The organism is Pseudomonas sp. PS01300 (genome assembly GCF_029960155.1).
Lineage (GTDB): Bacteria > Pseudomonadota > Gammaproteobacteria > Pseudomonadales > Pseudomonadaceae > Aquipseudomonas > Aquipseudomonas palmensis.
This window is the reverse complement of record NZ_JASCPN010000011.1, coordinates 1-105,976: the sequence shown is the minus strand read 5'-3', so window position 1 is coordinate 105,976 and position 105,976 is coordinate 1. Positions and strand designations below refer to the sequence as shown.

The 105,976-nt window shown below is 64.5% G+C and carries 94 protein-coding genes; 29 read left to right on the top strand and 65 right to left on the bottom strand.

The features are described 5' to 3' along the window. Positions 1-98: 98 nt before the first annotated feature. The 4 genes from acnD to QMX96_RS08910 all read right to left on the bottom strand — a co-directional run bounded on the left by acnD (position 99) and on the right by QMX96_RS08910 (position 5,668). Complete coding sequence (acnD, locus tag QMX96_RS08925; protein WP_054915692.1) at positions 99-2,687, bottom strand: Fe/S-dependent 2-methylisocitrate dehydratase AcnD; 2,589 nt, start codon at positions 2,685-2,687, stop codon at positions 99-101. Between the two features lie 193 nt (positions 2,688-2,880). After that, on the bottom strand, positions 2,881-4,008 hold the full coding sequence (prpC, locus tag QMX96_RS08920) for a 2-methylcitrate synthase (protein WP_043863074.1): 1,128 nt from the start codon (positions 4,006-4,008) through the stop codon (positions 2,881-2,883). A gap of 56 nt (positions 4,009-4,064) precedes the next feature. Continuing rightward, complete coding sequence (gene prpB / locus QMX96_RS08915; protein ID WP_043863075.1) at positions 4,065-4,955, bottom strand: methylisocitrate lyase; 891 nt, start codon at positions 4,953-4,955, stop codon at positions 4,065-4,067. Beyond that, positions 4,952-5,668 (bottom strand): GntR family transcriptional regulator, encoded by a 717-nt coding sequence (locus tag QMX96_RS08910; RefSeq protein WP_043863076.1) that lies wholly within the window; start codon positions 5,666-5,668, stop codon positions 4,952-4,954. The genes prpB and QMX96_RS08910 overlap by 4 nt, the downstream gene beginning before the upstream one ends. A gap of 210 nt (positions 5,669-5,878) precedes the next feature. Here QMX96_RS08910 and QMX96_RS08905 point away from each other — a divergent pair, with 210 nt between their 5' ends. The 4 genes from QMX96_RS08905 to pabB all read left to right on the top strand — a co-directional run bounded on the left by QMX96_RS08905 (position 5,879) and on the right by pabB (position 10,385). Beyond that, the gene (locus QMX96_RS08905) at positions 5,879-6,415 is read left to right on the top strand and encodes an ATP-dependent zinc protease (RefSeq protein WP_043863077.1); all 537 of its coding nucleotides are present in this window, start codon (positions 5,879-5,881) and stop codon (positions 6,413-6,415) included. A gap of 5 nt (positions 6,416-6,420) precedes the next feature. Beyond that, on the top strand, positions 6,421-7,953 hold the full coding sequence (locus QMX96_RS08900; protein ID WP_043863078.1) for an inactive transglutaminase family protein: 1,533 nt from the start codon (positions 6,421-6,423) through the stop codon (positions 7,951-7,953). Then, the gene (locus QMX96_RS08895; protein ID WP_043863079.1) at positions 7,953-8,933 is read left to right on the top strand and encodes an alpha-L-glutamate ligase-like protein; all 981 of its coding nucleotides are present in this window, start codon (positions 7,953-7,955) and stop codon (positions 8,931-8,933) included. The genes QMX96_RS08900 and QMX96_RS08895 overlap by 1 nt, the downstream gene beginning before the upstream one ends. 108 nt (positions 8,934-9,041) lie before the next feature. Then, positions 9,042-10,385: an aminodeoxychorismate synthase component I gene (gene pabB / locus QMX96_RS08890; RefSeq protein ID WP_282361637.1), complete on the top strand. Its 1,344-nt coding sequence runs from the start codon at positions 9,042-9,044 to the stop codon at positions 10,383-10,385. Positions 10,386-10,450: 65 nt separating this feature from the next. Here the strand turns inward: pabB and thrH are convergent, their stop codons facing one another. Further along, complete coding sequence (gene thrH, locus QMX96_RS08885) at positions 10,451-11,068, bottom strand: bifunctional phosphoserine phosphatase/homoserine phosphotransferase ThrH (protein WP_043863081.1); 618 nt, start codon at positions 11,066-11,068, stop codon at positions 10,451-10,453. Positions 11,069-11,196: 128 nt separating this feature from the next. On the opposite strand from thrH, the gene QMX96_RS08880 reads away from it, so the two are divergent. Beyond that, positions 11,197-11,931, top strand: a complete 735-nt coding sequence (locus QMX96_RS08880; protein WP_054915690.1) for a phosphoadenylyl-sulfate reductase — start codon at positions 11,197-11,199, stop codon at positions 11,929-11,931. A gap of 156 nt (positions 11,932-12,087) precedes the next feature. Here QMX96_RS08880 and cysB read toward each other — a convergent pair whose 3' ends face one another. The 3 genes from cysB to QMX96_RS08865 form a co-directional block, all read right to left on the bottom strand. Next, positions 12,088-13,062, bottom strand: a complete 975-nt coding sequence (gene cysB / locus QMX96_RS08875; RefSeq protein WP_043863083.1) for an HTH-type transcriptional regulator CysB — start codon at positions 13,060-13,062, stop codon at positions 12,088-12,090. Positions 13,063-13,186: 124 nt separating this feature from the next. Then, positions 13,187-13,684 (bottom strand): universal stress protein, encoded by a 498-nt coding sequence (locus tag QMX96_RS08870; RefSeq protein ID WP_043863084.1) that lies wholly within the window; start codon positions 13,682-13,684, stop codon positions 13,187-13,189. A 91-nt stretch (positions 13,685-13,775) separates the two neighbouring features. Further along, complete coding sequence (locus QMX96_RS08865; RefSeq protein WP_043863085.1) at positions 13,776-14,684, bottom strand: 5'-nucleotidase; 909 nt, start codon at positions 14,682-14,684, stop codon at positions 13,776-13,778. Positions 14,685-14,967: 283 nt separating this feature from the next. On the opposite strand from QMX96_RS08865, the gene QMX96_RS08860 reads away from it, so the two are divergent. After that, positions 14,968-16,044, top strand: a complete 1,077-nt coding sequence (locus QMX96_RS08860; RefSeq protein WP_043863086.1) for a 3-deoxy-7-phosphoheptulonate synthase — start codon at positions 14,968-14,970, stop codon at positions 16,042-16,044. A gap of 64 nt (positions 16,045-16,108) precedes the next feature. Here the strand turns inward: QMX96_RS08860 and QMX96_RS08855 are convergent, their stop codons facing one another. After that, positions 16,109-16,390: a GNAT family N-acetyltransferase gene (locus tag QMX96_RS08855; RefSeq protein ID WP_043863087.1), complete on the bottom strand. Its 282-nt coding sequence runs from the start codon at positions 16,388-16,390 to the stop codon at positions 16,109-16,111. Positions 16,391-16,899: 509 nt separating this feature from the next. Between QMX96_RS08855 and oprI the strand changes: the two genes are divergently transcribed. Further along, a complete protein-coding gene (gene oprI / locus QMX96_RS08850; RefSeq protein ID WP_037058464.1) occupies positions 16,900-17,151 on the top strand; it encodes an outer membrane lipoprotei OprI in 252 nt (83 codons plus the stop codon). Between the two features lie 122 nt (positions 17,152-17,273). On the opposite strand, the gene QMX96_RS08845 is transcribed toward oprI, so the two are convergent. From QMX96_RS08845 to QMX96_RS08835, 3 genes are all read right to left on the bottom strand, one after another. Further along, positions 17,274-18,245: a L,D-transpeptidase family protein gene (locus tag QMX96_RS08845; RefSeq protein ID WP_043863088.1), complete on the bottom strand. Its 972-nt coding sequence runs from the start codon at positions 18,243-18,245 to the stop codon at positions 17,274-17,276. Positions 18,246-18,358: 113 nt separating this feature from the next. Then, positions 18,359-18,646, bottom strand: a complete 288-nt coding sequence (locus QMX96_RS08840; RefSeq protein ID WP_043863089.1) for a hypothetical protein — start codon at positions 18,644-18,646, stop codon at positions 18,359-18,361. 56 nt (positions 18,647-18,702) lie between these two features. Next, positions 18,703-19,308: an arylesterase gene (locus tag QMX96_RS08835; RefSeq protein ID WP_043863090.1), complete on the bottom strand. Its 606-nt coding sequence runs from the start codon at positions 19,306-19,308 to the stop codon at positions 18,703-18,705. A 10-nt stretch (positions 19,309-19,318) separates the two neighbouring features. Between QMX96_RS08835 and QMX96_RS08830 the strand changes: the two genes are divergently transcribed. The 3 genes from QMX96_RS08830 to greB are packed head-to-tail and all read left to right on the top strand — an operon-like array spanning position 19,319 to position 23,044. Then, positions 19,319-20,002: an ABC transporter ATP-binding protein gene (locus tag QMX96_RS08830; protein WP_278929196.1), complete on the top strand. Its 684-nt coding sequence runs from the start codon at positions 19,319-19,321 to the stop codon at positions 20,000-20,002. After that, entirely contained in the window at positions 20,003-22,510 is a 2,508-nt protein-coding gene (locus tag QMX96_RS08825; protein WP_043863092.1) for an ABC transporter permease, read from the top strand. 36 nt (positions 22,511-22,546) lie between these two features. Next, positions 22,547-23,044, top strand: coding sequence for a transcription elongation factor GreB (gene greB, locus QMX96_RS08820; protein ID WP_043863093.1), 498 nt, complete (start codon positions 22,547-22,549; stop codon positions 23,042-23,044). A gap of 4 nt (positions 23,045-23,048) precedes the next feature. On the opposite strand, the gene QMX96_RS08815 is transcribed toward greB, so the two are convergent. The 3 genes from QMX96_RS08815 to QMX96_RS08805 all read right to left on the bottom strand — a co-directional run bounded on the left by QMX96_RS08815 (position 23,049) and on the right by QMX96_RS08805 (position 25,678). Continuing rightward, on the bottom strand, positions 23,049-23,357 hold the full coding sequence (locus QMX96_RS08815) for a hypothetical protein (RefSeq protein ID WP_054915688.1): 309 nt from the start codon (positions 23,355-23,357) through the stop codon (positions 23,049-23,051). Positions 23,358-23,718: 361 nt separating this feature from the next. Beyond that, positions 23,719-24,150 carry a DoxX family protein gene (locus tag QMX96_RS08810; protein WP_043863095.1) on the bottom strand — a complete coding sequence of 144 codons (432 nt, stop codon included), beginning with the start codon at positions 24,148-24,150 and terminating at the stop codon, positions 23,719-23,721. A gap of 106 nt (positions 24,151-24,256) precedes the next feature. Next, positions 24,257-25,678: a transglycosylase SLT domain-containing protein gene (locus QMX96_RS08805; RefSeq protein ID WP_043863096.1), complete on the bottom strand. Its 1,422-nt coding sequence runs from the start codon at positions 25,676-25,678 to the stop codon at positions 24,257-24,259. A gap of 164 nt (positions 25,679-25,842) precedes the next feature. Here QMX96_RS08805 and QMX96_RS08800 point away from each other — a divergent pair, with 164 nt between their 5' ends. The 3 genes from QMX96_RS08800 to QMX96_RS08790 all read left to right on the top strand — a co-directional run bounded on the left by QMX96_RS08800 (position 25,843) and on the right by QMX96_RS08790 (position 28,505). Then, complete coding sequence (locus QMX96_RS08800; RefSeq protein WP_054915687.1) at positions 25,843-26,649, top strand: TatD family hydrolase; 807 nt, start codon at positions 25,843-25,845, stop codon at positions 26,647-26,649. A gap of 86 nt (positions 26,650-26,735) precedes the next feature. Beyond that, positions 26,736-28,214 carry a methyl-accepting chemotaxis protein gene (locus tag QMX96_RS08795; RefSeq protein ID WP_054915686.1) on the top strand — a complete coding sequence of 493 codons (1,479 nt, stop codon included), beginning with the start codon at positions 26,736-26,738 and terminating at the stop codon, positions 28,212-28,214. 84 nt (positions 28,215-28,298) lie between these two features. Next, on the top strand, positions 28,299-28,505 hold the full coding sequence (locus QMX96_RS08790) for a hypothetical protein (RefSeq protein WP_052504289.1): 207 nt from the start codon (positions 28,299-28,301) through the stop codon (positions 28,503-28,505). 1 nt (position 28,506) lies between these two features. Here the strand turns inward: QMX96_RS08790 and QMX96_RS08785 are convergent, their stop codons facing one another. From QMX96_RS08785 to QMX96_RS08775, 3 genes are all read right to left on the bottom strand, one after another. Next, positions 28,507-29,310: a thioesterase family protein gene (locus tag QMX96_RS08785; RefSeq protein ID WP_253087370.1), complete on the bottom strand. Its 804-nt coding sequence runs from the start codon at positions 29,308-29,310 to the stop codon at positions 28,507-28,509. A gap of 84 nt (positions 29,311-29,394) precedes the next feature. Next, positions 29,395-30,162: a CHAD domain-containing protein gene (locus QMX96_RS08780; RefSeq protein WP_043863100.1), complete on the bottom strand. Its 768-nt coding sequence runs from the start codon at positions 30,160-30,162 to the stop codon at positions 29,395-29,397. Positions 30,163-30,176: 14 nt separating this feature from the next. Next, a complete protein-coding gene (locus QMX96_RS08775) occupies positions 30,177-30,455 on the bottom strand; it encodes a hypothetical protein (protein ID WP_043863101.1) in 279 nt (92 codons plus the stop codon). A gap of 160 nt (positions 30,456-30,615) precedes the next feature. On the opposite strand from QMX96_RS08775, the gene QMX96_RS08770 reads away from it, so the two are divergent. Then, positions 30,616-31,635, top strand: coding sequence for a patatin-like phospholipase family protein (locus tag QMX96_RS08770; RefSeq protein ID WP_078480475.1), 1,020 nt, complete (start codon positions 30,616-30,618; stop codon positions 31,633-31,635). 16 nt (positions 31,636-31,651) lie between these two features. On the opposite strand, the gene QMX96_RS08765 is transcribed toward QMX96_RS08770, so the two are convergent. The 15 genes from QMX96_RS08765 to QMX96_RS08695 form a co-directional block, all read right to left on the bottom strand. After that, complete coding sequence (locus QMX96_RS08765; protein WP_043863103.1) at positions 31,652-32,350, bottom strand: response regulator; 699 nt, start codon at positions 32,348-32,350, stop codon at positions 31,652-31,654. Then, positions 32,347-35,001 (bottom strand): sensor histidine kinase KdpD, encoded by a 2,655-nt coding sequence (locus QMX96_RS08760; RefSeq protein WP_282361634.1) that lies wholly within the window; start codon positions 34,999-35,001, stop codon positions 32,347-32,349. Before QMX96_RS08760 ends, QMX96_RS08765 begins: the two co-directional genes overlap by 4 nt. Positions 35,002-35,016: 15 nt before the next feature. After that, the gene (gene kdpC, locus QMX96_RS08755; RefSeq protein WP_054915735.1) at positions 35,017-35,577 is read right to left on the bottom strand and encodes a potassium-transporting ATPase subunit KdpC; all 561 of its coding nucleotides are present in this window, start codon (positions 35,575-35,577) and stop codon (positions 35,017-35,019) included. A 14-nt stretch (positions 35,578-35,591) separates the two neighbouring features. Next, positions 35,592-37,643, bottom strand: coding sequence for a potassium-transporting ATPase subunit KdpB (gene kdpB / locus QMX96_RS08750; protein ID WP_104572274.1), 2,052 nt, complete (start codon positions 37,641-37,643; stop codon positions 35,592-35,594). A 10-nt stretch (positions 37,644-37,653) separates the two neighbouring features. After that, complete coding sequence (gene kdpA / locus QMX96_RS08745) at positions 37,654-39,348, bottom strand: potassium-transporting ATPase subunit KdpA (protein WP_078480473.1); 1,695 nt, start codon at positions 39,346-39,348, stop codon at positions 37,654-37,656. Between the two features lie 8 nt (positions 39,349-39,356). Further along, positions 39,357-39,446, bottom strand: a complete 90-nt coding sequence (gene kdpF / locus QMX96_RS08740; RefSeq protein ID WP_043863107.1) for a K(+)-transporting ATPase subunit F — start codon at positions 39,444-39,446, stop codon at positions 39,357-39,359. A gap of 193 nt (positions 39,447-39,639) precedes the next feature. Further along, a complete protein-coding gene (locus QMX96_RS08735) occupies positions 39,640-40,692 on the bottom strand; it encodes an AI-2E family transporter (protein ID WP_043863108.1) in 1,053 nt (350 codons plus the stop codon). An 11-nt stretch (positions 40,693-40,703) separates the two neighbouring features. After that, complete coding sequence (locus tag QMX96_RS08730; RefSeq protein ID WP_043863109.1) at positions 40,704-41,513, bottom strand: DUF4892 domain-containing protein; 810 nt, start codon at positions 41,511-41,513, stop codon at positions 40,704-40,706. 115 nt (positions 41,514-41,628) lie between these two features. Continuing rightward, positions 41,629-42,480, bottom strand: a complete 852-nt coding sequence (locus QMX96_RS08725; RefSeq protein WP_100634702.1) for an alpha/beta hydrolase — start codon at positions 42,478-42,480, stop codon at positions 41,629-41,631. Beyond that, positions 42,477-43,271, bottom strand: coding sequence for an alpha/beta hydrolase (locus QMX96_RS08720; protein ID WP_054915681.1), 795 nt, complete (start codon positions 43,269-43,271; stop codon positions 42,477-42,479). The genes QMX96_RS08725 and QMX96_RS08720 overlap by 4 nt, the downstream gene beginning before the upstream one ends. A gap of 92 nt (positions 43,272-43,363) precedes the next feature. Continuing rightward, entirely contained in the window at positions 43,364-43,711 is a 348-nt protein-coding gene (locus QMX96_RS08715) for a hypothetical protein (protein ID WP_043863112.1), read from the bottom strand. A gap of 81 nt (positions 43,712-43,792) precedes the next feature. After that, positions 43,793-44,236, bottom strand: a complete 444-nt coding sequence (locus QMX96_RS08710; RefSeq protein WP_043863113.1) for a hotdog fold thioesterase — start codon at positions 44,234-44,236, stop codon at positions 43,793-43,795. Between the two features lie 26 nt (positions 44,237-44,262). Continuing rightward, positions 44,263-44,718, bottom strand: a complete 456-nt coding sequence (gene sixA, locus QMX96_RS08705) for a phosphohistidine phosphatase SixA (protein ID WP_213607256.1) — start codon at positions 44,716-44,718, stop codon at positions 44,263-44,265. Then, complete coding sequence (locus tag QMX96_RS08700) at positions 44,715-45,062, bottom strand: DUF4389 domain-containing protein (protein WP_043863115.1); 348 nt, start codon at positions 45,060-45,062, stop codon at positions 44,715-44,717. The genes sixA and QMX96_RS08700 overlap by 4 nt, the downstream gene beginning before the upstream one ends. Before the next feature lie 16 nt (positions 45,063-45,078). After that, entirely contained in the window at positions 45,079-46,104 is a 1,026-nt protein-coding gene (locus QMX96_RS08695; RefSeq protein WP_043863116.1) for an NAD(P)H-dependent glycerol-3-phosphate dehydrogenase, read from the bottom strand. 170 nt (positions 46,105-46,274) lie between these two features. Between QMX96_RS08695 and QMX96_RS08690 the strand changes: the two genes are divergently transcribed. From QMX96_RS08690 to fabB, 5 genes are all read left to right on the top strand, one after another. Next, entirely contained in the window at positions 46,275-48,386 is a 2,112-nt protein-coding gene (locus QMX96_RS08690) for a TonB-dependent receptor (protein ID WP_282361633.1), read from the top strand. After that, on the top strand, positions 48,386-49,279 hold the full coding sequence (locus tag QMX96_RS08685; RefSeq protein WP_043863118.1) for an ABC transporter substrate binding protein: 894 nt from the start codon (positions 48,386-48,388) through the stop codon (positions 49,277-49,279). Before QMX96_RS08690 ends, QMX96_RS08685 begins: the two co-directional genes overlap by 1 nt. After that, entirely contained in the window at positions 49,276-51,201 is a 1,926-nt protein-coding gene (locus tag QMX96_RS08680) for an ATP-binding protein (protein WP_116053358.1), read from the top strand. The genes QMX96_RS08685 and QMX96_RS08680 overlap by 4 nt, the downstream gene beginning before the upstream one ends. A 205-nt stretch (positions 51,202-51,406) precedes the next feature. Beyond that, complete coding sequence (fabA, locus tag QMX96_RS08675) at positions 51,407-51,922, top strand: 3-hydroxyacyl-[acyl-carrier-protein] dehydratase FabA (protein ID WP_043863120.1); 516 nt, start codon at positions 51,407-51,409, stop codon at positions 51,920-51,922. A gap of 11 nt (positions 51,923-51,933) precedes the next feature. Next, complete coding sequence (fabB, locus tag QMX96_RS08670) at positions 51,934-53,154, top strand: beta-ketoacyl-ACP synthase I (protein WP_054915677.1); 1,221 nt, start codon at positions 51,934-51,936, stop codon at positions 53,152-53,154. Between the two features lie 94 nt (positions 53,155-53,248). Here fabB and QMX96_RS08665 read toward each other — a convergent pair whose 3' ends face one another. The 3 genes from QMX96_RS08665 to QMX96_RS08655 all read right to left on the bottom strand — a co-directional run bounded on the left by QMX96_RS08665 (position 53,249) and on the right by QMX96_RS08655 (position 56,544). After that, positions 53,249-54,874 carry a methyl-accepting chemotaxis protein gene (locus QMX96_RS08665; protein WP_282361631.1) on the bottom strand — a complete coding sequence of 542 codons (1,626 nt, stop codon included), beginning with the start codon at positions 54,872-54,874 and terminating at the stop codon, positions 53,249-53,251. 140 nt (positions 54,875-55,014) lie between these two features. Then, on the bottom strand, positions 55,015-55,479 hold the full coding sequence (locus QMX96_RS08660; RefSeq protein ID WP_253087366.1) for a DUF3859 domain-containing protein: 465 nt from the start codon (positions 55,477-55,479) through the stop codon (positions 55,015-55,017). A gap of 60 nt (positions 55,480-55,539) precedes the next feature. Then, entirely contained in the window at positions 55,540-56,544 is a 1,005-nt protein-coding gene (locus tag QMX96_RS08655) for an amidohydrolase family protein (protein ID WP_043863124.1), read from the bottom strand. A 113-nt stretch (positions 56,545-56,657) separates the two neighbouring features. Here QMX96_RS08655 and QMX96_RS08650 point away from each other — a divergent pair, with 113 nt between their 5' ends. Then, a complete protein-coding gene (locus QMX96_RS08650) occupies positions 56,658-57,518 on the top strand; it encodes a pirin family protein (RefSeq protein ID WP_054915674.1) in 861 nt (286 codons plus the stop codon). Positions 57,519-57,578: 60 nt separating this feature from the next. Here the strand turns inward: QMX96_RS08650 and QMX96_RS08645 are convergent, their stop codons facing one another. From QMX96_RS08645 to QMX96_RS08630, 4 genes are all read right to left on the bottom strand, one after another. Beyond that, positions 57,579-58,304: a dienelactone hydrolase family protein gene (locus QMX96_RS08645; protein ID WP_043863126.1), complete on the bottom strand. Its 726-nt coding sequence runs from the start codon at positions 58,302-58,304 to the stop codon at positions 57,579-57,581. A gap of 56 nt (positions 58,305-58,360) precedes the next feature. Further along, positions 58,361-60,265, bottom strand: coding sequence for a molecular chaperone HtpG (gene htpG / locus QMX96_RS08640; RefSeq protein ID WP_043863127.1), 1,905 nt, complete (start codon positions 60,263-60,265; stop codon positions 58,361-58,363). Positions 60,266-60,374: 109 nt separating this feature from the next. Continuing rightward, complete coding sequence (locus tag QMX96_RS08635) at positions 60,375-60,836, bottom strand: PaaI family thioesterase (RefSeq protein ID WP_043863128.1); 462 nt, start codon at positions 60,834-60,836, stop codon at positions 60,375-60,377. After that, a complete protein-coding gene (locus QMX96_RS08630; RefSeq protein ID WP_078480455.1) occupies positions 60,833-61,291 on the bottom strand; it encodes a PaaI family thioesterase in 459 nt (152 codons plus the stop codon). Before QMX96_RS08630 ends, QMX96_RS08635 begins: the two co-directional genes overlap by 4 nt. Before the next feature lie 177 nt (positions 61,292-61,468). On the opposite strand from QMX96_RS08630, the gene QMX96_RS08625 reads away from it, so the two are divergent. Then, positions 61,469-61,750: a hypothetical protein gene (locus QMX96_RS08625; protein ID WP_043863130.1), complete on the top strand. Its 282-nt coding sequence runs from the start codon at positions 61,469-61,471 to the stop codon at positions 61,748-61,750. Positions 61,751-61,799: 49 nt separating this feature from the next. Here the strand turns inward: QMX96_RS08625 and QMX96_RS08620 are convergent, their stop codons facing one another. The 12 genes from QMX96_RS08620 to sdhC all read right to left on the bottom strand — a co-directional run bounded on the left by QMX96_RS08620 (position 61,800) and on the right by sdhC (position 76,115). Further along, positions 61,800-62,201, bottom strand: coding sequence for an MAPEG family protein (locus tag QMX96_RS08620; RefSeq protein ID WP_054915670.1), 402 nt, complete (start codon positions 62,199-62,201; stop codon positions 61,800-61,802). Beyond that, positions 62,198-62,938 carry a DUF599 family protein gene (locus tag QMX96_RS08615; protein ID WP_043863132.1) on the bottom strand — a complete coding sequence of 247 codons (741 nt, stop codon included), beginning with the start codon at positions 62,936-62,938 and terminating at the stop codon, positions 62,198-62,200. Before QMX96_RS08615 ends, QMX96_RS08620 begins: the two co-directional genes overlap by 4 nt. Positions 62,939-63,116: 178 nt before the next feature. Beyond that, positions 63,117-64,430 carry a branched-chain amino acid transport system II carrier protein gene (gene brnQ, locus QMX96_RS08610; protein ID WP_043863133.1) on the bottom strand — a complete coding sequence of 438 codons (1,314 nt, stop codon included), beginning with the start codon at positions 64,428-64,430 and terminating at the stop codon, positions 63,117-63,119. Between the two features lie 351 nt (positions 64,431-64,781). Further along, positions 64,782-65,666: a succinate--CoA ligase subunit alpha gene (sucD, locus tag QMX96_RS08605; protein WP_038613108.1), complete on the bottom strand. Its 885-nt coding sequence runs from the start codon at positions 65,664-65,666 to the stop codon at positions 64,782-64,784. Then, positions 65,666-66,832, bottom strand: coding sequence for an ADP-forming succinate--CoA ligase subunit beta (sucC, locus tag QMX96_RS08600; protein ID WP_043863134.1), 1,167 nt, complete (start codon positions 66,830-66,832; stop codon positions 65,666-65,668). The genes sucD and sucC overlap by 1 nt, the downstream gene beginning before the upstream one ends. 175 nt (positions 66,833-67,007) lie before the next feature. Further along, positions 67,008-68,444, bottom strand: coding sequence for a dihydrolipoyl dehydrogenase (gene lpdA, locus QMX96_RS08595; protein ID WP_043863135.1), 1,437 nt, complete (start codon positions 68,442-68,444; stop codon positions 67,008-67,010). A gap of 94 nt (positions 68,445-68,538) precedes the next feature. Then, complete coding sequence (odhB, locus tag QMX96_RS08590) at positions 68,539-69,756, bottom strand: 2-oxoglutarate dehydrogenase complex dihydrolipoyllysine-residue succinyltransferase (protein WP_054915668.1); 1,218 nt, start codon at positions 69,754-69,756, stop codon at positions 68,539-68,541. Between the two features lie 42 nt (positions 69,757-69,798). Continuing rightward, on the bottom strand, positions 69,799-72,630 hold the full coding sequence (locus tag QMX96_RS08585) for a 2-oxoglutarate dehydrogenase E1 component (RefSeq protein ID WP_043863137.1): 2,832 nt from the start codon (positions 72,628-72,630) through the stop codon (positions 69,799-69,801). Between the two features lie 244 nt (positions 72,631-72,874). Then, positions 72,875-73,579 carry a succinate dehydrogenase iron-sulfur subunit gene (locus QMX96_RS08580; protein WP_043863138.1) on the bottom strand — a complete coding sequence of 235 codons (705 nt, stop codon included), beginning with the start codon at positions 73,577-73,579 and terminating at the stop codon, positions 72,875-72,877. Positions 73,580-73,590: 11 nt separating this feature from the next. Continuing rightward, on the bottom strand, positions 73,591-75,363 hold the full coding sequence (gene sdhA / locus QMX96_RS08575; protein WP_043863139.1) for a succinate dehydrogenase flavoprotein subunit: 1,773 nt from the start codon (positions 75,361-75,363) through the stop codon (positions 73,591-73,593). A 3-nt stretch (positions 75,364-75,366) separates the two neighbouring features. After that, entirely contained in the window at positions 75,367-75,735 is a 369-nt protein-coding gene (gene sdhD / locus QMX96_RS08570) for a succinate dehydrogenase, hydrophobic membrane anchor protein (protein WP_043863140.1), read from the bottom strand. Beyond that, positions 75,729-76,115 carry a succinate dehydrogenase, cytochrome b556 subunit gene (sdhC, locus tag QMX96_RS08565; RefSeq protein WP_088515660.1) on the bottom strand — a complete coding sequence of 129 codons (387 nt, stop codon included), beginning with the start codon at positions 76,113-76,115 and terminating at the stop codon, positions 75,729-75,731. The genes sdhD and sdhC overlap by 7 nt, the downstream gene beginning before the upstream one ends. Before the next feature lie 350 nt (positions 76,116-76,465). Between sdhC and gltA the strand changes: the two genes are divergently transcribed. After that, entirely contained in the window at positions 76,466-77,755 is a 1,290-nt protein-coding gene (gene gltA / locus QMX96_RS08560) for a citrate synthase (RefSeq protein ID WP_282361626.1), read from the top strand. Positions 77,756-77,889: 134 nt separating this feature from the next. Here the strand turns inward: gltA and QMX96_RS08555 are convergent, their stop codons facing one another. The 9 genes from QMX96_RS08555 to QMX96_RS08515 all read right to left on the bottom strand — a co-directional run bounded on the left by QMX96_RS08555 (position 77,890) and on the right by QMX96_RS08515 (position 84,894). Further along, positions 77,890-78,495: an START domain-containing protein gene (locus tag QMX96_RS08555; protein ID WP_043863143.1), complete on the bottom strand. Its 606-nt coding sequence runs from the start codon at positions 78,493-78,495 to the stop codon at positions 77,890-77,892. A gap of 35 nt (positions 78,496-78,530) precedes the next feature. Continuing rightward, entirely contained in the window at positions 78,531-78,785 is a 255-nt protein-coding gene (locus QMX96_RS08550; RefSeq protein ID WP_043863144.1) for a YkgJ family cysteine cluster protein, read from the bottom strand. A 127-nt stretch (positions 78,786-78,912) separates the two neighbouring features. Beyond that, positions 78,913-79,443, bottom strand: coding sequence for a hypothetical protein (locus tag QMX96_RS08545; protein WP_043863145.1), 531 nt, complete (start codon positions 79,441-79,443; stop codon positions 78,913-78,915). Between the two features lie 67 nt (positions 79,444-79,510). Beyond that, entirely contained in the window at positions 79,511-80,956 is a 1,446-nt protein-coding gene (locus QMX96_RS08540; RefSeq protein ID WP_043863146.1) for a PLP-dependent aminotransferase family protein, read from the bottom strand. Positions 80,957-81,144: 188 nt separating this feature from the next. Further along, positions 81,145-81,954: an OmpA family protein gene (locus tag QMX96_RS08535; RefSeq protein ID WP_043863147.1), complete on the bottom strand. Its 810-nt coding sequence runs from the start codon at positions 81,952-81,954 to the stop codon at positions 81,145-81,147. Next, positions 81,951-82,304: a DUF4398 domain-containing protein gene (locus tag QMX96_RS08530; RefSeq protein WP_210014637.1), complete on the bottom strand. Its 354-nt coding sequence runs from the start codon at positions 82,302-82,304 to the stop codon at positions 81,951-81,953. The genes QMX96_RS08535 and QMX96_RS08530 overlap by 4 nt, the downstream gene beginning before the upstream one ends. Positions 82,305-82,313: 9 nt before the next feature. After that, the gene (locus QMX96_RS08525; RefSeq protein WP_210014636.1) at positions 82,314-83,144 is read right to left on the bottom strand and encodes a transporter substrate-binding domain-containing protein; all 831 of its coding nucleotides are present in this window, start codon (positions 83,142-83,144) and stop codon (positions 82,314-82,316) included. A 70-nt stretch (positions 83,145-83,214) separates the two neighbouring features. After that, positions 83,215-84,144 carry an FAD-binding protein gene (locus tag QMX96_RS08520; protein ID WP_043863150.1) on the bottom strand — a complete coding sequence of 310 codons (930 nt, stop codon included), beginning with the start codon at positions 84,142-84,144 and terminating at the stop codon, positions 83,215-83,217. Continuing rightward, positions 84,145-84,894, bottom strand: a complete 750-nt coding sequence (locus QMX96_RS08515) for an electron transfer flavoprotein subunit beta/FixA family protein (protein ID WP_043863151.1) — start codon at positions 84,892-84,894, stop codon at positions 84,145-84,147. 543 nt (positions 84,895-85,437) lie between these two features. On the opposite strand from QMX96_RS08515, the gene QMX96_RS08510 reads away from it, so the two are divergent. Next, positions 85,438-87,102, top strand: a complete 1,665-nt coding sequence (locus QMX96_RS08510) for an electron transfer flavoprotein-ubiquinone oxidoreductase (protein ID WP_043863152.1) — start codon at positions 85,438-85,440, stop codon at positions 87,100-87,102. 75 nt (positions 87,103-87,177) lie between these two features. Here QMX96_RS08510 and QMX96_RS08505 read toward each other — a convergent pair whose 3' ends face one another. The 3 genes from QMX96_RS08505 to QMX96_RS08495 all read right to left on the bottom strand — a co-directional run bounded on the left by QMX96_RS08505 (position 87,178) and on the right by QMX96_RS08495 (position 89,710). Continuing rightward, complete coding sequence (locus QMX96_RS08505; RefSeq protein ID WP_104572884.1) at positions 87,178-88,494, bottom strand: MFS transporter; 1,317 nt, start codon at positions 88,492-88,494, stop codon at positions 87,178-87,180. A gap of 84 nt (positions 88,495-88,578) precedes the next feature. Beyond that, positions 88,579-89,064 carry a histidine kinase gene (locus QMX96_RS08500; protein ID WP_104572885.1) on the bottom strand — a complete coding sequence of 162 codons (486 nt, stop codon included), beginning with the start codon at positions 89,062-89,064 and terminating at the stop codon, positions 88,579-88,581. A 169-nt stretch (positions 89,065-89,233) separates the two neighbouring features. Continuing rightward, the gene (locus QMX96_RS08495) at positions 89,234-89,710 is read right to left on the bottom strand and encodes a sigma-70 family RNA polymerase sigma factor (RefSeq protein ID WP_282361624.1); all 477 of its coding nucleotides are present in this window, start codon (positions 89,708-89,710) and stop codon (positions 89,234-89,236) included. A gap of 255 nt (positions 89,711-89,965) precedes the next feature. Between QMX96_RS08495 and QMX96_RS08490 the strand changes: the two genes are divergently transcribed. The 3 genes from QMX96_RS08490 to QMX96_RS08480 are packed head-to-tail and all read left to right on the top strand — an operon-like array spanning position 89,966 to position 94,511. After that, positions 89,966-91,144, top strand: coding sequence for an efflux RND transporter periplasmic adaptor subunit (locus tag QMX96_RS08490; protein ID WP_104572887.1), 1,179 nt, complete (start codon positions 89,966-89,968; stop codon positions 91,142-91,144). After that, on the top strand, positions 91,145-93,112 hold the full coding sequence (locus QMX96_RS08485; RefSeq protein WP_282361622.1) for a MacB family efflux pump subunit: 1,968 nt from the start codon (positions 91,145-91,147) through the stop codon (positions 93,110-93,112). It begins immediately after the preceding gene. Between the two features lie 7 nt (positions 93,113-93,119). Next, positions 93,120-94,511, top strand: a complete 1,392-nt coding sequence (locus tag QMX96_RS08480) for an efflux transporter outer membrane subunit (RefSeq protein WP_282361621.1) — start codon at positions 93,120-93,122, stop codon at positions 94,509-94,511. A gap of 12 nt (positions 94,512-94,523) precedes the next feature. On the opposite strand, the gene QMX96_RS08475 is transcribed toward QMX96_RS08480, so the two are convergent. After that, the gene (locus QMX96_RS08475; protein WP_104572890.1) at positions 94,524-96,155 is read right to left on the bottom strand and encodes a PvdJ/PvdD/PvdP-like protein; all 1,632 of its coding nucleotides are present in this window, start codon (positions 96,153-96,155) and stop codon (positions 94,524-94,526) included. A gap of 189 nt (positions 96,156-96,344) precedes the next feature. Here QMX96_RS08475 and QMX96_RS08470 point away from each other — a divergent pair, with 189 nt between their 5' ends. From QMX96_RS08470 to QMX96_RS08460, 3 genes are all read left to right on the top strand, one after another. Then, on the top strand, positions 96,345-97,223 hold the full coding sequence (locus QMX96_RS08470) for a formylglycine-generating enzyme family protein (protein ID WP_258662447.1): 879 nt from the start codon (positions 96,345-96,347) through the stop codon (positions 97,221-97,223). Between the two features lie 139 nt (positions 97,224-97,362). Further along, positions 97,363-99,012 carry a cyclic peptide export ABC transporter gene (locus QMX96_RS08465; RefSeq protein ID WP_274097190.1) on the top strand — a complete coding sequence of 550 codons (1,650 nt, stop codon included), beginning with the start codon at positions 97,363-97,365 and terminating at the stop codon, positions 99,010-99,012. Positions 99,013-99,132: 120 nt separating this feature from the next. Then, the coding region (locus QMX96_RS08460) for a non-ribosomal peptide synthetase (protein ID WP_282361620.1) at positions 99,133-105,976 on the top strand (6,844 nt) is incomplete at its 3' end.

The window sequence follows — 105,976 nt, the reverse complement described above, 5'->3', positions numbered from 1 at the left end:
CTCGACCCGCGATGCAAGCGATGCGGTTACAGCCAGTACCGCGTCGCCTGCATCGCGGGTCAAGCCCGCTCCCACTAGGGCGAGGCAAGCTGAGTCTTTTATGCCACCGACGACTCGAGGAAGTCCTGGGCAAAGCGCTGCAGTACACCGCCCGCCTCGTAGATCGACACCTCTTCCGCCGTGTCCAGACGGCAGGTCACCGGCACCTCCAGGCGCTCGCCGTCACGCCGCGTGATCACCAGGGTCAAGGTGGCCCGCGGTGTCCGCTGCCCCACCACGTCATAGGTCTCGCTGCCATCGATACCCAGGGTCTTGCGGTCGGTGCCCGGCTTGAACTCCAGCGGCAACACCCCCATGCCCACCAGGTTGGTACGGTGGATACGCTCGAAGCCCTCGGCCACGATGGCCTCGACACCGGCCAGGCGCACGCCCTTGGCCGCCCAGTCGCGTGACGAGCCCTGGCCATAGTCGGCACCGGCCACGATGATCAGCGGCTGCTTGCGCTGCATGTAGGTCTCGATGGCCTCCCACATGCGCGTCACCTTGCCCTCCGGCTCGATACGCGCCAGCGAACCCTGCTTGACCTTGCCGTTCTCCTGCACCATCTCGTTGAACAGCTTGGGGTTGGCGAAGGTCGCGCGCTGCGCGGTCAGGTGGTCGCCACGGTGGGTGGCGTAGGAGTTGAAGTCCTCTTCGGGCAGGCCCATCTTCGCCAGGTACTCGCCTGCGGCGCTGTCGAGCATGATCGCGTTGGACGGCGACAGGTGGTCGGTGGTGATGTTGTCCGGCAGCACCGCCAGCGGGCGCATGCCCTTGAGCGAGCGCTCGCCTGCCAGCGCGCCTTCCCAGTACGGCGGGCGACGGATGTAGGTGCTCATGGCGCGCCAGTCGTACAGCGGGTCGACCTTGGGTCCGGTGTCTTCGTGCACGGCGAACATCGGGATGTACACCTGGCGGAACTGCTCCGGCTTGACCGCAGCCTTGACCACTGCATCGATCTCTTCGTCGCTGGGCCAGATGTCCTTGAGGCGGATTTCCTTGCCGTCCACCACGGCCAGCACGTCCTTCTCGATATCGAAACGGATGGTGCCGGCAATGGCGTAGGCCACCACCAGCGGCGGCGAGGCCAGGAAGGCCTGCTTGGCATACGGATGGATACGCCCGTCGAAGTTGCGGTTGCCCGACAGCACGGCGGTGGCGTACAGATCGCGGTCGATGATTTCCTGCTGGATCACCGGGTCCAGAGCGCCGGACATGCCGTTGCAGGTGGTGCAGGCAAACGCCACGATGCCGAAGCCCAGCTGCTCCAGCTCATCCTCCAGGCCCGCCTCTTTGAGGTACAGGGCCACGGTCTTGGAGCCTGGCGCCAGCGACGACTTGACCCACGGCTTGCGCGTCAGCCCCAGCCTGTTGGCATTGCGCGCCAGCAGCCCGGCAGCGATCACGTTGCGCGGGTTGCTGGTGTTGGTGCAACTGGTGATGGCAGCGATGATCACCGCGCCGTCAGGCATCTGCCCCGGCACCTCTTCCCATTGCCCGGCAATGCCCCTGGCAGCCAGCTCGCTGGTGGCCACCCGCGCATGCGGGTTGGACGGGCCGGCCATGTTGCGTACCACGCTCGACAGGTCGAACTGCAGGCCACGCTCATATTCGGCATTGACCAGGCTGTCGGACCACAGGCCGGCGACCTTGGCGTAGGTTTCCACCAGCTTGACCTGGGCGTCTTCACGACCGGTGAGCTTGAGGTAATCGATGGTCTGCTGGTCGATGGAGAACATCGCCGCCGTCGCGCCGTATTCGGGGGCCATGTTGGAGATGGTCGCGCGATCGCCCAGGGTCAACGCACGAGCGCCCTCGCCGTAGAACTCGAGGTAGGCGCCGACCACCTTGGCCTTGCGCAGGAACTCGGTGAGCGCCAGCACCACGTCGGTGGCGGTGATGCCTGGCTGCGGCTTGCCGGTGAGCTGCACGCCGACGATTTCCGGCAGGCGCATCCAGGACGCACGACCCAGCATCACGTTCTCGGCCTCCAGGCCGCCGACGCCGATGGCGATCACGCCCAGGGCATCCACGTGGGGGGTGTGGCTGTCGGTACCGACGCAGGTATCGGGATAGGCCACGCCCTGCTCGGCGTGGATCACCGGCGACATCTTCTCCAGGTTGATCTGGTGCATGATGCCGTTGCCGGGCTGGATCACATCGACGTTCTTGAACGCCTTCTTGGTCCAGTTGATGAAGTGGAAGCGGTCTTCGTTGCGACGGTCTTCGATGGCGCGGTTCTTCTCGAACGCCTGCGGGTCGAAGCCGCCGCACTCCACGGCCAGCGAGTGGTCGACGATCAGTTGCACCGGCACCACCGGGTTGACCTGGGCCGGGTCGCCGCCCTTGTCGGCGATGGCGTCACGCAGGCCGGCAAGGTCAACCAGTGCGGTCTGGCCAAGGATGTCATGGCACACCACGCGGGCCGGGTACCAGGGGAAGTCGAGGTCGCGCTTGCGCTCGATCAGTTGGCTGAGCGAGGCATCGAGGGTTGCCGGGTCGCAGCGGCGCACCAGGTTTTCGGCCAGTACGCGGGAGGTATAGGGCAGCTTGTCGTAGGCGCCGGGGCTGATGGCGTCGATGGCGGCGCGGGCGTCGAAGTAGTCGAGCGTGGTGCCCGGCAGGTGCTTGCGAAATTCAGTATTCATGGACGCGGGACTCAATCACGGATAAGTCGGCGGTGCGCAGTCCCCCTGATGGCATACCCCGCCCCCTGTGGGAGCGGGCTCGACCCGCGATGGCATCGGCGCGGTATCAGCTACTGCGCGCAGCGGCTATCGCGGGGCAAGCCCGCTCCCACCAGGTTCGGCAGGGCCATATCAAAGGTACTGCACGCCAGTCTCAGCGTTGTTCGATTGGCACGAACTTGCGCTGTTCGACGCCGGTGTATTCGGCGCTCGGGCGGATGATGCGGTTGTTGGCACGCTGTTCGAACACATGCGCCGCCCAGCCGGTCAGGCGAGAGCAGACGAAGATCGGGGTGAACAGCTTGGTCGGGATACCCATGAAGTGGTAGGCCGAGGCATGGTAGAAGTCGGCATTGGGGAACAGTTTCTTCTGCTCCCACATGGTCTTGTCGATGGCTTCGGACACCGGGTACAGCACGGTGTCGCCCACCTCGTCGGCGAGCTTCTTCGCCCAGCCCTTGATCACTTCGTTGCGCGGGTCGGACTCCTTGTAGATGGCATGCCCGAAGCCCATGATCTTGTCCTTGCGCTCGAGCATGCCGAGGGTGCCGGCAACGGCTTCCTGCGGGGTCTTGAAGCGCTCGATCATTTCCATCGCGGCCTCGTTGGCACCACCGTGCAGCGGCCCGCGCAGCGAGCCGATGGCCGCCGTCACGCACGAGTACAGGTCCGACAGGGTCGAGGCACACACCCGGGCAGTGAAGGTCGAGGCGTTGAATTCGTGCTCGGCGTACAGGATCAGCGAAACGTTCATCACCTTGACGTGCAGCTCGCTCGGCTTCTTGCCGTGCAGCAGGTGCAGGAAGTGCCCGCCCAGGGTGTCTTCGTCGCTGGTGCAGTCGATGCGCACGCCATGGTGGCTGAAGCGGTACCAGTAGCACATGGCCGCCGGGAACAGCGCCAGCAGGCGGTCGGTCTTCTCGTGCTGCAGGCCGAAGTTGAGCTCCGGCTCCAGGGTGCCGAGCACCGAGGAGGCGGTACGCATCACATCCATCGGGTGGGCGGTGACCGGAATGCGCTCGAGCACTTCCTTGAGCGCCTGGGGCAGGTCGCGCAGCGCCTTGAGCTGGTGCTGGTACTCGCTCAGCTCGGCCTGGGTCGGCAGCTCGCCGTACAGCAGCAGGTAGGCGACCTCTTCGAACAGCGCGTGCTCGGCCAGGTCGCGAACGTCATAGCCACGGTAGGTCAGGCCGGCGCCGGCCTGGCCCACGGTCGACAGTGCGGTTTGCCCGGCCACCTGACCACGCAGGCCGGCACCACTGAGTACTTTTGCTTCGGCCATTGGTTTTCTCCACTTTTGAATTTGTTATGGGAATCGGCTAATTGCGGTGTGCTGGTTCAGCTCTTCTTCTGAGCGAACAGTGCGTCGAGCTTCTGCTCGAACACGTGGTAGTCGATGGCATCGTAAAGCTCCATGCGAGTCTGCATGGTGTCGATGACGTTTTTCTGCGTGCCGTCGCGGCGCAGCGCGGTGTAGACGTTCTCGGCCGCCTTGTTCATGGCGCGGAACGCCGACAGCGGATACAGCGCCAGCGACACGTCGGCCGAGGCCAGCTCTTCGGTGGTGTACAGCGGCGTGGCGCCGAATTCGGTGATGTTGGCCAGGATCGGCGCCTTCACGCGATTGGCGAAGGTCTTGTACATCGACAGCTCGGTGATGGCCTCGGGGAAGATCATGTCGGCACCGGCCTCGATGCACGCCGCAGCGCGATCCAGCGCGGCCTCCAGGCCTTCTACCGCCAGGGCGTCGGTACGCGCCATGATCACGAAGCTGTCGTCGGTACGCGCGTCCACGGCCGCCTTGATGCGGTCGACCATCTCCTGTTGCGAGACGATTTCCTTGTTCGGACGATGGCCGCAGCGCTTGGCGCCCACCTGGTCCTCGATATGAATGGCGGCGGCACCGAACTTGATCATCGAGCGGACCGTGCGCGCCACGTTGAACGCCGACGAACCGAACCCGGTGTCCACGTCCACCAGCAGCGGCAGGTCGCACACGTCGGTGATGCGGCGCACGTCGGTCAGCACGTCATCCAGGCCGGTGATGCCCAGGTCGGGCAGGCCCAGCGAGCCTGCCGCCACACCGCCACCGGAGAGGTAGATGGCCTTGAACCCGGCGCGCTTGGCCAGCAGCGCATGGTTGGCATTGATGGCGCCGACGACCTGCAGCGGGTGCTCGGCGGCGACTGCATCGCGAAAACGCTGGCCGGGACTGCTTTTCTGACTCATGACTCACCTCGTGGGCTAGGGGCGGTGGCGTCTTTGTAATGACGCTCGATATTGCGCTTGGATGCGCCGATGTGGCGGCGCATCAGTAATTCGGCCAGCTCGCCGTCACGGTCGGCGATGGCATCGAGAATCCGGTGGTGTTCGGCGAACGCCTGGTGCGGGCGGTTGGGCGTGGCGGAGAACTGGATGCGGTACATGCGCACCAGCTGGTACAGCTCGCCGCACAGCATCTGCACCAGGGTACGGTTGCCGCTGCCCTGGATGATGCGGTAGTGGAAGTCGAAGTCGCCCTCCTGCTGGTAGTAGCCCACCCCGGCCTGGAACGCGGCATCACGCTCATGGGTGTCGAGCACCCGGCGCAACTCGTCGATCTCGGCTACGCTCATGCGTTGAGCAGCCAGGCGGCAGGCCATGCCCTCGAGGGACTCGCGAATCTCGTACAGCTCGATCAGCTCGGCATGGCTCAGCGACACCACCCGCGCCCCTACGTGCGGCACCCGTACCAGCAGGCGCTGGCCTTCCAGGCGGTGGATGGCCTCGCGCAGCGGGCCGCGGCTGATGCCGTAGGTACGCGCCAGCTCCGGCTCGGAGATCTTGCTGCCGGGGGCGATCTCGCCCTTGACGATCGCGGCCTGGATGCGCCGGAAGACGTTTTCGGAAAGCGTCTCCGAATCTTCCTGAAGGGGGGCGGAGGCTTGGGCTGCATCCAGCATATTGTCGACACCTTGAAAATCTGTAGGGCCAAAACTAGCTAATTAAGCCACCCCAGTCAAAGACAAATTCAATATTGTCGACAATCGTCTAAGAACGAACTTCGTGTCTGTCGGTGTTGTCTGACTCCAGCCGCTGGCATCGACACACCAGCGTGGTAGAATGCCGCCGCCTCTGAGGGGGCAAACCCCCACAGCATCGCGTCAGGATTTATGAGACTCACACCCTTTCTACTGTTACTCAGCCTCTGTGGGCTGCCTGCCCTGAGCCAGGCGGCAGACAAGACTGTCTATGGCCTCAATGAATATGCCCGCCTTGTCGATATCGACCTCGAGGTTGCGGCCAAGCTCGACACCGGGGCCAAGACCGCCTCGCTGAGCGCGCGCGATATCAAGCGCTTCAAGCGCAACGGCGAATCGTGGGTGCGCTTCTATCTGGCAATTGACGCAGCCCATTCGCATCCGATAGAACGACCACTGGCTCGTGTCAGCAAGATCAAGCGACGCGCCGGTGACTACAACCCGGACGAAGGCAAGGCCTATACCTCCCGCCCGGTGATCGCGCTGAATATCTGCATGGGTACGGCCCTGCGCAGCATCGAAGTGAACCTGACCGACCGCAGTGCCTTCCAGTACCCGCTACTGATCGGCTCCGAGGCGCTCAAGCACTTCGACGCGCTGGTCGACCCAAGCCTTAAATACGCTGCCGGCAAACCTGCCTGCGCCACTGACGCTCATACCGCAGAGTAATTTCGATGCGCTCTCTTACCCTTCATCTGAAAGTCCTGATCACCCTCCTGGTGTTGCTGGGTGTGTCGATCACGGCGTACCAGATCTTCATGCTCGGCATCCCGGTGACCGAAGACGAAACCGACGACCTGTGGAACATCGATGCCAAGGTCGAGTTCGTCGCCAGCCCCAAGGACCCGATCAAGATCCAGATGTTCGTGCCGCCATTGAGCAACGACTACGTCAGCCTCAATGAGAGCTTCATCTCCAACAACTACGGCGTGAGCGTCAACCGTGTCGATGGCAACCGCAAGGTGACCTGGTCGGCGCGGCGCGCCAAGGGCAACCAGACCCTCTACTACCGCCTGGTACTGACCAAGCGCTACAGCAGCGAAAAGGTCAAGATCAAGGGCCCGACCTTCCGTGACAGCCAGCCGGTCGAAGGGCCGGAGAAGATCGCCGCCGAAGCGTTGATGGCACCTATCCGCCAGCACTCGGCCGACGTCGAGACCTTCGTCAGCGAGACCATCAAGCGGGTCAACAACCCCAACGACGACAACGTCAAGCTGCTGCTGGCCGGCGATGCCTCTTCGCTGAACAAGGCCAAGGTCATCGACCTGCTGCTGTCGATCGCCCACGTACCGGTGGAGAAGGTGCACACCATCCGCCTGCTGGCCGACCAGCCGCAGAGCCCGGAACTGTGGCTGCGCAGCTTCAACGGCAACGACTGGCTGTACTTCAACCCGGACACCGGCGAGCAGGGCCTGCCGGCCGACCGCCTGCTGTGGTGGACCGGCGATGACCCGCTGATCACCGTCGATGGCGGCAAGAAGGTCAACGTCAGCTTCAGCCTGAACAACAGCGAGATGAACGCCATCCGCCTGGCCAAGCTGACCGACGAGAACACCGACGCCGACTTCCTCGAATACTCGCTGTACGGCCTGCCGCTGCAGACCCAGCAGACCTTCATGATCATGGTGATGATCCCGATCGGCGTGCTGGTGATCCTGGTGCTGCGCAACCTGATCGGCCTGCAGACCCTGGGTACCTTCACCCCGGTGCTGATCGCCCTGGCCTTCCGTGAGACCCAGCTGGGCTTCGGTATCGCCCTGTTCACGGTGATCACCGCGCTGGGCCTGACCCTGCGCTCCTACCTCGAACACCTGAAGCTGCAGATGCTGCCGCGCCTGTCGGTGGTACTGACCTTCGTGGTGGTGCTGATCGCGGCCATCAGCCTGTTCAGCCACAAGCTGGGCCTGGAGCGCGGGCTGTCGGTGGCACTGTTCCCGATGGTAATTCTGACCATGACCATCGAACGCCTGTCGATCACCTGGGAGGAACGCGGCGGCGGCCATGCCATGAAAGTCGCCATCGGCACCCTGTTCGCCGCCTCGGTCGCGCACCTGCTGATGAGCGTGCCCGAACTGGTGTACTTCGTGTTCACCTTCCCGGCGGTGCTGCTGATTCTGGTGGGCTTCATGCTGGCGATGGGCCGCTACCGCGGCTACCGCCTGACGGAGCTGGTGCGCTTCAAGGCCTTCGTGAAGGCTGACGCCTGATGTTCGGCCTATGGAAAACCTGGAAGGCCCTGGAAGCCCGGGGCATCATGGGTATCAACCGGCGCAACGCGGACTACGTGCTCAAGTACAACAAGCGCAACCTGTACCCGATCGTCGACGACAAGATCATCACCAAGGAGCGGGCGATCAAGGCCGGCATCCACGTGCCGGAAATGTACGGGGTGATCTCCACCGAAAAGGACATCGACAAGCTCGACGAGATCATCGGCGGGCGCAGCGACTTCGTCATCAAGCCGGCGCAGGGCGCCGGTGGTGACGGCATCCTGGTGATCGCCGACCGCTTCGAGAACCGCTACCGCACGGTGTCCGGCAAGATCATCACCCACGAGGAAATCGAGCACCAGGTGTCGAGCATCCTCACCGGGCTGTATTCGCTGGGTGGCCATCGCGACCGCGCGCTGATCGAGTACCGGGTAACCCCGGACCAGATCTTCAAGAGCATCAGCTACGAAGGCGTACCGGACATCCGCATCATCGTGCTCATGGGCTACCCGGTCATGGCCATGCTGCGCCTGCCCACGCGCCAGTCCGGCGGCAAGGCCAACCTGCACCAGGGCGCCATCGGCGTGGGTGTGGACCTGGCGACCGGCCTGACCCTGCGCGGTACCTGGCTGAACAACATCATCAGCAAGCACCCCGACACCACCAATGCGGTGGACGGCGTGCAACTGCCCAACTGGGACGGCTTCATGAAGCTGGCCGCCGGCTGCTATGAACTGTGCGGCCTGGGCTACATCGGCGTGGACATGGTGCTGGACCAGGACAAGGGCCCGCTGATCCTGGAACTCAACGCCCGCCCCGGCCTGAACATCCAGATCGCCAACGATTGCGGCCTGACCCTGCGCACCCACGCCGTCGAGGCGCACCTTGAGGAACTGGCCAGCAATGGCATCAAGGAAAGCGTCGAAGAGCGCGTGCGCTTCGCCCAGGAACTGTTCGGCCACATCCCGGCGCAGTAATCTGCCACCGCCCTGGCGCAGCCGCGCACAGGGCGGTCGCCGATCCGCTAGGAGCATCGCCTGCACAGGGCTACAATGCTCGCCCCGCCTCGACAGCTGTTCACCCGAATGCCGACCTGCACACTTCACCCCCTGCCCTACCAGGCCGACCCGGCCGCCTACTTTGCCCGTATCCGCCAGGCACCTGGCGCCGTGCTGCTCGACAGCGCACGGCCTGGCGCCGTGCGTGGGCGCTTCGATCTGCTCAGCGCCTGGCCACTGTGCACGCTGACCCCGGACGCCGAAGAAGACGGCCAGCACTACCTGCAGCGCCTGCGCGAGCAACTGGCCGGGCTTGGGCGCGCGCACTTGCCGGCAGGTGTCGAGCTGCCGTTCGCCGGCGGCCTGATCGGCTACCTGAGCTACGACTTCGGCCGGCGCCTGGAGCGCCTGCCCGCCATTGCCTGCGACGACCTGGGGCTGGGTGACGCAAGCCTGGGGCTGTATGCCTGGGCACTGATCAGCGACCATCAACTGCAGCGCAGCCAGCTGGTGTTTCATCCGGCGCTTCCCGCCACCGAACGCGAGCGCCTGGTGGCACTGTTCGAGCACGACGCCGCGACGGCAGCCGGCGCATTCAGGCTTGCTGCGCCAATGCGCGGCGACCTCGCAGCCGAGGATTACCGTCAGGCGTTCGAGCGGGTGCAGCAGTACATCCATGCCGGCGACTGCTACCAGATCAACCTTACCCAACGCTTTCGCGCACCCTGCCAGGGCGACCCGTGGGCGGCCTACCAGGCGCTGCGGGCTGCCTGCCCTACGCCCTTCTCTGGCTATCAGGTACTGGCCGATGGCAGCGCGCTGCTGAGCTTCTCGCCCGAGCGCTTCATCAGGGTCAGCCAGGGCGAGGTCGAAACCCGCCCGATCAAGGGCACCCGTGCGCGCAGCAGCGACCCCGTGCAGGATGCCGCCAATGCTGCCGAGCTGCTGGCCAGCACCAAGGACCGCGCCGAGAACCTGATGATCGTGGACCTGCTGCGCAACGACCTGGGGCGCAGCTGCGCTACCGGCTCGGTGCAGGTGCCGGAGCTGTTCAGCCTGGAGAGCTACCCCAACGTGCACCACATGGTCAGCAGCGTGACCGGACGCCTAGCACCGGGCAAGGATGCGCTGGACCTGATAGCCGGCAGCTTCCCCGGCGGCTCGATCACCGGGGCGCCGAAGATTCGGGCGATGCAGATCATCGACGAACTGGAGCCGAGCCGGCGCGCGCTGTATTGCGGCTCGCTGCTGTATGTGGACGTGCGCGGGGAGATGGACAGCTCGATCGCCATCCGCAGCCTGCTGGTGAAGGACGGCCAGGTGTGCTGCTGGGGGGGCGGTGCGGTGGTGGCGGACTCGCAGTGGGAGACGGAGTACGAGGAGTCGATCACCAAGGTCAGGGTGTTGCTCCAGACCCTGCAGGGCCTCTAGAACGCTTCGCCGGCACGGCCAGCTCCTACAGCGTGCAGGAGCCGGCCTTGCCGGCGAAGGCGGTATTACAGGCTCAACGACCTGTTCGAGGCCTTGATGAACTCTTTCTTCAGCGCCTCGAAATCATGCACCGCCGGGAACTGCGGGAACTCGCGAATCACGTTTTCCGGCGCATGGAACAGAATGCCTGCATCCGCCTCGCCCAGCATGGTGGTGTCGTTGTACGAGTCACCCGCCGCGATCACCCGGTAGTATAGGCTCTTGAATGCCAGCACCGACTGGCGCTTGGGGTCTTTCTGGCGCAGTTGGTAGCCGGTCACACGATCGCTCTGGTCAGTGATCAGGCGGTGGCACAGCAAGGTCGGGAAACCCAGCTGGCGCATCAGCGGTTGCGAGAATTCATAGAAGGTGTCGGAAAGGATCACCACCTGGAAACGCTCGCGCAACCAGTCCACGAACTCGATGGCGCCGTCCAGCGGCTTGAGCGTGGCAATCACCGCCTGGATGTCGGAGAGCTTGAGGCCATGCTCATCCAGGATGCGCAGGCGCTGCTTCATCAGCACGTCGTAATCGGGAATGTCGCGGGTGGTGGCCCGCAACGATTCGATTCCGGTTTTTTCCGCAAAGGCGATCCAGATCTCCGGGACGAGTACACCTTCCAGGTCGAGACAGGCAATTTCCACAGCTCACTCCTCGAACAACGCTAAAAATGGAAGGCGCACTCTACAGGCGCACCGTCTAACCCGGCAATTTTTGTTAACATTCGCCCATTACGAGCGCCAAGCGCCATTCAATGACCGGAAGCCGCCTGATGAGCCAACCCTTCGACGTCGCCGCCCTCGCCGCGACCTATGCCAACAAGTCCCCGCAGGACATCCTCAAGCTCGCCTTCGAACACTTCGGCGACGACCTGTGGATCTCCTTCAGTGGCGCCGAAGACGTGGTGCTGGTGGACATGGCCTGGAAGCTGAACAAGAACGTCAAGGTGTTCAGCCTCGACACCGGCCGCCTGCATCCGGAAACCTACCGGTTCATCGACCAGGTGCGCGAGCAGTACAAGCTGCCGATCGAGATCCTTTCCCCCGATCGCAGTGCACTCGACCCCTTCGTGAAGGAAAAGGGCCTGTTCAGCTTCTACAAGGACGGCCACGGCGAATGCTGCGGCATCCGCAAGATCGAGCCGCTGCGCCGCAAACTGAGCACCGTCAGCGCCTGGGCCACCGGCCAGCGCCGCGACCAGAGCCCCGGCACCCGCAGCCAGGTGGCCGCGCTGGAAATCGACAGCGCCTTCTCCACCCCCGAGCGCACCCTGTACAAGTTCAACCCGCTGGCGCAGATGAGCAGCGAAGAGGTGTGGGGCTACATCCGCATGCTCGAGCTGCCCTACAACAGCCTGCATGAACGCGGCTTCATCAGCATCGGCTGCGAACCCTGCACGCGCCCGGTACTGCCCAACCAGCACGAGCGCGAAGGCCGCTGGTGGTGGGAGGAGTCGACTCAGAAGGAATGCGGGCTGCACGCCGGCAACCTGATTACCAAGGGCTGAACATGCACACCCTGAGCGCAGCACCTGGCCCCACCTGCCAGACATTGCGTCAGCAGTAAGGGCATCGTGGCCAGTGGCTGGGCTACCTGCTCGCGGGGCTATCTGCAGGAGCGCCTTCAGGCCACCGTGCTGGCGGCCTGAAGGCACTGCAAGGGCTTAGTGCACTGGCAGTTCGACGCCAGCGAACAGCTCTTCGAGTTCCTGCTTGTTGTGGCACTGGATGGCCTTGGCCATGACTTCGCGGGTCAGGTGGGGCGCGAACTTCTCGATGAAGTCGCACATGAAACCACGCAGGAAGGTGCCACGACGGAAACCGATCTTGGTGATGCTGGACTCGAACAGCTCACTGGCATCGAGCACCACCAGGTCGTTGTCGAGCTTGGTGTCCACCGCCATCTTGGCCACGATGCCCACGCCCAGGCCCAGGCGCACGTAAGTCTTGATCACGTCGGCATCGGCCGCGGTGAACACCACCTTGGGGGTCAGGCCGCGATGGCTGAAGGCTTCGTCGAGCTTGGAGCGGCCAGTGAAGCCGAACACATAGGTCACGATCGGGTATTCGGCCAACGCCTCCAGGGTGAGCTTGGGCAGCTTGGTCAGGGGGTGACCCTGCGGCACCACCACGCAACGATTCCAGCGGTAGCACGGCATCATCACCAGATCACCGAACAGCTCCAGGGCCTCGGTGGCGATGGCGAAGTCGACGGTACCGTCAGCCGCCATCTCGGCGATCTGCATCGGCGAGCCCTGGTGCATGTGCAGCGCCACTTCAGGGTATTGCTTGATGAACGAACTGATCACCGGCGGCAGGGCGTAGCGTGCCTGGGTGTGGGTGGTGGCGATCGACAGGGTGCCCTTTTTCTCGTTGGAGAATTCCTGGGCGATCTGCTTGATGCTCTCGACCTTGCGCAGAATCTCGCCGGCGGTGGTGATGATGCGCTCACCTGCCGGGGTCACGCGGGTCAGGTGCTTGCCGCTGCGGGCGAACACTTCCACACCCAGCTCGTCTTCCAACAGGCGAATCTGCTTGCTGATCCCCGGCTGGGAGGTATACAGGCTCTGCGCTGTCGCGGAGACGTTGAGGTCGTGGTGCGCCACTTCCCAGATGTAGCGCAATTGTTGAAGCTTCATAGGTATCCCTCAAATCAACTGGGCGTCACCGGCAGCAGCGACGAGTTATAACTATATTAGTGGTTTGAAGAATAAATCTAGAACTATTTCTTCAGCTTTCTTACAACGTCCTACACCGCCTCCCCTATGACTTGCGCCGCCCCAGGTACTGCGCCAGGGGCACCATGTACACAGGCACCGGCGACAGCTGAAGGACGCGTACCGCCGTGCGCCCCAAGGGGATCTCGCTACCGGCGCCCTGGCTGTGGCTGCCGACGATCAGCAGGTCGACGCTCAGGCGCTGGGCCTGCTCCAGGATCACGTCGGCCGGGTCGCCCTGGCGTACCCGCACCGCGCGGATCAGCGCCAGGTCTTCCTTCTCGCCCAGTTCATCCTGAAAGTTCTCCAGCACCCGCTGTTCGATGTTCGCCATCACGGTATTGAGCGCCCGACCGCGCATATGGGACAGGGTATGTTCATCAAGGTAGCTTTCCAGCAGCGATTCGGCGAACTGGCCCATCGGTTCCACGGCATGGACCACGTACAGTTCGGCGCTGAAGCTGCGTGCCAGCGCCAGCGCGTGTTGCATGACATAAGGGGAGTAACAACCGAGGTCGGTGGCACACAGCATCGAACGGATCATTTGACCTCCTAGCTGCCGATACGGCAGGGCAAGGTTCAGCTTAGCAGCGCCAAAACGACGCGCAGAGCCGTCCGGCGCCCTGCCAGGCGGCCTAGCCGGGGGTACGTTCGTTGCTGATGCCGTGGGGCACATGGCCGGTGGCGACCACTGCACTGGCGCGTTCGCAGTGCCCTGCCTGGTCGTCGAAGAACACATCGGCCGCGAACGCCTCGAGAAACGCCGACTTGTCCAGGCCGCCGAGAAACAGCGACTCGTCCAGGCGAATGTCCCATTCGCGCAAGGTGCGGATGACCCGCTCGTGGGCCGGCGCCGAGCGCGCCGTCACCAGTGCGGTGCGAATCGGACAGGCGCCACTGGGGAACTCTTTCTGCAGCACGTTGAGCGCCGCCAGGAAGGCCTTGAACGGCCCGCCGCGCAGCGGCTCGCGGGCCGACTCGCGCTCGCTGGCCTGGAACGCCTCCAGGCCGCCTAGCTGATAGACGCGCTCGGACTCGTCGGAAAACACCACTGCATCGCCATCGAAGGCGATACGCAGCTCCGCGCTGGCCGCACGCCGTGCCCCGCCGGAAAGGATGGTGGCAGCGGCAAAGCCGGCGTCCAGTGCGCGGCGCACATCTTCTGCATCGGTGGACAGAAACAGGTGGCAACCAAAGGCGGCCAGGTACGGATACGGACTGCGCCCGCCAACGAAGGCTGCCCGCGAAATGCCCAGGCCATAATGCTCGATGGAATTGAACACCCGCAGCCCGGTGTCGGCGCTGTTGCGTGACACCAGCACCACCTCGACCCGGGCCTGGCCGAGGCTGGCGTTGAGGCCCAGCAGCTTTTCCACCAACGGGAACGCATCACCCGGTTGCAGGTATTCGTCTTCGTGCTCGATCTGGTACTGGCGGTAGGCTTCGACACCCTCGGCCAGGAACAGCCGATGGCTCTCGCTGAGATCGAACAGTGCCCGTGATGAAATGGCTACCACCAGTTTGTCGCCAAGGCCTTTGCTCATCGCCGCTCTGCTCCGCACTGCCCTGCATCGGGCGCCATAAGGTCAAACAATCGACACACTATCAGGCCGGGCGCTGCCGCCCGCAACCTGCGAGCGTGTCGGGTGACGGCACTTTTGATCAGAAAACCCCATACCAATGGGCCAAATCGGCAGGAAAGCGGGCCCTGCCCATTGTCGAATCACGGTGTAACGCGCTAAGGTTCGGCACCCCGCCGCGTTCAATCATGCTGCTCCGCCGCGCGGGTAGCTGGCGGCCGGCACCCGTGACCTGACGAGTAACACGATGGCTGATTTACCGATCGACGACCTTAACGTTGCCTCCAACGAGACCTTGATCACCCCCGATCAGCTCAAGAAGGACATTCCACTCAGCGCCACCGCCCTGCAGACCGTGACCGCGGGCCGCGAAGTGGTACGCAATATCCTCGACGGCAAGGACCACCGCCTGTTCGTGGTGATCGGCCCCTGCTCGATCCATGACCTCAAGGCCGCACATGAATACGCCGAGCGCCTGAAGGTGCTGGCGGCCGAAGTCGCCGACACCCTGTACCTGGTGATGCGTGTGTATTTCGAGAAGCCGCGCACCACGGTGGGCTGGAAGGGCCTGATCAACGACCCGTACCTGGATGACTCGTTCAAGATCCAGGACGGCCTGCACATCGGTCGCCAGCTGCTGCTGGATCTGGCGGAAATGGGCCTGCCCACCGCCACCGAAGCCCTCGACCCGATCTCCCCGCAGTACCTGCAGGACCTGATCAGTTGGTCGGCGATCGGCGCGCGCACCACCGAATCCCAGACCCACCGCGAGATGGCCTCGGGCCTGTCTTCGGCCGTCGGCTTCAAGAACGGTACGGACGGCGGCCTGACCGTGGCGATCAACGCACTGCAATCGGTTTCCAGCCCGCACCGTTTCCTGGGCATCAACCAGGAAGGTGGCGTATCCATCGTCACCACCAAGGGCAACGCCTACGGTCACGTGGTGCTGCGCGGCGGCAACGGCAAGCCCAACTATGATTCGGTCAGCGTCGCCCTGTGCGAGCAGGCCCTGGCCAAGGCCAGGATCAAGCCGAACATCATGGTCGACTGCAGCCACGCCAATTCCAACAAGGACCCGGCCCTGCAACCGCTGGTGATGGACAACGTGGCCAACCAGATCCTCGAAGGCAACGAGTCGATCATCGGCCTGATGGTCGAAAGCCACCTCAACTGGGGCTGCCAGGCCATCCCCAAGGACCTTGCCGAACTGCAGTACGGCGTGTCGATCACCGATGCCTGCATCGACTGGGAAGCCACCGAGAAGTCCGTGCGCAGCATGCGCGCCAAGCTCAAGGACGTGTTGCCCAAGCGCAACCGCGGCTGAAAGCCATCAACGAAAACGCCGGGCAATGCCCGGCGTTTTCGTTTTCAACAGGGTGTCAGCAGGCTCAGGCCTTGTTGGAATGCTTTTGATGACGTTCCATGTAGCGCTCGACATAGGAGCACGAGGGGATCACGGTGTAGCCCATGTCCTCGGCATAGGCGAGGGCCTTTTCGGTCAGCGCCGCAGCGATGCCTCGCCCACGCAGCGCATTGGGCACGAACGTGCGGTAGATATCCAATGTCTGCTTACCCAGGTCCATGTAGGTCAGGTAGGCACGATGACCGTCCACATTGGTCTCGAACTGATGACCAGCCTGGTCATGGTGGATGGACAACGCCTCGCTCATCACTACTCCTCGCGGGTCTTCTCGTCAGACCCTTACCTTACCGATGTTTGTCCGGCGAAGGAACCTCTACGCCACCCCGTGCCCGTTTGGACAGCGAGAACAGCCTGGTTGTTCTCTGGCAACTGAGCACCCACAAATAGTAGGCGCCCAGTGCACAGATGCTCAAGGTACTTGATCGTAAAAAACCTGCACTTGCAGCATGCGAACACGGCAGCGAGCCACACTGCCAACAGTAGCCGGATGATGTAGTGGTAAGACGAACAATGACACTTGGAGTCACTTTTAGTTCACTACAAAGACGCATTTACAGCGGTGTTTCAGCGCCGCTACAAAAGCGCCTGCATTCTTTTCACACCCCCGCCGGGGCGGCCTGCGCAACCGCGCAATTTTTTTCCGGTTCTTGCGCTCGGTCAGTTTACTTACTACAAGTAATGGGTACTATGTACGCCGGCCAGTTTCTCTTTGTTGAGAGATGGCTCTTTAATAGAAAGTCCTTGAAGGGGAACACGATGAACAACGTTCTGAAATTCTCTGCTCTGGCTCTGGCCGCAGTACTGGCCACCGGTTGCAGCAGCGTCTCCAAAGAAACCGAAGCCCGTCTGACTGCAACCGAAGACGCAGCAGCCCGTGCACAAGCTCGTGCCGATGAAGCCTACCGCAAGGCTGATGACGCTCTGGCCGCCGCTCAGAAAGCTCAGCAAACTGCTGACGAAGCTAACGAGCGCGCTCTGCGTATGCTGGAAAAAGCCAGCCGCAAGTAATAATCCCTCGGGATTGTTAAAAAGCCGACCCACCTGTGGGTCGGCTTTTTTATTGCCTGCAGAACCGTCCTGCGCAAACGACGAGGCCCGCATGAAGCGGGCCTCGTGCAAACACAAGCGGGTTACTGCATTTCGAGCGGAACGCTCGATACCATCGGCGCACTGGCGTCACCCGGCACCGCGATCTCTACCGGGATACCATCTTCGGCCGCCACCACGTCACGCACCATGTCCCAGTTCATGCGCAGGTTGTTGGCCAGGTCTTCGCGCTTGAGCAGGGCATTGATCACTGCCGTGTGCTTGTCGACCACCGACGGGTCGCCCTTGTCATCCAGCGGGGTATGCGCCTCGAGGTAGACCTTGCCACCACTGAGGCCGAACTTGTACGGCTCGTTGATGATGCGCACCGAAGTCCCCACCGGGGCCATGCTCGCCAGTTGCAGCACGTTGTTGTTGAGCATGCGGAAACAGCCATGGCTGGTACGCATGCCGATGCCGAACTTCTTGTTGGAACCGTGGATCAGGTAGCCCGGTACGCCCAGGGTGAACTTGAACGGGCCCAGCGGGTTGTCCGGGCCGGCCGGCACCACGTTGGGCAACGGATCACCGTCGGCGGCGTGCTCGGCCTTGATCGAGGCCGGTGGGGTCCAGGTCGGGTTCGGCGTCTTGGCCGTGACCTTGGTGTTGGCAATAGGCGAACCCCAGCCTTCGCGGCCGATGCCCAGCGGGAAGGTGTGCACCACGTTCTCGCCTTTGGGGTAGTAGTACAGGCGGTACTCGGCAAGGTTGATCACGATGCCTTCGCGCGGGCCCGGCGGCAGGATGAAACGGGTCGGCAGCACGATCTCGGTGCCGGCGCCTGGCAACCAGGGGTCCACGCCCGGGTTGGCTGCGACCATTTCCAGGTAGCCCAGGTCGTTGGCGGTACCGATGTCGGCGAAGGTGTCCTCATACTTGGCCTTGATCACCTGGACCTGGCCGATGACATCCTCGCCCGGCGGCGGCAGGGGGAACTCCAGAGCGGCAACAGGGCCCGCCGCCAGCAGGGCGGCCAGGGACAGGCAACGGGTGACGGCGGGAAAGCGCGGCAACATCCGGGAAATCCTTCGCTAATTCAGGTGGGTCAAGCGGGCAATTGTACACCGCCCCCTGCGGGATCGGGAGGCATCCGGGCACAGAACCCTTGCCAAACGTAAAAGATCCGACGTCAGGCCTGCAGCTCGGGCCATACCGGACGCGTGCCGCGCCGCTGCGCCTCGAGGATCGCCCGGCACAGGCGGCACAGGCGCTGGTCACGGTAGATGCTGCGCTCCACACCCGACCAGCGCGGTTGCGCCGGCAGCAGGGTGCCACACAGGGTACGGTCGACGGAGCCGCCCAGTTCGAGTTGGCGGGCGATCAGGTGGACGCGACTCTCCTGGCAGGCGAACAGGTCAAGCTGTTCGTCAGGCTCGATCAATTGATAGGCATACAGGGACCAGGCGGGACGCGGCATCGGGGGCTCCAAATCGGGGGCGCAACATTAGCCGAAAGCCGATCAGTATAAAAGCGTCAAAGCAGCGGTTTTATTGATGGCCAGGCATTTTCCAGCAACTGCGCCTGGGCGCCCTGCCCCGGATGGATGCCATCGGCCTGCATCAACTCGGGCACGCCACCTACCCCTTCGAGAAAGAACGGCACCAGCGGCACGTCCTTTTCCTTGCCAAGATCGGCATACACCTGTGCGAACGCATCGGTGTAGCGCTTGCCATAGTTGGGTGGCAGGCGCATGCCCAGCAGCAGCACCCTGGCACCGGCATCACGGGAGCGATCGATCATCGAGGCAAGATTTTGTTGCAATTGCGCCGGTGCCTGCCCGCGCAGCCCGTCATTGCCACCCAGCTCCACCACCACCAGGCTGGGCTTGTGCTCTGCAAGCAGCGCAGGCAGCCGCGCCTGGCCCCCGGCACTGGTGTCGCCACTGATCGAGGCATTGACCACCTTGTCATCGAAACCCTCGGCCTTGAGCCGCTGTTCGAGCAGGGCAACCCACCCCTGACGGGTATCCAGGCCAAAAGCGGCACTGATACTATCCCCAACGATCAACACCGTTCCTGCCGATGCGCCCTGGGCCATGCACAGCAAGGCCAGGCCTGCACTCAATAACCACACTCGCATTGGATTCTCCATGGGCCCCAGCATCTTGACTGCGCGCAACCTTAGCAAAGTGGTTTCCAGCGCGGAAGGCGACCTGACCATCCTGCACGAACTGAGCCTGGAATTGAAACAGGGCGACAGCCTGGCCATTGTCGGCGCCTCCGGCTCGGGCAAGTCCACCCTGCTCGGCCTGCTGGCCGGCCTCGACCTGCCCAGTGCAGGCTCGGTGACACTGGCCGGGCACGACCTGGGCCCGCTCGACGAAGACCAGCGCGCCCAGGTCCGCGCCGAGCATGTCGGCTTCGTGTTCCAGTCGTTCCAGCTGCTCGACAGCCTCAATGCCCTTGAGAACGTGATGCTGCCGCTGGAGCTGGACGGACGCCGCGATGCCCGCGAACACGCCCGCAGCCTGCTCGAACGGGTCGGCCTGGGCCAGCGCCTGAGCCATTCGCCACGCCAGTTGTCCGGCGGCGAGCAGCAGCGGGTTGCAATTGCCCGCGCCTTTGCCGCCGAGCCTGCGGTGCTGTTCGCCGACGAGCCCACCGGCAACCTCGACAGCCACACCGGTGAACGCATCAGCGACCTGCTGTTCGAACTGAACAAGGAACGCGGCACCACCCTCGTCCTGGTCACCCACGATGAACGCCTGGCGCACCGCTGCGGCCGGCTGATTCGCCTGGAAGCCGGCCACCTGGTCACCCCGCTGGAGCCCTAGATGGCACACCTGTCGTTTCTGCGCCTGCCGAGCCTGGCGTTGCGTCAACTGATGCGCGATGCACGCGCCGGCGAACTGCGCGTGCTGTTCTTCGCCCTGCTGGTGGCCGTGGCCGCCAGCACCGCCATCGGCTACTTCGGCGCCCGCCTGAACGGCGCCATGCTGCTGCGTGCCACCGAGTTCCTTGGCGCCGACCTGGTGTTGCAGGGCAGCGCCCCGGCCACCCCGGAACAGATCCGCAACGGCGAGCAGCTGGGCCTGGCCCATGCGAAAGTGGTCGAGTTCTCCAGCGTGATCGCCACCGACAACGGCATCCAGCTCTCCAGTGTCAAGGCTGCCGGCACGGGTTACCCGCTGCGCGGGGAGCTGCGCAGTGCCGCCGAGGCCTACGGGCCGGAGGTGGCCGGCGGTGGTCCGGCGCCGGGCGAAGCCTGGGTCGAGTCGCGCCTGCTGGCGGCGCTGAACCTCAAGATCGGTGACAGCGTCGACGTGGGCATGAAGACCCTGCGCCTGAGCCGCGTGCTGACCTATGAGCCGGACCGCGCCGGCAACTTCTACAGCCTCACCCCGCGGGTGCTGATGAACCTCGCCGACCTGGATGCCACCGGCGTGGTGCAGCCCGGCAGCCGGGTCACCTACCGCGACCTGTGGCGCGGCGAGCCCCAGGCCCTGGCAAGCTACACCCAGGCTACCAAGGCGGGGCTTGCCGCCCACCAGCAACTGCGCGACTCGCGTGACGGCAACCAGCAGATCGGCGGTGCACTGGGCAAGGCCGAACGCTACCTGAACATGGCCAGCCTGGTGGCGGTGCTGCTGGCCGGCGTGGCCGTGGCGCTGTCGGCCAGCCGTTTTGCCATGCGCCGCTTCGATGCCAGCGCCCTGCTGCGCTGCCTGGGCCTGTCCCGGCGCCAGGCGCTGAGCCTGTTCTGCCTGCAACTGGCGATTTTGGGTAGCGTGGCAGCCCTGGGGGGCGCACTGCTCGGCTGGCTGGCGCAACTGGGTCTGTTCGCCCTGCTGCAGGGCCTGCTGCCTTCGCAGGTGCCGCCAGGTGGCATCGCCCCGGCCCTGGCCGGGATCGCCACCGGGCTGGTGGCGCTGGCCGGCTTCGCCCTGCCGCCATTGGCAGCGCTGGGCCGGGTGCCGCCGCTGCGGGTACTGCGCCGCGACCTGCTGCCGGTGCCGGCAAGCAGCTGGCTGGTGTATGGCGCAGCACTGTTGGCCCTGGGCCTCATCATGTGGCGCCTGAGCCTGGACCTGCTGCTGACCTTCGCCCTGCTCGGCGGTGGTCTGGTGGCCGCGCTGGTGCTGGGCGGTCTGCTGCTGCTCGGCCTGCGCAGCCTGCGCCGGCTGCTGGCCGGCGCCCCGCTGGCCTGGCGCCTGGGCCTGGGGCAACTGCTCAAGCATCCGCTGGCGGCGGCAGGCCAGTCGCTGGCCTTCGGCATGATCCTGCTGGCCATGGCCCTGATCGCCCTGCTGCGCACCGAGCTGCTCGACACCTGGCAGAACCAGCTGCCCAAGGATGCTCCCAACTATTTCGTGCTCAACATCCTGCCGGACGACAAGGACACCTTCGCCCAGCGCCTGAACGAATTCTCGGTCCATGCCGCGCCGTTGTTCCCGGTGATTCCCGGGCGCCTGACGCTCATCAATGGCGAGCCGGTGCGCGAGATCGTCAGCAAGGAATCCACCGGTGACCGCGCCGTCCAGCGCGACCTGAGCCTGACCTGGGCCGCCGACCTGCCCCAGGGCAACACCTTGAGCGCCGGCCAGTGGTGGCAGGCACAGCCAACGGCCGATGCCTTGCCCGGCGTGTCGGTGGAGGCGCAACTGGCCGAGAGCCTCAAGCTCAAGCTGGGCGACACCCTGACCTTCAGCATCGGTGGCCTGGAGCGCCAGGTACAGGTCAGCAGCCTGCGCACGGTCAACTGGGACAGCTTCCAGCCCAACTTCTACATGATCTTCCAGCCCGGCACCCTGCAGGACCTGCCGACCACCTATCTCACCAGCTTCTACCTGGCCCCAGGCCACGACCAGCAGGTGGTGGCCCTGTCGCGAGCGTTCCCGGCAGCCACCATCCTGCAGGTCGATGCGCTGCTGGAGCAGTTGCGCAGCATCCTGGCCCAGGTGACCCTGGCGGTACAGTACGTGCTGCTGTTCGTGCTGGCGGCGGGCCTGGCCGTGTTGTTCGCCGGGCTGCAGGCCACCCTGGACGAGCGCATCCACCAGGGTGCGCTGCTGCGGGCACTGGGCGCCAGCCGCAGCCTGCTGGTCAAGGCCCGGCGCATCGAGTTCGGCCTGCTGGGCGCCGCCAGCGGCCTGCTCGCGGCGCTGGGCACCGAACTGATCAGCCTGCTGCTGTACCGCTACGCATTCGACCTGCACTGGAGCCCGCACCCGTGGCTGCTGCTGTTGCCGGTGATCGGTGCGTTGCTGGTGGGGGGTGCGGGGGTATTCGGCACGCGCCGGGCGCTCAATGCCAGCCCGCTGACAGTGCTTCGCGAGGGCTGATAGACTCGGCGGCTACCTACCCGAGCCTGGAAGCCCATGAGCCGATACCGCCCGCCCCGCACTGCCGGCACCGCACTGATCACCCCACAGGGCGAGGCGCGCATGCGCGCCGAGCTGCATGAACTGTGGCATGTGCGCAGGCCCCAGGTGACCCAGTCGGTCAGTGAGGCAGCAGCGCAAGGTGACCGTTCGGAAAACGCCGAGTACACCTACGGCAAGAAGATGCTGCGCGAAATCGACAGCCGCGTGCGCTTCCTGACCAAGCGCCTGGAAAACCTGAAAGTGGTGAGCGAGCGGCCCAGCGACCCGAACAAGGTGTACTTCGGGGCCTGGGTCACGGTCGAGAACGAAGACGGCGAACAATCGCGCTACCGCATCGTCGGGCCCGACGAGCTGGACTTGAAACTGGGCCTGATCAGCATCGATTCGCCCCTGGCCCGCGCCCTGATCGGCAAGGCACTGGACGCTGAAGTGCGGGTGCAGACACCGACTGGCGAACAGACGGTGTACATCGTCGAGATCGAGTACCCCTGAGCGATCAGGCGCGGGTGATCAAGCCCTGGCGGGCGACGCGGGTCAGGTGGTGGATCACTTCGGCGGCATCGGCCCTCGAGGGCGCCTGCACCACGGCCAGGTCGAAACGGTCGTTGCCGAACCGGGCGAGGGTTTCGCAGGAGTCGGCGAACTGGATCAGGAACGCCGTGGCGCGGCCTTTGGGGCGGGGCCAGCCATCGAGGTAGCGCAGCAGGGTCGGCTGGTGTTTGCCGCTCAGCAGAATGCGCGGCGTGCGAGCCGCCTGGCTGGTAGGGAGAGGGGTGAGGCAAACGCTGGTACGTGGGCAACTCATGGTGTACTTCTCTGTGCCTCGCAGATCCCGCTGGGCTGCGGTGCGAGGCGTCACCGAACCAGCGCTTTAGCGGTATTCGGACGACCTGCTGGTGGTCTTCCTGCGCCCCGCAAGTAGCTGTTTAAATCGGCGCAAGCCAGCATCCTAGAGAAGCGCCGGCCCGGCTGTCAACAATGCCATCGTCTGATAAACGACCCGGACGCCGGAAAAACAAGCGAGTTTCTCGCATTCGACGGCGACGCCGGTTCCTGCACCTGTCGGTGCCCTTGAAGGCGCCTGCGTTGCCGCAGAAGCAAGCAGCCGGGTCGGGCACAAAAAAGGGCCTGCAATGCAGGCCCTTTTTGTGCCACAACGCCAAGGCTCACTTGGCGATCATGCGGTCCACCGACGCCCTGCCCGCCCCTTCCACCAGTACCGCAATCGCGCCACCCAGCAGCGCCAGGGCGAACTCATAGCCGTTGTTGGCCATGAACAGACCGTTGCCGATGTGCACCGAGAAAATCGCCACCAGCAGCAACCCCACCAGCGCCAGGGCCGCCGGGCGTGCCAGCAGGCCGATGACCAGTGCCAGCCCGCCGAAGAACTCGGCCCCACCGGACAGCGCCGCCATCAGTGTCGGCGGGGTCAGCCCCAGGCTTTCCATGTACTGCGCGGTGCCTGCCAGCCCGCCGCCACCAAACAGGCCGAACAGCTTCTGCGAGCCATGGGCCATGAAGATGATGCCGATGAAGATGCGCAATACGGTAATGCCCCAGCCGGCACGGGTGAACAATACGGAGTTGATGGCGTTCATGCTGTCTTCCTTAAGCGATGCAGGTGTGTGGTAGAGGTCGCCATCTTAATCATATTTTCAAATGTTAAAATCGCGATTATCTGCACATACAAATCGTAATTTTCGATTACTTGCGTGAGGCCACTTTTCGTCCCCGGGCTTCCAGCGCGTCGCGTTCGCGGTCGAATGCCAGAAAGTACTTGTTGACGCTATTAACATAGCTGACCGGCCCCATTCCCACCTGCTCGAGCGCCACACGCTCTACCTGAAAGAACCACTGGTTGGGGTTCAGGCCGCGTCGCCGCGCCTCGGCCCGCATGGCCTGAACCCGCTCCGGTCCCAGGTTGTAGCCGGCCAGCACGAACGCCATGCGCTCGCGTTCGTTGAGCTGGTTGCTGGAAAAGAACTTGCGCCGGATCAGTGCCAGGTAGCGCGCGCTGGCCTGTACATTGCCATCGACATTGGCGATATCGCTGATCCCCACCCGCTGCGCCGCACCGGGGGTGATCTGCATCAGCCCATGGGCGCCACCTGCGCCCCTGGCCGCCGGGTCGAGGGCCGACTCCTTGAACGCCAGTGCCGCCAGGTTCAGCCAGTCCAGGTTCTGGGCCTGGGCGTGACGCTGCAGCACCGGCCGCAGTTTTTCCAGGCGCTGGCGGTTGGCCTGGGCCAGCGGGTAATGCACCTTGTACAGGCGCCGGTAGATACGCTCGAACGCCACATCCTGATCGGCCGGGGCGTGATACCCCTTGAGGAAGCGATCGACACTGGCGTGCAGCATCGCCGCGTCGCGGCGCACGTACCAATGCATCGCCTCGGGCTGGGCCAGCTGCACCTTGCGCTGCACCAGCAGCTTGGGCATCACCTGCGCCCAGCGCCGGGCAATCGGCTGTTCGACCACGGTCAGGTGGAAGATGCCGGCCTGCACCATTTCCAGCACATCCTCCACCGCAAGGCTGGGGTCCGCCCATTCCACCTTGAGCGGCGCCAGCTTGCGCAGGGCCAGGCGCTGGTTGATTTCGTGGAGGGTATCGCCTGCCGCACTCGAACTGGTCAGGGTCACGGTGCGGCCGGCAAGCTGCTCGACGCGCTGGTAGGTCCGTTCGCCCTTGCGCCCCACCAGCACCAGCGGCACATTTTCCAGCACCGGGTCGCTGGCCATCACCCCGCGGGTGGAACTCAAATCGATCAGCTCCCCGGGCGCCACCAGATCGCCCTCGCCACGCTGCAATGCGCCGATCAACTGGTCCTTGGCCTTGGGGATGATCTTCAGGCGGATCTGCTGACCGTCACGGGCACGCCCGTTGAGGTAGTGCTCGAAGGCGATCAGCCGATGGTATTCGATGCCCACCGGCTGGCCCTTGACCTCGCCGGAGCTGTTGCGGCTCTGGTTGACCAGCACGCGCAACACCCGGCTTTCACGGATCTGCGCCAGGTCGCGCACCTTGGCCGCAGGCACCGCCTGCTGCGGGCCAGGCAGGCGTGCGTGGGCCGGGCCGGCGCACAGCAGGCCCACACACAGCAAAAAAAGCCAAAGTGATCGCGTCATCCGGTCTCCGGCAATGGGCCGCGATTGAGTATTTGACGCCATAATGAGCGGTCGGTCCGTGACAATTGACCGCAAAAGACCGCGACAACTTCTTGAAGTTCTTGGCGTTATTGGTATTTTTCGGCGCTGCCAAGCGCTTTTGCCGCACAACCTGAGGTAGCACCATGCAACTCATCGACATCGGCGTCAATCTGACCAACCCAAGTTTCGACGGCAAGCACGAGGCCATCTTGCAGCGTGCCGAGGCCGCCGGGGTGCATCAGATGCTGGTGACCGGTACCAGCCTGGCCGGCAGCGAAGCCGCGCTACACCTGTGCGAGCAACTCGACCCGCAGGCCCGGCGCCTGTTCAGCACGGCCGGTGTACACCCCCACGATGCCAGCAGCTGGAACAGCGACACCGCGCGCCATCTGCGCGCGCTGCTCGAACAGCCACGGGTGCACGCGGTGGGTGAATGCGGGCTGGACTTCAACCGCGACTTCTCCCCGCGCCCGCAACAGGAAAAGGCCCTGGAAGAACAACTGGCGCTGGCGGTGCAGCTGCAGATGCCGGTGTTTCTGCACGAACGTGATGCCAACGAACGCCTGTTGCAGATTCTCAAGGACTACCGCGACCACCTGCCCGCCGCCGTGGTGCACTGCTTTACCGGCGAGCGCAGCGCCCTGTTCAGCTACCTGGACCTGGACCTGCACATCGGCATCACCGGCTGGATCTGCGACGAACGTCGCGGTACCCACCTGCACCCGCTGGTTGCCAGCATCCCCACTGGCCGCCTGATGCTGGAGAGCGACGCCCCCTACCTGCTGCCCCGGACCCTGCGCCCCAAACCCAAAAGCGGTCGCAACGAACCGGCCTACCTGCCCGAAGTGCTGCGCGAAGTGGCCCTGCACCGGGGCGAGACACCCGAGCAGGTGGCTGCGCACACCAGCGACTGCGCCCGGCGCTTCTTCGGGCTCCCCGACATAGTTTGACGCATATCAAGATTTGTCTTTGAATTGGCTGGCACACTGATGGCACCTTGCCAAATTGTTTCCGCTCAATCAGAGAAGACCTATCCATGGGTGCCTGGCTCAGCAATATCTCACTGAAGTACAAGTTCTGGGCGGTGAACGCAGTCGCCTTCGTCACAACCCTGTTCGTGGTGCTGTATGCGGTGCACCTGGAAACCCGCGCCAGGGCCGAGACGGCCCAGGCCCGGGTGCAATCCGAAGCCCGCCTGCTGGCCGCCTGGCCCGCCGGCCAGGCCTTGCCGCAGAACGCCACCTGGGTCAGCTTCACACCCGGGCAGGCGCCCACCTTCGATGGCCAGGCGTTGCCGGCCCTGGCCACTGCCCAGGGCTGGGTCGAGCTGAACGGCATGCCGCTGCTGGGCAGCGACCCGCTGATCGGCGCGCAGGTCATCCAGCGCGATGGCCAGCAGATCGCGGTACTGGCCCAGGCCCCGAGCATGGCGCAGGTGTTCACCGACCGCTTCGTCAACTATGCGGTGTGCGTACTGATCCTGATGCTGGCCATGCTGTGCGCCTCGCAGTTGCTGATCCGCTTCCTGCTCAGCCAGCTCAACATCCTCAAGGACGTGATGCTGCACGTCGAGAAGACCGGTGACCTGTCGGCACGGGTGCCGCTGTCCTGCGGCGACGAGATCGGCCAGATGGCCAGCGCCTTCAACGCCATGCAGACCACCTACCACCGCGTGGTCAACACCGTGGCGCGAACTGCCGCGCAGCTGGATGCCGGCGCCGCGCGCCTGGCCGCCAGCATGAACGAGGTGCGCCACGGCATGCTCGGCCAGCAGAGCGAAACCGACCAGGCCGCCACCGCCATCAACGAAATGACCGCCACCGTCTACCACATCGCCCAGCATGCCGGCGCCACACGCGACCTGTCGCAAAGCGCCGACACCCTGGCCGGCAGCGGCAAGGACGTGGTCAGCCGCGTGCAGTCGTCGATCTCGGGGCTCTCCACCGGCGTGCAGCAGACGGCCGAGATGATTCGTCAACTGGCCGAGGACAGCCAGAAGATCAACAGCGTGGTCGGGGTGATTCACAGCATCGCCGAACAGACCAACCTGCTGGCCCTCAACGCGGCGATCGAGGCGGCCCGTGCCGGCGACCTGGGCCGCGGTTTCGCGGTGGTGGCGGACGAGGTACGCAACCTGGCCAAGCGCGTGCAGAGCTCCACCGATGAAATCACCACCATGGTCTCTGCCCTGCAGGCCGGCACCCGCGATGCGGTGGAGTTCATGACCGAGAGCTCGTTCAAGGCCGACGACTGCGTCAAGCAGGCCCAGGAAGCCGGCGAGGCCCTGGCGGAGATCACCGGCGCGGTGGCGCAGATGCGCGAGAGCAATACCCAGATCGCCGTGGCGGCCGAACAGCAGAGCCAGGTGGCCGAAGAGATGAACCGCGCAGTGGTGAGCATCCGCGACGTGACCGAAGAGACCGTGCAGCAGACCGTCGACTCGGCCACCACCAGCAGCGAACTGGCCACCCTGGCCGGCGAGCTGAACAAGGCCATCGGTCAACTCAAGCTATAAACGCGATAGCCGCGCGCAATTGGCCCCCTGGCGGGGGCCAAACTACGCTTGGGTTATCCGTTTTGCACCTTGAGGAGAACCGTGATGAACAAGCACCTGTTTCACCTGCCCCACTGGCATCACGCCCCTCGTACCCCCACCAACATCGCGCTGCAGCTGATTGCGCTGCCGCTGCTGGCCATCGGCGCGCTGCTGGTATTGAGCGGCGCGCTCGACGCCGACCTGGGCACCCTGGCCGTCGGCGTCATCGGCCTGCTGGCCGGTGTGGCGGTGGAGCGCCAGCGCCAGTGATTCAGGCGAACACGGTCACCGTCTGGCGGCTGATGGCAAGCAAATCACCGGCTCCGTTCCACAAGGCGGCCGCCACATGGCCGTAGCCGTCACGCGCATAGTCGATCTGGGCGCAGTACTGGCACCAGTCCAGGGTGGTCAGGCTGGCCACCGGCTGCACGAACTCGATGGTCCAGGTCAGGGTGCTGCCGGCAGCGGGCGTGCTCAGGTGCGGCATCAACGCCGGTGGCCAGGCATCGACCAGCGCCAGCAGGTGGGCTTCGGTCACCGGCTCCTCGACCACATCCTCACCGCGCAGGCGCACCCAGCCGCCCATTTCGCGTGACCGGCTACCGCTGAACGGCAAGCCGCCAATGCCCCAACGCATGGCCAGGTGGCGAATGAACTCGGGGGTCACGCCCTTGATGAAGGGCAACTCGGGGCTGGACTCGGCAAGGCTTTTCATCGGCACCGGCGCCAGCCCTGACACCTGCACCACCGAATCGCGCCCGGCACCGAAACTGCCCTGCACGAGGGTCACCACCTGGCCATTCTGTACCGCGCGCCCCAGCAGCGAGCTGACCGCCTTGCCGTCACGCAACAGCTCCACCTCGAAACTGATCGGCACCCCAGGCTCGGCCGGCCCTACGAAGGTGATGGCCAGCGAGCGCACCGGACGGTCCGGGGCGACCTTGGCGTGCATGGCCTCGTACACCAGCGCCGCCATCAGCCCGCCAAAACAGGCACGCCCCTGGGCCCATTCGGCCGGGATGGTCACCGCCTGGGGCTGCAGGCGCACGGCGGTGAGCAGTTGGGAAAAATTCATCGGGACCTCGACCAGTGGGCAAATGTGGCGATGTTAACCAGCCGCCGCGCCGCGCACAGGCCGCATTTGCGCCAAACACGCGACTTATCGACGTTGGATTTCGCTCAGCAGCGTCTCCAGCGTGCGGTCGGCACGTTGCTCGGCCGCCGCCTGTTGCGCCTGCCAGTGCGCCACGCAGGGCGCCAGGCCAGGCTGCTGCTCGGCCTGCAACAGCCACTGCAACAGGTCGTGCCAGTCGCCCAGATCGCCCTGGGCGCGCTTGAGCCCGCGGCGCAGGGCCGGGCGCAGGCGTTCGAGCTGTGGATAGGCCTCGGCGCCATAGCGCACCCGCTTGATCAGCAGGCGCAGGCGGTGGCGGTCGTGCGCCGGGTCGTTCATGGCAGCCTGCAGGTTGCGCCACTGCTTGTGCAGGCGCTTGCCCACCCGCGCCTCCAGGCGGCGTACCAGGCCCTGGCGCTGGGCCGCACGCAGGAACATCGGGAAGGCATCGATGATCGCCAGCAGCCGCGCAAGCTCGGCGCTGGCCGCCACCCGGGCAAAGGTGCGGGCGGGGTCGCCAAGCTGCTGGCGGGCCACCTCGGGCAGCCCGCGTTCGAGCAACTGCGCGGCCAGCACCTCGCGATCGCGCAGCGGCGTGGTCAGGCGCCCCAGCTCGGCGGCAGCATCCTCCAGCTTGTCCACCCCCGGCAGCCCGCGCAGGGGCCGCAGCAGGCTGCGCAGGCGACGCACGCTGGTACGCAGGTCATGCAGCGCCTCACTGTCGGTATTGGCCGCCAGGCGCGCCTGGCAGGCCAGCAGGCGCACGTGCAGGGTCAGCACCTGGGCGATCACATGGTCGAGCATTGCCGACATGGCCTGGTCCTCCCTCAGCGCCCGGCGCGCGATTCACGGATGTAGAAGCGTGCCTTCTCGGCCTTGTTGCTGCAGCCTTCGAAGGCTTCGAACTGCTGCTGGGTCTTGGCGCCGGTCAGCAGCGACAGGGCCTTGGAATAGCTGACCGTGCCGGCGAAGCCCTCGGCCTTGGCCAGGTCCAGCTCCTTCCAGGCCGAATCCAGCTGATTGGCGCAGCTATCCCGGTACGCCGTCTTGCCGGCGCAGCCGCTCAGTACCAGGGCAATCAGGGGCAGGCAGATCCAGGCTTTCATCGGTGTTACCTCAAAAGGAAAATGTTCGGGGTGGCACTTCGACGGCACGCACGCTGAAAAGTGCCCTGCTCAGCGTAGCCCAGCGCTTGTCACGATTGAAGCACAGCCCTGAATGGGTGCATTGTTAGGCCCACGAGCAGAACAGCCGCAAGGAACGACCATGAGCAAACGCGTAGCACTGGTGCTGGGGTCGGGGGGCGCCCGAGGGTATGCACACATCGGCGTGATCGAGGAGCTGGAGCGGCGCGGCTACGACATCGCCTGCATTGCCGGCTGTTCGATGGGCGCGGTGATCGGCGGCATCTACGCCGCCGGCAAGCTCGACGACTACCGACGCTGGATCGAGAGCCTGGATTACCTGGATGTGCTGCGCCTGGTGGACGTGAGTTTCAGGCTGGGCGCGATTCGCGGCGAGAAGGTGTTCGGGCAGATCCGCAAGATCGTCGGCGAGGTCAACATCGAGAACCTGCGCATCCCCTACACCGCAGTGGCGGCCGACCTCACCAACCAGCAGGAGATCTGGTTCCAGGAAGGCTGCCTGCACCAGGCCATGCGCGCCTCGGCGGCGATCCCCAGCCTGTTCACCCCGGTGGTGCAGGGCAACCGCATGCTGGTCGATGGCGGCATCCTCAACCCGTTGCCGATCATCCCGGTGGTGTCCAGCCACTGCGACCTGATCGTGGCGGTGAACCTCAACTCCACCAACCAGAAGCATTACCAGTTGCCGGTGATCGAGCGGCCGGCGGCGTTCAAGTTGCGCTTCGACAACCTGATCAACTCGCTGGGCTCGCACCTGCCGTTCCGGCGCAAGGCCGCCGAAGGGCTGATCCGCATCGAGCAGGCGGCGCCCAACCCGTGGCTCAGCGATGCGGCCGAGCCCGAGGCGCAGCAGCCCTCGGCGGCGCCCGAGACTGACGGCGCGCCGAAATCGGCGGCCGGCTCGTTCATTGTCGACAACGTGGGCCCGGCTTCGCTGCTGGACCTGATCAACCAGAGCTTCGAGGTGATGCAGACGTCGCTGGCGCAGTACAAGATCGCCGGCTACCCGCCGGATGTACTGATCAACGTGCCCAAGCGGGTGTGCCGGTTCTTCGAGTTCTACAAGGCGCCGGAGCTGATCGCGCTGGGACGCGAGATTGCACGCGATACGCTGGACAACTATGAGGCCGAGAGGCGCTAGGCCGGCGAAGAGGCCCTCAAGCCTGCTCCGGCCCGATCAACCGATACCCCACCCCCGGCTCGGTCACGATGAACCGCGGCGCCGTCGGGTCGTCCCCCAGTTTCTGCCGCACATGCGCCACCACGATGCGCAGGTAGTGGCTGTCCTCCACATGGGTGGGGCCCCAGATATCCTTGAGCAACTGCTGCTGGGTGATCACCCGCCCCGGGTGACGCGCCAGTTGCGCCAGCAACGCATACTCCTTGCGGGTCAGCGCCACCTCCTCGCCCGCCAGGGTCACGCGCCGGTAGGCAAGGTCCACGGTCAACGGGCCGAAGCGCGGCGCCGACTCTTCGGCCACCGCCTGGGGCACCTGGCGCAGCAACGCGCGCACCCGCGCCAGAAACTCCTGGATGCCGAACGGCTTGGTCACGTAGTCATTGGCCCCGCCGTCCAGCGCCTCGACCTTCTGCACTTCGCTGGCCCGCACCGACAACACCAGCACCGGCACCTGGCTCCATTCGCGCAGTTCGCGCAGCACCTGCTGCCCGTCCATGTCGGGCAACCCCAGATCGAGCACCACCAGCTCCGGCCGACCCAGCGCCGCCTGGCTCAGGCCCTCGGCACCGGTGCCCGCCTCCAGCACCTTGTAGCCCTGCGAGCCAAGGCTGATGCGCAGGAACTTGCGGATCTGCGGTTCGTCGTCGATGACCAGCACGGTCGCGGTCTGGCTCATGGGGTCTCGCTGTCCAGTTCAGGTTGGGCCGGAAGCGGCAAGCATAGTGTGATGCAGGTGCCACGGCCATCGATGCCGTCCTCTACGCGGATCTGCCCGCCATGGGCGCCGATCATTCCCTGGCAGATCGCCAGCCCCAGCCCCGTGCCCTGCCCGCCCCGGTCCCCGCGCGCAGCGGTGTAGAACATGTCGAAGATGCGCGCCCGGTCCTGCGGCGCAATCCCCGGGCCCTCGTCGGCGACGGCCAGGCACAGCTGCTCGCCTTCCACACTCACCCGCAGTTCGAGGCGCCCGTGGGCCGGCGAGAAGCGCGCCGCGTTCTCCAGCACATTGATCAGGGCCTGCTCGATCAGTGCGGCATGCACGAACAGCAGCGGCAGCTCTGCCGGCACCTCGGTGCGCAACTGCAACGGGGCCAGCACCACGCGCAGGCGGCTCAGGGCGCTGCCGACGATGTCGGTCGGCGCCACCCAGTCGCGCGCGAGCTTGAGCCCGCCATGCCCCAGGCGGGTCATGTCGAGCAGGTTCTGGATGTAACGGTCCAGGCGCTCGGCCTCGTCGCGGGTGCCTTCGAGCAGCTCGCGACGGTCGTGCTGACTGATTGCCTCACCCAGTGCCAGCAGGCTGTCGATGCTGCCGCGCATGGCAGTCAACGGGGTGCGCAGGTCGTGGGACACCGAGGCCAGCAAGGCACTGCGCAACTGTTCGGTTTCGCCGTGCAGGCGCGCCGCCTCCAGCTGATCGGCCAGCCGCGCCCGGGCCAGGGCCTGGGCCAATGGCTGGCTGAGGGCCTTGAGCAGGCGCCGGCGCTGGGCCGTCAGCACCTGGCCCTCGCGCGGGCGTACCCCCAGCAGGGCCAGCGGGCCTTCCTCCACCGACAGCGGCCACCACCACCAGCGCCCGTTGGGCAAGGTGTCGCTGCCAAGGCCGGCGGCCTGGTCATGCTGCCAGGCCCATTCGGCGGCCGCCCGCTCGGTGTCGTTGAACTGCAGGGCACCGCCGCTGGCCACCTGCAGGCGACCTTCGGCATCGCGTTCGAGCAGGCACATCTGCACGTCCGTCCAGCCCTCCAGGTGGTGGCTGGCGGCATTGAACACCGCCTGGCGGTCGGTGGCTGCGGTCAGCCGGCGGGTCAGGTCCAGCAATTGGCCGGTCTGCTCCTGGGTTTCGCGCAGCGCCTGCAACTGACGCCGCTGGCGCGCCGCCAGGTTGCCGGTCAGGGCGGCCATCAGCAGAAAGAACACCAGGGTCAGCACGTCCTCCTCGCGCTGGATGCTCAGCGAGAAATTCGGCGGTATGAACAGAAAATCGTAGGCCAGAAACGACAGCGCGGCGCACACCAGCGCCGGGCCCAAGCTGCTGCGCACCGCCACCAGCAGCACTGCTGCCAGAAACACCAGCGAGATGTTGGGCAGCGCCAGCACCCCGGCCACGCCCCAGGCCAGCGCACTGGCCAGCACGGTGGCAAGCAGCGCCAGCAGGTAGTGGCGCCAGGCCCAGGCTCGCGCCACCGGCGCGCTGACCGGTTCTGGCTGTGCGTCGCGGTCGAGCACGTTGATTTCCAGCCCGTGGGCCTCGCGCAACAGGCGCGCCGCCACACCGGCACCGAACCAGCGCCGACGCAGCCGATCACGCGACTGGCCCACCAGCACCAGGCTCGCACGCCGCTCCAGCGCATGCTGGATCAAGGTGTTGGCCACCTCGCCGGCGCGCAGCACCACCACTTCGCCGCCCAGCCGCTCGGCCAGCTGCTGGGCGGCCTGCAGGCGCTGGCGTGCGGTTTCGTCGCGCAGGCGGCCGTTGTCCACGTGCACCAGGCTCCAGGGCAGGTGGCGGCGCTGTGCCACGCGGCTGGCATGACGTACCAGGCGCTCGGCCTGGGCATCGCCATCCACCCCCACCAGCAGGCGCCCACGCAGCGCCGGCGCATCCTGGCCCAGGCTGCGGTAGCCGTGGGCGAGGTCCGCATCGACCTGGGCGGCGGCGGTCTGCATCGCCAGCTCGCGCAGGGCCGTCAGGTTGGTCTGGGTGAAGAACGCATCGATCGCCGCCCGCGCCTGCTCCGGCACGTACACCTTGCCGTCGCGCAGGCGTTCTAGCAGCTCGCGCGGCGGCAGGTCGATCAGCACCAGTTCGAAGGCTTCCTGCAGCACCCAGTCGGGTAGCGTTTCGCGCACCTGCACGCCGGTGATGCCGCGCACATGGTCATTGAGGCTTTCCAGGTGCTGCACGTTGACCGTGGTGTACACGTCGATACCGGCCGACAGCAGCTCCTGCACGTCCTGCCAACGCTTGGCGTGGCGGCTGCCGGGTGCGTTGCTGTGGGCCAGCTCGTCCACCAGCGCCAGTTGCGGGGCGGCCTTGAGCAGGCCGTCCAGGTCCATTTCCTCCAACTGCACGCCCCGGTACTCGGAGCGCACCAGCGGCTGTTGCGGCAAGCCGCCCAGCAGCGCCTCGGTTTCGCTGCGCCCATGGGTTTCGACGATGCCCGCCAGCACCCTCACCCCCTGGCGCAACTGCGCATGGGCGGCCTGCAGCATGGCGTAGGTCTTGCCTACGCCGGGCGCTGCGCCCAGGAACACCTTGAGCCGGCCGCGCCCCTCGCGCGGCAACTCGGCCAACAACGCATCGGCGCGTTCAGAATCACTCATGGTCGACACACGTCCTTATTTCGAAGCAGGTGCGAGCTGGTCGAGGGCCGCATTCAGGGCCAGGATATTGACCACCGGCGGCCCCACCAGTGGGTGCAGGGTGGACTGCTCCACCAGGGCTTGCAAGGTGGGCAGCGGCAATTGCCGCGCCGCTGCCACCCGCGCCAGCTGATAGGCCACGGCTGCTGGCGGCAGGTGCGGGTCCAGGCCGCTGCCGGAGGTGGTCAGCAGCGCCAGCGGCACCGGGCCTTGTGCCGGCACATACAGCGCCTGGGCCTGCTCGCCCACGCGTTTGGCCAACGCCGGGTTGCTCGGCGCCAGGTTGCTGGCACCGCTGGACACCGTGGCATAGTCGGCCGCCGAGGGCCGCGGCTGAAACCAGCCCGCGCCACTGAACGGCTGGGCCAGCAGGCGCGAGCCGCGCACCTGGCCACTGTCGTCGCGCAGCAGGCTGCCGTTGGCCTGCTCGGGGAACGCCACCTGGGCGACCCCGGTGACCACCAGCGGGTACACCGCGCCGGTGATCAGGGTCATCAGCACAATCAGGCTCAGGGCCGGGCGTACTAGCGTCGTCATGTTCATCTCCCAGTTCACACAAGGTGCAGCGCATTGAGCGCCAGATCGATCAGCTTGATCCCCACGAACGGCACCAGCAGCCCGCCCAGACCGTAGATCAGCAGGTTGCGCCGCAGCAGGTGGGCAGCGCTGGCGGCCTGCACCCGTACCCCGCGCAGCGCCAGCGGGATCAGCACCACGATGATCAGCGCGTTGAACACGATCGCCGAGACGATGGCGCTCTGCGGGCTGGCCAGTTGCATCAGGTTGAGCACGCCCAGCTGCGGGTAGATCGCAGCGAACAGCGCCGGCAGGATGGCGAAGTACTTGGCGACGTCGTTGGCAATGGAAAAGGTGGTGAGCGCGCCACGGGTCACCAGCAGCTCCTTGCCCACCTGTACCACATCCAGCAACTTCGTCGGGTCGCTGTCCAGGTCGACCATGTTGGCCGCCTCGCGGGCCGCCTGGGTGCCGTCATTCATGGCCATGCCGACATCCGCCTGGGCCAGCGCCGGGGCGTCGTTGGCGCCGTCGCCGCACATGGCTACCAGGCGCCCGTCGTTCTGTTCCTGGCGAATGCGTGCCAGCTTCTTCTCCGGCGTGGCCTCGGCCAGCACGTCGTCGACCCCGGCCTCGGCGGCAATCGCCGCGGCGGTCAGCGGGTTGTCGCCGGTCACCATCACGGTGCGAATGCCCAGTTTGCGCAGCTCGGCGAAGCGCTCGCGAATGCCGGGCTTGACCACGTCCTTGAGGTGGATAACGCCCAGCAGGCGCTTGTCCACGCACACCAGCAACGGTGTACCGCCACTCTGGGCAATGCGGTCGACTTCACGGGCCAGGGCGGCCGGCAGGTCCAGGCGCTGCATGCCGACGAACGCCAGTACCGAATCCACCGCGCCCTTGCGGTAGCGCTGGGCGCCGAAGTCGACGCCCGACAGGCGGGTTTCGGCGCTGAAGGCCACCGGCACCAGGTGTGCAGCGTCGGGTGGGGTGAAGTCATGCAACTGGCGCAGGTAGTCGACGATCGACTTGCCTTCGGCGGTGTCGTCGGCCAGCGAGGCCAGCAAGGCGCCCTCGCCCAGCTCGCGGGCAGTGATGCCGGGGGCGGCGTGCACCGCACTGCAACGGCGGTTGCCGAAGGTGATGGTGCCGGTCTTGTCCAGCAGCAGCACGTGCACATCGCCGGCCGCTTCCACTGCACGCCCCGAACGGGCAATCACGTTGAGCCGCACCAGTCGGTCCATGCCGGCGATGCCGATGGCCGACAGCAGGCCGCCGATGGTGGTGGGGATCAGGGTCACCAGCAAGGCCACCAGAAACACCATCGGGATGCTGCCACCGGCAAAGTGCGCGAAGGGCTGCAGCGTGACCACTACCACCAGGAAGATCAGCGTCAGGCCGATCAGCAGGATGTCCAGGGCCACCTCGTTGGGCGTCTTCTGGCGTTTGGCGCCCTCGACCAGGGCGATCATGCGGTCCAGGGTCGACTCGCCCGGGTTGCTGGTGATCTGCACCAGCAGCCAGTCGGACACCAGCCGGGTGTTGCCGGTGACCGCAGAGCGGTCGCCGCCAGACTCTCGGATCACCGGTGCGGACTCGCCGGTGATTGCCGCCTCGTTGACCGCGGCGATCCCTTCGATCACCTCGCCGTCACCGGGGATCATCTCCCCGGCATCCACACGCACCACATCGCCTTTGCGCAGGTCACTGGCCGGCACCACCTCGAACTCGCCCGAGGCCATGCGCCGCCGCGCGCTCAGGCCCTGGCTGCCGGCCTTGAGGCTGTCGGCGCGGGCCTTGCCACGGCCTTCGGCCAGGGCCTCGGCGAAGTTGGCGAACAGCACGGTGAACCACAGCCACACGGCGATCTGCACCGATACGCCGGTGGGTACGTCGCTGGGCAGCAGGCACAACAGGGTGGTGAAGATAGCGGTCAGTTCCACCACCAGCATCACCGGGGCGCGCTTGAGCTGGCGCGGGTCGAGCTTGACGAATGCCTGCACCAGGGCCGGACGCCAGAGCGCGGCGAAGGTGGTGCGGGCAGTGGCGGACGGGGCCGCCTTCACTTCGGAAACAGGCAGGTTCATGGTCGGCTCCTCACAAGCCCAGGCTCAGGTATTCAGCAACCGGGCCCAGGGCCAGGGCCGGCAGGAAGGTCAGGCCACCGATCAGCAGGATGGTCACCAGCAACAGCGTGACGAACAGCGGGCCATGGGTCGGGAAGCTGTTCTGGCCCACCGGCGCGCTCTTCTTCAGCGCCAGGCTGCCGGCCAGGGCCAGCACCGGCAGGATGTAGCCGAAGCGCCCGATCAACATGCCCAGGCCGATCATCAGGTTGTGGAAGGTGGTGTTGGCGCCCAGCCCGGCAAACGCCGAGCCGTTATTGGCACTGGCCGAGGTGTAGGCGTACAGCAACTGGCTGAAGCCGTGCGGGCCCGGGTTGCTGACCGCGGCGGCAGGCCCCGGCAGGCTGGTGGCCAGCGCGCCGAGCACCAACACGCCCACCGGCATCACCAGCAGTGTGGCGACCAGTAGTTGCACCTCGCGGGCCTGCAGCTTCTTGCCCAGGTATTCAGGGGTACGACCGATCATCAACCCGGCCAGGAACACCGCGATCAGCACGTTGAGCAGCATGCCGTAGAGCCCGGCGCCGACGCCGCCGAAAATCACCTCGCCGACCATCATGTTGACCAGCGCGACCATGCCGCTGAGCGGGTTGAGGCTGTCGTGCATGTTGTTCACCGAGCCGTTGGAGGCCGCGGTGGTGGTCACGCTCCAGAGCACGCTGGCGGTGGTGCCGAAGCGGCTCTCCTTGCCTTCCAGCGGCGCGGTCTGCTCCACCAGCGGGCTGTTCAGGGTGGGGTTGGGCTGGTACTCCGACCACAGCGCGGTGGCGCCGCCGATCACGAACAGCGCAAGCATGCAGGCGATGATCGCGCGGCTCTGGCGCAGGTCCTTGACGTAGTGGCCGAAGGTGAACACCAGGGCCACCGGAATCAGGATGATCGAGGCCACCTCGAACAGGTTGCTCCAGGCGCTGGGGTTCTCGAACGGGTGCGCCGAGTTCACCCCGAAAAAGCCGCCGCCGTTGGTGCCCAGCTGCTTGATCGCGATCTGGCTGGCAGCCGGGCCCAGCGGGATCACCTGGTCGGCGCCCTGCAGGGTCAGTGCATGCACATAATCGGTGAAGGTCTGCGGCACACCCTGCCATACCAGCAGCAGCGCCAGCAGCAGGCACAGCGGCAGCAGCCCGTAGAGGGTGGCGCGGGTCATGTCGACCCAGAAGTTGCCCAGGGTGCTGGCCGAGCGTCGAGCAATGCCACGACACAGCGCGACCAGCACGGCAAGGCCGGTGGCGGCGCTGACGAAGTTCTGCACGGTGAGGCCGAGCATCTGGCTCAGGTAGCTGAGCGAGGCTTCGCCGCTGTAGGACTGCCAGTTGGTGTTGGTCATGAAGCTGACGGCGGTGTTGAACGCCAGCGACCACTCCTGGCCGGGCAGGTGCTGCGGGTTCAGCGGCAGGTGCCCTTGCAGTAGCAATACGGCAAACAGCAGCCCGAAGCCTGCAAGGTTGAAGGCAAGCAGCGCCAGGGCGTACGTCTTCCAGCTCTGCTCGGTGGCAGGGTCGACCCCGGCCAGCCGGTAGCAGCCCCGCTCCACCGGCCCCAGCAGCGGGCTCAGCCAGGTGCGCTGGCCTTCCATCACCTTGTAGTAGAAGCGGCCCAGCCAGGGCGCCGGCAGCAGCACCAGGGCGAAAAAGCCCAGCAGCAATGCGTAATCGTAACTGTGCATGGCTGCTCCTAACCGCGATCGGCGCGCAGCAGCGCGGCCATCAGGTACACAAACAACGCCACTGCCAGCAGCAGTGACACCCCGTCCAGAATGCTCATGAAGAATCTCCGTCCCGCGGCACGGTGCCGCTGACGGTGATTGTCGGGAGGGGGGGCGTAAAGGGGCGAGAGGGCTAGCGAGGGTTGGGTATAAAGAATGCGTAAAGAGAGCGAATCGGCATGGCTGGGACGCCCCGTTGGCCGGCAGGGCCGGCGCCTGGCAAGGGCGGCCCGGCCAGCCAGGCCGGTGCGATCAGGCCCGCGGCGGGTGCTGCGGCTCGCTGCGGGTCCAGTCCAGCAGCAGGCTGTAGGCCACTGCCAGCAGCGTGGGGCCGATGAACAGGCCGATGAAGCCGAACGCCAGCAACCCGCCAAACACCCCCAGCAGCACGATCACCAGCGGCAGGTTGCCGCCCCGGCTGATCAGGTAGGGCTTGAGCACGTTGTCCACGCCACTGATGATGAACGTGCCCCAGATCCCCAGGAACACCGCCATGCCGTACTGGCCCTGCCACGCCAGCCATGCGGTGGCCGGCACCCAGGCCAGCGGCGGCCCCATGGGGATCAGGCTGAGCAGGAAGGTCACCAGGCCCAGCACCAGCGCGCCCGGCACCCCGGCGATGAGGAAGCCGATCAGCGCCAGCAGGGCTTGCGCCGCTGCGGTGCCGATCACGCCGTTGACCACCCGTTGCACGGTGCCAGCCACCAGGTCCAGGTAGTATTCGGCGCGCTCGCCGATCAGGCGGTTCAGCAGGCGCAGCACGAAGGCCGACAGCCGCGGCCCGTCACGGTAGAAGAAGAACACGAACACCAGGCTCAGGGTCAGTTCGAGAATCCCGCCGCCGATCTGCGCACTGCGGGCCAGCAACCAGTTGCCCACCTGCCCCAGGTGTGGCTTGATCGCCGCCAGCATGGCCGCGCCCTGCTGGTCGAGGGTGTCCCAGAAGCCGACCAGGCGCTCCCCCACGAAGGGTATGCCGCCCAGCCAGGCAGGCGCATCGGGCAGGCCGTCGACCTGCACGTCGCGCACGAACGCGGTGGCATCACGAATATGGTCGGCCAGGTTGAAGCCCAGCCACACCAGCGGCAATGCCACCAGCAGCATCCATACGCCCGTCAGTACGCTCGCCGCGAGGGTTTCGCGCCCGCCGAGCACGCGCGTGAGCAGGCGCATCAGCGGCCAGCTGGCATAGGCCAGGATCGCCCCCCACAGCAGCGCGGAAATGAACGGGGCCATGACCCACAGACCGGCCCCCAGCAGGCCGATAAGGATGATCTGCACCAGCAGGCGATCGTTGTTGAGCATAGCGGCCCCGGTCAGCGGATCAGTTCGACATGCAGCCCGGCAGCCGGCTGCGTACCCACTTCAAGCCGTGCTGCGCGCACCCCGGCCTTGACCAGTTGCTCGCGCCAGGCCTCGGCCTGGGCGCCGGTCAGGGTCACACGCAAGGTACTGTTCAGGTTGAGGCTGCGCGACAGCAGGTTGACCCAGGCCGGCTGCGGTTCGCCCTTGAGGTCGGCATAGTCGAGCTTGCCGGTGCTCAGCAGTTCGCGCTGCACGGTGGCCGGCGTGGGCAACACCTCGCCCAGCGGTGCGTTGGCCACAAACTCCTCGACATGCAGGTACGCGCGCCGATTGCCCTTGGTGATGCTGTACAGCGCAACCAGGGTGTCGCTGGAGGCGCCGGAGCGGCGCAACAGAATGAACGCCTGCTGATTGTCGGCACCGGTCAGGTTGAATCGCCCGGCCAGCTGCGCCGACCACAGGCTGCTTTCACCGCAGTCCTGCCCCTGGCACCAGAACAGCGGATAGCCACCTGCGGTCTGCAAGGCTTCGCGAGCGGCGGTAAAGGCTTCGTTGGCACTGCGCTCGGCCGGCAGCTGGTAGGTGGCATAGCTGACCTTGCCGCGGCCCTCGACCTTGCCCTCCATGCGTACCACATTGCTGATCTTGCGCAGCGAACCGAGGGGGTACACCCGCTCCTGTTCCTGCTCCAGTTCCTGCGCACTGGTCTGGCCCACTACCTTGGCATCCACCGGAATCGGCAGTTGATCGGCCATCAATGGCGTGCTGGCAAGCACGGCCAGGCCGGCAAGGCCTGTTCGAATCAGACGCGAAATACTCATTGGCGGGCCATGGCGCTAAGGGCCTCGATGGCGAAAAAAGGTGCAACGGTGTCGCGCTTGGTCATGGTTGTCTCCCTGTTCAACCCGCCAAGCCTCGACAGTTGCCCGCCGCAAGTCAAGAAATGGCAAAGAAGCGATTGAAACAGTCTGCAACAAGGCTGGCGCCCGACTCGTCGTTCAGGTGCAGGTGGTGCCCGCCCGGCAGCTGTTCCAGCTTGAAGGGTAGCTGCTCGAGCAGGGGGGTGTTGCGCGCCAGCATGCCGTCGGCGGCCACCACCAGTTGGGTCGGACAGGCGATGCGGCGCACGAAGGTCAGCGCCTGTTCTTCGCTCATGCGCAGCGGCGACGGCAGGGTCAGGCGGCTGTCGCTGCGCCAGGTGTAGCCACCCGGCACCGGCATCAGGCCGCGCTGGGCCAGCAGCTCGGCGGCCTCGCGGGTGACCGCGACCATGCCCTGCATGCGCGCCTGCACCGCCAGCTCCAGGGTCGGGTAGACGGTCTTGCCCTTGCCGCCCTGGCGCAACTGCGCCTGCAAGGCCATGCCCATGCGCTCGGCCGTGTCCTGGGGGCCGGCGCCGGGCGGGATCACCCCGTCGATCAGCGCCAGGCGGGTGACCCGCTCGGGCAAGGCACCGGCCAGGATCACCGAGATGATCGCCCCCAGCGAGTGCCCGAGCAGGGCAAACCGTTGCCAGCCCAGTTGCTCGGCTACCCGCAGCACGTCGTGGGCGTAGTCCCACAGCGCGTAGCCGGCGCCCACCGGCCGATGGTCTGAATAGCCATGCCCGGCCAGGTCCAGCGCCACGATGCGCAGCCCATGCAGCCGGGGCGCCAGGCGCGCGAAGGTGTTGGCGTTGTCGAGCCAGCCATGCAGGGCGATAACCGGGATGCCCTGCTGCGGGCCGAACAGGTGAGCCGCCAGTTCGATGTGCCCCAGGTTCAGGCGCACTTCCTCCACGCCACTCATTGCACCGCTTCCTGCCAGCGATCGAACAGGCCCTTGATCAGGCTCGCGGTGTCATGCGGGCGCTCCAGCGGAAACATGTGCCCACCCGGCAGGCTGTGGAACTCGCCCCTGGGCATGCTGCGCACGGCATACGCGTGGTGGCGGCGTACCACGCGGCTCTGGCTGCCACGCACCATCGCCAGCGGCAGCGTCAGCTGGCGGGCCGGGCCGGGGCTTACGTGGGGCAGGCTGCGATAGATGCTGATCTCGGTGGCCGGGTCGAAGCGCAGGCGCAACTGCTCGCCCTCGTCCTGCAGGCCATGTTCCAGATAAGCCTCGAAGCAGTCGGGGTCGAACTGTCGAAACAGCGCCTTGCCGGTGAAGTAGGCCCGGGCGCTCTCGCGGTCGGCGAACGCCTCGCGGCGTCCCAGGGTGCGGCCGGCCGGGGTGATGCGGTCAATGAAGCCAAAGCGCTTGGCCAGCTGGATCAGCCACTCGTCGGCTCGGGTCAGCACCGGCGAATCGAGCATCACCACCCCACGGTAGTACTGCGGGCAGCGCATCGCCGCGTGCAGGTGCAGCACCCCGCCCAGCGAGTGCCCTACCCCCCACACCGGCTCGGGCTGCTGCTCTAGGTGATGGATCAGTTCATCGACCAGGTTCTGCCAGTTGTCGTTGACCGGAAAGCGCGGGTCGTGCGCGTGCTGCGGCAGGTGGGTGACGTGATAATCGGGGGCCAGCGCAGCGAACAGCTTGCCGTAGGTGGCCGAGGGGAAGCCGTTGGCATGGGCGAAGAAGATCTGCTGCGTCATGGTCGCCTGTCCGCGAAGGGGAATCGGGCCATTTTCCCCGCCGCGGCAACACCCGGCAACATCCGTACAGGCCAGGGAGCACGACGATCAGGTCAATTCGCGTCGAAGCTGGCGATCGAACGGCGCAGGCAGGCCTGCAGGTACAGCAACTGGTACTCGAGCGCATCACGTGCCTTGCGCTTGTGCTCGCGGCTCAGTTCGGCCCGGCGCAGTGCCAGGCAAGTGGCCTGCAACTGATGCCCCATCAGGCGGCCCGTCTCGCGCAATTGCCTGAGCTCACGCAGCCCCTCCAGGCGTCGCATCAACTCGTCGAGCTTGGCCTCGGCACTGTCCTTGAGCACGTTGTACTCGGCAAAATCCAGCGCCTGGGCACGCTCGACCTGGCGCACGATGTCGTAGAAGTAGGCCGAGCCTGCCATTTCCGGATCCGGTGTGTTCATCGCCAAACTCCTGTTCGCGCCCCCGATGGGTCCTGGGGGCACGCTAGCAAGGCAGGGCATGGGCAACAACTGGTAGAAATATCAGGTCGCCGGTGGGTTGTCGCCCAGCGCGATGACGGCGATGGTCAGGCGCGAGATGCAGTTGAGCTTGCCGTCTTCGGTGCTCAGGCGGATGTCCCACACATGGGTGCTTCGGCCAATGTGCACGGGCCGGGCAGTGGCCGTGACGCGCCCGCTGCGCACACCGCGCAGGTGGTTGGCGTTGATCTCCAGGCCCACGCAATAGAAGCGCGTGGTGTCGATGCACAGGTAGCTGGCCATGGAGCCGACGCTCTCGGCCAGCACCACCGAGGCGCCGCCGTGCAGCAGGCCGAACGGCTGGTGGGTGCGCTGGTCGACGACCATGCTGGCGCTCAGGGAGTCGTCGGTGAAGCCTTCGAAGCGAATATCCAGCACTTCGCCGATGGTGCCTTTCTGGCGGGCGTTGAGCTGGTCGATATCGGGTTGGGTTTTCCAGAGGCTCATGCAGCATTCCTTGTCGTGGTTGGCGATCAGGGGGGAGTGAGACTGCGCAGTGTCATCAGCCCGGCCAGGGGGTGGTCGCCGTCGAGTTCGGCCAGGCTGGCGGTGCCCATGGGTGCGGGGTCCTTGCGGTGGCCATGCTCGAGCAGGCACACCAGCGTGCCCACCAGCGGTTGATGGCTGACCAGCAGCACCTGCTCCACCCCCAGCCTGTCCAGCTCGGCGATGACCTGCTGCGGGTCGCTTTCGGGGGTGAGCCAGGGCACGGTCTGCACCGGCTTGTCCAAACCCAGCGCCTCGTGGACCAGCGCAGCGGTCTGCTGCGCGCGTACATAGGGGCTGGCCAGGATCACCTGCGGCGCGCAGCCGAGCAACTGGGCGGCACTGCGCAGCACCTGCTCGCGACCGTGGGCGGTCAGCCGGCGTTCGGCGTCGCTGTTGGCGCGGGGCTCGGCTTCACCGTGGCGCAGTACCCACAGCCTCACAGCTTGGGCTCTTCGTCACGCGCCGGGTGTGGCGCAGGCGGCACGCTGTGGGCGGCTTCGCCTTCCGGCGCGCGCGGGGTGGGCCAGTCGGCGAACGGCCAGGGCTTCTGGTCGGTGTGGAAACTGCCGAAGCGACCGATCTGGGCCAGAAACTGGCTCAGGCTGTCGCCGAAGTTCATCAGGCTGGCACTGGGTGCGCCGTAGATCAGCCGGTACACCAGTTGCACCACCACCAGGCCACCCAGCAGCAGCTCGGCCAGTTGCCATACCAGTAGGAACACCAGCATCCACAGCACACGCAAGATGATCGATTCGCGCTGCGCCTGTTTTGGGGACTCGTTCATGCCCTGCTCCTGTAATTCAGTTGAAACCGCTGGTGGAAATGAAGTCGACGTCGGTTTTCGGCTCGCCGCGCATCAGCAGCTCGATCACCTGGCTCAGGGTCCGGCCTTCGAACAGGATGGCATGCAGGCCGGCTACCAGCGGCATGTACACCTGCACTTGCTCGGCCTTGGCCTTGAGCACCTTGAGGGTGTTGACCCCTTCGGCCACCTCGCCCAGGCGGTTGACCGCCTCGTCCAGGCTCAGCCCCTGGCCCAGGGCATGGCCGACCTGGTAGTTGCGGCTCTTGGGCGAAGAGCAGGTGACGATCAGGTCGCCGACACCGGCCAGGCCCAGGAACGTCATCGGGTTGGCGCCCTGGCTGACGGCGAAGCGGGTCATCTCGGCCAGCGCGCGGGTGATCAGCATGCTCTTGGTGTTCTCGCCCATGCCCAGCGCCACCGCCATGCCGGCGATGATGGCATAGACGTTCTTCAGGGCGCCGCCCAGCTCGACGCCAAAGCGGTCGTTGCTGGCATAGACACGGAAGGTACGCCCGTGCAGCACGGCCTGGACCCGCTGGCACAGCTGCTCGTCCTCGCTGGCGACCACGGTGGCGGTCAGCGCGTGCTCGGCCACCTCGCGGGCCAGGTTGGGCCCGGAGAGCACGCCGATGCGCGCCTGTGGGGCGATCTCTTCGAGAATCTGGCTCATCAGCTTGAAGGTGTGCGCCTCGATGCCCTTGGTCAGGCTCACCAGCAGCTTGTTGCTCAGCAGCTCGGCATGGGGCGCCAGCACGCTGCGCAGGGCGCTGGACGGCAAGGCGACGAAGATCAGCTCGCAGGCCTGCAGGGTGGCCAGCAGGTCGTTGACCGGCTCGACGCCCGGGTGGATCTTCACGCCCTTGAGGTAGCGCGGGTTTTCGCGGTTGTTGCGCATGGCCTCGGCTTGCTCGGGGTCGCGCATCCACTGCCGTACCTCGACACCATTCTCGGCCAGCAGGTTCGCCACGGCGGTACCAAAGCTCCCGCCTCCAAGAACTGCAACAGGCTGCTGTTCAGTCATATCCAATCCGTTAAAACCAATAAAGTGGCGACCCCCGCATTATACGGAGCGTTAAGGCCACGGCCAGCGCCAGATGTGCGATTGGACCGCAGCAATGCGGGTTTGATCGCTGGAAAAAGCCGGCTACTCGGTTAACATGCCCGCTCGATACCCGCCATCAAGGCCGCGCCGTGCATCTTGGCCCTCCCCCCTCGCGCCCGCTGGTTCTGCTGACTGCCCTGCTGGGCGGTCCGGCGGTGGCGGACGACCTGTTCGTCGACAGCCAGGCGCTGCCGCAGATCCTGACCGCCACCCGCCTCAGGCAGTCGCCGGCGGCGGTGCCCGGCAGCATGAGCGTGCTCGACAGTGAGCTGATCCGCGCCAGCGGCGCGCGCAACGTACCCGAACTGCTGCGCCTGGTGCCCGGCATGATGGTCGGCTACGGCGCGGGCAACCAGCCGGCGGCCAACTACCACGGCAGCAGCGTCAACGATGCGCGGCGCATGCAGGTGCTGGTCGATGGCCGTTCGGTGTACCGCGCGGGGCTGGCGACGGTGGACTGGGGCGATATCCCGCTGGCACTGGAGGATATCGAGCGCATCGAGGTGTTCCGCGGGCCCAACACCGTCAGCTATGGCGCCAATGCACTGATGGCGGTGGTCAACATCCTCACCCGCAGCCCGGCCGACAGCCATGGCACGCGGCTCAAGGTGATCCGCGGCCAGCGCGGCATCGACGACTGGTACGCCAGCCAGGGCCTGGGCTGGGAAGGCGGCGACCTGCGCCTGTCGCTGTCGGGCCAGCAGGACGACGGCTTTGACCACAACGCGCAGGGCCAGCACTACCGCGATGGCCGCCGCCTGACCCGCCTGAGCCTGAGCGCCAGCCATGCGCTGAACGCCGAGCAGAGCCTGGACTGGCAGTTTTCCGCCAAGGAAGGCAGCGAGCAGCGCCCCTATGCCTACACCCCGGTGTTCCCCGGCGTTAGCGGCGCAGGGGCGAACGCCGACGTGAATGCCAAGGACTACGCCGCCTCGGTACGCTGGAACATCGACCTGGACCCGTGGCACAGTCTGTACCTGCAGGGTTCGGCGTTGCACTGGGATCGCCAGCAGGTGTGGCGCGCGTGCGATGCGGCCATCGCCTTCAGCCCGCAACTGGCGCAGCTGTGGCGGCTCAACCCGGGCTATACCGAACGCCTGGCCCGCAACATCGACGCGCCGATTCCTCCCGGCAGCGACCAGGAGCAGGCGCTGGCCCGCGAGGTCCGCCAGCAGTGGCACAACGGCGGTGCCAACCCGGTGTGCGGCGACATCGACCAGAGTACCCGCGAAAGCCGCCTGGACCTGGAGCTGCAGGACACCCTGAGCCTGAGCAACAGCCTGCGCCTGGTCAGCGGCGTCGCCTACCGCTACGACCGGGCCGACTCGCAGACCTACTACGATGGCAGCCTCGACGACACCACCTGGCGCCTGTTCGGCCAGCTCGAGTGGCGCGCCGACGAACACTGGATCGTGCAGGGCGGCGCGATGTTCGAGGACACCCGGCTGGCGGGCAGCTCGCTGGCCCCACGCCTGGCCGTGAACTACCTGATCACCCCGCGCCACGGCCTGCGTGCGGTGTACTCGGAAGCGGTACGCTCGCCGGACATGTTCGAGAACAACGTCAACTGGAGCTACCGCGTCGACAACCTGCGCCCGGCCGCTTTCGGCCAGCGCCACGCCGAGTACTTCGTCACCACCCGCGGCCCGGGCGACCTCGACCAGGAACGCATGCGCTCGCAGGAGCTGGGCTACAACGGCTTTTTCAGCGAAATCGGCCTGAGCCTGGACATCAAGCTGTTCCATGACCAGCTCACCGGAATGGTCAGCGAACCGCTGCGCAACAACCGGCCCATCGCCAGCAACGCCAACAAGGCGCGTTTCACCGGCAGCGAGGCGCAACTGGACTGGCAACTGCGCAGTGCCGACCGCCTGCGCCTGACCTACGCCTATGTGGATGCCTGGGCCAGCAACCCCGATGACCGCCACCTCAGCGCACGCAACAGCGGCTCGGCCGGCTGGCTGCGCGACTGGGGCCGAGGCTGGTCGAGCGCAGTGTTCTACTACGGCGACGACGCCCTCAACCAGTACCGCTTCGAGCGTGTCGACCTGCGCGTGGCCAGGCGCATCCCCATCCGCAACGCCAGCCTGGAGCTGGCCGGGATGCTTCAGCAACGCCTGGATGACGAGCCCACCAGCAACTGGCAGAACCGCTACGACAGCCGGCAGGTGCTGTACCTGAGCGCGGAGCTGGAATTCTGATGCGCCTGCTGCACGCTTGCCTGGTGCTGATGCTGGCGTGGCCGCTGAGCGCACTGGCGGCCGCAGACATTCTGGTTACCGCCGCCCAGGGCAATGCAGGCGTGCGCGACTTCGTCACCGCCCTGCGCGCGCAGCGCCCCACCGATCACGTGCGCTTCACCGCCGTGTCAGAACTGCCTGCTGGGCACAGGCTCAAGCCGGGCACGCGCCTGATTCTGCTCGACCTGGCCGCACTGGACTGGCGCCTGAAACAGGCCGAAGGCCCGCCGACGCTGGCCTTGCGGGTCAGCCGGGTACAGGCCAGCCGGCACCTGGGCGACCGACGCCCGTCCTACCTGAGCCTGCTGTGGAGCGACCCGCCGCCCGCGCGCCAGTTGCGCCTGGCCCACTACCTGCTGCCCCAGGCCAGGCGCATTGGTGTGCTATATACCGAGAACAGCCGGTTCCTGCTCGACGAGCTGCGCCAGGCGGCCAAGGCGCTGCGCCTTGAGATCATCGCCCAGGCCTGGCCCGACCCGCGTGACAATCGGCCGCTGCAGGCCGTGCTCAAAAACAGCGATGTGCTACTGGGCCTGGACGACCCACTGCTGTACAACGCCACCACGGCCAAGCACCTGCTGCTGAGCAGCTATGCACGCCAGGTCCCGCTGATCGGTCCGAATGCCGGGTTCGTGCGCGCCGGCGGGCTGGCCAGTACCCTGAGCGACCAGCATGACTGGCTGGCGGTGCTCGACCGCCTGCTCGACCAGCCGCCGGCGGCCTGGCCGCGGACGTTGTACCCCGAGCGATTTCGCGTGGCCGGCAACCAGCAGGTGGCCCGAGCCCTGGGCATCGAGGCGATAGACCCGGTGGCCGCACAGCAGGCCGTGGCCGCAGGAGAGAAGCACCGATGAAAAAACTGACCTGGGATATCAGTACCCGCACCCAGATCATCAGCCTGGGGCCGGCCCTGCTGCTGACGTTGCTGCTGATCAGCTTCTTCACCTTCGTACGCATCCAGGACTTGCGCCAGGAGCTCAACCATACCGGCCAGCTGATCGCCAACCAGCTGGCACCGGCCTCGGAGTACGGGGTCATTTCGGGCAATGACGAAGTGCTCGAGAGCCTGATGCGCGCCACCCTGACCATTCCGCACGTGCGCTTTCTCGAAGTGCAGGACAGCGAAAACCACATCCTGGTGTATGTCGAGCAGGCCGACGAGCACGAGAACCGCCCCCAGCAGGTCGAGGTGTTCCAGGCGCCTATCCGCCTGCAGCGGATCTTTCTGGACAGCGATTTCCTGCACAACGGCGGCTCGGCCTCGACCCGCAAGGACGATTACCTGGGCCGGGTGATCGTGGGCATGTCCGATGACGCCTTCAACCAGCGCCAGCAGGAAATCGTGATCAAGGCCGCGATCCTGGCCCTGTTCGCCCTGCTGTTCACCTTCATCCTCGCACGGCGCCTGGCGCGCAGCCTGTCGCGTCCGATCAGCGACATGGGGCACGCGGTCAAGGCCATCCAGAAAGGCGACTTCAATGCGCCGCTGCCGGTGGTCGACGACAGCGAGCTGGGCCACCTGGCCCGCCACATCAACAACCTGGCCAGCGGCCTGGCACAGGCCAGCCACGAGCAGCAACAGGCCATCGCCCAGCTGATCCAGGCCCGCGAGGAAGCGGAACAGGCGAACAAGGCCAAGTCGGACTTCCTGGCGATGATGAGCCACGAGCTGCGCACCCCCATGAACGGGGTGCTGGGCATGCTGCAACTGCTGCAGACCACCGCGCTGAGCGAAGAACAGAGCGAGTACGCGGCCGTGGCCAGCGAGTCCACCGGCCATCTGCTCAAGGTGATCAACGACATCCTCGACTTCTCGCGGATCGAGCGCACGACGCTGGAGCTGGAGCACATCGAGTTCAACCTGGCCGAGCTGCTGGGCAGTTGCACGCAGTCGTTCCAGCATGTCGCCCAGCAGCGCGGATTGCTGCTGCTGGCGCCACTGCCGCCGGGCATGGAACAGTTGCGCGTGGCCGGCGACCCGACCCGCATCCGCCAGGTGCTGGTGAACCTGATCGGCAATGCGCTGAAGTTCACCGAACACGGCAGCGTGCAGATCGAACCGCGCTGGCAGGTACTGGACCGACAACTGATCTGGTTCACCTGTGCGGTGCGCGATACCGGCATCGGTATCGACAGCGAGCGCCTGGAAACCATGTTCGTGGCCTTCCAGCAGGCCGACAGTTCTATTTCACGACGTTACGGCGGTACCGGCCTGGGGCTGTCTATCGCCCGCACCCTGACCGAGCGCATGGGCGGCACGCTGCGTGCCGAAAGCCGTGAAGGCAGGGGCTCGACCTTTACCCTGGAAATGCCGCTGGCGCTATGCATGCAGCAGAACCCCACGCTGCCTGCGCCCAGGGCCGACAACAGTGACCCTGGCCAGGGCCGGCGCATCCTGCTGGTGGAGGACAACCCGGTGAACCAGGCCGTGACCCAGGCCATGCTGCGCAGCCTGGGGTTCGAGGTGTGCGTGGCCGCCGATGGCGCCCAGGCGGTGGCGCTGGCCAGCCGCCAGCGCTTTGCCGCCACGCTGATGGATTGCCGCCTGCCGGTCATCGACGGCTACGAGGCCACCCGGCGCATCCGCCAGATCCCCCATGCCGCAGCCATGCCGATCATCGCCCTGACTGCCAACGCGCTGCAGGGCGATCGCGAACGCTGCCTGGCCGCCGGCATGAACGACTACCTGACCAAGCCGTTCAAACGCATTGATCTGCAGCAGATTCTGCAACGCTGGCTGCCCGCACAGGCATCTGTGACTGGCGATAAATGCTAAAGTGCGGCAGTCTTACAGACTGAACCGGGCCCTTGCCGGGCTTGTCATAAAAATTTCAGTGCACAAGTGTACATCTTCGTCCCCTGTGCTGTGACTTTCACTACAACGCAATAGTCTATGTGTAGGCTGCCGCCCCAAGCCTGAGGCTTTTGGGTCGGTCGGGAAGATCTACCCCGTGCCGCACGGTGACTATTGAGGAGCTCGCATGACCAAACAAAACGCCTTTACCCGGGAAGACCTGCTGCGCTGCAGTCGCGGTGAGCTGTTCGGCCCAGGTAACGCGCAACTGCCCGCCCCTAACATGCTGATGGTGGATCGCATCACGCACATCAGCCAAGAGGGTGGCAAGTACGGCAAAGGTGAGTTGGTCGCCGAGCTGGATATCAGTCCAGACCTGTGGTTCTTCGCCTGCCATTTCGAAGGCGACCCGGTGATGCCAGGCTGCCTGGGCCTGGATGCCATGTGGCAGCTGGTCGGATTCTTCCTGGGCTGGCAAGGCCTGCCAGGCCGTGGCCGGGCCCTGGGTTCGGGCGAAGTGAAGTTCTTCGGTCAGGTACTGCCGACCGCCAAGAAAGTCACCTATAACATCCACATCAAGCGCGTCCTGAAAGGCAAGCTGAACATGGCCATCGCCGATGGCTCGGTCAGCGTCGACGGCCGCGAGATCTACACCGCCGAAGGCCTTCGGGTCGGTGTATTTACCTCCACTGAAAATTTCTAAGGGTTATTCGCATGCGCCGCGTCGTAATCACAGGTCTGGGCATCGTATCGTGCCTGGGCAATGACAAAGAGACCGTCTCCGAAAACCTGCGTAAAAGCCGTCCGGGCATCCGTTTCAACCCGGAATACAAGGAAATGGGGCTGCGCAGCCAGGTTTCCGGTTCCATCGACCTCAACCTCGAAGAGCTGATCGACCGCAAGGTCTATCGCTTCGTCGGTCACGCTGCCGCCTACGCCTACCTGGCGATGCAGGACGCGATCAAGGACTCGGGCCTGAGCGAAGAGCAGGTGTCCAACCCGCGCACCGGTCTGATCGCCGGTTCCGGCGGCGCCTCGACCCTGAACCAGATGGAAGCGCTGGACATCCTGCGTGAAAAAGGCGTCAAGCGCGTCGGCCCATACCGCGTTACCCGCACCATGAGCAGCACCGTGTCGGCGTGCCTGGCCACCCCGTTCAAGATCAAGGGCCTGAACTACTCCATCGCCTCGGCGTGCGCCACCAGCGCGCACTGCATCGGTACCGCGATGGAACAGATCCAGATGGGCAAGCAGGACGTGGTGTTCGCCGGTGGCGGTGAAGAAGAGCACTGGAGCCAGTCGTTCCTGTTCGACGCCATGGGCGCACTGTCCAGCAAGCGCAACGACACCCCGGAAAAAGCCTCGCGCGCCTACGATGCCGACCGTGACGGTTTCGTCATCGCCGGCGGTGGCGGCATGGTAGTGGTCGAGGAGCTGGAGCACGCTCTGGCCCGTGGCGCGAAGATCTACGCCGAAATCGTTGGCTACGGCGCGACCTCCGACGGTTACGACATGGTTGCCCCAAGTGGCGAAGGCGCGATCCGCTGCATGCAGCAGGCGCTGTCCACCGTCGACACCCCGATCGACTACCTGAACACCCACGGCACCTCGACCCCGGTCGGTGACGTTGCCGAAATGAAGGGTGTGCGTGAAGTGTTCGGCGACAAGGCCCCGGCCATCAGCTCCACCAAGAGCCTGTCGGGCCACTCCCTGGGCGCTGCCGGCGTTCACGAGGCGATCTACTGCATGCTGATGATGGAAGGCAACTTCATTGCCGGCTCCGCCAACATCGACGAGCTGGACCCGGAAGTGGCCGACCTGCCAGTTCTGCGCGAAACCCGCGAAAATGCCAAGATCGACACCGTGATGAGCAACAGCTTCGGTTTCGGCGGCACCAATGCCACCCTGGTGCTCAAGCGCTGGGCTGGCAAGTAAGCAAGGGCTCGCCCCTGCTGTAGAAACGCCCCGACTGGTTCGGGGCGTTTTTGTTTGCGGCTTTCGGAGCAATTCGCCGGCAAGGCCAAAGGCGTTACACCGAAAACCTGCCCACCAGCGTATTGAGCTCGATGGCCAGCTGCGACAACGCCTGGCTCGCCGCGCTGGTCTGGTTGGCCCCCGCCGAGCTCTGCAGCGCCAGGTCGCGGATGTTGGTCAGGTTGCGGTCCACCTCCCGCGCCACCTGTGCCTGCTGCTCGGACGCACTGGCGATCACCAGGTTGCGCTCGTTGATCAGGCTGATGGCCGTGGCAATCTCTTCCAGCGCCGTACCCGCCGCATGCGCGCCATCCAGGGTGCCCTGGGCACGCTGGTTGGTCTGCTGCATGCCCTCCACCGCCCGGTCGGTACCCTCCTGGATGCCACCGATCATCTGTTCGATTTCCCGTGTCGACTGCTGGGTACGATGGGCCAGTGCCCGTACCTCGTCGGCCACCACTGCAAAACCGCGCCCGGCGTCCCCCGCCCGCGCCGCCTCGATGGCCGCGTTCAGGGCCAGCAGGTTGGTCTGCTCGGCGATCGAACCGATCACATCCAGCACCTTGGTGATGCCGTGCACCTGCTCGGCCAACTGCCCGACTTCCGCGGCATTGGCGGTAAAGCCATCGGCCAGCGCCTCGATCGACGCTACCGTGAGGCGCACCTGCTCGCGCCCCTGACGGGCAATGCGATCGGACTCGGTCGAGGCCTGGGAGGTGGCCACCGCATTGCTCGCCACCTCTTCCACCGCGGCGGTCATCTGGTTCACGGCGGTGGCGGCCTGCTCGATTTCCTGGGTCTGCTGGTGCAGGCCGCGGGTAGCGTCCTCGGTCACTGCGCTGAGCTCTTCGGACGCCGAGGCCAGTTGGTTGGACGAATCGGAAATACGCCCGATGGTATCGCGCAGGCTCTGCTGCATCTGCTTGAGGGCCGCCTGCAAGCGCGCCGGCTCGTCACTGCCCTCCACGTTGATCTGCGGGGTCAGGTCGCCGGTGGCGACCACCTCGGCCACCTGCAGCGATTGCGCCAGCGGGCGCACGATACTGCGGGTCAGGGTCAGCGCCAGCACCACGGTGAGCACCAGTGCGGCCACCAGCAGGCCGACCACCCACACGCGGGCACGCTCATACACCGTGCCGGCAAGCTCGGTGGCCATGTTGGCGTGATGGTTGTTGAGGGCGATCAGCTCGTTGAGGGTGGTGGTGAGCTGATCGGCCAGCTGGTTCATCTCACCGTTGACCAGCGCCACCGCCTCCGTTGTCTGGCCCTGCAGGGCCATCTGCACTACCCGTGCCTGATAGCTCAGGTACTGCTGCTCGAGCTTGAGGTAGCGGTCGAACAGCGCCTGCTCCTCGGGCAATGCAATCAGGGCCTGGTAGCGTTGCTGTTCCTTGCCCAGCTCGCCCTTGATCTGCTCGATGCGTGAATGGGTCTGCTGCTGCGCGGCGTTGTCGCTGTTGAGCAGCAGGCGCAGGGTCAGTGCCCGTATCCGGAACATGTCCTGGCTGATCTGCCCCACCGAGATCACACTGGGTAGCCAGTTGCTGTCGACCTGTTCGGACTGCTGGCGCATGCTGCTCATCTGCAGGAGCGAGAAGGCCCCCAATGCAAACACCAGCAACGCTACCAGACCAAACCCCAGACCTGCCCGCGGCGCAATGTTCAAACGTCTCAAGCTCATCTTCCGGTTCCCTCCAAAAGCGCTGCATCGGTCATGCAGCTGACGTGCTTATTAGAAGGTATCGGCCCTTGAGATTTTTGCGTAAGACGAAAAAGTGATATCAAAACGCCTTGTCATTGCGAGCGCAGGCGGCGCATGCCTCATTGCACGATGAAGCGCTGCTCGGCCAGCAGGCGGTCCCCCTGGAACACCATGAAGTGCCACTGGCCCGGTACCACTTCGTGGTGCTCGGTAAATTCATAGGCCATGACATCCTGCGCGGCCCCCGGCACCAGTTTCTGCACCACCTCGAACTTGTCATGGCGCTGGCCGTCGGGGGTGATCACCCCGGGGGTCAGGTACAGCAGCGTCAGGGGCGTGTCTTCGGCCACCTTGCCTTCAAGGCGATAGCGCAGGCCGAACTTGCTGCCAAGACGGGCCGGCACCCGGTCGGTGTGCTCCAGGGTCTGGTTGGTCTGGGTCAATACCCGTTCACCGGGCTGGAAGTCCTGGTGGCGGGTCTGGAACACGCCGTACTCCACCGGCCCCTGCACGCGCACCTCTGCACCGGCCACCGCACTCACCAGCATCAGCGCGGCCAGGGCGCCCAAACGACTCTTCGACATACTGCTCTCCATCAGGTTGATGGCGGCAGGCTATGGGGCTTGCATGACAGGCTGATGACATCAGCGTGACCTGGGCAGTACCGCGAGAAAGTTGTCCTTGGCCACCTTGTGCGCCACGGCCTCGGGCAAGGCATCCAGGAACCGGTCGAACCCGTGCAGTTGCTCGCCCAGGCTGGCGAAGCGGCCGACCACATCGGAACCGAGCATGAAACGCTCGGGGAAGCGCTCCACCAGCGCAACCCATTCGGGCCGTGGCACGCCCTTGTCGTCCAGCAGGTAGGGTTGGAGCACGCTCCACGACAGGTCGATGTACAGGTTCGAATAACGCTCGAGCATGCGCGTCAGGGTCGGCAGCAGAAAGTCCAGCTGGGTCTGGTGGCGGTGAATCTCCATGCTGGTGCCGGCGTGGGCCCAGATGAAACGGGTATCGGGGTGCTCGCGCAGGGGCTGCTCGATCTCTTCCAAGTACAGTGGGTTGCGTTCGCGCTTGGAGGTGATGTTGGAGTGGATCAGCACCGGCATGTCGTGCCTGGCCGCCAGCTGATAGATGAGGCCCAGCGCTTCGTTGTTGGCCCGTGGCGTGTCGCCGCTGGTCAACGCCGTCAGGTCGTCGTGGCGGGTGAAGACTTCGCCGATGCCCTGCCACAAGCCGGGAAACAGCTCGAGCATGCGCTCGATATGGGTGGCCGCGTTCTTGTCCACCGGGTTGAAGCCGGTCAGAAACGGGTGAAAGCGCTGGCGCTGCTGCTCGGGCAACTGTTGCAGCGCCGCTGCCACATAGATGTCGGTGGCGCTGTACCAGTAGGCTGCGGCATCATCGCCGGCGTAGTAGCGCGGGCGCTTGGGCTCGTCTTCATGCCATTTCTTGGCCACCGCCACACCCGAGATCATCGACTGATCGATACGCGCCGCATCCATGGCCTTGAGCAACTCGTCCATGCCGGCGCTTTCCTGGAAGAAATCGACATAATGCAGGTGCGCGTCGCTGTAGCGGTACTCCCGCGCCTGGGCCATGCCCGACAGCGTCACCGACAGCAACAGGCACCCCAGCGTCCTGGCCCACATCGCAATCCCCTTGTGCAATTGACCCAGGGTAGACCTGCCGCCGGGCACAACGGTTCAGCCCGGGCACCGGGCAGGTTATGCTTCCAATTATTTCCATCGCCCTGGTGCCCCTGATGAACCCTCCCCTGGTAATCCGCCCGCGCGCCGAATCCGTCGAAGGCCAACCCATCCTGCGCCCGCTGCCTTCGGCACGGCGGCGTAGCGTCGGGCCGTTCGTGTTCTTCGATCACATGCTGGCGACCGACTACCCGCCCGGGCGTGGCATGGACATTCGCCAGCACCCGCACATCGGCCTGTCCACCCTCACCTACCTGTTCGAAGGCCAGTTGCAGCACAAGGACAGCCTGGGCTCGGATCAGCGCGTGAGTGCCGGCGAGGTGAGCTGGATGACCGCCGGCAGCGCCGTGGCGCATATCGAGCGCACCCCGCCGGAGCTGCTGGGTCAGCCCAAGCGCCTGCACGGGCTGCAGGTGTGGCTGGCCTCGCCGAAGGATCACGAACAGGGGCCGGGGCACTACAGCCATCACCCGGCGGCCAGCTTGCCGAGCAGCGATGCGCTGGGGGTGAGTATCCGCATGATCGCGGGCACGGGGTTTTGCCTGACCTCGCCAGTGCCGGTGTTGTCAGCGACCCTATATGCCGAGGTGCGCATGCAGGCGGCGAGCACGCTGCTGATTCCCGCCGAACACGCTGAACGGGCAGTTTATGTACTCGACGGTGAGGCGAGCCTTGACGATCAGCCACTGGAGCCATGCAGCCTGGTGGTGCTGCCCGAAGGCGAAGCGATGAGCCTGTACGCCGACAGCGAATGCCACCTGGTGATCATTGGCGGCGACGCACTGGACGGGCCGCGGCGGATGAACTGGAACTTCGTCGCCAGTGACCCGGCGCTGATCGAGCAGGCACGGGCACGCTGGGCGGCCGGGGATTGGCCGGTGGTACCGGGCGAGATCGGGCGAATCGAGTTGCCTTGAGATTCGCCGGCAAGGCCGGCTCCTACAGAGGCAGGAGCGGGCTTGCCAGCGAAGAGGCCATCAGGCCTGGAACACTTCCCGCAGCAGGGTGTGCATCGCCTGGAACGCGCGCTTGGACGTCCTGGCGTCGTACTTCATCTTGCCTGGCACGTTCGCTGCGGGGTCGGTGAACGAATGCACCGCGCCTCCGTAGCTCACCAGCTGCCAGTCAGCCTTGGCCGCATCCATCTCGGCCTCGAAGGCAGGCAGTTGCTCGCGCGGCACGAGCGGGTCGGCTGCACCGTGCAACACCAGCAACGCTGCCGACACCTTGCCCTCCTGGGCCGGCAGCGGCGTGTCCAGCGTACCATGGAACGACACCGCAGCGCGCAGACGCTGGTCTTCACGGGCCAGCTCCAGTGCGCAGCAACCGCCGAAGCAGAAGCCGAAGGTGGCCAGCTTGCCCGGCGCAAGCACTGCCTTCGATTGCCCCAGCAACTGATCCAGCGCCGCCTTCATGCGTTTGCGCAGCTCGACCCGATCATTTTTCAGCGGCATCATCGCCGCCCCCGCTTCATCCATGTTGGATGGGCGCAGCGTCTGCCCATACAGGTCAGCCAGCAGCACCACATAGCCCTGGGCCGCCACCTCCCTGGCAATGCGCTCGGCGCCCTCGCCGATGCCCATCCAGTTCGGCGCCATCACCAGGCCCGGCTGTTCCTTGGCGCCGTGGGTATACACCAGGCGGCTTTCGTACACCTTGCCGTCAAGCTTGTACACCAGCGACTCGATCGTCACGTTGCTCATGAACCCCTCCTTGCACAATGAAAAAAGCCCGCCGAAGCGGGCTTTCCTGCAACTGCTTACGCCGACAGTTCGACCAGCAGCTTGTTCAGTCGACGCACATACGCCGCCGGATCCTTGAGGCTGTCGCCCGCCGCCAGGGCGGCCTGATCGAAGAGGATATGCGAGAAGTCGGCGAAACGGTCTTCGCTCTGCTCGTTGTCCAGCTTCTCGATCAGCGGGTGACCCGGGTTGAATTCGAAGATCGGCTTGGAGTCCGGCACCTTCTGCCCGCTGGCTTCGAGGATCTGGCGCATCTGCAGGCCCATGTCCTGTTCACCGATGGCCAGGATCGCCGGCGAATCGGTCAGGCGGTGCGACACGCGCACTTCACTGACGGTATCGCCCAGCGCAGCTTTCAGACGCTCGACCAGGCCTTCCTTGTCCTTGGCCACTTCTTCCTGAGCCTTCTTGTCCTCCTCGGAGTCCAGCTTGCCCAGGTCCAGGTCGCCACGGGCCACGTCGACGAAGCCCTTGCCGTCGAACTCGCTCAGGTAGCTCATCAGCCACTCGTCGATGCGGTCGGTCAGCAGCAGCACTTCGATGCCTTTCTTGCGGAAGACTTCCAGGTGCGGGCTGTTGCGTACCTGCGCGTAGGACTCGCCGGTGAGGAAATAGATCTTGTCCTGACCTTCCTTGGCACGTGCCAGGTAGTCGGCCAGGGACACGCTCTGCTCGCCGCTGTCGTCATGGGTGGAGGCAAAGCGCAGCAGCCCGGCGATCTTCTCCTTGTTGGCGAAGTCTTCCGCCGGGCCTTCCTTGAGCACCTGGCCAAAGTTCTTCCAGAAGCCCTTGTACTGCTCGGGCTCGTTCTTGGCCAGCTTCTCGAGCATGTCCAGCACGCGCTTGGTCAGCGCCGACTTCATCGAATCGATGATCGGGTCTTTCTGCAGAATCTCGCGCGACACGTTCAGCGACAGGTCGTTGGAGTCGACCACACCCTTGATGAAGCGCAGGTACAAGGGCAGGAACGATTCGGCCTGGTCCATCACGAACACGCGCTGCACGTACAGCTTCAGGCCGCGTGGCGCTTCACGCTGGTACAGGTCGAACGGCGCACGGGCCGGCACGTACAGCAGCGAGGTGTACTCCAGCTTGCCTTCGACCTTGTTGTGGCTCCAGGCCAGCGGGTTTTCGAAATCGTGGCCGATGTGCTTGTAGAACTCCTGGTATTCCTCGTCCTTGATCTCGGTACGCGGACGGGTCCACAGCGCGCTGGCACGGTTGACGGTTTCCCACTCCACGGCCGGCTGCTCTTCGCCTTCGGCGGCAGCCGCTTCCTTGGGCAGTTCGATCGGCAGGGCGATATGGTCGGAGTACTTCTTGATGATGTTGCGCAGGCGCCAGCCATCGGCGAATTCGTCTTCACCTTTTTTCAGGTGCAGCACGATGCGCGTACCGCGCTCGGCCTTGTCCACGGTGGCGACTTCGAACTCGCCCTCGCCCTTGGACGACCAGTGCACGCCCTCGCTCGCCGGAGTACCGGCGCGGCGGCTGTAGACATCGACCTGGTCGGCGACGATGAACGCCGAGTAGAAGCCCACACCGAACTGGCCGATCAGGTGCGAGTCTTTCTTCTGGTCACCGGTGAGGTTCTTCATGAAGTCGGCAGTGCCGGACTTGGCGATGGTGCCCAGGTGGGTGATCACGTCATCGCGGTTCATGCCGATGCCGTTGTCTTCCAGGGTGACGGTATTGGCCGCCTTGTCGAAGCTCACGCGAATCTTCAGGTCGCTGCCGCCCTCGAGCAGCTCGGGCTTGGCCAGGGCTTCGAAGCGCAGTTTGTCGACGGCGTCGGAGGCGTTGGAAATCAATTCGCGAAGGAAGATTTCCTTGTTCGAGTACAGCGAATGGATCATGAGGTGCAGCAGCTGCTTCACCTCGGTCTGGAAGCCCAGGGTTTCTTTTTGAGTTTCCACACTCATGGTCTTCAACACTCCGATCTGATGGCAGTAGTCACTCGGGCCGACGGCCCCCGCGGGGCAGCGTCCGGCCTTTCGTGGCGGGATGAACAGCAGATGGGGGCTGGCATATCTATTTCAAGGGCACGGGCAGTTCTTTGATCTTGAAATGCGCACGGGCCGTGGCGATGGGCTGGTCCGGGTCGCCCTGCCAGGCGGTGATCGCGACGTTGGTCACCCGCCGCCCCTGACGCCACAGCTGGCACCGCGCATAGGTATCGCGGTACAGGCCGGCGCGCAGGTAATCGATGGAAAAGTCGATGATCCTGGGAATGCTCGCGCTTTCGCTGAAAATCAGCAGGTACAGCGCCGCCGACAGTTCCATGAACCCGGCGATCACCCCCCCATGGATCGCCGGCAGCAACGGGTTGCCGATATTGTCGGCACTGGCCGGCAGGCAGAACAGCAGGTCGTCGCCGTCACGGCTGCACTGGATGCCGATCAGGCTGGCGTAGGGGATCAGTTGCAGCAATGGCGCGTAGTTGCCCTGGGCATGCGCCTGGCGCAGCTGTGCATGCACGTCCGCGGGAATCATTGCGCCACCGCCTTGAGCTGCCGGCCGAAGCCCAGGCCGCCCTTGATGTCCTTGCCCAGGCGCATGTAGGTGCCCACCACCTGGGCAATCGGCTCGCCGGGGTCGTCCTGGTAGGCGCAGCCGCGGATGAAGATCACATCGCGGGTGACCCGGTAGCACTGCGCCTGGCCATACACCGCCTTGTCGGCCTGCCCCGGGTGCATGTAGTCGATGCGCAGGTCCAGGGTCGGGCACACCTCGAACTCGGCCAGGGCGCACAGGGTGGCCATGCCCAGCGCAGTGTCCATCAGCGTGGTGATTGCACCGCCATGGATCGCGCCGCTCTGCGGGTTGCCCACGATCTGCGGCGAGTACGGCAGGCACAGCGTGATGCCATCGGCATCGGCGCGCTCTACGCGCATCTTCAACAACTGGCAATGGCGCAGCGCCGAAAGAAAACGTTCGGCCTGGGCCATCAACGGTGACGGTTCATTCACGGTCAGCTCCTTGTGCAATAACTCAGGTGCTGCATAAGCCTGAGGGAAAGTCTATATGGATCCGGCACTTATATATGTGCAAACGACGCGGAACTTATGTCGCTTACTTGAACTCAGATAATTCAAGCAACTCTATTCCACAAGGAGAAACACCCCATGCGTAAACCCATTGCCTTTGCCGTTATGCTGGCCGCCGCCCTGGGCCTCGCTGCTTGCGATAAAGCCAGCGAAAACAAAGCCCAGGACGCTCAAGAACATGCCGAGCAAGCCCAGAAGAAAATGGACGACGCTCAGGATAAGATGAACGACGCCGCCAAAGAAAACGCCGAAGCCGCCAAAGACAGTGCTGAAGCCGAACAAAAGCGTGCAGAAGAAAACAACCAGGCCGCTCCTGTGACGCCAGCACCAGAAGCCGCCCCGGCAGAACCTGCCAAGTAAGCAACTGCGCTTTAATGAAAAAACCCGACTCAGGTCGGGTTTTTTCATGTCAGGCCAGAAGTTGGCGAAAGGTCGGGCTGAGCATCAGCAACAATGAACAGATCAGCCCGATCGACCAGACCAGGCTGCGCTGCCACGCAAAGTCATACCAATACAGCGGCAGGTAGATGATCCGTGCGATCACGAAGATGATCGCCAGGGTATCGATCAGAAAACCCTGGGTCTGGGTGGTGTGCGCCATCAATACACCTACGGCGAACAACATGAATGCTTCGAAACTGTTCTGGTGCGCCGCCACCGCCCGGGCGCCCATGCCGGTCAGTTGCGCCTGCTGGCTGCGCGGCAGGTGGTTGTCGTAGCTGCCCTGTTGCTTCATCGCACGCGCCACCGGCACCCGCGCCACATAGATCAGCAGTGCGCTGATCAACACACACCAGAACGGAATACTCATGCGACCGGTTCCTTGTTCGGCTCAGGCAATGGCGCCTCTGTAGGGGTATAGACCATCACGTCGAGCACGTCGGAATGAAACTCGCGGCGGTACAGCACCAGTACTACCCCGGTGCTCATCAGCATCAGCAGCCAGGGGCTGATGAACCAGCTGAGCAAGGCCATGCCGAAATAGTACGAGCGCAGCCCGAAGTTGAACTGGTTGGCCGCCAGCGAGATCACCCGCGCCCCGCGCAGAGCGAAGGCCTTGCGCTCCTGCTCGCTGACCTGACGCTCGCCGATCATCGGTGCCGAGCCCACCAGCACGGCGGCGAAGTTGTACTGGCGCATGCACCAGCTGAAGGTGAAGAAGGCGTACACGAAAACCATCGCCAGGCATAACAGTTTGATTTCGGACATGCCCTGGGATGTCTGCTGTACCAGCGGCAGGTCGGCCAGCAGCGACCAGGCGCGGTCCGAGGCGCCCAGCACGGTGAGGATACCGGCCAGGATGATCAGGGTGCTGGAGGCGAAGAACGATGCGTTGCGCTCCAGGTTGCCGATCACGCTGGCGTCGGCGATGCGGTTGTCGCGCAGCAGCATGCGGCGCATCCAGTCCTCGCGGTACAGGTGCATGACGCTGGCCAGGCAGGCGGTATCACGGGCCTTCCAGCTGGCGTAGCGGGTGTAGCCGCCCCAGCAGGCAACGAACCAGCAGGCGGCAAACAGGTTGATCAGGTTGTTCTGGATGAAGCTCATGGCGCTCCCGAAGAAATGGCACAGGATGGTGCATTGTCCGCCTTTCGACGCTGCCAGCGGCAAAAAGACACGTGGCCCCGAGACGAAAAAGCCCCGCATCCGAATGGATGCGGGGCTCTTCAGAGGCTGGCCCGGCAGGCGATCATGGCTTGTGGCCCTCGCCTGCCGCGGCCGGCACTCAAGCGACCGCTTCGCGCGGCTTGCCGAGCATGCGGTCAAGCACCACGGCAACAGCCAGCATCGCCACCGAAGGCACCAGCCAGGCCAGGCCCTGCTCGCTCAGCGGCAGGTGCGCCAGCGACTCCGGCAGCCAGCCAGCGAGGTTGGCGCCCTTGAGCGCGTCGATCACGCCGAACAGCAGCGACACCGCCATGACCGGGGCCATGATGCGGGTCTGGGAGTTCCACAGGTTGCCGCAGAAACTCAGCGCCACCAGCACGATGCAGGGCGGGTAGATTGCCGTCAGCACCGGGATCGAGAACGCGATCAGCTTGGTCAGGCCCAGGTTCGACACCACCAGCGAGAAGCCGGCCAGCAGCACCACCAGCATACGGTACGACAACGGCAGTACCTGGCTGAAGTACTCGGCGCAGGCGCAGGTCAGGCCCACGGCGGTGACCAGGCAGGCCAGCGCGATCAGTACAGCCAGGAAGCCACTGCCCAGCGAACCGAAAGTGTGCTGTACATAGGCATGCAGCACCGCCGCGCCATTGCTCGCACCGGCGGCGATCTCGTGGCTGCCCGCACCCAGGCGGAACAGGCTGATGTACACCAGCGCCAGGCCGACACCGGCAATCAGGCCGGCGATGATGGCATAGCGGGTGATCAGTTGCGGCGAGTCGACGCCACGCGAGCGGATCGCGTTGACGATGACGATACCGAACACCAGCGCGCCCAGGGTATCCATGGTCAGGTAGCCATTGATGAAGCCCTGGGAGAACGGCGCGGCGACATATTCAGGTTGCGCCACCCCCATGGTGCCGGCCGGCAGCATGAACGCGGCGATGCCCAGCGCGGCCAGCGCGATGATCTTCAGCGGGGCCAGGAAGCGCCCGACGGTATCGAGCAGCTTGCCCGGGTACATGGACACGGCCAGCACCACGGCAAAGTACACCAGGCTATAGATGAACAACGCGGTCGGGCTCTCGCCGGTCAGCGGTGCAACACCTACCTCGAAGGACACGGTCGCGGTACGCGGGGTGGCGAACAGCGGGCCTACGGCCAGGTACGCGGCAGCCGCCAGCAGGCCACCGGCCACCTTGCCGATCGGGCTGCTCAGCGCGTCCATGCCGCCACCGACCTTGGCCAGTGCCACCACGGTGATCACGGGCAGGCCCACGGCAGTGACCAGAAAGCCCAGGGCGGCCAACCAGACGTAGGGGCCCGATTGCAGGCCGACGATAGGCGGGAAAATGATGTTGCCTGCGCCCACGAATAACGCGAACGTCATAAAACCAAGCGCCAGGATGTCCTGGCCTTTCAAGACTTTCATTAAGGAAATACCACACTTCTGAAATCGGGATTTAGAGAGGGACTTCCCCTTGGGTGAGGGAAATGCTGCCTGCCCGGATGGAGCAGACCCGTTTAGCGTGTAGCTCCCTTTTGGGGTGCTGGCACAAAATGAGGGCACAGGTTAACGAATCTGGCCGCAAAACGCACTGCCAGAGGGGTGCTTGTCCGATGAGCGAATATGCATGTCGCGTGGATGACCGACTTTTATGCAAGACCGCGCTGTCTGCTTCGCCGGCAAGGCCGGCCCCTACAGGGGGCAGCGTTGTACACCAGAAAGCACAAAGGCCACCCGAGGGTGGCCTTTGCCGAAGCGTGGAAGGTCAGCCGCAGCTTACTTCTTCACTTCCCAACCGGTCAGCTCGGCCAGGGCCTTGCCGATGTCGGCCAGCGAACGCACGGTTTTTACACCGGCGTCCTGCAGGGCTGCGAACTTCTCGTCTGCAGTACCCTTGCCGCCCGAAATGATGGCGCCAGCATGGCCCATGCGCTTGCCCGCTGGGGCAGTCACACCGGCGATGTAGGAAACCACTGGCTTGGTGACGTTTGCCTTGATGTAGGCAGCCGCTTCTTCTTCAGCCGAACCGCCGATCTCGCCGATCATCACGATCGCCTCGGTCTTCGGGTCTTCCTGGAACAGCTTCAGGATGTCGATGAAGTTCGAACCCGGGATCGGGTCGCCACCGATACCGACGCAGGTGGACTGACCGAAACCGGCGTCAGTGGTCTGCTTCACGGCTTCATAGGTCAGGGTGCCGGAACGCGACACGATACCGACCTTGCCTGGCAAGTGGATGTGACCTGGCATGATGCCGATCTTGCACTCGCCCGGGGTGATGACGCCTGGGCAGTTAGGGCCGATCAGGGTAACACCCAGCTCGTCGCACTTGACCTTGGCATCGAGCATGTCCAGGGTAGGAATGCCTTCGGTGATGCACACGATCAGCTTGATGCCGCCGAACGCTGCTTCCAGGATCGAGTCCTTGCAGAAAGGAGCCGGTACGTAGATGACCGACGCGTCGGCGCCGGTAGCAGCTACTGCTTCTTTCACGGTGTTGAACACCGGCAGGCCCAGGTGAGTGGTGCCGCCTTTGCCTGGGGTCACGCCGCCAACCATCTTGGTGCCGTAGGCGATGGCTTGCTCGGAGTGGAAGGTACCCTGCGAGCCGGTGAAGCCCTGGCAGATGACTTTGGTGTCTTTATTGATCAGGACGCTCATTACTTGCCCTCCGCAGCTTTGACAACTTGTTGAGCAGCGTCGGTCAGGCTGGTTGCCGCAATGATGTTCAAACCGCTTTCTGCCAGTACTTTGGCGCCCAGTTCAGCGTTGTTGCCTTCCAGACGAACAACAACCGGCACTTTAACGCCAACTTCTTTCACTGCACCGATGATGCCTTCGGCAATCATGTCGCAACGAACGATGCCGCCGAAGATGTTGACCAGTACGGCCGCGACATTGCTGTCGGACAGGATGATCTTGAACGCTTCGGTCACGCGCTCTTTGGTAGCGCCACCACCTACGTCGAGGAAGTTGGCTGGCTTGCCGCCGTGCAGGTTGACGATGTCCATGGTACCCATGGCCAGGCCGGCACCGTTGACCATGCAGCCGATGTTGCCTTCCAGGGCCACGTAGTTCAGCTCGAAGCTGGCAGCGTGGGCTTCACGAGGATCGTCCTGCGACGGGTCGTGGAAGGTTTTCAGCTTGGGCTGACGGTACATGGCGTTGGCGTCGATGTTGATCTTGGCATCGAGGCAGTGCAGATCGCCGTCGGCCTTGATCACCAGCGGGTTCACTTCCAGCAGTGCCAGGTCGTGCTCTTTGAACAGCTTGGCCAGACCGACGAAGATCTTGGCGAACTGAGCAACCTGCTTGCCTTCCAGACCCAGCTGGAATGCCAGCTCGCGACCCTGGAATGGCTGAGCGCCAACCAGTGGATCGATAGTGGCCTTGATGATTTTTTCCGGAGTGTCGTGAGCGACTTTCTCGATGTCCACGCCACCTTCGGTGGAGGCCATGAACACGATACGACGGCTCGAACGGTCAACGACAGCGCCCAGGTACAGCTCTTTAGCGATATCAGTGCACGATTCAACCAGGATCTTGGTGACTGGCTGACCATTGGCATCGGTCTGGTAGGTAACCAGACGCTTGCCCAACCACTGGGCAGCGAACGCCTTGGCGTCTTCTTTGCTGCGAACCAGCTTTACGCCGCCCGCTTTACCGCGACCACCGGCGTGAACCTGGGCTTTTACAACCCACTCGGTGCCACCGATCTTGTCGCAGGCTTCTGCTGCAGCTTCAGGGGTGTCGACTGCGAAACCCTTGGAAACTGGCAGGCCGTATTCAGCGAACAGCTGCTTACCCTGATACTCGTGAAGATTCATGCTTTTTACCGTCTTCGTTAGGTACTGCGCTTCGGCGCTGCGCTCCTGTGGAGTGCCGCGCCACCTGTGACCGCTTGCCCCCGGTATGCTCCGGGAGTTCGAGTCCGGCGGACTTTCCGCGGTGAGCCATGCACGCAAGACTCACGACGGGCCGTCCGCCGTGGTTTCTTATTGTTTAACGCTTCTTGCGGTTGGCTACGTGGATGGCACCGCCATTCACGGCCAGAGCGGCTTCGTGCAGCGCTTCAGACAAGGTCGGATGGGAGAAGACCATCATGCCCAGGTCTTCGGCGCTGGAGCCGAATTCCATTGCGATTGCACCCTGCTGCACCAGTTCGGCAGCGCTTGGGCCAATGACGTGTACACCCAGAACGCGGTCGGTCTTGGCATCGGCGATGACCTTGACGAAACCACCGGTGTCGTTGGCCGCCATCGCACGGCCGCTGGCCGCGAACGGGAAGGTGCCCACGTTAACCTCAACGCCTTCAGCCTTCAAGGCTTGCTCGGTTTTACCGACCCAGGCCATTTCCGGGTGGGTGTAGATAACCGATGGGATCAGGTCGTAGTTCATCTGGGCCTTGTGGCCCTTGATGCGCTCGACGACCATGATGCCCTCTTCCGAGGCCTTGTGCGCCAGCATCATGCCACGTACCACGTCACCGATGGCGTAGACGCCCGGTACGCTGGTAGCGCAGTAGTCGTCAACGAACACGAAACCGCGCTCGTCGATGGTCACGCCGCTGTCGGCAGCCAGCAGGTCGGTGGTCACAGGGCGACGGCCGACTGCAACGATCAGCCTGTCGAAGGTGATCTTCTGCTCGCCGTTGGCGTCGGTGTAGGTCACTTCGACTTCGTCGCCGTTGACCTTCGAGCCGGTCACGCGAGCGCCCAGCTTGATGTCCAGACCTTGCTTGGTCAGGGTCTTCAGGCCTTCCTTGGCAACAGCGGTGTCGGCTGCCATCAGGAAGGTGTCCAGGGCTTCGAGCACGGTCACCTGGGCACCCAGGCGCGACCATACCGAACCCAGCTCCAGGCCGATGACGCCGGCGCCGATCACGCCCAGGCGTTTTGGCACGGTCTGGAATTCCAGGGCGCCGGTGGAGTCGACGATGACTTTCTGGTCGACCGGAGCCGGCGGAATGTCGATCGGACGCGAACCGGAGGCCAGGATCACGTTTTCGGCTTCGATGATTTCGGTGCTGCCGTCAGGCTTAGTGACTTCGACTTTCTTGCCGGCCAGCAGTTTGCCGTGGCCCTGGATCGAAGTGACGCCGTTGGCCTTGAACAGGGTGGCAACGCCGCCGGTCAGGTTCTTGACGATGCCAGCCTTGCGGCCAACCATCGCAGCCACGTCCATCTTCACTTCGCCAGTGGAGATGCCGTGCACGTTGAAGCTCTCTTTGGCTTCCTTGTACTTCCAGGAGCTGTCCAGCAGCGCCTTGGACGGAATGCAACCCACGTTCAGGCAGGTACCGCCGAGGGCCAGTTTGCCTTCGCCGTCAACGTACTTCTCGATACAGGCAGTGCTCAGGCCGAGCTGGGCAGCCTTGATCGCGGCTACATAGCCGCCAGGACCTGCACCAATCACTACCACGTCGAATTTCTGGGTCATAAAAGATTCCTTTTAGCGTCAAGCGGCAAGCTGCAGGCGGCAAGGCGAACACGCTTCTGCTCGAAGCTTGTCGCTTGCAGCCTGCAGCTGTTTATCAGATGTCCAGCAGCAGACGAGCCGGGTCTTCCAGCAGGTTCTTGATGGTCACCAGGAACGTCACGGCTTCTTTGCCATCGATCAGGCGGTGATCGTAGGACAGTGCCAGGTACATCATCGGACGGATCACGACCTGGCCGTTGACGGCCATCGGACGCTGGATGATGTTGTGCATGCCCAGGATTGCAGCCTGCGGCGGGTTGACGATCGGGGTCGACATCATCGAACCGAAGGTACCACCGTTGGTGATGGTGAAGGTACCGCCGGTCATCTCGTCGATCGACAGTTTGCCGTCACGGGCCTTCTTGCCGAAGGTGGCGATGCCGCCTTCGATTTCGGCCAGGCTCATCTGCTCGGCGTTACGCAGTACCGGTACCACCAGGCCGCGGTCGCTGGACACGGCAACACCGATGTCGGCGTAGCCGTGGTAGACGATGTCGCTGCCGTCGATCGAGGCGTTGACAGCCGGGAAGCGTTTCAGCGCTTCGGTGGCAGCCTTGACGAAGAACGACATGAAGCCCAGGCGCACGCCGTTGTGGGACTTCTCGAACAGGTCCTTGTACTTCGAACGCAGTGCCATGACTTCGGTCATGTCGACTTCGTTGAAGGTGGTCAGCATCGCCATGTTCGACTGTGCTTCGACCAGACGCTTGGCCACGGTGGCACGCACGCGGGTCATCGGCACACGCTTCTCGGTACGGTCGCCAGTGGCGACAACCGGGGCAGCGGCAGCAGCGGCCGGCTTGGCAGCAGCGGCAGCCGGAGCGGCCTTCTTGTTGGCGACGGCAGCGACGACGTCTTCCTTGGTGATGCGACCGCCTTTACCGGTGCCAGCGACGCTGGCCAGGTCGATGGCGTTTTCTTCGGCCAGCTTGCGTGCGGCAGGCGCAGCAATCGGGTCGTCTTCGCCAGCGTCGGCCGGAGCGGCAGCCTGGGCAGGTGCGGCGGCAGCGGCGGCCGGAGCAGCAGCTGGTGCAGCGCCTTCATTGATCGAACCCAGCACTTCGTCGGACAGCACGGTCTCGCCTTCGCCCTTGACGATGTCGCCCAGCACGCCATCGGCGGTGGCCAGCACTTCCAGGACGACCTTGTCGGTCTCGATGTCGACGATCAGCTCGTCACGCTTGACGGCTTCGCCCGGTTTCTTGTGCCAGGTGGCAACGGTGCCATCGGCAACCGATTCCGGGAAAGTAGGGGCTTTGATCTCGATAGCCATTATCAGTGGTTCCTTAAATTCGGTTTCTGGTGCGCGATGGCATTAAACGGTGAAGGCAGCTTGCAGCAGTTTTTCCTGCTGTTCGGCGTGCATCGAAGCGTAACCACAGGCAGGTGCTGCCGAGGCGTCACGACCGGCGTACTCAAGGACCAGGTCCTTGTTGTGACGGCTCAGGATGCGACGCATGTGGTGCTGGCTGCTGTACCACGCGCCCTGGTTCATCGGCTCTTCCTGACACCACACCACGTCCTTCAGACCGGTGTAAGGCGCAAGGATTTCAACCAGATCGTCTTCAGGGAACGGATACAGTTGCTCGATACGCACGATAGCGATGTCTTCACGGCCTTCGGCACGGCGTTTTTCCAGCAGATCGTAGTAGACCTTGCCGCTGCACAGCACCAGGCGCGTCACCTTGGCCGGATCGAGGCTGTCGATTTCCGGAATGACGGTCTGGAACGAGCCTTCGGCCAGTTCTTCCAGGGTCGAGATGGCCAGCTTGTGGCGCAGCAGCGACTTGGGTGTCAGCACGATCAGCGGCTTGCGCAGCGGACGGATGACCTGACGACGCAGCAGGTGGTAGATCTGAGCCGGCGTGGTAGGTACGCAGACCTGAACGTTGTGCTCGGCACACAGTTGCAGGTAACGCTCCAGACGCGCCGAGGAGTGCTCAGGCCCCTGCCCTTCATAACCGTGTGGCAGCAGCATGGTCAGACCGCACAGACGGCCCCACTTGTGCTCGCCGCTGGTGATGAACTGGTCGACAACCACCTGGGCACCGTTGGCGAAGTCGCCGAACTGGGCTTCCCAGATCACCAGCGCATTGGGCTGGGTGGTCGAGTAGCCGTATTCGAACGCCAGTACCGCCTCTTCGGACAGGAACGAATCGTACAGGTCGAAACGTGGCTGGCCCGGGAACAGGTTCTGCAGCGGGATATAGGTGCTGGCGTCCTTCTGGTTGTGCAACACCGCATGGCGGTGAGAGAAGGTGCCGCGACCGATATCCTGACCCGTCATGCGGATCGGGTGACCTTCGAAGGCCAGGGTGGCGTACGCCATGGTTTCGGCGTAACCCCAGTTGATCGGCAAGCCACCGGCCTGCATCTTCTGGCGATCTTCGTAGATCTTCGAGACCTGGCGCTGAACCACGAAGCCTTCCGGCAGCTCCAGCAACTTGGCCGAGAGCTCCTGCAGGGTCTTGAGGTCGAAGCGGGTGTCGTGACGCGCGGTCCAGGCGTGGCCCAGGTATGGACGCCAGTCGACGAACAGCTCCTTGTTCGGCTCCTTGACCAGGCTTTTCACAACATGCAGGCCGTTGTCCAGCGCATTGCGGTACTCGTCGACCTTGGCCTGGACGCGCTCGGCATCCAGACGACCAGCCTGGGTCAGCGCATCGGCGTACAGCTCACGGGTGGTGCGCTGCTTGCTGATCTGCTGGTACATCAGCGGCTGGGTGCCGTTCGGCTCGTCGGCCTCGTTGTGGCCGCGACGACGGTAGCAGACCAGGTCGATGACCACGTCACGCTTGAACTGCATGCGGTAGTCGACCGCCAGCTGGGTCACGAACAGCACCGCTTCCGGATCGTCGCCGTTGACGTGCAGGATCGGCGCCTGGATCATCTTGGCGACGTCGGTGCAGTACTCGGTGGAACGCGAGTCCAGCGGGTTGCTGATGGTGAAACCAACCTGGTTGTTGATCACGATGTGCACGGTGCCGCCGGTCTTGAAACCGCGGGTCTGCGACATCTGGAAGGTTTCCATGACCACGCCCTGGCCAGCGAAGGCCGCGTCGCCGTGGATCGAGATCGGCAGTACCTTGTCGCCAACGCTGTCGTTGCGGCGGTCCTGACGGGCGCGCACCGAACCTTCCACCACTGGCGAGACGATTTCCAGGTGCGAAGGGTTGAACGCCATGGCCAGGTGAACTTCACCGCCGGCGGTCATCACGTTGGACGAGAAGCCCTGGTGATACTTCACGTCACCGGAACCCAGCTCGACCTTCTTCTTGCCTTCGAACTCGTCGAACAGCTCGCGCGGGTTCTTGCCGAAGGTGTTGACCAGTACGTTCAGGCGACCACGGTGGGCCATGCCGATCACGACTTCCTTGGTACCGTAGGAACCGGAGCGCTGGATCAGCTCGTCCAGCATCGGAATCAGGCTTTCGCCGCCTTCCAGGCCGAAACGTTTGGTGCCCGGGTATTTGGTACCCAGGTATTTCTCCAGGCCTTCTGCCGCGGTAACGCGCTCGAGCAGGTGGCTCTGGATGTCTGCGGAAAATTCAGGACGCCCACGCACGCTCTCCAGACGCTGCTGGAACCAGCTGCGCTGCTCGGAGTCGACGATGTGGGTGAACTCGGCGCCGATGGTGCGGCAATATGTCTGCTGCAACGCCTCGAAGATTTCGCGTAGGCTCGCTTCCTCTTTGCCGATGAACAGGTCGCCGGCACGGAAGGTCGTATCAAGATCGGCATTGGTCAAGCCGTAATGATTGATCGACAGGTCTACTGGCGCAGGGCGCTGCCACAACCCCAGGGGGTCGAGCTTCGCGGCTTGGTGGCCGCGCATACGGTAGGCCTGGATCAGTCGCAGCACTTCAACCTGCTTCTTCTCGTGTTCACTGCTCACGCTACCGGCGGAAACCGGTTGGGCGCGGCGCTGGTTCTTTGCCAGCAGTACGAAATGGTCGCGGATCGTCGAGTGCGATACATCGGTGGCAGTGCTGCCTTCGGCGGGCAACTTCTGAAAGTAAGTGCGCCACTCTTCTGGCACAGCGTTAGGGTCGTGCAGGTAGAGCTCGTAGAGCTCTTCCACATAGGCAGCGTTACCACCTGAAAGGTGGGCGCTGTTCCACATGCGCTGCATCACGCTTTCTTGCATGCTTGGTCACCCTCGGTTAGGGGCCTCGATCGGCAAGAACCACAGCAAGCTGAGTTGAGTCCGTATGCAGCGACTGAACCAAGCCACCGAGAGTTCCGCAGATTTACCGGGTACCAGCCCGGACGCCCCTGCTGGTCTCATATCTTCATAGGTAAAAGCTCGGGCTTTTGGCCTTTGCTCAAGTTGCACCTCGGTGCGGGCAAGGGCCCGCACTTCGGTGTGCTACGGGTACAACACTTTTGAATCAGGTGCCGCTTTGCAGCAGCATGTTACGTACGTGGCCGATTGCCTTGGTCGGGTTCAGACCTTTGGGGCAAACGTTTACGCAGTTCATGATCCCGCGGCAGCGGAATACGCTGAACGGGTCATCCAGGGACGCCAGGCGCTCCTGGGTCTTGGTGTCACGGCTATCGGCCAGGAAGCGATAAGCTTGAAGCAGAGCGGCCGGGCCCAGGAACTTGTCCGGGTTCCACCAGAACGACGGGCAGGAAGTCGAGCAGCAAGCGCACAGGATGCACTCGTACAGACCGTCCAGCTTCTCGCGTTCTTCCGGTGACTGCAGGCGTTCGATCGCCGGCGCCGGGGTATCGTTCTGCAGGAACGGCTTCACCTTCTCGTACTGCTTGTAGAAGATGCTCATATCAACGACCAGGTCACGGATGACCGGCAGGCCGGGCAGCGGACGCACGACCAGCTTGTTCTTCTTCACCACCGCCGACAGCGGGGTGATGCAGGCCAGGCCGTTCTTGCCGTTGATGTTCATGCCATCGGAACCGCACACGCCTTCGCGGCACGAACGACGATAGGAGAAACCTTCGTCCTGTTCCTTGATCAGTGCCAGCACATCCAGAACCATCAGGTCCTTGCCGCCGGTATCGACTTCGAACACCTGGGTCTTAGGTGCCGAGTCGGTGTCGGGGTTGTAGCGATAAACTTCGACTTTCAACATAGTGGCCACCCTTAGTAAGTCCGGACTTTAGGCTCGAACGTCGGAACGGTTTTCGGCGAGAAGTTGACTGCACGCTTGGCAACCCGCTTTTCACCCGGGAAGTACAGGGTGTGGCACAGCCAGTTTTCGTCGTCACGGTCTTCGAAGTCTTCACGGGCATGGGCACCGCGGGACTCTTTGCGCACTTCAGCAGCGATTGCAGTGGCTTCAGCGACTTCCAGCAGGTTCTGCAGCTCCAGCGCTTCGATACGCGCGGTGTTGAAGGCCTGGGACTTGTCGTTGATCTTGACGTTGGCGATACGCTCGCGCAGGCCAGCCAGCTGTTCGATACCCTTCTGCATGTATTCGCCGGTGCGGAACACGCCGAAGTAGTTCTGCATGCAGCTTTGCAGCTCGCGACGCAGGGTTGCCACGTCTTCGCCGTCGGTACGCTCGTTGAGCTTGTTCAGACGGTTCAGCGCGACTTCCACGTCGGTGTCGCTGGCGTCGCGGTATTCGATACCGTCGCTCAGGGCCTTTTCCAGGTGCAGGCCGGCCGCACGGCCGAACACCACCAGGTCGAGCAGCGAGTTGCCGCCCAGGCGGTTGGCGCCGTGAACCGATACGCAAGCCACTTCACCGACCGCGAACAGCCCTTCGATGATGGTGTCTTCGCCGTCGGCGTTCTGCGAGATCGCCTGGCCATGAATGTTGGTGGCAACGCCGCCCATCATGTAGTGGCAGGTTGGAACGACGGGTACGGGTGCAACGACCGGGTCGACGTGCGCGAAGGTCTTGGACAGCTCGCAGATGCCTGGCAGGCGGCTGTGCAGCACTTCCTCGCCCAGGTGGTCGAGCTTGAGCATCACGTGGTCGCCGTTCGGGCCACAGCCGTTGCCGGCGATGATCTCCTTGACCATGGAGCGGGCCACAACGTCGCGACCGGCGAGGTCCTTGGCGTTTGGCGCGTAGCGCTCCATGAAACGCTCGCCGTGCTTGTTGATCAGGTAACCACCTTCACCACGGCAGCCTTCGGTAACCAGTACACCTGCGCCGGCGATGCCGGTCGGGTGGAACTGCCACATCTCGATGTCCTGCACCGGCACGCCGGCACGCAGGGCCATGCCGATACCGTCGCCGGTATTGATCAGGGCGTTGGTGGTGGAGGCGTAGATACGCCCTGCACCGCCGGTGGCCAGTACGGTGGCCTTGGCGCGAATGTAGACGGTCTCGCCGGTTTCGATGCAGATCGCGATCACGCCGACGAAGGCGCCGTCCTGGTTCTTGACCAGGTCAACCGCGTACCACTCGTTGAGGAAGGTGGTGCCGGCTTTCAGGTTGCCCTGATAGAGGGTGTGCAGCAGCGCGTGACCGGTACGGTCGGAAGCGGCGCAGGTACGGGCGGCCTGGCCACCTTTACCGTAGTCCTTGGACTGGCCACCGAACGGACGCTGGTAGATACGGCCGGTTTCGGTACGCGAGAACGGCAGACCCATGTGGTCCAGCTCGAACACCGCAGCCGGGCCTTCCTGACACATGTATTCGATAGCGTCCTGGTCACCGATGTAGTCGGAACCCTTGACGGTATCGTACATGTGCCAGCGCCAGTCATCGTTCGGGTCGGCCGAAGCGATGGCGCAGGTGATGCCACCCTGGGCCGATACGGTGTGCGAACGGGTCGGGAACACCTTGGTGATCACGGCGGTCTTGTGGCCGCCTTGAGCCAGCTGCAGCGCAGCGCGCATGCCGGCACCGCCACCACCAATGATGATGGCGTCGAAGGAAATCGTTGGAATGTTAGCCATGAATCAGATACCCCAGAGAATCTGCACACCCCAGACGAAGTACGCGAACATCGCGACACCACATACCGCCTGGAACAGGAAACGAACTGCAGTCGCCGACTTGCCCAGCGCCATCGGCGTCAGGTAGTCGGTGGCAATGGTCCACATGCCGACCCAGGCGTGAGCGCCCAGGGCAACGAGGGCCAGCAGACTGAAGATCCGCATCGCGTTATGGGAGAACAGGGCGTGCCACTGGGCATAGTCGATGCCAGGGTGCGCCACCAGGTAGCCGATCAGAAAAATGAAGTAAGCCGCGAGAACGACCGCAGAAACGCGCTGCGCCATCCAGTCATAGAGGCCCGAACGCGACAGGTTCGTGACATTAGTTACCATATCCAAACTCCCGCCAGAACGATCACCACCACGGAAATGGCGATAACGATTTTCGAGCCCAGTTTGCCGCCTTCCAGCGTCTCACCGATGCCCATGTCCATAATCAGATGGCGCACACCGGCAACCAGGTGATACAGCAAGGCGGACAGAAGGCCCCACGCCACGAATTTGGCCAGCGGACTGGTCAGGCATGCCTTCACCTCGGCAAAACCTTCCTCGGAACTCAGGGATTGGCTCAATGCGTACAGCATGATGCCCAGGCCCAGAAAGAGGATGATGCCGGAAACACGGTGAAGAAATGACGTAACGCCGGTAATGGGGAGTTTGATGGTCCTTAGGTCTAGGTTTACAGGTCGTTGGCTTTTCACGGCTTTTTTCACACTGAAGAGCCCCTAGCAAGCAGGGCAAAGTTGTTGGTAAGTGTACTGGTCAGGTACCCACCACCCAGGGAGTGACGACCCCAGAAAAGCGGGCTTTAAAGCCCCTGGCGGTCGGGTGCCGAGTATAGACAGTTAGGCTACTAATGACAACGTGAAGCCCTAGCCCAAATAGCGCATTGCCTTTGGCGAACAAAAGGCGTAAACGGGCCGCAATTTCGCGGAAAAACAGCGCCCAAAGCCCTTTACAACCGTGCTTTAGGCAAATTGACATTCGAATTTATCTCACTATAGTGGTGCGGGCCCTGCGTGGGGGGTCTGTCTGATGATTTCAAGCATTAATAGGAGGCCACATGGCTGACAAAAAAGCGCAGTTGGTCATCGAGGGCGCAGCCCCCGTCGAGCTGCCCATTTTAACCGGCACCGTTGGTCCCGATGTTATCGACGTTAGAGGGTTGGGGGCCACGGGTCACTTCACTTTCGACCCTGGTTTCATGGCGACCGCATCGTGCGAGTCCAAGATCACCTACATTGACGGCGACAAGGGCATCCTGCTGCATCGCGGCTACCCGATCGAACAGCTCGCCGAGCAATCCGACTACCTGGAAACCTGCTACCTGCTGCTCAACGGCGAACTGCCGAATGCCGAGCAGAAGGCTCAGTTCGTCAGCACCGTCAAAAATCACACCATGGTGCACGAGCAGTTGAAGTCGTTCTTCAACGGCTTCCGCCGCGACGCCCACCCGATGGCCGTCATGTGCGGCGTGGTTGGCGCCCTGTCGGCGTTCTATCACGACTCGCTGGACATCAATAACCCGCAGCACCGGGAAATCTCGGCCGTGCGCCTGGTCGCCAAGATGCCGACCCTGGCCGCGATGGTCTACAAGTACTCCATGGGCCAGCCCATGATGTACCCGCGCAACGACCTGACCTACGCCGAAAACTTCCTGCACATGATGTTCAACACCCCGTGCGAGATCAAACCGATCAGCCCGGTGCTGGCCAAGGCAATGGACCGGATCTTCATCCTCCACGCCGACCACGAACAGAATGCGTCGACCTCCACCGTACGCCTGGCAGGCTCCTCGGGCGCCAATCCGTTCGCCTGTATCGCTGCCGGCATCGCTGCACTGTGGGGCCCTGCCCACGGCGGCGCCAACGAAGCCGTGCTGACCATGCTCGACGAAATTGGCGATGTCTCGAACATCGACACCTTCATCGCCAAGGCCAAGGACAAGAACGACCCGTTCAAGCTGATGGGCTTCGGTCACCGCGTCTACAAGAACCGCGACCCGCGTGCCACCGTGATGAAGCAGACCTGCGACGAAGTGCTGCGCGAGCTGGGCATCACCAACGATCCGCAGCTGGAACTGGCCATGCGCCTGGAAGAGATCGCCCTGACCGATCCGTACTTCATCGAGCGCTCGCTGTACCCGAACGTCGACTTCTACTCGGGGATCATCCTCAAGGCGATCGGCATCCCTACCAGCATGTTCACCGTGATCTTCGCCCTGGCGCGGACCGTCGGCTGGATCTCGCACTGGAAGGAAATGCTCTCCAGCCCGTACAAGATTGGCCGTCCGCGCCAGCTGTACACCGGCTACGAGTTGCGTGACATCGTCAAACTGGAAGACCGCAAGTAAGCCAAACGGCTCGCCTGCAACAACAAGAAAGGCTGCCCTCGGGCAGCCTTTTTTGTTGCGTAACGCTTCATGCAGGAGGAGCAAGCCTTGGCGGCCCCTACAGTTGAGACATATTCCAGCCAACCATCAAACTGTTACGGTTTCTCCGCCCGCTCCTTCAACGCCTTGAGCGTATTGAACGGCGCATCCACCACGAACTTGTTCGCCACCATCGCTGGCACACTGCCGCCTGGCTCGGTGTGCACCTGGTATGTCACCTCGGTAGTGTCACCCTTGGGCACCAGCTTCCAGAAACCCTGCACTTCAGCCACCCGCACATAGCCTTTTTCTTCCGGCAGGTACTTGGGCACACCCTCCAGCTTGCGGGTCAGGCTGCCGTCGGCACCTTCGCTGGTGGTTACATGGATGATCGAATCGCGCGGGGTGACCGGCCACGGCGTATTGAACTGGGTGTAGGTCCAGCTCTGGTCACCCTCGTGCTTGAGCAGCTTCTGGCTCTTGCACTCGTGAATCCAGGCACAGGCCCCGGCCACGTCTTCCTGCAGCGCCCGGACCTTGGCCAGCGGCGCCTTGATGGTCGTCACGCCCTGATAGGCCTTGTAGTTCGAACCACTCACTTCGCTCAGCGATACCTTGATGCCATCCCCTTCCTTGGCAACCTTCCAGTCTTCAGCCTGCGCCACCGACATGAACATCGCACTCAGACCACAAATCACCGCTACCCGCTTCATCGAACCCATCGTGTTGTTTTCCTTGTTTGCGAAGTTCCACTCACTCAAGCCGCCGTCACTTGCTCCAGCCAACCGATGATCCTGATCGCCTCGTCGCGATCATTGCCGCAGGTGTCCACCTCCGCCTGGAAGCCCGAGCACACCGCCGGCCGTTCAGGCTGGCCGAACAGACTGCAGAGGTTGTGCTCGGACAGTTGCACACAGCGTTCGCCAGCCGGCTTGCCGTGCGGCATGCCAGGAATGGGCGAGCTGATGGAAGGGGCAATGCAGCAAGCGCCACAGCCTTCACGGCAGTTCATGACGACATGGACCTCGGCCTAACAAATGATGGGTGAATGGGGATAGTAACCGCTAAAACAGGTGTTTGAAATTACCGCTCAGATGAAATATCGCCGCGCAGAATGTGACCGGCAGGTCGAGCAGCGTTTATTGCTTGAACTCGAAATCGATGGCTGCACCCTCAATGTCCTGACGGGCATCATTGCGCAACTGCAATTGCATTTCGTTGCTGATCAAGCGGCCATTGAGCTGGAACGGGCTGTCCGCGGCAGGCTTTTCTTCGAACAACGACGGCAGCAGCGGACGTCGCACACGGACTTCCTCCTGACTGCTCGGCTGCAGGTCCTTGACCATCTCCGGGGGCAGGCTCAGATCCAGGCGCGCCTTGGGCAAGGGCGCGGCAATCACCTCGGAGGCCTTGCGCTTGCCCGACTTTACCGCCTTGGCCGGCGTCTTCCTGGGGTCGCCAGCCTTGGTCTTGGGTTGCGCCTTGGGCTTGGCCTGTGGCTTGGCACTCGCTTTTACCGGGGCCTGGGTCGAAGGCTTCCGGTCCGGTGCCGGGGCAGCCGACGCCTGTGCCAGCAGTATCGGCCCCGGTCCGGGCACAGCCAGTGCCGGGCCCGTTGCACACAGGCCCAGCGCACACAACATCACGGCAGCACAGCTCAACGCTTTCATAGGCAACGAGACGTATTCATGAGTCGCACATGCTCCTTGTTCCTGCAGTCGCTGGCAAGCCCGCGATCTAGAGGTATCCGCCCGAGGCGGTTTCCTGGCAAAGCTGATGGGCCAGCATCCCCAATGTCAGCAGCGCCCGCTCAGCCTCGCGGTTCCACGGAATGCCGCAGTTGAGGCGAATGCAGTGGTTGAACTGCTCCGTGTTACTGAAGATCAGCCCGGGCGCGATGCTGATGCCCTGCTGCAAGGCACGTACATGCAACTCCTGGGTGTTGACCCGCCCCGGCAGGCTGACCCACAGGATGAAGCCCCCGGTAGGCCGGCTCATCTGGGTGCCTTCCGGAAAGTGCTGCTGTACCGCCAGCTGGTAGGCACTGAGGTTCTTGCGATATTCCTGGCGAATGTAGCGCAGATGGCGGTCATAGCCACCATTTTCAAGGTAGGCCGCCACCCCCATCTGCGTCACACTGCACGCCGAGTGCGTGGTAAAGGTCTGCAGTCGCTGGATTTCCTGCTGATAGTTGCCCGCGATCATCCAGCCGATACGCACCCCCGGCGACAGGGTCTTGGAAAAGCTCGAGCAATAGATCACCCGCCCCAGCCGGTCGAAGGCCTTGAGTGCCTTGGTGCGCCCTTGCTCGAACATCAGCTCGCCGTAGATATCGTCCTCGACGATCTGGATATTGAAATCCGAGGCCAGGCGCAGCAACTGCTTCTGGCGCTCCTCGGGAATGGTGCCGCCCAGCGGGTTGCTCAACCGCGCAGTCAGCACCAGCGCCTTGATCGACCACTGGTTGGCCGCCAGTTGCAGGGCCTCCAGGCTGATGCCGGTGGCCGGGTCGCTGGGGATCTCGATCACCTTGAGCCCCAGCAGGTCCGCCAGTTGCAGCAGCCCGTAATAGGTGGGCGACTCGGCGGCGATCAGGTCGCCTGGCCGGGTCAGCACCCGCAACGACATCTGCAGCGCATCGACGCAACCGTGGGTCACCACCACTTCGGACGGGTCGACCACCACCCCGGCGTCGCGCATGCGAATGGCGATCTGCCGGCGCAGCGGCTCGAAACCCGGGCTGAACATGTAGCTGAACGCGCGCGGGCTCTGGAACCGCGTGACCTTGGCCAGTTGCTGGTGCAGCGCGCGCACCGGCAGGTAGTCCACATGCGGAACCGCCGCCCCCAGCGGGAACACCCCATCACGCCGGGCTTCGGTCAGTACCTGCTGGATGATGCTGCTGCGCGTGACCAGCCCTGGACGCTCGACCCGCGCGATGTCCGGGGTCTGCGCAGTCAGGGCCGGGGTCTGGTGGACGTAGTAGCCCGATTGCGGCCGCGCGCGAATCAGCCCCTGGTCCTCGAGGTTGGCATAGGCCTGCAGCACGGTGGCATGGCTGACATTGAGCTGCGAGCTCATCTTGCGTACCGACGGTACGCGCTCACCGGGCTGATAGACGCCGCGGCGGATGTCTTCCGCCAGTTGCTGGGCGATGCGCTGGTAGAGCAACAGATTGGTCATGGGACGGATCTCGAAACGCGGGCTATCTAATTGTTCTTGTACAGTCGGCGAAGAATACCGGAACAGTGCATAAGTGTACGGGCACAGATGCCAGAATAGTCGACTACACAGTTGTGTGACAGCGGCTTTTTCAAGCTTTGCGGCATAAAAAAACCGGTGACTATCACCGGTTTTTGTTTACCTCGACCTCAGCGCGGCGCGCCCAGGTGGCCTTTCTCGTCGGAAAACACGATCTCCACCCGACGGTTCTGCGCCCTGCCCCGCTCCGAGGCATTGGCCTCGATCGGGTACTGGTCGCCATAGCCTTCGACCTGGATGCGTTTTTCGTCGACGCCCAGGTCGACCAGCATGTCCGCCACGGCCTGCGCACGATCACGCGACAGCGTCAGGTTGTCCTCGGGGGTGCCGGTGCTGTCGGTATACCCCTCGATGCGCACAACGCGCCGGGGGTTGAGCTGCAGAAACTGCACCAGCTTGAGCACGGTACGGCTGGCGGAGTTCTTCAATTCGGCCTGCCCGGTATCGAACAGCACGTCACCCAGGGTCATCACCAGGCCACGGTCGCTCTGGGTCGTGGCCAGGCTGACGATCTGCGCCTCCAGCCATTTGCCCTGCTGCTGCACGCTGACCAGCTTGGCTTCGCGCAGGGCCAGCTGCAGGCGCTGGCGCTCCAGTTCGAGCTTGGCCAGGCGCTCCTGATTGAGCACCAGGTTGCTGTGCTCGCGGGCAATCTCGCTGTAGCGCTGACTCAGGTAGGCGTAATGGCGCACGTCCGCACCACTGCCCACGTAGCTGGACAACCGCTCGGCACGGGCCAGCGACTCGCCGGCGCGGATCACGTCACGCGGCGCACTGCGCAGCACATTGGAATCGTCCTTCACTGCCTGGAAACTGGCGGCGGCCTGGTCGAGGGCAGTTTCGCTGCGCTCGCTGGCGCAGCCCTGCAACCCCAGCACACCTGCACACAACACGGCCACCAAGGGCTTGATCGAACTCACTGTTGCTCCCCCAACTGCTTGCGCAGACGATTGACCCGCGATTGCAGCAGCGACAGCTGCTCCTGACTCTTGAGGGTCAGCACCCGGGCTTCGGCCAGCCGCGCATCAAGCTCGGCCTGCTCGGCGCGCAGCCGCGCATCACGGTACGACTCGCTGGCCATGTTGCTGCGGGCGCGGGCAAGCTTGTCTTCGGCCAGCTTCAGCTCGGCCACTTCGTCGGTGGCACCGACGGCCTTGGCCTGCTCCAGCGCCTGTTCGGACAGGCGCATCTGCTCGTGGGGCGCCGGGTCGGTAGCGCAACCGGCCAGGGCCAGTAACGCCATGGCAGCGAAAAGCGGTTGAGTTCTCACACAATCTTCCTACTGTTTGGGGGCGTCGAGCGGTTGCTGCAGCTGCGCCTTCCAGCGCTCGACATTGCGTTGCAGTACTGCCTGAGGCACGCCTGAGGCCGGCAATTCTGTCAGTTTTTTGGCCAGCTGTCCGCGCAACCAGGCGTCATTGCACGCCGAATTGTGCGACAGCGCCAGGTACAGCCCGGGGCGATCCAGCGGCAGGCCGCGGGCGATCAGGTCGTTGGCCATGCCAAGGGTCTGCGCCATGGCCATGCCGGCGTAACGCCCGGCCAGCACATAGTCGACCTGGCCAAGCAAAAGCTTCTGGAATGCCTGGGTCAGGTTCTGCGCCGGCGCCAGCTTCAACTGGTCCTTGGCAAACTGAGCGAACGCCGGGGTCAGCCTGGCCTTCTCCGAGATCGCGCCCTGGCGCTGGTGCAGATCGGCCAGGCCGTCGTAGGCCAGCGTGGAGTCGTGCCGGGTCCACACCAGGTAGTCGTTCTGCAGCAGCGCCGGGTGGATGAAGTCGACACGGGTCAGGTCTTCAGTGGCCAGCGGCGCATCCACCAGCAGGTCCATGCGTCCGCTGCGCACTTCATCCTGCGCCTCGTTGCGCTTGCCTGCGTACAGCACCTCGACCTTCAGCCCAAGCTCCGTCGCCACCTGCTTGAGCAGGTCGACGTTGGCGCCAATCAGGTGCCTGGGGTCCTGCGGGTCGCGCCAGGCATAGGGCGGCGCATCGGGGCTGCCGGTCGCCACCAGACGCTCGCACTTGCCCACCGCCAGCGCCGCCGTGGGCAAGCTGGCAAACCCCAGCAATCCCGCCATCGCCATTCGGCCAAGCCACCCCATGCACATGCCTCCCTTGCGTCGCGAAATAAAAAAGCCCGATCAAAAGACCGGGCTCTTTATAAGTGAAGCGGCTGGATTAAACCAGCTTCTCCAGCTCAGGTACGGCTTCGAACAGGTCGGCGACCAGGCCGTAGTCGGCCACCTGGAAGATCGGCGCCTCTTCGTCCTTGTTGATCGCAACGATCACCTTGGAGTCCTTCATGCCGGCCAGGTGCTGGATTGCGCCGGAGATACCGACGGCGATGTACAGCTGCGGCGCAACGATCTTGCCGGTCTGGCCGACCTGCATGTCGTTGGGCACGAAGCCTGCGTCGACCGCGGCGCGCGAAGCACCCACGGCGGCGCCGAGCTTGTCGGCCAGCGCGTACAGGTGCTTGAAGTTGTCGCCGTTCTGCATGCCGCGACCGCCGGAGACGACGATCTTGGCAGCGGTCAGCTCAGGACGATCGGACTTGGCCAGCTCTTCGCCGACAAATGCCGACTTGCCCGCATCGTGGGCAGCGCCAACCGCTTCGACAGCAGCCGAACCACCTTCGGCTGCAACGGCGTCGAAGCCGGTGGCACGCACGGTGATGACCTTGACCGCAGCGCTCGATTGCACGGTGGCAATGGCGTTACCGGCGTAGATCGGACGCTTGAAGGTGTCAGCCGACTCGACCGCGATGATCTCGGAGATCTGGTCGACGTCCAGCAGCGCGGCAACGCGCGGCAGGATGTTCTTGCCGTTGGAGGTGGCTGGTGCCAGCACGTGGCTGTAGGCCTTGCCAAGCTCGGCCACCAGCGGCGCGACGTTTTCCGGCAGCTGGTGCGCATAGGCAGCGTTGTCGGCTACCAGCACCTTGGCCACGCCAGCGATTTTCGCGGCAGCTTCGGCAACGCCACCCACGTTCTGGCCAGCGACCAGTACGTGGATATCGCCACCGATTTTCGCGGCGGCAGCAACGGTGTTCAGGGTCGCCGGGGCAACGGCGCCGTTTTCGTGTTCAGCGATAACCAGGATAGTCATTTAGATTACCTTCGCCTCGTTCTTCAGTTTCTCGACCAGTTCAGCCACCGACTTGACCTTGATACCAGCGCTGCGTGCAGCTGGCGCTTCGACTTTCAGGGTCTTGTTGGTAGAGGCGGTGGAAACGCCCAGCGCGTCCGGAGTCACAGTCTCCAGCGGCTTCTTCTTGGCCTTCATGATGTTCGGCAGCGACGCATAGCGCGGCTCGTTCAGACGCAGGTCGGTGGTCACGATCGCCGGCAGGTTCAGAGCAACGGTCTGCAGGCCGCCATCGATTTCACGGGTGACGTTGACCTTGTCGCCGGCCACTTCCACCTTGGAGGCGAAAGTACCCTGGGCATAACCGGTCAGCGCAGCCAGCATCTGGCCGGTCTGGTTGTTGTCGCTGTCGATGGCCTGCTTGCCAAGGATGACCAGCTGCGGCTGCTCCTTGTCGACCACAGCCTTGAGCAGCTTGGCCACGGCCAGCGAGGTCAGCTCTTCAGCCGACTCGACCAGCACGGCGCGGTCGGCACCCAGTGCCAGGGCGGTACGCAGCTGCTCCTGGGCAGTGGCCGGGCCGACGGTAACGACGACGATTTCGCTCGCCACGCCCTTCTCTTTCAGGCGCACGGCTTCTTCTACGGCGATTTCGCAGAAGGGGTTCATGGACATCTTGACGTTAGCAAGGTCTACGCCGGAGTTGTCCGCCTTGACGCGAACCTTGACGTTATAGTCGACCACTCGTTTGACAGCTACAAGAACCTTCATGGATTCCTCGTTACTCTCCGGTGAAAAGAATGTCGCCTGGGCAGAACCGGGCGATTGCGCGTGGGTACAAGGGCACCTCCAAAAACGAACGCGAGCAGGTGAAATTCAACTGACTGTGCAGTCTGTTCTCGACGCTTGCGCGCAAAACCCGTGGGTCATTGTTTGTCGTGGCGTGTAAACTCCACTACAAAGGCGGGTCCTGGCGTAACTGCCCTGCTTTTTGCCTGGTTTTTAGGGGTGCTCCTGCATCCGACGGTCAGCCTACGGCGAGCGTAAAACCGCCCGTATCTTGACCGTAACGCCCAATCCGGTCAATACGGCAAACCAGCCAGCTTCAAGCCGTGCGTCTTTGATTTTACTGGGCTGCGGCAAATTCAAACAAACGTTTGTATTGGACCTCGCAAGTGGTGTAGATATAATGCGCGGCCAAGAGAAAGCGGTGTAGTCCGTCATCACCCGAGCTACACACCCGGGTACTTCGAAATGACCGCCTGACACCCGCCAACAAAGAAAAACCGATGAGCCTTGAGTAGGAGAGAACCTGTGGAACGCGAATACATGGAATTCGACGTGGTCATCGTCGGCGCTGGCCCGGCAGGCCTGTCCGCCGCCTGCCGACTGAAGCAGAAGGCCGCCGAAGCCGGTAATGAAATCAGCGTCTGCGTGGTCGAGAAAGGCTCCGAGGTCGGTGCACACATTCTCTCCGGTGCGGTGTTCGAGCCGCGTGCCCTGAACGAACTGTTCCCGGACTGGAAAGAACTCGGCGCGCCACTGAACACCGAGGTCAAGCGCGACGACATCTACGTGCTGCGCGACGCCAGCAGCTCGGTCAAGGTGCCCGATCTGTTCGTGCCCAAGACCATGCACAACGAAGGCAACTACATCATCTCGCTGGGCAACCTGTGCCGCTGGCTGGCCCAGCAGGCCGAGAACCTGGGCGTGGAAGTCTACCCAGGCTTCGCTGCCCAGGAAGCACTGTTCGATGAAAACGGCGTGGTCCGCGGGATCATCACCGGCGACCTGGGTGTCGACCGCGAAGGCAACCCCAAGGAAGGCGTATACACCCCCGGCATGGAACTGCGCGGCAAGTACACGCTGTTCGCCGAAGGCTGCCGTGGGCATATCGGCAAGCAACTGATCAAGCGCTTCGACCTGGACAACGCCAGCGACGTGCAGCACTACGGCATCGGCCTCAAGGAAATCTGGGAAATCGACCCGGCCAAGCACCAGCAAGGCCTGGTGATCCACACCGCCGGCTGGCCGCTGGACGTGATGAGCACCGAGAACACCGGCGGCTCGTTCCTGTATCACCTGGAAAACAACCAGGTGGTGGTCGGCCTGATCGTCGACCTGTCGTATGCCAACGCCTACCTCTCCCCGTTCGACGAGTTCCAGCGCCTCAAGCACCACCCGGTGCTCGCCCAGTACCTGGAGGGTGGCAAGCGCATCAGCTATGGCGCCCGTGCCCTGGCCAAGGGCGGCCTGAACTCGCTGCCGAAAATGGTATTCAAGGGCGGCGCGCTGATCGGCTGCGACCTGGGAACCATGAACGTGGCCAAGATCAAGGGCAGCCACACCGCCATGAAGTCCGGCATGCTCGCAGCCGAAGCGGTGGCCGATGCGCTGCTGGCCGGTAGCGAGGGTGGCGACGAACTGACCGCCTACGTCGACGGCTTCAAGGCCAGCTGGCTGTACGAAGAACTGTTCGCCAGCCGCAACTTCGGCCCGGCGATGCACAAGTTCGGCCCGATGCTCGGCGCGGCATTCAACTATGTCGACCAGAACTGGTTCGGCGGCAAGCTGCCGTTCACCCTGCACGACACCAAGCCGGACTACGCCTGCCTCAAGCTGGCGGCCGACTCGAAGAAGATCGATTACCCCAAGCCCGATGGCAAGTTGAGCTTCGACAAGCTGAGCTCGGTGTTCCTCTCCAGCACCAACCATGAAGAAGAGCAGCCGTGCCACCTTAAGCTGACCGACCCGAGCATTCCGATCGGCACCAACCTGCCGCTGTACGACGAACCGGCGCAGCGCTACTGCCCGGCCGGCGTATACGAGGTGATCAGCCAGGAAGACGGCAGCAAGCGCTTCCAGATCAACGCCCAGAACTGCGTGCACTGCAAGACCTGTGACATCAAGGACCCTTCGCAGAACATCACCTGGGTCACCCCGGAAGGTGCTGGCGGCCCGACTTACCCGAACATGTAAGTACCGCCCACAAAAAAAGCCCCCACGCCTTGCGGCGCTGGGGGCTTTTTCGTGAAGGCGTTCGAGCAAACGGTCTCACACCTTCGCCAACACCAGTTCATCCCCGGCCCGCAGGTCCTCCCGCGCACTGAAGTACACCGCCGTGAGCAGGCCCACCGTGCCCATCAGCAGGCAGAACCCCACACACACCCATGGGCTCCACGGCATCAGCGCAATCAGCATAAGCGGCGTGGTGCTGGCCCACAGCGCATAGGCCAGGTTGTAGGTAAAGGAAATCCCCGACACGCGAATGGCCGGCGGAAACAGCCCGACCATCACCGACGGCACCACCCCCACCACACCACAGGCCAGCCCTGCCAGCGCATAGGCCACCCCGGTCCAGCCCCAGCCGCCGATCAGGCTGGCATACAGCGCCCCCACTCCCAACGGCAGCAACAGGCTGTAGACCATCAGCGCGCGCCAGGCACCTACCCGGTCCACCAGCAAGCCGGCCAGCACGCAACCGATGTTCAAGAACACGATACCCAGCGCGCTCAGGGCGAAGGTGTCGGCCGCGCTCATGCCGAAGCGCTGCTGCATCACCGTCGGGGTAATCACCACCAGCACCACCACCGCCGAGGTCAGCACGCAGGTCAGCAGGGCCGCCGGCACCAGCGCGCGGCGGTGCTCGCGCAGCACCGTGCGCAGCGGGAAGGCCACCGGTTGTTCACGCCGCTCGCGCAGCGCCAGGAACACCGGCGTCTCGCTCAGCCAGCGGCGCAGCCACACCCCGATCACGCCGAACACCCCGCCCAGCAAGAATGGATAGCGCCAGGCGTAGTCCAGAATCTCCTGGGCGGTGAACACCTGGGCCAGCGCCGTGGCGGTCAGCGCGCCCAGCAGGTAGCCGAACGTCAGCCCGGCCTGCAGAAAACCCAGCGCATAGCCCCGCCGCCCGGCCGGCGCATGCTCGGCGACGAAGGTCCAGGCGCTTGGCACCTCGCCGCCCACCGCCGCGCCCTGCAGAATGCGCAGGCCCAGCAGGATCAGCGGCGCCGCGTAGCCGATGTCGGCATAGGTCGGCATCACCCCGATCAGCAGGCACGGCAGCGCCATCATCAGGATGCTCAGGCTGAACACCTTCTTGCGCCCCAGGTGATCGGCAAAATGCGCCATCAGGATGCCGCCCAGCGGCCGCGCCAGGTACCCGGTGACGAAGATCCCGAAGCTCTGCAGCAGACGCAGCCACTCCGGCATCTCGGGCGGGAAGAACAGCTGGCTCAGGGTCAGCGCGAAGAACACGAAGATGATGAAATCGTAGATCTCCAGCGCACCGCCCAGCGCCGCCAGGCCCAGGGTCTTGTGGTCGTCGCGCGAAAGCCGCAGCGGGCGCGCAGGGTTGGTGGCAGTCATAAAGGCATCCGCTTCGATAGGCTCACTGCGCGCAGCAAGGCGCGCCAGGACAGGCGCAGAGCATACCAAAAAGCGGCGAACGGCTCAGGCCTCGCGAGGGAACACCGTATGCCCCATGTTCAGGCGGCGCATGGGGGGCGCGTTACCAGCAGGCCTGTACCCGGGGTTGGGCAACTGCCCAAGCAGCAGTGGGGCATCGATGATAGCCATGAAGGACTGCAGGGCCTCGTTGTCGGGCACCTTGGGCAGGCTGACGCTCACCGCCTGACGCTGGCCAGCAGGCACCGCAGGTACGCGAAGGTGTTGCGACTCATACAGCAGCACATGCTGGATCTGTGTACTCACGCGACAGAACCGCTCCAGATCGACCCCCACGTGGCTGGCCAGGTCGATATTTCCGACCAGCAGACTGAACGGCAAAAGCGCGTTCTGCACCAGGCGCTGCAGGTCGTCGAAGGTCTCGACAGGGGCAATCCGGTAATACCCCAGGCCGTTGAGCATCTTCTCCAACTGCAGCAGTTGGATGGGGTGCTCATCGGCAATCAGGATTCGCATGGACTTGTCGGGCATCGGAAGGGCCTGGATAGAGAGCATGGAAGACATTCCTTGACCGCTACTACGCCACGATAAACCTCAGGCTGCGACAGGCATTACGTCAGGTGACGGATCTGATAGATAGTTGTAGGGAAATGCCGGGAAATCAAGGCACAGCCTCAATTGTTTCTTGCTGACCAGTGCATCAGACGGAATTTTGGCGCATCCGCGCCCGGCAATGCTTCATGGCATTGACGATATTTTTTTCCACCAGACTGCGAGAAATTCCGAGTCTTTCGGCAATTTGCTGGTGAGAAAGCCCCTCCAGCTTGCGTAGAAGGAAACTGTCCCGGCACCCAGGGCTTAGTTCCCCCAACGCCTGCTGCATCAGCTCCAGTCGGCGATCCATGTCCATGCGCTGGCAGGGCGTCGGCGAACGGAATGCCTCGTCGGTGTCGAGCACTTCCAGCGGCTCGTTGTGCCGCACCTGACTACGCCGATGGTCGTCGATCACCAGATTCAGCGCGGTACGGTAGAGAAAGGCCCGCGGATACTCGATCTGCTGTTCGCCATGTCGCTCGAGCACTCGCACATAAGCGTCGTGGGCCACGTCCTCGGCCGCCTGGCGACTGCCCAGCCGAACACACAGAAAGCTCACCAGTTCGCGATAGTAGTTTTCCAAAACGACACCTGGCCAGGATTCGGCGCTAAAGCGCCGAGAATGGAGAATCAGGGTGAAGCCAGTAGGCAACAATACAAATTATTATTATTCTCAGCAACCTCCGTCACGCCTCGCAGATTACCCGACTGCACGGCCTGCGACCCTGAATGTGCGCCGGTAAATTCCTGTGCATATAGCTCGTCTAACGAGGAGCCCCCGTGCCTGCGCTGTCTACGCCAGCAACTCGCGGGTCAACCCTTCTGGCTGGAAGCCCGCATGACACGTCTTACGAAAAATCGCCGCCTGTTGCTCTGCGGCCTCGGCCTGCTCGCCGCCGGCAGCCTGGCGGCCTGGCAAACCCTGCCATTGGGTGGTGAGCCCTCGAACACCATCAAGGTCACCCGCGCCGACATCGAAAGCAGCGTGACAGCACTCGGCACCCTGCAGCCACGCCGCTATGTCGATGTCGGCGCCCAGGCCTCGGGACAGATCCGCAAGTTGCATGTGGAAACCGGAGACCACGTCGAGGAAGGCCAACTGCTGGTCGAGATCGACCCTTCGACCCAGAAGGCACGCCTCGATGCAGGCCGCTATTCGATCGAGAACCTCAAGGCCCAGCTGCAGGAGCAGCGCGCCCAGTACACCCTGGCCGAGCATCAGCTCAAGCGCCAGCAGCAACTGGCCGCCAGCGGCGCTACCCGCGAAGAGGATGTGCAGACCGCACAGGCACAACTGAAAGTCACCCAGGCACGCATCGGCATGTTCCAGGCGCAAATCCTGCAGGCCCAGGCCAGCCTGCGCAGCGACGAGGCAGAGCTGGGCTACACGCGTATCTACGCGCCGATGTCCGGCACGGTGGTCGCCGTGGATGCGCGTGAGGGCCAGACACTCAACGCGCAGCAGCAAACACCGCTGATCCTGCGCATCGCCAAGCTGTCGCCGATGACCGTATGGGCTGAGGTCTCGGAGGCCGACATCGGCAACGTCAAACCCGGCATGCAGGCCTACTTCACCACCCTGGCCGGCGGCAAGCGCCGCTGGAGCAGCACCGTGCGCCAGATCCTGCCGGTACCGCCCAAGCCGCTCGACCAGATCAGCCAGGGCGGTGGCAGCCCCACCAGCTCCAGCGCCTCCGGCGGTGGGGGCAAGGTCGTGCTGTATACCGTCCTGCTGGACGTGGACAACGTCGACAATTCCCTGATGGCGGAAATGACCGCCCAGGTGTTCTTCGTCGCCGGCCAGGCCAGCAACGTGCTCACCGCCCCGATCGTGGCGCTGGAGCCCGATGCCCGGCAAAACGACATGCGCCTGGTCCAGGTACTGCACCCCAACGGCAAGGTCGAGCAACGCCAGGTTCGCGCCGGCCTCAGCGATCGCCTGCGCGTGCAGATCCTCGAAGGCCTGGCCGAGGGCGACACCCTGCTGATCGGCGCGCCCGCCGCCAGTGGAGGCTGAATGTCCACACCCCTGATCGAACTGCGCGACATACGCAAATCCTACGGCGGCATCGACACGCCCAAGGTCGAGGTGGTACGCGGTATCAGCCTGGCCATCCAGCCCGGTGAGTTCGTTGCCATCGTCGGGGCTTCGGGCTCGGGCAAGTCGACCCTGATGAACATCCTGGGCTGCCTCGACCGCCCCACCAGCGGCCAGTACTACTTTGCCGGCAAGGATGTCGCCGAACTGGACAGCGACGAACTGGCCTGGGTCCGTCGCGAAGCCTTCGGCTTCGTGTTCCAGGGCTACCACCTGATCGCCTCCGGGTCGGCCCAGGAAAACGTCGAGATGCCGGCAATCTACGCCGGTACCCCTGCCGCCGAGCGCCATGCCCGCGCGGCCGGGCTGCTGGCCCGACTGGGCCTGGCCACCCGCACGGGCAACCGTCCGCACCAGCTGTCCGGCGGTCAGCAGCAACGCGTCTCGATTGCCCGCGCGCTGATGAACGGCGGCCACATCATCCTGGCCGACGAACCCACCGGCGCCCTCGACAGCCAGAGCGGCGCCGAAGTGATGAGCCTGCTCGACGAACTGGCAGGCCAGGGCCACGTCGTGATCCTGATCACCCATGACCGCGAAGTCGCCGCGCGCGCCAAGCGCATCATCGAGATCCGCGACGGCCTGATCCTAAGCGACTCGGCCAACGCGGCGGCGCCAGCGCGCGCAGCGGTGGCCAGCCTGAATGCAGACGACCTGCGCCAGCGCCTGGACCGCGGCGCCACCCAGAGCGGGGCCTGGAAAGGCGAGCTCATCGAAGCCCTGCAGGCCGCCTGGCGCCTGATGTGGATCAACCGCTTCCGCACCGCCCTGACCCTGCTCGGCATCGTCATCGGCGTGGCCTCGGTGGTGGTGATGCTGGCCGTCGGCGAAGGCAGCAAGCGCCAGGTCATGGCGCAGATGGCCGCCTTCGGCTCCAACATCCTTTACCTCAGCGGCAGCGAGCCGACGCACAACGCCCCCGCCGGAGTGGTGACCCTCGACGATGTGGCAGCAGTGGCGCAGTTACCGCAGGTGAAGATGATCATGCCGGTCATCGGCAGCGAACTGACGGTGCGTTACGGCAACAGCAACCAGCGCTTCTACGTCGGCGGCAACAACACCCACTTCCCCGAGATCTTCAACTGGCCGGTGGTCGAAGGCAGCTTTTTCACCGACGCTGACGAACATGCTGCCGCAGCCGTCGCGGTGATCGGTCACAAGGTCAGGGAAAAACTTCTCAAGGATGCCGGCGACCCTATTGGCCAGTACATCCTGATCGGCAACGTGCCCTTCCAGGTCATCGGCATACTCGCCGAAAAAGGTTCCAGCTCCGGCAACCAGGACAGCGATGGCCGCATCGTGGTGCCCTACTCCGCCGCTGCCGTGCGCCTGTTCGGCAGCCGCGATCCGGAGTACGTCACCATCGGCGCAGTCGACTCGGGCCGGGTCAAGGAAACCGAGCAGGCCATCGATCACCTGATGCGCCGCCTGCACAACGGCAAGCATGATTTCGAGCTGACCAACGATGCGGCGCTGATCCAGGCCGAGGCCCGCACCCAGAACACCCTGTCGCTGATGCTGGGCGCAATCGCAGCCATTTCGCTGCTGGTGGGCGGCATCGGGGTGATGAACATCATGCTGATGACCGTGCGCGAACGCACTCGCGAAATCGGCATCCGCATGGCCACCGGCGCCCGCCAGCGCGACATCCTGCGCCAGTTCCTCAGCGAAGCGGTGCTGCTGTCGATGGTCGGTGGCATCACCGGCATTGCCCTGGCGCTGTTGATCGGCGGCGGCCTGCTGCTGGCCGACATTGCCGTGGCCTTTACCCTGGGCGCCATGCTTGGCGCATTCACCTGCGCGGTCATCACCGGCGTGGTATTCGGTTTCATGCCCGCACGCAAAGCAGCCCGTCTCGATCCGGTCAAGGCCCTCACCAGTGAATGAACCTCCGATGAAACCGCTCTTGAGCGCATTGAGCCTGGCCCTGCTGCTCAGTGCCTGCAGCACTCCACCCACCCCGCCGGACATCGGGTTTGCCCCGCCACAACAGTGGCAGTCAGCCAACACCCAGGCGGTGCGCGACAGCAACCGCGCCTGGTGGCGCAGCTTTGCCAGTCCCGAACTCGACCAACTGATCGCACAGGCCGACAGCGGCAGCTACGACATTGCCGCTGCCATCGCCCGCGTGCGCCAGGCCCGTGCGGCGCGCACCATCGCTGGCGGCACGCTGCTGCCCGAAGTTGGCGCAGCCCTGGCCGGCAATCGCGAAAAACAGATGCACCACAACGGCTACGGCACCTCCAGCAGCACCAACGACCGAGAATCGGTCAGCTACAGCGCCAGCTTCAACGCCAGCTACGAGGTCGACTTCTGGGGCGGCAATGCGGCGGCACGCGACAGTGCCGAGCAGGCCCTCAAGGCCAGCGAGTTCGACCAGGCTACCGTCACCCTGACCCTGTTCAGCAACGTGGCCAGCTTCTACCTGCAGGCCCTGGCCCTGGACGAACAGCAGCGTATCGCCAGCCTCAACCTGGCCAACGCCCAGCAGGTACTGGAGGTGGTACGCGCCAAGTACAACGCGGGCTCGGCAACTGCACTGGAGCTGGCCCAGCAGCAAGTACTGGTCGCTGCGCAACAGCGACGGCTGCCGTTGCTGCGCCAGCAGGCCACCGAGGCCCGCATCACCCTGGCCGCATTGCTGGGCAAGCCGGTGCAGGCCCTCACCCTGCACGCCAGCGATTTCAACCGCATCGCCGCCCCTGGCATCGATGCCGGGTTGCCCAGCGACCTGCTCAGCCGCCGGCCAGACATCGCCGCGGCCGAGGCTCGCCTGGCAGCGGCCAAGGCCGACGTGCAGGTGGCGCGCGCCGCGATGCTGCCCAAGTTGACCCTGACTGCCGGCCTGGGCTCCGGCGCCAACGTCGCCGCCGACGTGCTGCGCAACCCGTTCTACAGCCTGGCGGCCGGCCTCAGTGCGCCGATCTTCAACAATGGGCGGCTCGGCGCCGAACGCGACAAGGCCACCGCCGTGCAGCAGGAACTGCTGGAAAAATACCGCGGCGAACTGATCAACGCATTTGCCGATGTCGAAAAGGCCCTCAACAGCATCGACGGCCTCGATCGCCAGCGCCAATGGCAGCGCGTCGAGCTGAGCCAGGCTCAGCAGGCCTTCGACATTGCACGCACACGCTACGAGGCAGGCGCCGAATTGCTGCTCAATGTACTGGAAGCGCAACGCAGCCTGTACGAAAGCCAGGACGAGGCCGTGCTGCTGCATCTGCAGCGACTGCAGGCCAGCATCGCCCTGTACAAGGCTGTGGGAGGGGGGTGGCAGGTGCAATGACTGCACCTGCCCTCAGGTGCGACGCGTGACCACCAGGTGACGCGCGTACCAGGGGCGTTGCGGCACCCGGCGCAGCAACCCCTTGAAACGCTGCTTGTCCTTGGTATTGGCGACGATCACCCGCAGCGCCAGCTTCATGGTCTCCGGGTCCATCTCCACGCTCTTGCCCGGCTGCAGGCCTGGCGTGGTGCTGCAACCATGGGTCACAGGGCCCAGCCAGGGCTGCCTGATATCGACCCAGCGCCCCTTGGCGAACCACGGTACGCCATTGACCCGGTTACGCGTCACCTGGCCGGGGTGGAAGCGTTCGTGGGCGCGGAACCAGTCTTCGATACGGTCATCGATCCAGCCATGGAACAGCCAGAACACAGGGTTCACATGGGAAGAAAACGGATCGCCGAGAAAGTCGTTTTCGGGCCCATACCAACGCGCCGAGAAGTCGTCCAGGTCACGCGCCATGGGTACTGGCGCACCGTTGGACGGGTCACGCGGCACCGACGCCCAGCGCATGTGCAGCCAGTCATGCAGGCCCAGCTCCATCTCCGAGCCCAACTGCCCCAGGGTCAGGCGCGACAGGTAACGCGGGTCGCGGTACTGCGACTCCCATACCTCGAAATTGCTGTGGTAGGTCTCGGCACTCTTGATGTCACTGACCCACTGGGTGTACTCGGCATCCCCCGGCGCCAGCCAGGTCGGCGGCACCGCACAGCCATCATGGTTGTCGAAGTAGCGCGCAAAGCCCAGGCGGTCGCGTTCAAGCTCCGGCTGTGGCGCCGGAAAGCGCGGCCAGGAAGGCAGGTCCTGCAGCCCCCGCGCGGTCTGCAGCATATGTCGATGCATGAACAGAAAATCCACCCCGGAGCCATTGCGGTCCTTGGTCGGCCCCCGCGCATCGCGCTCGCGCTCGCGCGTTCCCGGCTGCCAGCCAAGCCCGCGCAAGGCATTGCGCTTGTCTTCGGGCAACGAGTGCCACTGGTCACGCGAAGCGTGCCAGAGTTGGTGAAACAACCTGTGCTCGTCGGAAATCAGCCAGTTCAGCAGGGCCGGCTGCAAGCCGATGCGCTCGCGTGCTTCCGGGAACAGCTTGCGGGTGGCGACAAAACGGTTGTCCTGCTGTACCAGGGCAAGGCTGCGGTCCAGGCGCGCAATGCGCCCGGTAAGCGTGCCGCTGCCGGCATTGGCAAACTCACCCCACACCTCATCCAGCACCATGCTCAATTCGTAGACCGGTTGCTGCAGCCCCTGCTCCCGATCGAAAAGACGCCACGTCAGCTCCCCCGCTCCCGGCGTGGCCAGGTCGCCCAGCAGGCTGTAGCGCGGGGCCGCGGGGGCACGCAGGGCCTGCGCGGTGTCGATGAAACCGCGAACCGCGCGCCCGCGCGGTGCAATGTCGATGAACACCTCCAGGTCATGCGTGGCCAGGCCGTCCAGTCCCGCATCGCGCCCTTCCAGGCGCAGGCTCCACACCCCGCGCAACTGATCGGCCAACTGGCGTCCTGCCGTATCCGGCAGCTCGACCCTGGCTTCCCCTGGGGTAACCGGATGCTCGGGTCGCGTCAGTTCCTTGTGCGCGTACAACGCAGCAGGCACCGCAGCACCGGTCAGTGCCAGGCCTGCGACAAATCCTCGTCGAGATATCGTCATTGCCCTACCTGTATCAGCCTGGAAGCAGGCTTTATCCAAGCTAGGACGTAGGCTTGAAGGTTAAATTTAGTGTCGGCGCCACACCCGGTGCCGGATAAATTAATCGGCCCTGCGCTCGTTCTTCCTGGGGAGCACACCGCGTACCGTCCCTGCCTGCGTGCAGCGATCCGCCCCTCATGGAGACCCCAGATGATCCCGACCCCCTGGCGCAACGCACTGGCCCTTGGTGCCCTGCTCGCCTGCCTGATGCCCGCCGCACACGCCGCCGTACCGCCCCCGGGCGAGGTGTTCCAGGACTGCAAGGACTGCCCTGAAATGGTCGTGCTGCCCAGCGGCAGCTTTACCATGGGCACCCCTGATGACGAAGTCGGCCGCCAGCCCGACGAAGGCCCGCTGCACCAGGTGACCTTCAGCAAGCCATTTGCCGTCAGCCGCTTCACCGTGACCATCGGCCAGTGGCAGGCATTTCTGCGCGACACCGGCTACAAGATGCCCGACGCCGATGACCGCCCCGGCCGCAAATGCAGCGCCGGCAACCCCAGCTACCCGACCACCGCGCGTCACCCCGCCGTCTGCATGACCTGGCACGAAGCGCAGCGCTACATCGACTGGCTGTCGAACAAGACCGGCAAGCCCTACCGCATGCTCAGCGAGTCGGTACGCGAGTACGCCGCACGTGCCGGCAGCACCGGCCCCTTCCCGTTCCCCTTCGACGAAGGCAAGGAATACAGCATCGCCAGGCATGCCAACACCTACGGGCCTGAAGACGGCTTCAGCTTCACCGCCCCGGTGGGCAGCTTCCCCCCCAACGCCTTCGGCATGTACGACATGCACGGCAACGTCTACGAATGGGTCGCCGACAGCGTGCATGACGATTACGTCGGCGCACCCACCGATGGCAGCGCCTGGATTGACTCCAAGCCGAGCGACCCCACCTGCGACTACCGGCACATCCGCGGCAACGACTGGACCGAAGCGCCGATCTTCTCGCGCTCAGGCAACCGCAACGACCGCTGTTCGGACAACGCCGGCGACTGGCTGGGCTTTCGTGTGATGCGCGACCTGTAGCCGACCGGCCAGGGCGCCGGTGCCGCGCCGGCGCCCTCACTAAATCCCCCGCGCATCCACTCGTCCAGTTTCAGACAGCCCGCCGTGCGCGGGTCCACTCGCCCTTAGCACGTAGCCACGTCGCGACCGAGGTAGTTTCATGACCGCAGCACCGCGTAGCGCCATTCGCGAACTCTTCAGCCTGCTCAGGCCTTACCGCGCCATCGTGATCGCCTCGATCGCGCTGGGTATCGTCGGAGGCCTGAGCGTCACCGCCCTGCTGGCCACCGTCAACCAGGGCCTGCACGATGCCGGCGGCATGGGCAAGGGCGTGGTCCTGGCGTTTACCGGGCTATGCGTTCTGGCCCTGCTCAGCACCATCGTGGCCGATATCGGCAGCAACTACGTCGGCCAGAAAATCATCGCCAAGCTGCGCAAGGACCTGGGCGCCAAGGTGCTCGCCGCACCGATCGAGCAGATCGAGCGCTACCGTACCCACCGCCTGATCCCGGTGCTGACCCACGACGTCGACACCATCAGCGATTTCGCCTTTTCGTTCGCGCCACTGGCCATCTCGCTGACCGTGGTGATCGGCTGCCTGGGCTACCTGGCGATGCTGTCCTGGCCGATCTGCCTGATGACCCTGATCGCCATCGGCATCGGTTCGGCGGTGCAGTTCTTTGCCCAGCGCCGCGGCGTCAAGGGTTTCCATGCCGCGCGCGACGCCGAGGACAACCTGCAGAAGCACTACCAGGCAATCGCCGAGGGCGCCAAGGAACTCCGCATCCACCGCCCACGCCGCCACGCCATGTTCACCCGCAACATCCAGGGCACCGCCGACTTCATCTGCGATACCCATGTACGCGCCATCAACATCTTCGTGATCGCCAAGAGCCTGGGTTCGATGCTGTTCTTCGTGGTCATCGGCCTGGCCCTGGCCCTGCAGGCGTTCTGGCCGGCCAGCAACCCCACCGCGCTGAGCGGCTTCGTGCTGGTACTGCTGTACATGAAAGGCCCACTGGAGAACCTGATCGGCAACATCCCGATCATCAGCCGGGCGCAAATCGCCTTCCGCCGCATCGCCGACCTGGCCGAGCGCTTCTCCTCGCCCGAGCCACACCTGCTGCTCAGCGCTGCAGAAAAGCCCGCAGACGCCTTCGAGGGCCTGGAAATGCGCGACGTTCAATACAGCTTCCCGGCGGCACCCGGCGCCGCGCCCTTCCGCCTGGGGCCGGTCAACCTGAACATCGAGCCCGGCGAGATCCTGTTCATCGTCGGCGAGAACGGCTGCGGCAAGACCACCCTGATCAAGCTGCTGCTGGGCCTGTACACGCCGCAACAGGGCATGGTGCTGCTCAACGGCAAGGCTGTTGATGCGCCTGGCCTGGACGATTACCGCCAGCTGTTCACCACCATCTTTGCCGACTACTTCCTGTTCGACGAACTGGTGCAGCGCGAAGGCGCCTTGCCCGACGATGCCGCGCAGTACCTGGAACGCCTGGAGATCGCGCACAAGGTCAGCGTGCGCGACGGCGCCTTCACCACCACCGACCTGTCCACCGGCCAGCGCAAGCGCCTGGCCCTGGTCAATGCATGGCTCGACGGGCGCCCGGTGCTGGTGTTCGACGAATGGGCCGCCGACCAGGATCCGACCTTCCGCCGGATCTTCTACACCGAGCTGCTGCCCGATCTCAAACGCCTGGGCAAGACCATCATCGTGATCTCCCACGACGACCGCTATTTCGACGTGGCCGACCAACTGGTGCGCATGCACGGCGGTCGTGTGGTCAGCGAAAAAGTCTTCGCCTGAACGCCTTGAACCGGCGAGCGCACCGCCGCTCGCCGCTGCCCGCCTTTGCAACTAAATCGCATTCGTCGCCCTTCGTCTTCCTGACAACGCTCAATTTCTGCCGACGGCGACGAGATCGACATGAACCAGATGAATCACCCCTCCGACGACGACCTGCTGGCCCTGCTGCTGGCCGACGAAGCCGGCTCCGAACACGTGATCAAGGCCGGTTGCGCACCCACGCATGGCGCCTTGTCCTTCGCTCAGCAGCGCCTCTGGTTCCTGCAGCAGTTCGACCCGCAGAGCTGTGCCTACAACCTGCCGCGCGCACTGCGCCTGAACGGTCCGCTGAACGCCGACGCGCTGGAGCAGGCGTTGAATGCAGTGATCGACAAGCACGATATCCTGCGCACCCGCTTCGTCGAAATCGACAACCTGGCGCAGCAGCAGGTCGACCGCCAGGCGCGACTGATACTTGCACGGCACAACCTGGGCGAACTGCCCGCCACCGAGCGCGACGCAGCCATACGCCGGCACCATGACGCCGACCTGGCCCAACCGTTCGACCTGAGCCAGGCACCTCTGATTCGCGGCACGCTGTTGCGTACCGGTGCCAGCGAGCACGTGCTGCTACTGAACATGCACCACATCGTGTCCGATGCCTGGTCCAATGCGATCCTGCTGCAGGACCTGGCCCAAGCCTTTGCGCAAGCGCAGGCAGGCCTGCCCGGTGGCCTGCAGCGGCCGTCGATCCAATACGCCGACTATGCGCACTGGCAGCGCCAGCAGTACCCGCTCAGCGCCGCCCACAAACGCGCGACCGCCCATTGGAAGCAAGTGCTCGACGGCGAGCTGCCGAGCCTGGACCTGCCCTTCGACAGGCCGCATGCACCAGACCAGCTACACCTCGTCGGCAACCATTGCCTAACCCTGCCGGCCTCGCTGGGCAGCGCCCTGCAGCGGTTCTGCCAGCAACAGGGGCTGACCCCCTTCATCGTGCTGCTGGGTGCCTGGCAACTGCTGCTGGGTCGCTATACCGGCCAGCACGACTTCACCGTCGGCGTGCCCAATGCAACCCGCAGCCAGGGCCAGACACAGGCGCTGGTCGGCTTCTTCGTCAGCAGCCAGGTGTACCGTGCCCGACTCGACGGCGCGCAACCCGTCGCCGAATTTCTTCAACGCCTGCGCGAACAGTCGCTGGCCGCACTGGAGCACGCCGACTACCCCATCGAGCTGATTCTGGAAGACCTGCAACTGCAACGCAGCACCCAGGCCAACCCGCTGTTCCAGACGCTGTTCAACTGGCGCGTGGCCAACCAGGACGCAGCACAACTACGCCTGGATGGCCTGGAGGTGGAATTTCTCGGTGTCGAGCAGCAGCAGGCCAAGTTCGACCTGTCGCTGGAGATCGACTACAGCCAGCAGCAGATCGACGCCACGTTCAGCTACAGCACCGCACTGTTCCTGCCACAGACCATCAAGCGTCTGGCCGGCCACTGGCAGCACCTGCTTCAGGGGCTTGTCGAAACGCCTCAACTGCGCCTGGGCGAGCTGCCAATGCTCGAGCGTGCCGAACAGCAGATGGCCCTCCACACCTGGAACGCCACAGCCACGGACTTCGGCGCGCATGCCAACCTGCAGACCCTGTTCGAACGTCAGGCGCACGCCACCCCGGATGCCGTCGCCGTACGCCTGGGCAGTGCCGCTCTCACCTATCGTCAACTCAACCAGCGCGCCAACCGCCTGGCGCACAAGCTCCTGGAACTGGGCGTAGGTGCAGAGGTCGGCGTGGGCATTGCGTGCGAGCGCAGCCTGGAGATGGTGATCGGGCTGCTGGGCGTGCTCAAGGCCGGGGGCGCCTATGTGCCGCTGGACACCGGCTACCCGCAGGATCGCCTGGCCTACATGATCGAGCACAGCGACATTGCACTGCTGTTGACCCAGGCATCGGTGCACCCTGGCCTGCTGCTGCCCGAGGCCCTGCCGGTCATACTGCTGGAGCAGGCCGACAACGAACTGCAGGGGTATGCCGACAGCAACCCGACGCCAGTGGTCGACGCGGACAACCTGGCCTACATCATCTACACCTCCGGCTCCACCGGTCGCCCCAAGGGCGTGCAGGTTCGTCATGGCGCACTCACCAACCACATGCTGTGGATGCAGCAGACCCTGCAATTGCAGGCCCAGGACCGGGTGCTGCAAAAAACCGCGTTCAGCTTCGATGCCTCGGTCTGGGAGTTCTGGCTGCCGTTGCTCAACGGCGCGCAACTGGTGCTGGCTGGCCCTGAACTGAACGACGACATGTCGCTGCTGTGGCCCGAAGTGCAGGCCCAGCGCATCACCGTGCTGCAAGCCGCGCCCTCGCTGCTGCAAGCCCTGATGGGTCAGGCCGAGCGCACATCACTGGCCAGCCTGCGGGCAATCCTGCTGGGCGGCGAAGCGCTGAGCCCGGCGTTGGTGCAGCAACTGCGCAGCGTCAGCGACGCACGTATCTACAACCTCTACGGGCCCAGCGAAGCCACCATCGACACGTGCTGCTACAGCGTGCCGGCCACGCCCGACGGCGCCATCGTGCCCATCGGCCAGCCAATCAGCAACCTGCGCACCCACGTGCTCGACCACGAGCTGAACCCCTGCGCCATCGGCGTCAGTGGCGAGCTGCTGATCGGTGGCGTGGCCCTGGCCCGCGGCTACCACGCCCGGCCCGGGCTGACCGCCGAACGCTTCGTGCCAGACCCCTTCGCCGGACACGGCGAGCGCCTGTACCGCAGTGGCGACCTGACCCGCTATCGCGACGACGGCGTGATCGACTATGTCGGCCGCATCGACCACCAGATCAAGCTGCACGGCCTGCGCATCGAACTGGGCGAGATCGAGGCACGCCTGCTGCAACAGCCCCAGGTGGCCGAAGCCGTGGTACTGGCCCCGGACTACCTGGGCAGCCAGCGCCTGGTGGCCTATGTGGTGGCCACCCGGCCGTTGCCCGATGCTCAGGCGCAGGACCAGTTGCGCCAGGCCCTGATCGCCGGGCTCAAACAGCAACTGCCGGCCTACATGGTACCGGCCCACTTGCTGCTGCTCGACGGCCTGCCCCTGACACGCAACGGCAAGCTCGACCGCAAGGCCTTGCCTATGCCCGACACCGCGCCCACCGGCTACCGGTACGCGGCCCCGCAAAGCGCCATGGAACGCCAGATCGCGATGCTCTGGCAGGAGGTGCTCAAGCAGCCGAACATCGGCTTGAACGACAACTTCTTCGAACTGGGTGGCGACTCGATCGTCTCCATCCAGGTGGTCAGCCGCGCCCGTCAGGCTGGCATTCGCTTTACTCCCAAACAGCTGTTCCAGCACCAGACCGTGCAGGGGCTGGCCCAGGTCGCACAGTTCGACGACCCGGTTGCACACATCGACCAGGGGCCGGCCAGCGGCACGGTCGCGCTGCTGCCGATTCAGCAGGCATTCTTCGATACGCCGGTGCCATCACGTCATCACTGGAACCAGTCGGTCCTGCTCAAGCCGGCCGGGCAGCCACTCGATGCCGCTGTGCTGGAACAGGCAGTGAACACCCTGATCAACCACCACGACGCATTGCGCCTGAGTTTCACCCAGCAGGCACAGGGCTGGAACAGCGTCTACCGCGCGCCTGCCGACGCCCACAACGCCCTGCTGCAAGCGGTGGCGTGCGATGATCGCGAACTGGAGCAGTTGTGCGAACGCGCCCAGCGCAGCCTGGACCTCGAACACGGCCCGTTGCTGCGCGCGCTGCTGGTGAGCCTGGCCGATGGGCGTCAACGCCTGTTACTGGTAGCCCACCACCTGGTGATCGACGGGGTTTCCTGGCGCATCCTGTTTGATGACCTGCAAAGCGCCTACCAGCAGTGCCTGGCTGGCCAGCCCCCCCAATTGCCGGCCCGTACCAGTTCGCTGCAGGCCTTCGCCCAGGCGCTGCGCGAGCATGCCAGGGGCCAGGCCATCGGCGAGCTGGACTACTGGCTGGACCAGCACCAGGCCATCGCAGCCGACCTGCCCGATGCCCGGAGCGCCATGGGCGCACCGGCACAGGTCGCGCTGCTCGATTCGCACCTGGACAGCGAACGCACGCGTCGCCTGCTGCAACAGGCGCCTGCGGCCTACCGCACCCAGGTCAACGACCTGCTGCTCAGCGCGCTGGCCCGAGTACTCGCACGCTGGACCGGACAGGCCGACAACCTCATCCAGCTCGAAGGGCATGGCCGCGAAGAGCTGAGTGAAGGGCTGGACCTCACCCGTACCGTGGGGTGGTTCACCAGTGCCTTCCCGCTCCGGCTGTCGGCGGGACATGACCTGCAGGCCACCATCAAGCAGGTCAAGGAGCAACTGCGTGGCATACCCGACAAAGGCATCGGTTTCGGTGCCCTGCGCTACCTGGGCGAGCAAGCCGTGCGCGACGTGTTGCAGGCGCTGCCAGATGCACGTATCACCTTCAACTACCTCGGCCAGTTCGACACCAGCTTCGATGACACCCAGCAACCGCTGCTGATACCGGCCAGCGAAGCGGCCGGTGCCGAGAAACACGCCGATGCCCCGCTGAGCAACTGGCTGAGCATCAATGGCCAGGTGTACGCCGGCGAGTTGAGCCTGAGCTGGACCTATGACCAGAACCGCTTCGCCCCGCAGGTGATAGAGCGTCTGGCAGAGGACTATGTCGCAGAGCTCGGTGCACTGATCGACCACTGCTGTGACAGCCTGAATCAGGGCGCTACCCCGTCGGACTTCCCGCTGGCCGGGCTCGACCAAGCGCAACTGGATGCCCTGCCGATCGACCTGGCATTGATTGACGACCTCTATCCGCTGTCGCCGCTGCAGCAAGGCATGCTGTTCCATACCCTCTACGAGCAGGAAGCCCACGACCTGGACGGTCGCAGCTACATCAACCAGATGCGCCTGGACATCAGCGGCCTGGACCCCCAGGCATTCGCCGAAGCCTGGCAGGCCGCCGTCGACCGACACGACAGCCTGCGCACGGTGTTCCTCTGGCAAGGCGAAATGGCGCAGCCACTGCAGGCGGTGTACAGGCAGATGCGCGTGCCGTTCAGCCTGCTCGACTGGCAGCAACGCGCTGACCTGCCGGGCGCGCTCGACGCACTGGCCGCCGAGCAGCTGCAACAGGACCTGGCGCTGGACAAGGCTGCGCTGTTCAGGCTTGTGCTGGTGTGCACCGCACCTGGGCACTATCACCTGATCCATACCAGCCACCACATCCTGATGGATGGCTGGAGCACCTCGCAGTTGCTCGGCGAAGTGTTGCGCCGCTACAGCGGCCAGGCCCTCGCTACCCCGCCAGGCCGCTACCGCGACTACATCGACTGGCTCGGCCGTCAGGACGCCGTACTTGACCAGGCCTACTGGCACACTCAACTGGCCGACCTGGAGGAGCCCACCCGGCTCGCGCATTCGGTCGTCAACAGCACGCCGGCGCAGGGCCATGGCGCCTGCTACCTGAGCCTGGATGCGCCACGCACTCAACGCCTCAACGACTTCGCACGCCAGCAGAAAGTCACCCTCAACACCCTCGTGCAAGCCGCTTGGCTGGTAGTGCTGCAACAGTACAGCGGCCAGCGCTGCGTATGTTTCGGGGCCACCGTGGCCGGGCGCCCGGCTGATATCGCGGGCGTGGAACAGCAGATCGGCCTGTTCATCAATACCCTGCCGGTCATCGCCAGCCCGCGCCCCGACGTCAGCGTGGCCAGCTGGCTGCAGCAGGTGCAGGAAATCAACCTTGGCCTGCGTGAGCACGAACACACCGCGCTGAGCGATATCCAGCGCTGGTCCGGTCAACAGGGCGAGGCACTGTTCGACAACATCCTGGTGTTCGAGAACTACCCGGTGGCCGAAGCCCTGGAACAGGAGGCGCCCGCCGGGCTGACATTCGGTGCAGTCGACTATCACGAACAGACCAACTACCCGCTGACCCTGGCCATCAGTGTTGGCGACTCGCTGGTGCTGCATGCCAGCTATTCGCGACAGCATTTCAGCGACGCGGGCGTGCAGGCCATCGGCGAGCACCTGCTCAACCTGCTCGAACGCATGCGCGACAACCCCCGCCAGCACCTGGGCGAGCTGGAGATGCTCGCGCCGATCGAACGCCAGCAGGTCGTCCAGGCGTGGAACGCCACCAGCACCGAATACCCGCTCGAACGCTGCGTGCACCAGCTGATCGAAGACCAGGTCGAGCGGAACCCCGGCTCCCCGGCCCTGGTGTTCGGCGGGCAGCACCTGAGCTATGCCGAACTCAACAGCCGTGCCAACCAGCTCGCCCATGCGCTGATTGCACGCGGTGTCGGCCCCGACGTGCTGGTCGGCATCGCCATGGAACGCAGCATCGAGATGGTCGTCGCCCTGCTGGCGACCCTCAAGGCCGGTGGCGCCTACGTGCCGCTGGACCCGGAATACCCGCGCGAGCGCCTGGGTTACCTGTTCGACGACAGCGGCATCGCTCTGCTGCTGACCCAGCAGCACCTGCTGGCACAGCTGCCGGTGCCCGAAGGCGTACCGCTGCTGGCCCTGGACACGCTGGACCTGAGCGAGCACACCCAGAGCAACCCGGACATTGCCCTGCACCCGGAGAACCTGGCCTACGTCATCTACACCTCTGGCTCCACCGGCAATCCCAAGGGCGCCGGCAACCGCCACAGCGCACTCACCAACCGCCTGTGCTGGATGCAGCAGGCCTACGCCCTGGACGCCAGCGACACGGTACTGCAGAAGACCCCGTTCAGCTTCGACGTGTCGGTGTGGGAGTTCTTCTGGCCGCTGATGACCGGTGCGCGCCTTGTGGTCGCTGCTCCTGGCGACCACCGCGACCCGGCCAGGCTGGTAGCGCTGATCAACCAGCACCAGGTCAGCACCCTGCACTTCGTACCGTCGATGCTGCAGGCCTTCCTGCTGGATGCCGGTGTGCCGAGCTGCACCAGCCTCACCCGCATCGTCTGCAGCGGCGAGGCCC

Coding starts and splice junctions, on each gene's coding strand:
- QMX96_RS08635 (WP_043863128.1), bottom strand. CDS start 60,836: ATGATTCCCGCGGACGTGCATGCACAGCTGCGCCAGGCGCATGCCCAG.
- prpC (WP_043863074.1), bottom strand. CDS start 4,008: ATGGCCGAAGCAAAAGTACTCAGTGGTGCCGGCCTGCGTGGTCAGGTG.
- QMX96_RS08830 (WP_278929196.1), top strand. CDS start 19,319: ATGGGCCCCAGCATCTTGACTGCGCGCAACCTTAGCAAAGTGGTTTCC.
- QMX96_RS08545 (WP_043863145.1), bottom strand. CDS start 79,443: ATGAAAGCGTTGAGCTGTGCTGCCGTGATGTTGTGTGCGCTGGGCCTG.
- QMX96_RS08645 (WP_043863126.1), bottom strand. CDS start 58,304: ATGAGCAACGTGACGATCGAGTCGCTGGTGTACAAGCTTGACGGCAAG.
- QMX96_RS08505 (WP_104572884.1), bottom strand. CDS start 88,494: ATGACTGCCACCAACCCTGCGCGCCCGCTGCGGCTTTCGCGCGACGAC.
- QMX96_RS08485 (WP_282361622.1), top strand. CDS start 91,145: ATGTCCACACCCCTGATCGAACTGCGCGACATACGCAAATCCTACGGC.
- brnQ (WP_043863133.1), bottom strand. CDS start 64,430: ATGAAAGTCTTGAAAGGCCAGGACATCCTGGCGCTTGGTTTTATGACG.
- QMX96_RS08630 (WP_078480455.1), bottom strand. CDS start 61,291: ATGGCCCAGGCCGAACGTTTTCTTTCGGCGCTGCGCCATTGCCAGTTG.
- QMX96_RS08825 (WP_043863092.1), top strand. CDS start 20,003: ATGGCACACCTGTCGTTTCTGCGCCTGCCGAGCCTGGCGTTGCGTCAA.
- fabB (WP_054915677.1), top strand. CDS start 51,934: ATGCGCCGCGTCGTAATCACAGGTCTGGGCATCGTATCGTGCCTGGGC.
- QMX96_RS08840 (WP_043863089.1), bottom strand. CDS start 18,646: ATGCCGCGTCCCGCCTGGTCCCTGTATGCCTATCAATTGATCGAGCCT.
- QMX96_RS08880 (WP_054915690.1), top strand. CDS start 11,197: ATGAGCCAACCCTTCGACGTCGCCGCCCTCGCCGCGACCTATGCCAAC.
- QMX96_RS08700 (WP_043863115.1), bottom strand. CDS start 45,062: ATGAACGAGTCCCCAAAACAGGCGCAGCGCGAATCGATCATCTTGCGT.
- QMX96_RS08770 (WP_078480475.1), top strand. CDS start 30,616: ATGAGCAAACGCGTAGCACTGGTGCTGGGGTCGGGGGGCGCCCGAGGG.
- lpdA (WP_043863135.1), bottom strand. CDS start 68,444: ATGACCCAGAAATTCGACGTGGTAGTGATTGGTGCAGGTCCTGGCGGC.
- QMX96_RS08730 (WP_043863109.1), bottom strand. CDS start 41,513: ATGAGTATTTCGCGTCTGATTCGAACAGGCCTTGCCGGCCTGGCCGTG.
- QMX96_RS08540 (WP_043863146.1), bottom strand. CDS start 80,956: ATGACCAATCTGTTGCTCTACCAGCGCATCGCCCAGCAACTGGCGGAA.
- QMX96_RS08525 (WP_210014636.1), bottom strand. CDS start 83,144: ATGTGCATGGGGTGGCTTGGCCGAATGGCGATGGCGGGATTGCTGGGG.
- kdpA (WP_078480473.1), bottom strand. CDS start 39,348: ATGCACAGTTACGATTACGCATTGCTGCTGGGCTTTTTCGCCCTGGTG.
- acnD (WP_054915692.1), bottom strand. CDS start 2,687: ATGAATACTGAATTTCGCAAGCACCTGCCGGGCACCACGCTCGACTAC.
- QMX96_RS08720 (WP_054915681.1), bottom strand. CDS start 43,271: ATGACGCAGCAGATCTTCTTCGCCCATGCCAACGGCTTCCCCTCGGCC.
- QMX96_RS08615 (WP_043863132.1), bottom strand. CDS start 62,938: ATGAGCTTCATCCAGAACAACCTGATCAACCTGTTTGCCGCCTGCTGG.
- greB (WP_043863093.1), top strand. CDS start 22,547: ATGAGCCGATACCGCCCGCCCCGCACTGCCGGCACCGCACTGATCACC.
- QMX96_RS08860 (WP_043863086.1), top strand. CDS start 14,968: ATGGCTGATTTACCGATCGACGACCTTAACGTTGCCTCCAACGAGACC.
- QMX96_RS08650 (WP_054915674.1), top strand. CDS start 56,658: ATGAACCCTCCCCTGGTAATCCGCCCGCGCGCCGAATCCGTCGAAGGC.
- QMX96_RS08490 (WP_104572887.1), top strand. CDS start 89,966: ATGACACGTCTTACGAAAAATCGCCGCCTGTTGCTCTGCGGCCTCGGC.
- QMX96_RS08800 (WP_054915687.1), top strand. CDS start 25,843: ATGCAACTCATCGACATCGGCGTCAATCTGACCAACCCAAGTTTCGAC.
- QMX96_RS08910 (WP_043863076.1), bottom strand. CDS start 5,668: ATGCTGGATGCAGCCCAAGCCTCCGCCCCCCTTCAGGAAGATTCGGAG.
- QMX96_RS08725 (WP_100634702.1), bottom strand. CDS start 42,480: ATGAGTGGCGTGGAGGAAGTGCGCCTGAACCTGGGGCACATCGAACTG.
- QMX96_RS08620 (WP_054915670.1), bottom strand. CDS start 62,201: ATGAGTATTCCGTTCTGGTGTGTGTTGATCAGCGCACTGCTGATCTAT.
- QMX96_RS08685 (WP_043863118.1), top strand. CDS start 48,386: ATGCGCCTGCTGCACGCTTGCCTGGTGCTGATGCTGGCGTGGCCGCTG.
- QMX96_RS08905 (WP_043863077.1), top strand. CDS start 5,879: ATGAGACTCACACCCTTTCTACTGTTACTCAGCCTCTGTGGGCTGCCT.
- prpB (WP_043863075.1), bottom strand. CDS start 4,955: ATGAGTCAGAAAAGCAGTCCCGGCCAGCGTTTTCGCGATGCAGTCGCC.
- pabB (WP_282361637.1), top strand. CDS start 9,042: ATGCCGACCTGCACACTTCACCCCCTGCCCTACCAGGCCGACCCGGCC.
- QMX96_RS08555 (WP_043863143.1), bottom strand. CDS start 78,495: ATGGGTTCGATGAAGCGGGTAGCGGTGATTTGTGGTCTGAGTGCGATG.
- QMX96_RS08790 (WP_052504289.1), top strand. CDS start 28,299: ATGAACAAGCACCTGTTTCACCTGCCCCACTGGCATCACGCCCCTCGT.
- QMX96_RS08665 (WP_282361631.1), bottom strand. CDS start 54,874: ATGAGCTTGAGACGTTTGAACATTGCGCCGCGGGCAGGTCTGGGGTTT.
- QMX96_RS08895 (WP_043863079.1), top strand. CDS start 7,953: ATGTTCGGCCTATGGAAAACCTGGAAGGCCCTGGAAGCCCGGGGCATC.
- QMX96_RS08470 (WP_258662447.1), top strand. CDS start 96,345: ATGATCCCGACCCCCTGGCGCAACGCACTGGCCCTTGGTGCCCTGCTC.
- htpG (WP_043863127.1), bottom strand. CDS start 60,265: ATGAGTGTGGAAACTCAAAAAGAAACCCTGGGCTTCCAGACCGAGGTG.
- kdpC (WP_054915735.1), bottom strand. CDS start 35,577: ATGACGACGCTAGTACGCCCGGCCCTGAGCCTGATTGTGCTGATGACC.
- QMX96_RS08580 (WP_043863138.1), bottom strand. CDS start 73,579: ATGTTGAAAGTCGAAGTTTATCGCTACAACCCCGACACCGACTCGGCA.
- fabA (WP_043863120.1), top strand. CDS start 51,407: ATGACCAAACAAAACGCCTTTACCCGGGAAGACCTGCTGCGCTGCAGT.
- QMX96_RS08795 (WP_054915686.1), top strand. CDS start 26,736: ATGGGTGCCTGGCTCAGCAATATCTCACTGAAGTACAAGTTCTGGGCG.
- QMX96_RS08520 (WP_043863150.1), bottom strand. CDS start 84,144: ATGACTATCCTGGTTATCGCTGAACACGAAAACGGCGCCGTTGCCCCG.
- QMX96_RS08465 (WP_274097190.1), top strand. CDS start 97,363: ATGACCGCAGCACCGCGTAGCGCCATTCGCGAACTCTTCAGCCTGCTC.
- QMX96_RS08515 (WP_043863151.1), bottom strand. CDS start 84,894: ATGAAGGTTCTTGTAGCTGTCAAACGAGTGGTCGACTATAACGTCAAG.
- QMX96_RS08710 (WP_043863113.1), bottom strand. CDS start 44,236: ATGAGCCTCTGGAAAACCCAACCCGATATCGACCAGCTCAACGCCCGC.
- QMX96_RS08680 (WP_116053358.1), top strand. CDS start 49,276: ATGAAAAAACTGACCTGGGATATCAGTACCCGCACCCAGATCATCAGC.
- oprI (WP_037058464.1), top strand. CDS start 16,900: ATGAACAACGTTCTGAAATTCTCTGCTCTGGCTCTGGCCGCAGTACTG.
- sdhA (WP_043863139.1), bottom strand. CDS start 75,363: ATGGCTAACATTCCAACGATTTCCTTCGACGCCATCATCATTGGTGGT.
- QMX96_RS08500 (WP_104572885.1), bottom strand. CDS start 89,064: ATGCCCGACAAGTCCATGCGAATCCTGATTGCCGATGAGCACCCCATC.
- QMX96_RS08585 (WP_043863137.1), bottom strand. CDS start 72,630: ATGCAAGAAAGCGTGATGCAGCGCATGTGGAACAGCGCCCACCTTTCA.
- QMX96_RS08760 (WP_282361634.1), bottom strand. CDS start 35,001: ATGAGTGATTCTGAACGCGCCGATGCGTTGTTGGCCGAGTTGCCGCGC.
- QMX96_RS08715 (WP_043863112.1), bottom strand. CDS start 43,711: ATGAACACACCGGATCCGGAAATGGCAGGCTCGGCCTACTTCTACGAC.
- sdhD (WP_043863140.1), bottom strand. CDS start 75,735: ATGGTAACTAATGTCACGAACCTGTCGCGTTCGGGCCTCTATGACTGG.
- QMX96_RS08780 (WP_043863100.1), bottom strand. CDS start 30,162: ATGTCGGCAATGCTCGACCATGTGATCGCCCAGGTGCTGACCCTGCAC.
- QMX96_RS08475 (WP_104572890.1), bottom strand. CDS start 96,155: ATGACGATATCTCGACGAGGATTTGTCGCAGGCCTGGCACTGACCGGT.
- QMX96_RS08865 (WP_043863085.1), bottom strand. CDS start 14,684: ATGAGCAAAGGCCTTGGCGACAAACTGGTGGTAGCCATTTCATCACGG.
- cysB (WP_043863083.1), bottom strand. CDS start 13,062: ATGAAGCTTCAACAATTGCGCTACATCTGGGAAGTGGCGCACCACGAC.
- QMX96_RS08480 (WP_282361621.1), top strand. CDS start 93,120: ATGAAACCGCTCTTGAGCGCATTGAGCCTGGCCCTGCTGCTCAGTGCC.
- gltA (WP_282361626.1), top strand. CDS start 76,466: ATGGCTGACAAAAAAGCGCAGTTGGTCATCGAGGGCGCAGCCCCCGTC.
- QMX96_RS08550 (WP_043863144.1), bottom strand. CDS start 78,785: ATGAACTGCCGTGAAGGCTGTGGCGCTTGCTGCATTGCCCCTTCCATC.
- QMX96_RS08810 (WP_043863095.1), bottom strand. CDS start 24,150: ATGAACGCCATCAACTCCGTATTGTTCACCCGTGCCGGCTGGGGCATT.
- QMX96_RS08870 (WP_043863084.1), bottom strand. CDS start 13,684: ATGATCCGTTCGATGCTGTGTGCCACCGACCTCGGTTGTTACTCCCCT.
- QMX96_RS08735 (WP_043863108.1), bottom strand. CDS start 40,692: ATGCTCAACAACGATCGCCTGCTGGTGCAGATCATCCTTATCGGCCTG.
- QMX96_RS08660 (WP_253087366.1), bottom strand. CDS start 55,479: ATGTCGAAGAGTCGTTTGGGCGCCCTGGCCGCGCTGATGCTGGTGAGT.
- kdpF (WP_043863107.1), bottom strand. CDS start 39,446: ATGAGCATTCTGGACGGGGTGTCACTGCTGCTGGCAGTGGCGTTGTTT.
- QMX96_RS08765 (WP_043863103.1), bottom strand. CDS start 32,350: ATGAGCCAGACCGCGACCGTGCTGGTCATCGACGACGAACCGCAGATC.
- QMX96_RS08900 (WP_043863078.1), top strand. CDS start 6,421: ATGCGCTCTCTTACCCTTCATCTGAAAGTCCTGATCACCCTCCTGGTG.
- QMX96_RS08655 (WP_043863124.1), bottom strand. CDS start 56,544: ATGTGGGCCAGGACGCTGGGGTGCCTGTTGCTGTCGGTGACGCTGTCG.
- sucD (WP_038613108.1), bottom strand. CDS start 65,666: ATGAGCGTCCTGATCAATAAAGACACCAAAGTCATCTGCCAGGGCTTC.
- QMX96_RS08775 (WP_043863101.1), bottom strand. CDS start 30,455: ATGAAAGCCTGGATCTGCCTGCCCCTGATTGCCCTGGTACTGAGCGGC.
- QMX96_RS08625 (WP_043863130.1), top strand. CDS start 61,469: ATGCGTAAACCCATTGCCTTTGCCGTTATGCTGGCCGCCGCCCTGGGC.
- QMX96_RS08845 (WP_043863088.1), bottom strand. CDS start 18,245: ATGTTGCCGCGCTTTCCCGCCGTCACCCGTTGCCTGTCCCTGGCCGCC.
- QMX96_RS08815 (WP_054915688.1), bottom strand. CDS start 23,357: ATGAGTTGCCCACGTACCAGCGTTTGCCTCACCCCTCTCCCTACCAGC.
- sucC (WP_043863134.1), bottom strand. CDS start 66,832: ATGAATCTTCACGAGTATCAGGGTAAGCAGCTGTTCGCTGAATACGGC.
- odhB (WP_054915668.1), bottom strand. CDS start 69,756: ATGGCTATCGAGATCAAAGCCCCTACTTTCCCGGAATCGGTTGCCGAT.
- kdpB (WP_104572274.1), bottom strand. CDS start 37,643: ATGAACCTGCCTGTTTCCGAAGTGAAGGCGGCCCCGTCCGCCACTGCC.
- QMX96_RS08695 (WP_043863116.1), bottom strand. CDS start 46,104: ATGACTGAACAGCAGCCTGTTGCAGTTCTTGGAGGCGGGAGCTTTGGT.
- QMX96_RS08805 (WP_043863096.1), bottom strand. CDS start 25,678: ATGACGCGATCACTTTGGCTTTTTTTGCTGTGTGTGGGCCTGCTGTGC.
- QMX96_RS08785 (WP_253087370.1), bottom strand. CDS start 29,310: ATGAATTTTTCCCAACTGCTCACCGCCGTGCGCCTGCAGCCCCAGGCG.
- QMX96_RS08855 (WP_043863087.1), bottom strand. CDS start 16,390: ATGAGCGAGGCGTTGTCCATCCACCATGACCAGGCTGGTCATCAGTTC.
- QMX96_RS08835 (WP_043863090.1), bottom strand. CDS start 19,308: ATGCGAGTGTGGTTATTGAGTGCAGGCCTGGCCTTGCTGTGCATGGCC.